This window comes from Marinobacter orientalis, assembly GCF_004792665.1.
GTDB classification, from domain to species: Bacteria; Pseudomonadota; Gammaproteobacteria; order Pseudomonadales; family Oleiphilaceae; genus Marinobacter; species Marinobacter orientalis.
Window position 1 is genome coordinate 56,869 of record NZ_SRZX01000002.1, and the last position, 115,343, is coordinate 172,211.

The window sequence follows — 115,343 nt, forward strand, 5'->3', positions numbered from 1 at the left end:
GTTAGGCCAGGCATTTGTGCCAGTGGCTTGCGTGGAGGAAGCACGATTGTTGCTGGAGAACCGGTGAACTCCGCCGTTAGCGGAGACGATACTGTTGGCCACTGCCCCTTGAGTATGTTGTCCGGCGCCTCGCCGTCAAAGCCAAGATAGCTGTACTTGCCGTAGTGGGGAAGCTTGCGCGCCAACCCTGGAAGTGCCGCTGTGTTTCCACTTGCCAGCCACGCCAGCGCATGTTCCGAGTCTCCCGACTGCCTTGCCACCGCAACGACAGCATGTTCGGACTGATCAAGCGCTTGTCCATCGATCGTTACACCCCCGTCTGCAAGCGCATAATCGTAGCCTTCCAGGGCCTTATCCATCGCCTTCCGGAACCGGTTATTCCAGCCGAACAGCCATATTGTCCTGTCGTCGGGCAGCGTTACCAGTTCATCGTCGCGTATCAACTCCACATCGCTATCCCGACCTCCCTGCCAGGACTTTCCCAGTTGCCTGTACGCGGTAAGCACGCGCTCAGGCGCTGAAGAAGGCAAAACCACCAATACCTTTTTATCCCCCATCGCCTGGCTTATAGCGGGCGGCACTTCCTGGCGATGGAGCCTGCGAAACAGATCGAACGCCGGATCAACAGCCAGGCGTAGAGGTCGGGCATGTAGGGCAAGGGAAAATTCAGATGTTTCCTGTGTCAGCTTCACTTCGCGCCAGACGGCCTGTTCATGGCCTTCTGACTGCAAGGCTATGGGAACACTGAGGGCGTAGGGCCTGCCGCTCTGGGTTTGATGAAGAAGGCCCGTAACCCGGTAGCCGGAGGCTGTCTTGTCGACAGACACCTCGGTGATCTGAAGCCGGGGGCCACCGGTACGGGTCGTCCATTGACTGAAAAAGGTATCCAGGGGCTGACCCGCCACCCGGGCAAAGGTTCTGGCAATTTCAGCCCAGCCGGCGTTCCTGAACCGGTAGTCGGCGTAGAGAAGGCGAAGCCCCTCTGTGAACTGCTCATCACCGAGCATTCGACGCAGCATATGGAATACCATCATTGTTTTACCGTACCCGACGGCCTCGGTCGCTGAATTATGACGGCCCCGGAATTCGGTCAGCGGAAAATCGTTATTCCCATCGACAAAATCTGCGTATTTTTGCAGCGCTGCGCGCCGATAATCAGCACCTTCACCCCGATTCTCTTTCAGCAGGTGGTCGGCAAGGTAGCTGGTCAACCCTTCAGACCAGTTGCCATTCGCGTAATCGACGTAAACACCATTACCCCACCAGTTATGCACTATTTCGTGTGGATAGGATGTATAGGGAATAAACGGCAGGCGTATGACACGGGGGCCCAGCAGTGTGAATGACGGCATGCCGTACCCGGTTTCCCAGAAATTTTCCACAAGCGCAAATTTGCTATAGGGGTATTCGCCAATCAGGCCTTCGTACATCTGCAGATAATGCTCTGTGACGCCGAGATATCGGTCGGCAAGCGCCTGATCAGGTTGGCGCAGGAAAACCAGCGTATCGACCGTGCCGGCAGTGCCCTTGTATTCCGTAAAGGGCGCCGCGATGAGATAGATCTGATTCTGAGGATGCTGCTCGGTCCATCGCTGCGCCGCCGTGTTATGGGTGTCTGCGCGCCGTCCCTGGCTAACGGAGTGCCATTTCTCCGGCAGGCTGATACTCATATCAAAACTGACTGGGCGTTCCTGCTGTATAACCGGGTACCAATAGCTGGAGCCGGCGAGGAAAACGCCATCCGTGTCGATCAGGCCGGGCGACACATCGAATCTTCGCGCGTAGTTATCAGCCAGGTTTTTTATCGGGTGGTATATCGTCCCCGAATACGAGATTTCTGCCTCACGCTGACCATTCCCGAGTTTCAGACGGTAGGATCGTGTCGGTACATGAGAGTCGCCCGTCTCCCCGGCATCAATGTGCTCGAGTATCGCCTGCCCGCCAGTTATAACAGGCTCAAGTTCAGCGTGGAGCCTGAACACCAGGGAGGCGGGCATGGTCGGTGGCAGTTTAAGCCGGACTCGTGCCTCCAACCGGTGATCCGCAGGCTGAATATCGATATCCATGGTGTAGTGAACTGTATCCCCGATGGCCTGGGGTACAAAAAACAGCACATATAAAAACCGGATCAGATGTCGCACAAGGGCTGTTCCATCCTGCTGTTCAAAGTGAGGCAAAGGGATTATGAGGCATTACTAACGCGGGATCGAGAGGCCAAGAGAGATTCTGTGGCTTATTGGTCTTTCTGATTACGCGCCACCACCTGGCAGATGTCACCCCATACCTGCCCGAACCGTTCCTCATTAAAGCCTGAGCCGCTCATCATCCACGTTGGGTATACGCCGGTGTCTTTGGCATGGTCAAACTGGCCCACAACATCCATATGGTCAGCGGAGTAGACACCGCCAACTTTGCCCCAGAACTGGCTCAAGCTCGGCACAATGCCGTCATTGGAGGTGGGCTCCAGAGAGCTTCCGAGGGTGTTCTGGACAGTGTCCCTGGTAGTCGCGTCGAGACGCGGGTACAGGTAATGAGGATGTTCTTTCTGCGTGATCTGATAGCAGATGGTATATATCAGGTGTGTGAAAGTCCCGTAGACGCTGCTGCGCTTCGGCATGAGCAGTCTGGCAGTGGGCGGCGGGGAGGCGGTGATGAAGCCAACGTAGTCGACGTCCCGACAGTCGAGAACCGCGGCGTTGAAGAGATCCATACCCTCAGGGGTCAGCTGTACCATGGCGCCCTGGTCTTCGGCGATGCGACGCAGATAAGCCCACACAGCGTCGCCTTGATCAGGGCGAAGTTGGTTCAGCAGGTTTTCCGCCAGGGAGTCAAGGATGTCGTCCCGTTGCCCTAGCAGGTGGTCCAGCCGCGCGTATTTATTGAGCAGGCGGGCCATGCTGTAGATGCTATAACGCCCGGGCCTGCTGGTAGCCAGCAAACTCAGAATCAACAACAGATTGCGGCCATTCATGCTGGTGAAGAAGCTGGCCATCGGGGTGCCGTGATGGGGCGTGGACAGGCTGATCGCGGAGCGAGTGCGCTGGGCAATTTGGGTTTCCAGCTGACCAGAATGTAGTTTAACACTGGGAGTCAGCATCAGGCGGATATCCAGTCCGCCGGTAGAATGACCAATAAAATGCAGGTTGTCCGCATGTTGACCACCATTTTTCCGCACGGCCTCAATCAGCACCTCCGCCCGGCGCCGGATAGAGCCTGTCGGTATGGTTTCCACCTCAATAACCTGAGGATCGATGCCCTGATCGAGCAACTTGCTTTTGATGACTGTCGCTACTTCGTGGAAATAATTGAATGCCCCCAGCTTGGTAAAACCAAAAAATCCGGGCACTAGGTAAATCTGGGTTGTCGTCATTCGTTGCATACCCCTTAACGCCGAGCATAGCAGCCGCTTCAAAGTTCGACGACTGATGAGCGAGCCGGGACTGATCTGCAGTAACTTTGCAGTAGGACAGCCTAATCAGGTCTGGTGTGGTGACATCAGAGACACTGTTCGAAGCCTGAAGTCTGAGGGAATACCGGCCTTAGGCTACCGGACCCTTCCTGAGGCCAGGAAAGATGTCGCTGGGTATCTCGTGGACTACTACAACAGGTAGTTGCCTCACGCATTCAGTGACGGCATTTCGTCCGTTGCTGCTGAGGAAAACCTTAAAATACCGTGCAGGATCAGTGGAACACTACACAAGAATTTTGTCTACATTAGCTCAAAATAGAAGACAAATAATACTTCGGAATACAGAGAAATGAACTTAAGCCGCTTTGATTAATGGTGCCCGGAGCCGGAATCGAACCGGCACGACCATAAGGTCGAGAGATTTTAAGTTATTTGCGCCCTTCTTTGCAGAAATTTGACAATGTTTTAATAAGCATTATAAAACAGCTTCTTACATAGCCTTTCTAGAAATCGTTGCTTGCTGTTGTTTGAAGAAATCCGCTAGAATTTGACCGATTCTGTCTACATAGTGTCTACATGAGGACACAAGGGACTTTCTGACGAATTCGAGTGGAGCCCTACCCTTGAGGATCACCAAAAGCTTTGTTGATAAAGTAACCATCCCCAAAACCGGCCCGGATGGGAAATCCAGCCAGGCCTTTTATCGGGATTCGGTCATTGCTGGTTTCGGTCTGCGGGTGACCAGCGGCGGCGCAAAATCGTTCATTGTGGAAAAGCGCGTTGATGGACGGGTTAAGCGAAAGACCCTGGGCCGGTATGGCAACTTGACCGTTGAGCAGGCGCGAAAGGAAGCCCAAAAATTCCTAGGAAAAGTAGCCTCCGGGCTAGACCCAATCCGGGAGGTTCAAGAAAAGCGGGTAAAGCGTATTACCCTGAATGATGCCTTTCAGGATTATCTGGCCACCCGGAAGAACCTGAAACCCAACACCCTCAATGACTACAACCGGTCCATGAAAGAAATGTTCAAGGACTGGCAATCCAGAGCCCTCAGTGACATTTCCCGCGACATGGTCATTACGCGCCATGCCGAATACGGAGCGCGTAGCCCTGCCCGTGCTGATAACGGAATGCGGATACTTAGGGCCATATTCAACCACGCTCTGCAACGCTATCAGGACGCTTCTGGCAAGCCATTCCTGGTAGCCAACCCGGTGGAGGTTCTGAGTCACCAACGCGCCTGGTATAAAGTTGAGCGGCGGCAAACGCTGATCAAGGATCACCAGTTGAAGGCCTGGTACGAAGCGACCATGCAGCTCAATAACCAGACTACGCGGGATTACCTGCACCTGGTTCTGCTAACCGGCCTTCGTCGAACCGAGGCGGCCACCCTCACCTGGGAGCAGGTCGACTTCAAAGAAAAGACATTGACGATTACCGAGACCAAGAACAGCCGCATTCACCGGTTGCCATTCAGTCATGCCATCGAAGAACTGTTACAGCGACGGTTCGATGATAAGTCTAGCCCCTTCGTGTTTCCCAGCGATTCTGAACGAGGCCACCTGTCTGAGCCTCGAACTGCCATCGCCCGTGTAACCAAGCTATCCGGCGTGTCTTTCACACTGCATGATTTGCGGCGCACCTTCGTTACAGCCGCAGAAAGGCTCGATATTCCAGCCTATGCGCTGAAACGGCTAATGAATCACAAAGACCCGAACGACGTGACCGACGGTTACATCATATTTGATGTCGAGCGTCTGCGCGTTCCTATGCAAAAGATCACTGACTTTTTCCAGGAGCAGACAGGCGCTGACCAAGCCTTTGCCTCCCTTTATCCCACTGTACGGAGCTTGCCGTGTTAATAGAACAGATGGACCATCTGAGCGTTTGGGAAGTCGCCCACCGCTGGCATGGTTATGACCCGAATCTGACTGACCCATTAACATTACCGCTACCTATCCAGGACACTCTGCGAAACATCACGCGGCAGCAATTCCGTCACGAGCTTTCCGTTTGTTCAACCAATGGCGTCGTTCGCAAAAGCCGTCAAACGTTACCGAGCTTTGAAGACTTCGTCATTCCGGAGTTTACAGAGTCCGAAATAGAGGAGGGTTCGACCGACGAGGGCCATCCCATGAAAACGGTGTGGTTAAGTGAGGCGGTCAACACTCTCAGCGAGGAGGATCGCCAGGACCGTTACGAGGAATTCTCGGACAACTGGACACGCCGGCACGACGAGGCGGTCAAAGATTTTCCTCGATGTTTCGATCAAAGGGTATTCCGAAAAGCGGATCTGGAAAAGGTCCACGTCTTGCGCTCTGATGTACTTAGGCTCTGTGAGCTGGGCAATATGGCTCTACCCGCCTTTTGGTTTTCGGACTCAGAACGAGAGGACCATCAACGGTATTTGGAAACGGGCAACGCCTCGGACTCAGTTCATCAGCGTGCCGCGCGTATGAAACGGGAAGAGATCGATGCTTTCTGGTCCCGCCTTAGTACTCAACAGAAGCATCGTCTACTTTGCCGTGAGATTGCTGCCGCTATTTGGCTAAAAGCACCCGACCGCAACATTGCGAATATCATACGTGACCCAGCTATCCATGAACTGGGAGGTGGGAAGTACTACGGCGATGACAAAACCGTCAGAGAATGGATCAAGGATCTGGACCCTCGACCACCGGAGATGAAAAAAGGCGGCCGCCCTGCTGGCCAATAAACCCCCCGTCTGAGAACAATAACCTCCCGTCTGAGCCAGACGGGAATATTTTGCTCGCCTCGAAACCCGCAAAGTCTCTCCAACGCCAAATAACGCGATTGGAGATACACAATGCAAACAGCCCTTCTCAATACCAAAGAAGCCGCCGAGTTCCTGGGTGTAAGTTGCGCCTTTCTGGAGCGGGACCGCTGCTATACCGGTCGAATTCGCTTCATCAAGGTTGGAAGCCGAGCGGTCCGGTATCGGCTAGAGGATCTTAACCAATTCATCGAAAATCAGGTCCGCCGTTCAACAGCCCACGTGGCGGTGTCGCTATGAAATGTTTAGCCATGCTCTATACGCTAATGCTAAGCCTTTTACTTGGCGTCCATTTTTTTGTGATTGAGAAGCGCGATCATGTCATGGAAGCGCATTTCAGTGCTGGTTGGCCTATTAGGTCAGGCGAACCTACAGCAGAAGGTCAAACCCCAGTGATACCGCGGGGTTTCGCGCCCGGTACTGTACCTGATGAACCCCGACCCCGAGACCTAACAGGTTCAGGCGCCCTTGAACGTGATCCGCCAGTAAATCGGAGCGCCAACATAATAAGTTTCTACAGGGTCAAAATTTCCGCGCCCAATTTCATTGGACCAAAGGCATCCGGAAAGGTGTGACATGAAACCCAGCTACACCAGCAAAGAAACCCTGGACCGGGCGCAGTTATCTGCGGCCCGGTTTTTTGATGAGCCGTATGGTTCTTTCATTAGTCGGGTACACCCAAACCTTGCAACTAAGCTTAGCAAGGATCGGGCTGCCCGACTGACCGAAGTGAGCCAAAGGCGAGAAGAGGCCTATAGGCTAGTCAAGGCGGCGAAAAGTCCGACAGACCGTTTTCCGGGCCTGACTGGGCTGTATTTCAACAGGCCAGGGGATCGGAAGTTCCCAAAACAGAATCCAGCCACCACAACTCCCAGCGGCAAGCCGGAAGCGGATCACACAGCGGCTGACCTGACCGGGCCGGGCACCTGGGCGGTAGTGGAAAAGCGCGATTGGTGCCAGGAACACCGGATCAGATTAGAAACCCGGCCGGGCGCGGGCGTGCAAACCCCGGATAGCAGCGGGGACCGCTGGACGGATATGTTAACCGAGCGCGGAGCTAGGAAAATCTCGGAATCCTGTTACTACATGGCATGCCAGCGCGGAGGATTTACTACCTTTGCAACCTTGACCCTCAATGACCAGGCGCGGGAGCGTATGACCCGCCAGGGAATGGTTCCCAAATTCCGGTTGGATGCAGCCGGGCACCCGCTGCCCCCAGAAGCCGCCAGGGCAAAACCGGGCAGTTTTTCGTTGAAGTACCACCCCTCGAAAGAAGAAACCCCAGCCTACAACGTGGCGGAGGTAAACAAAGATTGGAAACCGGTAACCATTCAAGACCCTGACTTCGGACCCCTTCGGTACAATCCGCTGAAAGAGGGTTATGTGTGGAGCCTGCAAAAAGAAGTCAGCCGGTTTTTTGAGGCGGCAAACAAGGTCTATCAGCGGGGGTGGCAGTACAAAAGACTGGCGAACCGACCAACCGAGCGTGGAGGGATTGCTTGCGACCTTGAAACCCGCCAGGAGTACCAACCGCTGACCATGAAAACGATAAAGGTAGCCGGATCGCGGGCGCTGTATTGTGCGGAAGCCGAAGCCGAGAGAGAGGAAAAGGGCGAACCCTACACCCCCATACGCTACTACAAGAAGCGGCCACCCTGCCCCCGTAGGGCGTACCGGGTATTGAGCGAACAACACGCGGGAAAGCTCCCGTACACCCCCCTGAAGTGGTGGCGTGAACCCCTGGCGTACCTTTGGGTGGCGGAGAATCCGAACCGCAAAGACGACAACGGCGAACCCCTCCCAATTTGCGATGAGGACGGAGTTTATAACGAACGTGCCACCAACCCGCATATCCATATCATGATGGCCTGGAGAGTGGAGCGTAAGCACTTCCGGCACTGGGCAGCGCGGTTAGAGAAGCTATGGGGGCATGGCACAAACCACTTGGAAAAGATTAAAGATCCGCAGAAAGCAGGGAGTTACGTGGCAAAGGCGGCGGGCTATCTGTGCAAGGCACAAGGCAAAAGTGATCAGGGTGAAATCCGGGGCAACCGCTACGGCATCGCAGCACGAGCCAGGGCACCAGGTTGGATCGAATGCGAACGGCATCAAGTAGGCATGATGGGATGGTTATTAGCCGAAGCACATGAACTGTGGAGCGAAAAACACGGAGACAAAATCCAACGGCGTGAACAACTCAAGTCCCAACTAGCGGCGGCAAATGATCCCACGTACCGACAAAAAATTGGGCGAATCCTGGATGCGACCCGCAAAGAAATTGAACCTTTACCACGAATGAGCAAGTACGCGGCGCTATTCAAAAGCGAGAAACAAAAAGATCAGTTCATAGATTGGGCCAGGCGCAAGGGCTGGACAAAAAAACCACAATGTAGTTTGTGGCTGACTGAATGGCGCAAAGCACAATGGGAGCGACGACAACACCGAATCATCACCAGGATAGACGCTGGAACGATGGAACGATTAGAACCGAACAGAAACGATGTTGTCGACTGGATAGAAATGGCCGATTCAGGAGCGGTTGCGTGCAGCGATGATCAACACTCGCCAGTCGCCATCGAAACTACTGACTATTTTGAAGGCCGACCCATTTTTGAACAGGAATCTTACTTAGCTCTTTATTGAGAGCGGAGATACCGGCCGCCGAATAGGACGGCGGCCTAGGAGTTACTTTCTTGAGTTATCTCAGTCCAATAAACAGCCCTGCAACTACGCCATTCCGACCTGCGAAGCTTATTTCGCCCAAGCTTGGATCATAAGCGCCAACGCCCGCAAAACTTCCATCGCGTTCAGACCCAGTGGCGATAGTTGTATCACCGCAATTCGAGGCAGTGTAGGTAACTTCAAAAATGTTTATTGCTGTATCAGGAATAGTGAGTGTTCCATTGAATACACAGCCGGTCTCATCGCTACCAGTTACTGAGCCATCCGAACTGATAGTCACGGATGAGGTATAAAAACCTGCCTCGTCCATAGTATATGTTCCAGATACCGCTTCAAGGGTCACTCCTCGATCACTAAACGTATTCTCGCGCTGTAGTGTGATATCAGAATTGAAGCCCTCTGCGCTGGCCGTAAGCGATGCAGACTCACTGGAGGTAACGGTGCCCGTCAAAGAACCAGTGGTGAGCTCCCACGAGTCGAAAAGAATATAATCCGTCCCGGAACCACTTATTGACGAACCGTCAAAGCTGATCGATCCAAAAGTTATATCATCCACGTCAAAAGCGGACGCGTATTTACCGGTTGGACTGAGATATGTGATTCCTTCTGCTGAACCACCGTCATCAAAGACGGACTTGGTCACAAAAGCACCTGCCTGAAGTTCTACAGTATTTTCGCTCGTGTCGGAACTACTGGAGCCCCCTCCACCACATGCACTTAGGGTAACCAATGCGCACAGAGCTGTGGCCGCACGTCCTGAGCTTTTGATTCTATAAAACATTCGAGCATTCCTTACTGCGGGGTTAGAAACCGCCCTCATCTAAACGTCTGAGGAAAAGGGCGTGATTGTCGCGGCAAAAAACCTGTTGTTGCAGAGATTTACCAGCCACAGAAACTTAGTTTGCGCTCTATCTCACCGCAAGTATGGCGCCAGTATTTTTCGTGAAGTTGTGTAACCAATCAGAAAAAATAAATCTGTTCCGGATTTTGTCCGAGCCGGACTGAAAAACAGCCCATTATTTAAACTACCTCAAAGGTGTAACACGCCTCTTCGCGTCGCAGAAGAAATCTTTTTCTTTGAGCATTGTTTGGCGAACAGAGCCAGTTTGATGTTTGATGTCGTAGCCTAAATTCCAGCACTTTACTGCAAAGTGCCACTGTGCGTATCGGCGGCAGCCTTTCCAATCTAGTCCGCCATACTCTTTGCAGACACTATTTGCTACAACTCTTCCGTTATTCGCAATTTGGTAGCTGAAGCGGTAGTGCTCGGGAGGATCGTCCGACAATTTTGTTCCAGCCCATGTAGACTCAAGCCCTAAAAGTAGCGCTACAACAAACGGCATTATTTTGGTTTTATTCAACTCTGTTTCCTTAAGCGCTGAGTCCCTGATCTCCGCAGATCGTTGGGCTCGATCGCAATCATTTAAATTGTTGGCTGCTAAAACACTCGCAGGCTGTCCAGGCCATCACCACCACTTTCACCTGAAAGAAACTGAACAAGAAAACCATCGCCACCTTGGAGTTCTGTCAATAACTGTACTCAGTGGTAAAAGCGTCAAGTATATGTAGCGACAGCTTTTCGTTATTTACTAATCACTGATTCAAATTCAGCAATTTTCTGAATCAAGTGCTCGTTGTATGTAGAACCATCGATACCAAAATGAGCTCGTCGGTGACAGTTTGGGCAAAGGGCGGCAACATTCAAGGGCTCATCTGGGCCTCCGTCACCCAAACGGTGCAAGTGATGGACCTCTAGGTACGGACCTTGTTTACCTTCAAATGGAGCCGGTTTTCCGCATCCTTCACAAACGCATTGGGAGCGCTTAAGCGCGTATAGTTTTACGGCTTCAGACCGGACGTAAACAGTTTGTTCGACTTGCTTCTTTGTAGCTTTTGCCGGCGCTTTCGCTCGCGCGAGCAAACCAAGTTCTGCCAAGGACATCTTTTTAGAAGGCTTTGGAATACCCTTAACTTCATGCTCAAATGGAATGCCCCCGCCCACAGGGAGTATCTCGAGATGAAAAATAAACGCTTCCCGGAGTGCCGACTCTTGGTCAGGTCGAGTGGCAGAGTGATGGTCGAGATACCTAGCTTCACCTACATAGCGAACCATGCCTTTTTGCACATACTCGAAAAGATGAAGCCTTTTCCCATTCTTGGCGTGATCTCGAATAGCTAAGTTGCCACGGACCATTTCCATGTCGCCGATCTGGCCCTCTCCTGTGTACCAAAAAGTACCATCATCCTGGAACCGGTCTTCGTAGCCATACTCAGCCCCGGCATCGCCGGTGAAGAGAAGTATTATTGGATGGCGGGAGGGAGTGCTGATACCACCCTGTCTCTGTCCTCCAAGTGGAATTTGGATATCTTCTTTACGCTTATAAAGCTTTCCTATTTCAAACATTCCTCTTCCACTTAGCCAGTTACAATACGATTTTTCAGCGACCTTTTAGTGTCTGCCTACGGATAAAAGAGCTTTGATTAAAGATCCCAGCTCTGAAAGTCTGGAGCTACTTTCCGTAGGTAAGATGGATCTACATCACTGAGATAGCACAAGTAGCCTTTAAGACGCTCCTTATCTTTCGCGGACAAATTCCCTTTATGGAAATTATGAACCATTGCTCTTACCTTCCTCTTAAGTTTCCTCCCAACAGTAATCTCTTCATTTTGAGTAATAAAAAGCCCCGTAACCTTTTTAACAGTATTTTCATTGATAAACTGGGTTTTATTAGGGTTCAGCAAAAGGTTCGGACTTTCTATTTCGAATACTTGTTTTTTAATGAAACGATCGACATGTTCAAATATAGAGTTATCATAACCGGATATACATATATCATCTGCATACCTGGTATATATCAGCGACTCAGAAGAACAAAATTCAGAAACCGCATTGTCAAAATCAAACATGACAGCATTCGATATAACAGGAGAGCTAGGCGCACCTATACATAGCTCCAAACCCGGTCTATTTCCCGGACTCCAAAAAATTAATCTACTGAATATCTCTGCCTCGTATGCTGATATTCCCACATCGTTTTTACTGATTAACTTCAGAAAATCAGAAGGTTTTATCGATGGAAAAAAATCCTTAAAGTCGTATTTTACAAGAACCTTGTTACCAGCGTGTTTTTTCGCGTTGTCTAGGATACTCTTTTCAGAAACGTAAGCAGCGGCTGCTTCGTGGATTGGTAGTTTTGACAGGTATTCAGATACTAGCCAGCGTTGAACTTTCTTTAATGGCCTTGCAGGTTGAGCAACAAGCCGCAAGCCGGCACCATTTTTCTTGGGAATAAAGAACTTTTTATAGCGATGGGGAGCTAAAGAACAAAATTCTATGAATTTTTCCTCAGTGAAACCGAGATCTTTACAAACTTTTTCTATAGCTGTGCTCATTTTCTCAGTCCGAGGGCATTATATCGAAAGTTGTCATTTTCCCTATAATATTCTAATACAGCATGTCGCAGAACGACGTGATTCTTCGTAGGTATAATTGATTCTGAATCCTCCTCATACCGAAACTTAAAGCGTTCAACATACTCTGGTCCGGGTATATAGAAAGTATCAGACATATACTCTAAGGTATCTATAATGTTAAGCTTTCGTAAAAGGTAAATAATTTCCTTTACCTTTTTCCTCTCTAACTTTATCCCCAGATATTCTAGATAAAGTATTATTTCAGTCAATTTCAGAGCATGAAAAAAATATGTTAGCTCTGATAGCAGCAACGCAATATGCCCATTATTATATTTATCAAACCTTGTAAGTTTAGGGCCATTTTTCTTAAACTCAATGTCTATCGCTTCAATGCAGTCCTTGGCAAGATTTCGATATACCTGCTTAGCGTCTTCAGAATCATCTAACTTGCTGGAAACAGAGCGTCCCCCATTTTCGACATGAAAATGCGTATTCCAATTCAGTTTTAGTAAGTGGCCTGGATATCTTTTCTGAATCAATCGGAGGGGGCCCAGCTCCACAAAGCTGTTATGGGGAAGAGCTTGTTGGTTGACAATTACAATTAACTTCGGAGAGATTCGCTGTAGTGCAGTGAAACTTCCTAGTTCAGCGTAGGCTCCTGGGCCCTCCAGTACTAATACGATCAGCGACGACAGATCCGCAAAATCGAGCTCAAAGTCGATTAGATTTTCGACATTCGAATGGTGCAGCCAATCGTAGAACTCTTCGGCATTCCATAAATCTCGAGCAAAGTCCGGGGATAACTCTAAGCAACGCCTATTGATTGCATCTCGAAAAGAGAGGAATGGCACTTCGCGTTCATTGCCATCTTCATCTTTTTCGACTGTCACCAACGAAAACTGTCCACCACAAAGAAAAACGTACCCCAAAGGGTACGTTAACCTTGTCTCGTTGACCTTAATACAAAGAAGTATATCGTCCCTAATGTCAGCCACAGCATTGCTCTTATCGGAACCTCAAATTGTGCTTACCTAGAAAGGCACGTGAGCGCGAAAGCCCGTTTTAGGGGTTTCGTGATCACGTGACTTCATGACCGTCAATCGTGAAATCTAGCGGAGCGCCAGACCTAAGCTGTCATTGCTTAACGCGTAAGACACAGCATGAAACTAACAGCCTTTTGAAAGATTTTAAAGATTACAGATTACACGCCCTTATTAATCTGTCTACATTGCGTCTACATGATTGATCGGTTTGTTAAGTAGCGAATGAGGATGGCGCGTAACATACTGAAATATATGGTGCCCGGAGCCGGAATCGAACCGGCACGACCTAACGGTCGAGAGATTTTAAGTCTCTTGTGTCTACCTATTCCACCATCCGGGCATTCGGAGGGGCTTGTGAGGAGCTTTTGACGGCAGGATTGTATAAGGCCGCGTGCACTAACGCAATTCAGATTCTGCCACTGAGGGATTGGCACTGTCAGGCATCCACAGGTTTCACTGCCCTGCCCTTATAGATGTATCCGGCAATTTTTGGCGCCTTGGGGATATAAAGGTTTTCCAGTTCCCTGATCTCGAAACCTGCATGCCGGATAAGATCCGCGATGTGACGGTTCAGATGACAGCCGCCGGCAATCTTCTTCCAGCCGGGGGTAATCCGGTGTTGCCATTTGCGGGTGGTGTCGTGGGGAGATTCGCCGTGCTCCAGGAACAGCAGCTCACCGCCCGGTTTCAGTACCCGCCACATTTGCTGGAGCGCTGTATTCCAGTCCGGGATGGTGCACAGGGTAAACGTCAGCAGAACAGTGTCCACCGAATGATCTTCGAGGGGAATCTGCTCTCCCGGCAAGTTCAGCCATTCCACCCGGATCGGGGATCGGGCGAGATTGGGCCGGGCTTTGCGGCGCATGCCTTCTGAGGGTTCAAGGCCATAGACCATGTCGACATTTTGCGGGTTGTAAAACTCCATGTTGATGGCCGAGCCCATACCCACTTCCAGTACCCGGCCTTTGGCGTGGGGTACTACCTGGCTGCGCAGTTTCATGACCTGGCCCATTGAGCAGGCGCGGTCTATGATGTGTGGCAGTATCCTGTCTTCGTAAAAGCTCATTGGCTCCACCATACTTGTGCTATGTAAAGAAGTGCGACAATCTGCCCCTGTGGGCGTTGCCGTCAGGTTTAGTAACATGGCTATCATCTGCCGGTAATAACGACATAACAATATGAGCTAAGGCAGCAGCTGAACGGGTTCGCTGGCCCGTTTGTTATGATGCAGACGTTACCGGAGGATTTCCATGGAACTAGATCCACTCATCCTATCGCGAATCCAGTTTGCATTCGTGGTGTCATTTCACGCCATCTTTCCTGTGTTCACCATCGGGCTGGCATCCTATATTGCCGTGCTCGAAGGTCTGGCGTTTAAAACCGGAAATCCTTCCTGGATAAAGCTCTCCGCTTTCTGGACCAAGGTATTCGCGGTGGTTTTCGGGATGGGCGTGGTATCAGGCATTGTAATGTCTTTCCAGTTCGGTACCAATTGGAGTAATTTTGCGCAGGCCACGGCCAACTTCATGGGGCCGATGCTGAGCTACGAGGTAGTCACAGCCTTCTTTCTGGAGGCGGCATTCCTGGGCGTGCTTTTGTTCGGACGGGACAAGGTACCCGCCTGGGTACACCTGTTCGCAGCCATTATGGTGGCAACGGGCACCCTTATTTCCTCATTCTGGATTCTGGCTGCCAACAGCTGGATGCACACCCCCGCCGGCACTGAATTCCGGGATGGCGTTTTTTTTGTAACCTCCTGGAGCGAGGCAATTTTCAATCCCTCCTTCCCCTACCGCTTCACCCACATGGTTCTGGCGTCATTCCTCACCGGGTCCTTCGTGGTGGCCGGCGTCAGTGCCTGGTATCTGCTTCGTAAACGCGAGGTCGAGACCAACCGCCGTGCCCTGTCCATGTGTCTGTGGCTGATTCTGATTATTGCCCCGGCTCAGGCGGTTGTGGGTGACTTCCATGGCCTGAACACCATAGAGCACCAGCCCATAAAGGTGGCGGCGATGGAGGGTAACTGGGAAACCTCCCGCAATGTGCCGCTGCTGCTGTTTGCGATTCCGGACCAGGAAAACCAGACCAACCATTTCGAGGTAGGCATTCCCAGCCTGGCCAGCCTTATTCTGACCCACGAATGGGATGGCGAGGTGCCCGGCCTGAATGAAGCGGCGGTGGAGCAGCAGCCGCCGGTGGCTATTGTGTTCTGGTCATTCCGGGTGATGGTTGGCCTGGGCATGCTGATGATTCTGTTCGCTTTTGCGGGGCTGACACTCCGCTCTGGCGGGCGCTACTGGCAGACGCCATGGTTCCTGCAGGGTTTGAGATTAATGAGTCTGACGCCCTTTGTGGCGGTATTGGCGGGATGGTTTGTGACGGAAATCGGTCGCGCACCCTGGCTGGTATACGGACTGATGACCCATAGTGAAGGGGTCACCCCCTCGTTAACAGGGGGTATGGCCCTGTTTTCACTGATTGGCTACATCGTGGTCTATGCACTGGTGTTCAGTGCCGGTGTCTATTATCTGCTGCGGGTTCTGTATGTTGGCATGGAAGACAGTGAGCTGGATAAGGAGCACGATTCCGATATTCCTACGCGTCCTCTCTCCGGTATCCATGTGCCGTTTGATATTGAAGACAAGCATAGCGGCAAGCCACTGAATCAGGGAGGTCACTGACCATGGAACTGTTTGATCTGGTCCTGATCTGGGCGTTTATTATCGGTTTTGGCATCATCATGTACGTGGTGATGGATGGTTTTGACCTTGGCATGGGTATTCTCTTTCCTTTCGCGCCGACGGAAGAGGACAGGGACACCATGATGAATAGCGTAGCGCCGGTCTGGGATGGCAACGAGACCTGGCTGGTGCTGGGCGGGGCGGGGCTTCTGGCGGCGTTCCCCCTGGTATATACCACCGTTTTGCCTGCGCTATACATCGGCGTGTTCCTGATGCTGGCAGGCCTGATCTTCCGGGGTATAGCGTTCGAGTTCCGTTTCAAGGCCAGTAGCTCCCGCTATCTCTGGAACTGGGCCTTTGCCGGAGGCTCCACTCTGGCGGCATTCGCCCAGGGTGCAGTGGTGGGCTCCTATATCGAGGGATACCAGATAACGGACGGCGTCTATACCGGCGGCGCGCTGGATTGGCTGACGCCATTCACGGTACTGACCGGTTTCGGGCTGCTTGCCGGCTATGCCCTGCTGGGCTCCACCTGGCTGATCATGAAGACCGAGGGACGGTTGCAGGAGTGGGCGTACAGAATCACCATCCCGCTGTTGCTGGCTGTGCTGGGCGTGTTCGCCATTATCAGTATCTGGACACCATTCGTGGACGAGATGGTAAAAGACCGCTGGTTCTCCAACATCACCATTATCTGGATACTGCCGGCACTGACTCTGCTCTGCGCCTTCCAGATCTTCCGGTCAGTGCGCAACCGCTTTGAGGCTATGCCCTTTGTGGCCACGCTGGGGCTGTTCATATTTACCTACCTGGGGTTGATTGTCAGCCGCTGGCCTTACGTGGTGCCGCCGGACATTACCATTTGGGATGCGGCTTCCGCCTACGAATCCCAGTTGTTCCTGTTGATTGGCCTGATATTTGTCATTCCCGTAGTACTTGGTTACACCGCCTGGACCTACTGGGTATTCAGGGGCAAGGTTCGTGCCGGCGAAGGTTATCACTAGATGCCAGAACAGGCCGCTACGCGCCGGTGGTTGAGCTCGCTTGCAGTTCACAGCCGGCTGCTGATACTGGCCACGATATCGGCGGGTGTGGTGGTGGGGCTCGCCACTATAGTGCAAATGGTTTTCCTGGCCCGGATTGTCCATCAGGGAATCGTTACGGAAGTGCCGGTTGAAGAGCTTTCCCTGCTGTTCACCGGCGTTGTTGCAGCAATAGTGATCCGGGGCGTCGCCCAGGGGCTTCAGGCCCGGTTTGCAGCCCGTTGCAGCCGCAAGGTTCGCAGCGAGGTGCGCCATCAGATAAATCGTTGCTGGCAGGCTACCGGGCCGGTTGCCATGGGGCAGATTTCGGCGGGGACCCTGGCCCGGGAGTGGCTCGATCATACCGATGCCCTGCACGGTTATTTCGCCCGCTTCCTGCCGCAGATGATTCTGGCTGTGATAGTGCCGTTGCTGGTTCTGGTGGTGGTGTTCTCGCTGGACTGGCTCGCCGGCATATTCCTGTTGCTGTCTGCTCCGCTGATTCCACTTTTCATGGCGCTGGTGGGCATGGGTGCCGAAAAACTGAACCAGCAGCACTTCCGCACCATCGGCCGGCTATCTGGCCAGTTCCTGGACAAGGTCCGGGGGCTGACAACCCTGCAGCTTTTCGGCCAGACAGAGCCAGCAGCGGAAACCCTGCGCCAACGCTCGGACGAGTATCGCCGCGTTACCATGAAAACCCTCAGGGTTGCCTTCCTGTCGTCGGCCGTACTCGAGTTCTTCTCTTCGGTGGCGATTGCCGTGGTGGCGATCTACATCGGCTTTGGCCTGCTGGGCTATATCAGTTACGGGCCGGCGGAAGACCTTACGCTGTTCTCGGGTCTGCTGGTGCTGTTGCTGGCACCGGAGTTTTTCCAGCCATTGCGCCTGTTATCCCAGCATTACCACGATCGCGCCGCCGCCATCGGCGCCGGCTCGGAGATCGCGGCAAGACTGCAGGACGCTGATCGGGCTGGCCCGGCGGCACACAGGATCTCCCAGCAGCGACAATCCCCGGACAGGATTGCCGTGCAGCACCTGACCCTGGCCTACGACGCCGATCGCCCGGTACTGGACCAGGTGTCGCTGGAGATCGACAGGGGCGACGTGATTGCCCTGACCGGCCCTTCCGGGGGTGGCAAGTCCTCCCTGCTGTACCTGCTGGCAGGCTTCATGCAGCCGGACCAGGGCAGCATCTCGATATTCGGCACCGCACCCGGAGAGGTTGCTTTCGGTTGGTTGGGACAGTCACCGTTTCTGGTGCACGGCACCTGGGCCGACAACCTGCGCCTTACCACCCCGGATGCCACCGACATCGCCATTGAAACGGCACTGCACCAGGTGGGCCTCGGGAGTCTGCTCAGGAGCCGGAAACGGGGGATTTACAGTAAGATCTCCGAGGATGGCCAGGGCCTCTCGGGCGGTCAGGCCCGCAGGCTGAGCCTGGCGCGGGTGTTTGTCGCCGATTACGACCTGATTCTGCTTGACGAGCCCACGGCAGGGCTGGATAGCGACAGTGAAATCTATATTATTGAAGCGCTTCGCAAACTGGCCCTGGCTGGCAAGACGCTGATTTTTGCCACCCACCACCAGGCACTGCTGACCCTGGCGAATCGCACCCTGCTGGTGACCGCCGGAGGCGTGCACGATGCGTGAGCTGTGGCCCTGGCTTACCCTGATATTCCGTCGCCCTGGCCGGCTGGTCGTTGGCGGCTTGCTGATACTGGCGACCCTGATCGCCGGTATGGGATTGCTGGCGCTTTCGGGCTGGTTTATTACCGCCACCGCGCTTACCGGGCTTTTGCTGGCCGCCGGCGTGCAGGCGTCACTCAATCTGTATGTTCCCGGTGGAGGAATACGTTTCTTTGCAGTCGCCCGCACGGTTGCCCGTTATGCAGAGCGGGTTTATAACCACGATACCGTACTGCGTCTGCTGACGGATATCCGGGTTGCCCTGTTCGAACGGCTATGCCTTTCCGCCCGCTACCGCAGGAGCGCCTTGCGGGGCCCCCAGTGGCTGTCGCGGCTGACCAATGATGTCGATGCCCTCGACACACTGTACCTTCGCCTGATCGCGCCTGCGGCTCTTGCAGTGCTGGTGACGGTCGCACTGGTGGTGGCTGCCGCTGTGTTTTATGGCGGGGACCTCGCCACCGGTCTTCTGATCACGCTGTTACCCGCGTTTCTGATTGCCACGGTTGTGGTTTACCTGCGTACCCGGCATCTGGTTTACCGCCAGACAGATGCCCGTGAACACTTACGAACAGACGTGATCGAGCACATCGAAGGCTTCGCGGAACTGACCGCGGCAGGTCGCACCGGCAAACATGCCGCGCTCTGCCTGCGCCGGGCCGACCAGATTGCCGGCAACGACTCACGGGCGGACACCCGCACCGGCTGGAGCCTGGGGCTGGCCCAGGTGATGGTTAACCTGGCTGTGGTTATTGCTCTGTGGATGGGGCTTCGGCTGTTCCAGCAAGGTGTCATTACCGGGCCTGTGGTGGTGTTGCTGCCAGTGGCCCTTCTGGGGCTGCTGGAGATCTATTCGATGCTTCCGGATGCGTTTGCCAGGCTTGGGGGAACCATCGCGTCAGCCGCAAGGCTCAATCGCGATTGCTCGGCAGAGTCCCCAACCGGATCCGCGGCCGCTCAGTTACCGCAAAACCCCCAAAATGCCCTGGAGCTGGAACGGGTTACCATCCGTTATGGAGACCATTCCCCGGTACTGAGCCGTTTTGACCTTGAGGTACCGGCCGGGGAATGGGTAGGCATTGTTGGCAGTTCCGGCGCCGGCAAATCATCACTGGCCGAGGTCATCTCCGGCCTGGAACAGCCCGCCTCCGGAAGTGTGCGCCGTCAGATGCCGGCGTATCTTACACAACGGACGGTGCTGTTCGAGGACACCCTGAAAGCCAATCTGCAAATTGGCAAACCGGCCGCCTCCGATGCAGAACTCTGGCGAGTTCTGGAGTTGGTGGCGATGGCAGATCGTTTCACTCACGAGCCGGCACAACTGAACACCTGGCTGGGCTCTATGGGGAGTCAGCTTTCCGGTGGCGAAGCCCGGCGTATTGCGCTGGCACGGGTGCTCCTCAACGAGGCGCCACTGTTAATTCTGGACGAGCCGTTTACCGGTGTGGATGCAGAAACCAGGGACACAGTTGCCGCAGCAATGAAACAGTGGCTGGCAGGAAAAACAGTGGTAGCGCTGGGGCACGCGCCGGAGGCTTTACCCGCCTCCGACCGTACCATCCGGCTTGACTGAAACCGGTTCAGCTGGTTTCCAGCACTTCAAAAGTAAGGCCAGCCTTGCTGGTCAGGCGCTCGTGAAGCCTGCCATCAAGGAGTGATGCTGGCGTCCAGAACCCGCCCTGCTTGTCACTGTCAACATCAAACGCAAGGCTCATTCCGGCTTCGCCCAGCATTTTGCTGGTGGAGCCATAACCCGGGTCCCGATCGCCGGTCACCCTGGTCTTGATGGTTTTACCGTCGGCGGTTTTGCCTATGAAGCGCAGGTCGTAAAAGCCGTTTTGCTGGGCTTCGGGGCTTGGACCTTCACCCGGCTTGGGCACGAATTTTTCAACCAGCCAGCGAGATGGCTTGAACGCGGAAGCGGTGAAAAAACCGCCCAGTGCACCGGTAATGCCATAGGCTGCCAACCGGCCTTTCATGCCCCGGCCTGTCATCATCGCTTCGTCGTAGGTGAACTCCTTGCCATAGCGGGCATTCTGCAAGGCGTTGGAGCGGTGAACAATCCGGGTATTGATGGCGCCCATTACGAAGGGGGCCAGCCAGACACCGAAATCCCTGTCGAATTCCGCGCCTTTCAGGCTTGGCTGACGGGTTTTGGAGCGATGTTCCGGCGGGCATATGGAGAACGGGTTCGCCAGTTCCTTGCGAAGCTTCGGATCCGCGGCAGCCTCTTTGGCCACGTTCATCATGCTGGCTACGGTACCACCGGAAAACTCGCCCTTGGCGACTTTTACCCGCATGCGAACATCCTGGCAGGGCGCACCAAAGATTTCCTCGGCGTGTTGCTGCAGGAACCAGACGCCCATATCCGAAGGGATGGAGTCGAAACCACAACAATGAACAATGCGGGCGCCAGAGGCCTTGGCTGTGTCCTCGTAGGTTTCCACCATCTTGCGGATCCATTGGACTTCGCCGGTCAGGTCGCAGTAATCGGTTCCGCTTTCGGCGCAGACTTTGACCAGTGGCTCGCCATACAAGGCGTAAGGGCCTACCGTTGAGATCACCACGCGGGTCTGATCACACATTGTCCTGAGCGCACTCTCGTCGCTGGCATCCGCGACAATCATGGGCAATTGTACTGCCTCTTTGCCCAGGCTCTGTTTCAGGGTACCCAGCTTGCTTTCAGAGCGCCCGGCAATGGCCCAGCGGACGTCCCTGCCAACGCCATAGGTTTCAAACAGATAGGTGGTAAGGATTTGCCCCACGAAACTGGTGGCACCGAATACCACGATGTCGTAGGTGGTGTCAGTCTTTGTGCTCATTGATTGTCCTTAAAGTATTCAGATCCGTTATGGATTGCCGGCACCGGACCGGGCTGCCTTCGCACCCATCAGTACCAGGAAAAGCGCCACTCCGAGGCCCCAGAAACCGTTGAGCATCAGTCCTCCGATCCAGGTCTGCGCGGATACCGCGAGCCCCTTGAGGGGAAAGACCACCAGCATGGCCACGGCGGTCGGGCCGATGGCCCCTACTATTACATTACCCAGCCAGAACCTGACACCGTTGAAGCGCCGGAGAATGGCCCAAAGCACCAGTCCCCAGAGCCCGCCAAAGAATGCCAGCGAGAATACGGCAGGAACGCCCAGAGGTGGTACCGGATTCAGATTGAACGGTGCTGATGGCACTATGCCCACCAGATAGAACAGGGCAAACAGCCCCTGATGGAAAATCAGTGTCGCAAGGAAGCCGCTAACAAACGCTTTTAACCAGATCATGTCGTTATCCTTACTCGGATTTGGGCAACATTGCACACTTTATCAGGATAGGTCACGTCAACCAAAAAAGGCACCCGTAGGTGCCTTTTTCATTAAAAATCAGAAAGTTAAAGCACCTTCTTCAATTCTTCTTCAAGTTGCGGAACCGCTTCAAACAGATCCGCGACCAGGCCATAATCGGCAACCTGGAAGATCGGAGCTTCTTCATCCTTGTTGATCGCCGCGATCACTTTGGAATCAGACATGCCCGCCAGGTGCTGGATGGCACCGGAAATACCAACGGCGATGTACAGTTGTGGCGCAACGATCTTGCCGGTCTGGCCGACCTGCATGTCGTTGGGAACAAAGCCTGCGTCTACTGCAGCACGGGACGCACCAACGGCAGCGCCCAACAGGTCTGCTACCTGCTCCAGCATCTTGAAGTTTTCGCCGTTCTGCATGCCACGGCCACCGGAAACCACGATACCGGCACTTGCCAGATCGGGACGGTCGGACTTGGCCAGCTCTTCACTGACGAACTGGGACAGGCCCGCATCTTTGACAATGTCCAGGGCTTCCACCGTGGCAGAACCACCTTCCTCGGCAACCGGATCAAAGGCGGTCGGGCGAACGGTGATCACCTTGATGCTGTCGGTGGATTTGACAGTGGCAATGGCGTTGCCGGCGTAGATCGGGCGAACGAAGGTGTCTTCGGACTCCACACGCATGATGTCGGACACCTGGGCAACGTCCAGCAGTGCGGCAACCCGCGGCATGAAGTCCTTGCCAACAGTGCCAGCGGCGGCCAGGATATGGCTGTAGCTGTTACCGACCTCGGCAACCAGCTCTCCCAGGTTCTCACCCAGAAAGTGACCATACACGGCGTTGTCGGCAACCAGTACCTTGCTAACGCCGTCGGCTTTCGCTGCCGCTTCTCCTACAGCACCGCAGTTCTCGCCGGCAACCAGTACGTCGATATCGCCACCGATGGCCTTGGCAGCAGCCACAACGTTCAGGGTCGCCTGCTTCAGCTCGCTGTTGTCATGTTCAGCAATTACAAGGATGCTCATTCAGATCACCTTCGCTTCGTTCTTCAGTTTGTCGACCAGCTCAGCTACGTCAGCAACCTTCACACCTGCCTGGCGAGAGGCCGGAGCCTCTACCTTCAGGGTAGAAAGACGCGGAGCAAGCTCAACACCCAGGTCAGCCGGGCTCATGTTGTCCAGCGGCTTCTTCTTGGCCTTCATGATGTTTGGCAGAGAAGCGTAACGCGGCTCATTCAGGCGCAGATCGGTGGTAATCACCGCAGGCAACTTGAGAGCGACGGTCATCAAACCGCCGTCAACCTCACGGGTAACGTTTACGTTCTCGCCGTCAACAACCACTTCGGAGGCAAACGTACCCTGCCCCATACCAGTCAGTGCAGCCAGCATCTGGCCAGTCTGGTTGTTGTCGGAATCGATGGACTGTTTGCCGAGAATGACCAGCTTGGGCTCTTCTTTCTCAACCACGCTCTTGAGCAGCTTGGCCGCTTCGAGAGACTGAACCTCTTCGTCTGTTTCGATGTGGATACCACGGTCAGCACCCAGAGCCAGAGCGGTGCGGATCTGCTCCTGGCAGGCCTTCGGGCCGATGGATACCACCACGATTTCGCTGGCAACACCCTTCTCTTTCAGGCGAACTGCTTCTTCAACAGCGATTTCGCAGAACGGGTTCATTGCCATTTTGACGTTGGCGAGATCAACGCCGGTGTTGTCCGGCTTGACGCGCACCTTCACGTTGTAGTCGATAACTCGTTTTACAGCGACCAGAACCTTCATAGATTCCTCGTTCTTCTACGATGAGTTTACATTTGAGGACAGCACATGCTTGCGGGGCCTGCTGTCTGTAAGGGCGTCATAATACTGCAGGCAAAGGGCACCGGGGTCAATAGTCCCTCGGGACGTTGAAAAGCCGCGTTCGCGGCTGATACACACCGGTTGACTCCACCTGAGCGTGAGACGATACTAGAAAACGACTCAAAAAAAATGCGTTTTAGCCCAGCACCTTTCAACAATGCCAAAGGTAGGCCCAAATTTCAAACAAACGTTTGTTTGATTATTCAATTGGGGTATCCTTTCAGTTAACAGAAGAGGGGCTTTCGCTTTGTGGGAGTCGTCTGCAGACCGTTTTAACGGTATGATGGCGCCCCTGAGAAATTGCCTGGTGGCATCACTAAAAAAGATGAGGAGACCAACGTGGAACGCGAATCGATGGAATTTGATGTTCTTATCGTCGGCGGTGGCCCAGCTGGCCTTTCAGCAGCCTGTCGTGTCATGCAGATGGCCCAGGAAGCTGAACAGGAACTGACCGTCTGTGTCGTTGAGAAAGGTTCCGAGATCGGGGCTCACATTCTGGCAGGCACCGTGTTTGAGCCCACTGCCCTCAATGAACTGTTCCCGGACTGGAAAGAGAAAGGTGCGCCGCTTAATACCCCGGTCACTCGTGACGACATTTTTCTGCTGAAGAACCAGGAAAATGCCACCAGGATACCCAACGCGTTTGTGCCCAAAAATATGCACAACCATGGCAACTACATCATTAGCCTGGGTAACCTGTGCCGCTGGCTGGCTGAACAGGCTGAAGGCCTGGGTGTCGAGGTCTATCCCGGCTTCGCCGCGGCTGAAACCATCGTTGAAGACGGCCAGGTAAAAGGCATCATTACCGGCGACATGGGCGTGGCCCGTGACGGCTCTGAAAAAGACGGCTACATGCCGGGCATGGAACTGCGCGCCAAGTACACCCTCTTTACCGAAGGTTGCCGTGGTCATCTGGGCAAGCGCCTGATCAATGACTTCAAGCTGGACGAAGGCAAGGATCCGCAGCATTACGGCATCGGCATCAAGGAACTGTGGGACATTGACCCGGCCAAACACGAGCCCGGTCTGGTTATCCACACCACCGGCTGGCCGCTGAACGAATCCGGTTCTACCGGCGGCACTTTCCTCTATCACCTGGAGGGTGGTCAGGTGTACGTGGGCCTGATTGCCGATCTGTCCTACAGCAATCCGCATCTGAGTCCGTTTGACGAGTTCCAGCGCCTGAAGCTGCATCCGGAGATCAGGAAACATCTGGAAGGTGGCAAGCGCGTGGCCTATGGGGCCCGGGCCATTACCAAGGGCGGTTTCAATTGCCTGCCGAAGATGAGCTTCCCCGGCGGCCTGCTGCTCGGCTGCGACGCAGGCACTCTGAACGGCTCCAAGATCAAGGGCTCACATACAGCGATGAAGTCCGGTCTGCTGGGCGCGGAAGCCGTATTTGAAGCGTTGAAGGACGGCAGGAGCGGTGAGGAAATTACCAGCTTCGAGGATCGCTTCAAGGACAGCTGGCTGTACAAGGAGCTTTACGACGAGCGCAACTTCGGCCCGGCCATGCACAAGTTCGGCAACTTCGTGGGTGGCGCCATCGCCTACTTCGAGCAGAACATCCTGCATCGCAGTCTGCCGTTCACCTTCCACGACACTACGCCGGACTACGCTACCCTGAAGCCGGCGGATCAGGCGAAGAAGATTGATTATCCCAGGCCGGATAACAAGCTGACCTTCGACAAGCTGTCTTCGGTGTTCATTTCCAACACCAATCACGAGGAAGACCAGCCGATTCACCTGAAGCTGGCGGACCCGGATATCCCCATCAAGGAGAATCTGCCCAAGTACAACGAGCCTGCACAGCGTTACTGCCCGGCCGGTGTGTACGAAGTGGTTGATGCGGAAGACGGCAGCGGCAAGAAGTTCCAGATAAACGCGCAGAACTGCGTGCACTGCAAAACCTGCGACATCAAGGATCCGGCCCAGAACATTACCTGGGTGACGCCGGAAGGTGGCGGTGGTCCGAATTATCCGAATATGTAATTCGGAGTGTTGCATAAAAAAACGGCCCTTTTCGGGCCGTTTTTTTATGGGTTTTTGTGGGGAGTTTGATGGGATATTCCAGGAAGTCGGATTTCGCTGCGCTCTATCCGACCTACCCCATGCCGTCAATCCCTGCCCCCCGTAGGTCGGATTAGGCCTGAAAGGCCGTAATCCGACAAAGCCGACCACCACCAGCCAACCCCTGCAGGCACCCACACCCCGTAGGTCGGATCAGGCCTGAAAGGCCGTAATCCGACAATTCTTCCACCCATAAAAAAACGGCCCACAAGGGGGCCGTTTTCGAGCAACCCGAAAGAATCTTAGTGAGCGTGACCGTGCTCTTGCTCTTCGTCGGTTGCCTCGCGCGCTTCAACCACTTCCACGTCAAAGTGCAGGGTCTGGCCTGCCAGCGGGTGGTTTGCGTCGATGGTGACAGTTTCGTCGCCTACTTCCACAACACGAACTACCTGGGGGCCGCCCGGAGTCTGTGCCTGGAACTGCATGCCTGGCTCAATGGTTTCCACACCTTCAAACGCAGAACGCGGAACTGGCTGAACCAGCTCTTCGTTGACTTCGCCGTACCCTTCAGCCGGCTCAACAGATACCTTGACCTGATCGCCTGGGTTCTTTTCATTCAGCGCATTTTCAAGTCCGCCGATAATGTTCTGAGCACCTTCCACATAAGACAGCGGCTCGCGACCTTCTACACGGGAGGAATCCAGTTCTTCTCCCTGATCGTTGGTGAGCGTGTAGTGGATGGTGACAACACGAGGTTGGGCCATGTGATCTCCTTGCGTGTCGCAATGACTGTTTGATTTAAATTTGGGCAATCGAAAGTGATCTTGAACAGCCAGACTGCACAGAGGGACTTACGACCACCGGGCCTCGTTAGAGAGCCAGGCTCGGTAACAAGTTCGAAATTACAGTTTAACAAGTGTCGAACTGCGTTTTCTACCGTGAGTTATTTGGGACGGCGCCCGGTAATTCAACCGTTGGTGGCAATTTTATAGAAATTTCCGTTGCTCCAGACACCTGGAATGGTTTTGCCATCAATGGTTTCTTCGGTTACCAGCTCCGCCAGGTCGTAATACGCAGCAGTGACAAGCCGCGCTTCGACGCCATGGCGCACTTTTACCACTGGCCGGGGCTCGTCGGAACCTGCGTAGGTTCCGACCTCAAGTGGATGGGCACCTCCGACCTCAATAGTTTCACCGGTATTGGTGGTGACCGTCAGTACCTGCTCCCTGCCGTCACCGCTGGCGTGAAGTGAATGCGCCAGAAGGGGGGCATCTTCAACGGTGATCCGCCACTTCTCCACCGGCGTGACCAGATAATAGTGCCCGTCCTCTTCACGCCGCAGGATGGTGGAAAACAGACGGACTATCGCCTCCCGTCCGATGGGTTTGCCCTCATAGAGCCACTGGCCGTCGCGAGCTATGACAATATCAATGTCTCCCGACAGCTCCGGATTCCATTTGTCCAGGGGTGGCAGCCCCTTGTCATGGGACTGTGCGCTTTCAACCTGTTCGGCAATTGTTTCTGGCTTCTGGGTCATAGAGACGGTTCCTGATTGAATCCTGAAACAACTATGGGTTTTGAAGCGTCGGATTTAAAGGGTGAAAAGCCGGATGGCTGTTCAGTTACGGCAGAAACTGGGCCCTGAGGTCCGCGCACCCCGGCCCCGCAACCGGCATCTCCAGTACCACCGCCTGGGCAGTCATGAAGGGAATGCCGTTACGGTGGCCATCCACCAGCAGGGTCGAGAGGCTGCCAACAAAAGGCATGTGCGAGATAATCAGCAGTTGTGACGGGGCCAGGTCAATCAGTTCGTCCAGACACCGCGCGGGGTTATCATCCGGTGTAATAAAGTCTTTTTCGGTGACCGCGCAGTTGAGGATCTCAGAAGCGATTGCAGCAGTCTGGCGAGCACGCACCAACGGGCTACACCAGATAAAGTCGGGACGCCAGGGTGACTCTGCAATCTGCACAGCAACGTCTGCCACGCCGTGCCGACCGAATTCCGTCAGCTCACGCTCCCTGTCGAGGGTATGCCAACCGGCTTCACCGTGACGCATGATAATCAAGTGCACTGGTTACCTCCGGAAATGCCGAAGTGCTATTGACTGACTATTGGCTGAGAGTACGGGGCAGAATGAATTCCACGTCGGAGTTCTGCACCGACATCATCAGGCTGTTAATCACCGCGCCGATGGATGCTCCCTCATAGAGAATTTCGTACAGGCCCCTTACCAGCGGCATGTAGATACCGATAGACTCCGACTTTTCCTTGACCAGTTTGAGAGTGTAAATACCCTCGGCCACCTGTCCCAGCTCCGCAACAGCCTCGTCAAGCCCCTGCCCCTTGCCGACCGCATAGCCCACTCGGTAGTTGCGGCTCTTCGGGGAGGTACAGGTCACGATCAGGTCACCGACACCCGCCAGGCCCATAAAAGTCATCGGGTTGGCGCCGAGACTTACCGCAAAGCGGCTCATTTCTGCCAGGCCGCGCGTGATCAGCATGGCCTTGGCATTTTCACCCAGATTCCGCGCCGAACCGAGCCCGGCCACAATGGCATAGATGTTCTTGAGTGCTCCGGCCAGCTCCACCCCATAAACATCCACATTGGCGTATACCCTCAGGTATTCGCAGCCCAGCAGCTCCTGGACGGTACGGCGAACGTCCGGATCCTTGGCAGCAATAACAGTCGCTGTGAGGTCCTGATTGACGATCTCCCCGGCCAGGTTCGGTCCGCTGAGAACGCCGATCCGGCAGCGGGGAATCTCCTCCAGCAGGATCTCGCTCATCAGCTTGAAACCATGCTCCTCAATACCCTTTGTGAGGCTGACGACAATCTGCCCGTCACGGAAGTCGGCGCTGTTATCCCGGATGACCGACCTGAACGCCTTGCTGGGAATGGCGACAAATACACTCTCTGCCCTGCCGACAGCTTCCGGAAGACTGGTTGTTGGCCGGATATCACCGGTCAAGGTGACATCCGGCATATAGCGAGTGTTGATACCGGTATCGCGGATCTCGTCCGCCTGGGCGGCATCACGCATCCAGAAATGCACGGTGTGGCCGTTTTCACCAAGTACCTTGGCCATGGCGGTGCCGAAACTTCCGCCGCCGAGGACTGCCACATCATGGCCTGTAGGAGAGGACTCCGGAGGCCGGGGCGCTTTATTATCAGGCATAGTTGTTCCGTTATCGCTTCTTGTTGGCCCGGTTACGGCCGGCAGGAATGTACAATCTGGTGACAATCGCCGGCGTCAGCCTGGCTCCTCGCATTCCAGGGCGCGCACCAGGTTCTTGAATTCCTCTCTGTTGCGGCTGTTCAGGCCCATCAGCACCCGGTGTGCATCCAGAACCTTGTCGCGGACGTCCTGCTCACTGGCACGCAATACAGGGATTTCTTCCAGTTCTTCGATACGCGAGGCCGGTTCTCGAACAATAATGAATATCTTGTCGAACCCCATGGAAGTAATGATTCGGGTAATGTCCGGGTTGGTGGAAATCATCGTGGGCAGGAAATTACTGCGTTTCTGGGCCGCCATGGCTATCTTTGCGAGCAGCCCCAGGGTGGTGCTGTCGATAATCTCGGTTTCTGTGAGATCAATGACCACCGTTTTGAATTCGGGGTCCTGGGTGATGGACTCAACCAGATTGTCCAGCGTCGAACACAGGTTCAGCCGGATTTCTCCAATAAACTTGAGGACATAAATGCCCTGTTTTACAGCTTGCAGGATCTTGTAACCAGCCATTGAATCCACTGCCACTATTTCGACGTTGGGCTATCAGTACCTGAAACTGCATCCGTGACGGATACGATAGCAATATCGTCCGGTAACTCTGTGATCTCGTCGAGATGCAGAGCCTCGCTTAGCGAACCAATAGTGTGACTACCTCCCGAGACGAGTTCAAGTAATGTCTTTTCCTTTTCATCAAGGCTTTTGGCCTTTATTACTTCGAGTATACCGTCTGAAAACAGAATAAGGTGGAAAGGCTGCTCCAGCGGTACTTCATAGACTTCCCACTCAGGCTCCTCAAACAACCCCACCGGTAACCCGCTGCCTTCCAGGAATTCCGTTCTGCCACCCTCAACCGACAGGATGGGCATGGGGAAATGTCCGCCCACAGAGTAACGCAGACGCCGGTCGCTGGTGGAAATAATCCCAACAAACAGGGTCACATGCTTGCCCAGGCCGGTATCCAGCAATTCTGAGTTGACCCGCTCCAGGAACCGCTCCGGGTAGAGGATATCGTCGCTGGAACCGCGCCTGAGGTTGCGCTGGAGACGGTTGGTCAGGTTTTTCAGCAGTACCGTTACAAACGCCGAACTGGCGCCGTGGCCGGATACGTCGGCAATGTAAACCAGCACCTTGTCTTCGGATATACGGAAATAATCGAGAAAGTCGCCGCTGAGAAACAGCGATGGCTTGATCAGGTGCTCAATGGAAAGGCCGGACAAAAGCTGGTCGTTGTCGGGCAGCATGCGCAGCTGAACCTTGCGCCCTGCCCGCTGGTCGGCCCGCAATTCGGCAATGCCATCCCGCAGGTCGCGATTGGCCTCTTCCAGTTCCTGACGGTAAAGCTGGTTGAGGCGATTAACCCGCACCCGGTCAAACAGTTTGCCAATCACATCGTCCAGGGCACCACGGTCGTCAGAACAGGGTTTGAGCACGATGTCCGCCGCTCCCGCCCGAAGCGCATTGACCACCTCCGGAGCGTCTTCGGTGGAGTAGCTGGCAACAATCGGAGTAAAGGTTTCAGCGTCTTCCAGCCTGGCCGCCAACTCACCAATGGCTTCAGGCGACATGTCGGTGAAAATGATGTCCGGCATATTATCGGTGAACTGGGACTGGGCCGAATCCAGATCGGGGTAGCCGGTCACATAGAAGCCCCTGGCCTCAAGGTATCGACCCAGTTCTGAACGGGCATGCTCATCCGAATCAATTATAAGAATGCGCTCGGTGCGCGATGTCATGATTATTGCCCTAAACTACCATCGGTAAACGGGAAATTGGCTGTCAGATATCTATTCTGGCACGCCCCTGTGATATAACAAGACATGTTTGATGTTTTTGGGAGGCTGTAATCAATGAGAAGTGCCGTAAATGATCTGCTCGGGGCCTATGACAAGCTGATCATGGACCCGGTTCATGGCGGCATTCCGCTCTACCGGCATGAAATCAAAGTTATCGACCATCCCCTGTTCCAGCGTCTGCGCAATATCTGCCAGAACGACATTCTGAGCCTGGTATTCCCCGGGGCCACGCACTCCCGCTTTCTGCACAGCATCGGTGTAATGCATGTGGGTACCCGCATGTTCCGCTCCATGATCGACGCCTATCTGCGGGAACGTCAACTGAGTGACCAGACCGACCTGAGTCTGAGCCAGCTGGACGCTATTGATTACCTGGCCAAAACCATACGCCTGGGCTGTCTGTTACACGATAGCGGCCACTCCAGCTTTTCCCATCAGTTCACCCAGGCCCGCCGGATTCATGATCTGATGTCGCGCCCGGACCGTTTCGATGATCTCTGGGAAGGCGTTGATTACTCGATCTATCATTCCGCGCGGCCCGAAGAGCTTGAGCACGAGCATTATTCCGTGCGCGTCGCCCACGATGTACTGTCTTCCATCGATCTGGATTCCGCAGGGCTGGATGTCAGAGACGTCATCGGCATCATGGAAACCACGGAGGTACGCCCGAGCGAGGCGTTTTGCCGCCATGCCCGGACCTTCTGGAACTTCATTGCCGGTGAGGATGCCGAGTCCGGTGTGCTCAGCGAGGCCGATACACCCCGGCTGGTGATGGACCTGCTGTCATCCATCGTGTCCGGCGAAATTGATGCGGACAGGGCGGACTACATGCTGCGGGACGGGTTCCATTCTTCGGTGACGATTGGCGGCTTCAACCTCGACCACCTGCTCAGCAACCTGCGCTTTGGCTGGGATGTGCGTGAGCCGTGGCTGGGGCTGGCCATTACCCAGAAGGGGCTCGGTGCCCTGGAAGACTTTGTCTACAGCCGTCACCAGATGTACCGCAAGGTCTACGCCCACAAAACCGCCCTTGGCTTCGACTGGCTGTTGCGGGAAGCCATCAACGAGGTGCTGGAAGACCCGGAGATTTTTGACTGGGTGGACACCTGCCTCAGCGACATGCGGTATTTCGCGGAACTGACAGACAGTTACTTCTGGGAGGCGTTTCGCAAGGTGGCGCGCAGGCAGCCCTCCAGCTACTCCCGGTGTATCGTGGATCGTATCAAGCTGGATCATCTTGATACCCGGGAAGACCTCTCTGCCCGGGGCATCAGGGATCACAGAAGCTGGCTGGCGCGGGAGCTGAACCTGGACCCGGAGCAGGTGGTAACCTGCTCGATGCGGGCCCGGTTTTCCAATATCCAGGACAATTTCAACGGTATCAAGGTGTTGGTGCGCGACCCCATCAATCGCGCCCGCTCGCTGAAAAAGATTACCGACATCAGTGCGTTCTTCAGCAAGTTCAGCGATGGCACTATCAGCCACTTCTACGTGCGCCCCGATGTGCTTGATGCCCGCAGGGCTGAACGGGTTGAACAGGTTGAATGATAACCGGGCTGAATCAGTCAGGCAGTATCCTGTTCACCAGCCCGCGGGCGCTTTCAAAAGCACCTTCTACCCGGCCACCGCTGAGCCAGTCGCCGGCAAGACCGATGCGGTGGTCACCAAACCAGCGAAAACCGGGACTGTCGCTGGAGGATGATTTCGCATAGAGCCAGCGATGGGAAACCACCTCGCCGGGTTGTTGATGGCAGCCCGTCACCCGCTGGAACGCAGTGACCATTTCTTCGGTCACCTGCTCCGGCGTGGTGTCCTGATGGCGGCGTGACCATTCCGGATTGGCATGCAGAACCCACCACTGGCCCTTGTCTTCCCGGCCCGGCTTGCTGGAATTGTTGGCAATCCAGTAAAGCACGTCATCCTGGCACCGCATCCCCTCGTAGGGCTGCTCCAGCGGGTCCGGAAAGTACGCCGCAGCTGCCCAGCACGGCTGTATGTGACGTACCGGTTCATCGAGTTCCTCCGCCAGTACCGGCAGATCACTGTTACTGAGGAGCTCCTGCGCCTGAGCCGGCGGCGCGGTTATGATAACCGCATCAAAGGGCCCGTAAGATTCACCGTCAGCGTCCCGGAGTGTCCACTGTTCGCCATTGCGGATCAGCCGCTCGACCCGCGTCTGCGCCTTTACATTTACGGCTGAGGACAGCCCCCGTGTGACAGCGGTCATTCGCGGGATACCGACGTATCGCCGCTCGTCCGGAAAGGACTCCCATTTACCGTCACGGTTCTGGTAGCCAAACCGCCCCGGCCAGATTCCGAAAGCTGTGTCACCGGCATGGTGGGCCAAAAAACGCACGAATGCCGGGTTTCTCGCTGTGAAGTACTGGGCACCTATATCGGCGGAGCCCCCGGAAACACGCTTCGCAGCCATGCGGCCGCCCGGACCGCGGCTTTTCTCGAAGACCGTGACGGCAAGATTTCTCTCCCCCAGCAAAAGTGCAGCAGTAAGGCCGGCCAGTCCTGAACCAACAACGGCAATGCGGCGTATAACAGGCATCTCATCGGTTTGGTTAAACATCGTTTATCGTGCATCCAAAGTCGGTTGAAGAAACGTATCAGAGTAAACCACGAACTAAAGGGCAATCAGGGTATGACCCGAGTGCAGAACTGGCTGACTAACATTCTGAGATGGTTCGACTCCACTGCGGGTTCAGATCACCTCGACACGGGCTCGCGGGCTTTCAATTTTCTCAGGGTGGTGCCCTTTATAGCACTTCATCTTGCCTGCCTGCTGGTTATCTTCACCGGTACGAGCACCTTCGCAGTGGCCTTTGCGGCAGCTTTTTTCGCTGTACGCATGTTTGCCATTACCGGCTTCTATCATCGCTACTTTGCCCACAAGACCTTCAAGACCAGCCGTGTGGCGCAGTTCGTGTTTGGTCTGCTGGGTGCCAGCGCAGCACAGCGGGGACCGTTATGGTGGGCGGCTCACCATCGACACCATCACCAGCATTCCGACGACGAGAAGGACCTGCATTCGCCCCATCACGGTGGTTTCTGGTGGTCCCATGTAGGCTGGTTTACCTGCGATGCCGGGTTTGCAATGGATGAACGCCGGGTAAAAGACTGGATGAAGTTCCCGGAGCTGCGTTTTCTCAATCGGTTCGATTCGCTGGTGCCGGCTGCGGCAGCTGGGGGAATATATGCCCTGGGCGAGGGTCTTGCCGCCTGGGCGCCCGGCCTTGGCACCAACGGCCTGCAATTACTGGTCTGGGGCTTCTTCATATCGACCGTGGTGCTGTTCCACGCGACCGTATCCATTAACTCCCTGTCCCATGTCTGGGGCAAACGTCGCTTTGAAACCGACGACGACAGCAGGAATAACGTCTGGCTCGCGCTGATCACCCTGGGCGAAGGCTGGCACAACAATCATCATCGCTGGCCACAGTCCGTGCGTCAGGGGTTCCGTTGGTATGAGGTGGATATGACGTGGTATGGGCTGTGGCTGCTGTCGCGCCTTGGCATCATCTGGGATATGAAACCGATCCCGGAGCACATTCGGGAAGAAACCCGCCAACTCGACGCCATGAGGAGTAAGAGGTCATGAGTACCGCCTCAATTATTGATATGGGAAACAGGAGTTCTTCGGTGCAGGAGACCCTTGGCCGCTTTACGCAACTCTTCAACAGCCTCTGCGCCGGTGATATGGCCGGGCTGAGCAGCGTCTACAGCGACAATGTACGCTTTACCGACCCTTTTTCTTCAGTTGAGGGTATCGATGAACTCACAGAGTATTTCGCCGGCGCCTACGCCAACGTCATTTCCTGCGGCTTCGATTTCGGCGAGCCGGTGATCAGTGGTGAAAACGTCTGTATTCCGTGGGTCATGCATCTGCAACACAGGCGTATCCGCAAGGGCAAGCCCGTCAAAGTGGACGGTATCAGCCAACTGGCTATCCGCAACGGGCATGTTGCCTTCCATCGGGACTACTTTGACGCCGGCCAGTTACTTTACGAGAACCTCCCGGTCATGGGTGGAGTCATTCGCTGGATAAGGAATCAGGCAGGATGAGCAAGCGGCTTGAATCAACATCCAATATCTGGATCACCGGCGCCAGTTCCGGTATCGGAGAGGCGGTCACCCGGGAGCTGATGCAGCAGGGTCACCGGCTTGTTATTACCGGTCGCAGGCAGGCAGCGCTCGATGAGCTGTGCTCCCTGGCACCGGAAAGAATGAAACCCGCCACAGCCGACACCACCGATCGTGAAGCACTGCAGGCGATCAGTGGTGACCTTGAAGCGTTTGGCAGTCTGGACATGGCGATCCTGAACGCAGGCACCTGCGAGTACCTGGAAATTGCGGAGTACGACAGCAGCATCATCGACCACAACATAACCACCAACGTGGTTGGCACGGCCCGCTGTCTGGACATTGCCCTGCCTGCGCTCCGGCGAACCGCACAACAGGGGCGGCCGGCCACTCTGGTTTTTGTCAGCTCTTCGGCGTGGTGGTTTCCGTTCGGTCGCGCGGAGGGCTATGGCGCGTCCAAGGCGGCGCTGACGTATTTTGCCCATGCCCTGAGAGCAGACCTGGCATCGGAGGGCATCGATGTTGTGGTGGTGTCACCGGGGTTTGTCAAAACGCCCCTGACAGACCGCAATGATTTTCCCATGCCCTTCCTGGTTTCGGCAGAAGATGCTGCGTCACGGATTGTGAATGGCCTTCGCAAGGGCAAAACCGAAATCGCATTTCCCAAACGCTTTACATGGACACTCAAACTGCTCGGCGCCCTGCCCCAGGGTGTTATTGACCGAATGTCAGCCAGCATGAGCCGGCAGCGCAAAAAAGAACAGGAATCCAATGGATGAGTAACAACCGTCAACGTATCGCAGTCATTGGCGCTGGAGTATCCGGCCTGACCACGGCCTGGCTTTTATCGGAAAAGTACGACGTCGAGCTGTTCGAGGCCGGGAGTTACGCCGGCGGGCATACCAATACAGAGACGGTGACGGCGGGCGGCCGCGAATGGCCGGTAAATACCGGTTTCATCGTATTCAATGACTGGACCTACCCCAATTTCATCAAGCTGATGGATCGCCTCGGGGTTGAATCCGAAGTGAGCGATATGAGCTTCAGTGTTGACTGCCACTCATCCGGCCTGCAGTACAACGGCACCAGTGTGAACACGCTGTTTGCGCAACGGAGCAATCTGCTGAACCTGCCTTTCCTGCGAATGGTCAGGGAGATTCTGAGATTCAACAGGGAGAGTCGTGCAGACCTGGCAGAAGGCACTATCGGGGACGAGGAAAGCCTTGGGGAGTACCTCAACCGGAACGGCTATTCACGGTATTTTCGCAAGTACTACATTGTGCCCATGGGGGCCGCTATCTGGTCTGCACCGGAAATCGTGCTGGAACAGTTCCCGATCCGCTTCTTCCTCCAGTTTTTCAACAATCACGGCATGTTGTCAGTGGACGACAGGCCCACCTGGCGGGTTATATCCGGCGGCTCTGCCCGTTACGTGGATGCCATGATGGGTCGGCTGGAAAACCACACCCACCTGAACAGCCCCGTCACTTCCGTGGTGCGCCAGCAGGATAAGGTGCTGGTAACGGTAAACGGCGAACAGCAGGCGTTCGACCAGGTGGTGTTTGCCTGTCATAGCGACCAGGCCCTGGGAATGATCGGGGACCCCACCGACAGCGAGCTGGAGATTCTCGGAGCCATTACCTATCAGAACAACGATGTCGTGCTTCATACCGACAGCTCTGCACTGCCTTCGAACCGGCGGGCCTGGGCGGCGTGGAACTATTTTATTCCGCAACACAGTACTGAACCCGTATCCGTCACCTACAACATGAATATTCTGCAGAACTTTCACGATGCCCCGGAAACCTTCTGTGTCACCCTCAACCGCAGCGCGGATATTGATCCCGAGCGTATCATCAAGCGCTTCGAATACGCCCATCCGGTATTCACACTGCAGGCGGTTGCCGCGCAGAAGCGCTATGCCGAAATAGGCGGTCAGAACCGCAGCCATTTCTGTGGCGCATACTGGTTCAACGGGTTCCATGAAGACGGCGTACGCAGTGCGCTGCGAGTCACCCGGGCCCTGGGTGTGGAGTTGTAACCATGAACGCTGCCCTGCAGGACAGGCCTGTTGGCGATCGCCTTGACAGCCAGTGGCTGGAGGGCACTATCCGCCATCGTCGGATGACACCGGTACGCCATGAGTTCAGTTACAGCACCGGCATGCTGGCACTGGATCTGCGCGAGTGGCATTCGGTAACGCGCATAAGCCGCCTGTTTTCACTCGAGAAATTCAACTGGTTATCGCTCCGGCGCCGGGACTACTTCCATCCGGAAACAGACGACCTGTTGCAGGCTGTGACCGACCAGGTGCAGAAAGCGACAGGGTGGACGCCGGACGGGCCGGTGGAGTTGATTACCCATCCCCGCTATTTCGGGTATGTGTTCAATCCGGTCAGCTTCTACTTCTGCTACAACGCCGGTGACAGGCCAGGCAGTGGCGCCGTACCTCGGGTCATTCTGGCGCAGATTACCAATACACCGTGGCAGGACCGCCATGTGTACTGCCTGGAAAGCACGGGAGCGAAGCCAACCAGTGCCGGCTGGCGCACCGAGCGTTTCGGGTTTGACAAGCGTTTTCATGTGTCACCGTTCAACCCGATGGACCAGCACTATCAATGGACCTTCAGCTTCCGGGGGCCTGAGGTGCGCATACATATGAACGTGTTTCAGGATGGCAACAGACATTTTGATGCCACTCTGGTGGTCCGACGTACCCCTCTGGATCGTAAAGAACTTCACAGAAGCCTCAGGCAGTTTCCCCTCGAAGCCCTGAAGGTGGTGGGTGGAATTTACTGGCACGCACTGAAGCTGAAACTCAAGGGCGTGCCCTTTTTCACCCACCCGGACAAGCTTCCGGAGAGCGACCCCGCCCACAGGCTGGGAAGCGACGATTCAGGCCTTGACGTGACCGGGGCCGACGACCGAACAAAGACAAGCGGAAAGGTAAGCTCATGGAGAACCTGAACACCTCATTCGACTCTGCAGACGCCGGCAGGCAGGCCCCGCTCAGCGCCCGTGTGGCAAAACACCTGGTGTGCCAGCAATTGGCATTACTGAAGGATGGCGCCCTGACAATCCGTGAGGCAGGCCAGCAGCCCCTCAGTTTCGGTGATGGCGACATCCGTTTTGCCCCGGCAGAGTTGATTATCCATGACTGCAGCACCTGGAAGGATCTGCTGACCGGCGGCAGTATTGGTGCCGCCGAGTCCTACGTAGCCGGAGACTGGTCAACGCCGGACCTGGTGGCCCTGTTGCGTTTCTTTACCCGCAACGTGGAGCGGATGAACGAATTCGAAGACAGATTCAGCTGGGTCACCAAACCCGCGCTCAAGGGCCTGCACTGGCTTAACCGGAATACCAGAGAAGGTTCCCGCAAGAACATCAGCGCCCATTACGATCTGGGCAATGACCTGTTCGAGACCTTCCTCGACCCCACCATGATGTACTCCTCAGCCATCTATCCGCGCCCTGAGGCAACACTGGAGGAGGCAGCGGTACACAAGCTGGACACCATCTGCCGCAAGCTTGATCTGCAGCCCGGCGACCGGGTAATTGAAATCGGTACCGGTTGGGGTGGCTTTGCGGTACATGCCGCGCGGTATTTCGGATGTCATGTGACTACCACCACGATTTCCTCTGAGCAGCTCGAGCTGGCGAGGGCAAGGGTGAAAGCCGAAGGCCTCGAGGACAGCATCACCCTGCTGTTTGACGACTACAGGGACCTGGAAGGCCAGTTCGACAAGCTGGTGTCCATCGAGATGATCGAAGCCGTCGGTCCCCAGTTTCTGGACAGCTATTTCTCCCAGATCAGCCGGTTACTGAAGCCCGACGGGCTGGCGCTGGTGCAGGCCATCAATATGCCGGAGCAGCGTTACAGCCGGGCACTGAAAAACGTCGACTTCATCCAGCGTTTCATTTTTCCCGGCAGTTTTATTCCTTCATTCGGCGCCATCCTTGGCTCCGTTCGCAAGGGATCCGACCTGGTGATGACTCATGCGGAGGACATTGGTTTCCACTACGCCCGTACCCTGCACGACTGGTGCGAGCGTTTCATGGCCAACCGCGAGAAGCTTGAGAGCCAGGGATACGACGACGCTTTCCGCAGGCTCTGGCATTTCTATTTCGCCTACTGCGAAGCCGGTTTCAGCGAGCGCGCCATTGGCGTGTCCCAGATAGTGTTTGCCAGGCCCGGCAACAAGCGCGCGAACATCCTCAGCCTATGATCCAGTCAGATACGCTTCGCAAAACCATCAATTTCATCCTGTTTCAGGCCGGATGGTTCGCCTGTGTTCTTTTCCCTGGCCTTGCTGCCGTTGGCTTCGTGTTACTCCTGCTGGGGTTTCACCTCGCCTTCATCAGCCAGCACCGTCTTGCCGAACTGCAGTTTATCGGTGCCGGGGTGGTCCTTGGCGGGGTGCTCGATGGCATCTGGTTCCAGACCGGTATCCTTGATGACGGTACCGGCGGTGTCGAACTGACACCCGTATGGCTGGTGGGTATCTGGGCGATATTCATGACCACCCTGTCCCACTCACTGTCCTGGATCAGCAGCAGGGCGTGGCTGCCATTCGTATGCGCACCTGTGGCCGGTCCCTTCGCCTATTGGTCTGCCAGCCAACTGGGAGCCGTTGAGTTACCGGACCCGACAATGTCACTCCTCGCCCTGGCAGTGGGCTGGCTGATCGTTTTTCCGGCCCTTCTCTACCTGCGACAATACCTGTATCCGGAGCTGACCCGATGAAACGAACCGCTGTTTTTATTGCTTTCTCTTTGCCCGCCTTTACGGTAATGGCCGCGGAAGTTCGTTTTACCGGTGAAGCCACTGCTGTAAATGATGACAGGGCAATCTACCAGGAGCACCACGTGGTGGAAGGCGAGTGTTCCGAGGGTGTTTTCCGGCCCGCATCCCAGACTGTTACCTATGCTGGTGACGGAAATGACCGGTTCGCCGAAAAGAAGCTCACATACGACGAGTCTCTGTTGCGCCCGACCGTGAACTTTCGACAACCGGATTTCAACGAAGTCATGAAGATTACCAATCGTGACGACAACAATCTGGGGATCGAATGGCAGACTCCGGAAGGCGATACGGAAACCTTCTCGATAGACGTCACCGATTCTCTGGTTGCCGATGCGGGGTTTGACCATCTGGTACGGCAGAACTGGTCGGCTGTCACCTCTGGAGAGCGTGTGAAATTTGATTTTCTGGCCCCTACCCGCGGCAAGGCGTACGAATTTGTTCTCGAGCCGGCGGGTGACGATCGAATTGACGCCGCCTACACCCTGCGAATCAAACCCTCCGGGACCATTCTGGGTTTTCTGGTGGACCCGATTCTGCTGGGGTACAACGACGAAGGATTCCTGACGGACTACCTGGGGCTTGGCAATATCCGCAAGGACGGCGACTCCAACTACACCGTCCATATTCGCTATACCATGAAAACGGACGCCGATTGTGAACTGACCCGCTGAATCCGTCCTTACGGCCAACGCGGACACCCCGTTCTGTTGTGATAGACTTTCTGCTTCGCGATCCAGCCACAACAGAGAGTTTCCGCCGATGATGTTTGTCTCCTTCAACGTCAACAGTATCCGTACCAGGCTGCACCAGCTTGAGGCCGTTATCAAAGATCTCAATCCGGAGTTCATTGGCCTGCAGGAAACCAAGGTGAACGACGAATATTTTCCGGAAGAGGCCATCCGGGAAATGGGCTACCACGTTCACTTCCACGGCCAGAAAACCCATTACGGTGTTGCCCTGCTCTCCCGCCAGAAGCCGGACAGCGTTCAGAAAGGCTATCCGTGGGACGGGGAAGAGTCCCAGCGCCGGCTGATCACTGGCCACTTCACGGTGGGCGACCACAAGCTGACCGTGATTAACGGCTATTTTCCCCAGGGCGAAAACCGGGATCACCCCGTGAAGTTCCCTGCCAAGGAAAAGTTCTACGCGGACCTGATGCGCTACCTGGATGAACTCAAGGCGACTGGCAACGAGATCGTATTGATGGGCGACATGAACATTTCCCCCACCGACCTGGATATCGGCATCGGTGCGGACAACGCCAGGCGCTGGTTACGCACCGGCAAGTGCAGCTTCCTTCCGGAAGAAAGGGAATGGCTGGAGCACGTCCAGAGCCGCGGGTTTACCGACGTGTTCCGCCATTTGTACCCGGAGGAGTCGGACACTTTCAGCTGGTTCGATTATCGCAGCAGAGGGTTCGAGCGGGACCCTCGTCGGGGCCTGAGGATTGACCTGATCATGGCCAGTGACAACCTTCTGCCCAAGGCAAGGGAGGCTGGAGTCAGCTACGATATCCGTGCCATGGAGCGGCCGTCGGACCACTGTCCGGTATGGGCCAGCTTCGATATCTGAAACCCATTCGGGCCGCGTCATGAAAAAAATCAAAACTCGCGACCGCATTCTGGAAGCCAGCCTGATGCTGTTCAACAGCATTGGTGAACCCAATGTCACTACTTTGCTGATCTCTGACGAGCTGGACATCTCCCCCGGTAATCTCTATTACCATTTCAGGAGCAAGGGCAGCATCGTCGGGGAATTATTCGCCAGTTATGAGCTCGAGATGCACGACCTGCTGGCGGTGCCGGCAGATGCGGACATCAGCCTGGACCAGCAGAGCTTCTTTCTTCATCTGCTGTTTGAAACAGTCGCCCGTTACCGCTTCCTGTACCAGGATCTGGTCAATGTGCTGTCACGGTACGAACAGCTGCAGACGCGCTTCCGTCGCATTCTCAAGAAGAAAACCAGCGGATTCAGGACGATCTGTGAGAGTTTTCGCCGCCAGGGCATTATGGACATCAAGGAGGGAGAGCTGGATGCCCTTTGCGACCAACTGACCCTGACAGCCTGTTACTGGACCAGCTTCGACAGCCTGTCGCATCTGGAAGACCGGGAAGCCATGGATCCCGGACGCGGGGTTTACCAGATGATGTATCTGATGCTGCCCTATCTGGCACCGAAGGAGAAAGAGCAGATCTATCTGATGAGCCGGGATTATCTCTGACCTTCAGTGAAACCCCCGGCGGATCATTCCTCCTCGGAGCGGCCTTCGGTTTCTTCCCGTAACCGCTCCAGTTCGGTTTCAAGCGCCTGGATCCGACGTTCCATGGCTTCAATTTCCTCACGCCGGTGAATGCCCAGTCTGCGCAATGCCCCGGACACCCGCTCGTCAAACAGGTGCTCAAGCCTGTCCCAGGTGCCTGTTGCCCTGTCCCGCACTCCACCCACGCGATCCTCGACCGAGCGGACGTGCTTCTCCACAACGCCACGGGTCTTGCCCTCCAGTTGCTCGCCTTCCTGCACCAGGCGCTCGAAGAAGCGACCGGCATCCTCTTCCGCCTTGGTAAATGCTCCCAGCCCGGCAAGCCAGATCTGCCTTGCAGATCCTTTGATCCTGCCCGCCATCTGTTCGTCATTTTCCGGCCTGTTCTCGTTTTCGTCAGACATGCAAACCTCGGTGCCATGGACTTTCATTTGCCCCGATTGTATTACAGCAGCCCCCGAATTTCAGTCTGCAACCACAAATCTTCGCCCGAGGGTATTTATACAGCGGCCCTGAGAGCCCCGTCATGAGCGGCTTTAGTATAAGCACGCATTCAATATGACAAAATGTGATCAAACGAATCGTTCGCTGACTTGCAGCGTTCAAAATATGGTCAATACTTCACTGTACCGGTGTCCCTGCTGATGCCGGTTTGTCTGGAAGTCTTTCATGGATACTACTCGCACGCCTCTGCCCGGCCATCAGCGCCGGGCTTTTTTATGGTGCGCCGGTTTCTGTCTCCGGGCCGGGGACACCAGCGGCTTACTATGGCATTATGCGTTGGTTTTTCATGACTGGCTAAAGGATCTTCTATGGATATCAGGCGTATCGACGAGACGATTTCCGTGGCCCCCCAGTTGTCGGTAAACGACATCGCCGAGGCAGCAGAACTGGGCTTTAAAACGCTGGTCGCCAACAGGCCAGACCGCGAAGAAGCAGGCCAGCCCCCCATGGCGGACATTGAAGCAGCGGCTCGTGAACACGGCATGGAATGGGTTTATCTACCCGTGGAGTCCGGCAATATTCTGGATAACGACGTGGATCGGTTTGATGCAATGATCCGCACGGCCGAAAAGCCCGTATTGGCTTTCTGTCGCTCGGGAACACGCTGCACCGTTCTCTGGGCACTGAGCTCGGCCCGTTACGAGCCTGTACAGGACATCGTGACCAAGGCCCGCAGCGCCGGCTACGACCTTAACGGCCTTGCGCCGAGAATGGTCCAACAGGCTGGCAAGCAGTCCTGAGCCGCCTTTCCACCTGATACAAACCGCAAGCAGGATCCAGCACCATGCAGTACAAGGGTACCGCCAACTTTCGCCATGACCATCCGGAAAAAATCGGAGTACTGGTTACCAACCTGGGAACCCCCGATGCGCCAACCTCAGCCGCTCTGCGCCGTTATCTGGGAGAGTTTCTCTGGGACCCGCGAGTGGTGGAAGTGCCCCGCCCGATCTGGTGGCTGATCCTGCACGGAATCATTCTGCGGATACGGCCAAGCCGTTCTGCCAAAGCCTATGCCAGTGTCTGGCAACCCGGGGGCTCTCCCCTGCTGACCCACACCGCCAGCCAGGCGGAAGGCATTCGCAGGGAACTGCAGGCAAAATACGGCAACAATATCGTGGTTGGTTTTGCCATGCGTTATGGCAACCCGAGTGTTTCAAAGGTCCTGGATGAAATGCAGGCCCAGGGCGTCCGCCGGTTACTGGTACTGCCGCTTTACCCCCAGTACTCGGCTTCCACCTCCGCATCCACTTTTGATGCGATAGCCCACGATTTTACCCGGCGGCGCTGGATACCCGATCTCCGCTTTGTCTCCCATTACCCCGACTATCCGCCTTATATCGAGGCCATGGCCAATCACATCCGGGCGCACTGGAACGAGCACGGGCGCAGTGAGAAGCTGATACTCTCCTACCACGGCGTGCCGCTGAAATACCTGGAAAAGGGCGACCCCTATCACTGCGAGTGCCACAAGACCTCGCGGCTGCTGGCGGAACGGCTTGGCCTGTCGAAAGAGGACTATATGACCACCTTCCAGTCCCGTTTCGGCCGGGAGGAATGGTTGCAGCCCTACACCGATGAGACCCTGAAATCCCTGCCCGGAAAAGGTGTGAAGTCCATTGATGTATTCTGCCCCGGTTTCTCCTCCGATTGCCTGGAAACCGTGGAGGAAATCGACGAAGAAAACCGGGAATACTTTATGGAAGCGGGCGGCGAAAGATTCAGCTATATTCCGGCGCTCAACGCAACCCCGGGCCATATCAGTGCCCTGGCGCAGCTCATTGAAGACAATATTCAGGGCTGGACAGTGCCAACCAACCAGCCGGAGGAGCTGGCCACCAGGCTCGGGCTCGCAGAAGACCAGAAGCAGGCCCAGTATCCGGGCCGGGGTCTATAAGCCGAAACCGGGTTTTACGTCAGGGAGTCCTGTTCTTTGCAGGGCTCTCGTCGCCTTCGTGATTCTCATGATTCCCGGAAAGATCCGGTACTGCCTGGCAGAACGTACACTCCTCTGTATCCACAGCAGCTCCCCCCGCCTCTACATATCGAACCTTGTGGCTTGCACCACCGCGATTGGCAGACACTGAGAACTTGCGGTCGTGGCGAACGTCCTGGGTCTCTTGACTGGTCTTCGGTTTTTGCATGATCGGGCTCCCGGAAATCTGTACCTGGTCTCTATATGGGGGCGAATCATACAGGATCCAACTCCTGTTCAGAGCGGGACTGGAGACATCGATCAAAAGTATCGGGAAATCAAGGGAAAAGAAGAGAAAGTGGCGGTGGGCCAGGGATTCGAACCCCGGGAAGGCTACTAACCTTCGGCGGTTTTCAAGACCGCTGCATTAAGCCACTCTGCCAGCCCACCGTTTTCTCCACAGCTGTCATTGCGACAGCGGTGAGCATGATACCGGAATCTCCTGTGCTGTCAACGTCCTGCAAAAATCCGGGACAGGATCGAGCGTCCCGGGGAATCCTAAATTGAAGTTAATGGTATTCAGGGGAATCTTTACCCACCATTAGAGTCGGAAACGATTGAAAGTTGGGAATTCGCCATTATGATGGTGTAAGAATCCGGATGCAGGGCAAGACGTGCTTCTGCGCCACAGGTGCTGTTTAAAATAGCTGTTATATAGCGGGGAAAATTCAGAATGGAAAACAGACAGTATAACGTTCAGAAAAGTCAGGGCATCACGATAAAACGTGGCTCTGGCACGGCTGCAATCAGTCCTGAAGCGTCAAAAGTTCTGCGCAACACCTATAGCCTGCTCGCTATGACCCTGTTGTTCAGTGCCGTAATGGCTGGAATATCCATGTCTATCGGGCTGGGACGGGGCGTGAGCCTGATCTGCATGTTGGGCGCCCTGGCGCTGGTATGGCTGGTTCTGCCAAGAACCGCCAACAGTTCTGCCGGAATTGGTGTTGTGTTTGCGTTCACAGGTCTTCTCGGTCTCTCGCTTGGCCCTACCCTGACCTATTACCTGTCCATGTCTAATGGCGGGCAGATTGTGATGCAGGCCCTGGGCGGAACCGCAGTCGTATTCTTTGCCCTGTCAGGCTATGTGCTGACCACCAAAAAAGACTTCAGCTTCATGCGTGGGATGCTGGTAGCCGGTCTGGTTGTCGTGCTTGTAGCGCTCGTTGGTTCGGTAATAGCCGGTATGTTCGGCGTTGACATCAGCACCTTCAGCCTTGCTCTGAGCGCGGCCATCGTGTTCCTGATGTCCGGCTTCATCCTGTATGACACAAGCCGGATTGTGAACGGCGGTGAAACCAACTACATCATGGCAACAACAGGCCTTTACCTGAATATCTACAACCTGTTCTTGAGCCTGCTTCACCTCATTGGCGCGTTTTCCAACGAATGAGCAGCAGCCTGCCAGAGCAGACACAAACCCCGGCACCTGCCGGGGTTTTTACGTTGGTGATTACCGGTGCACCCTACTCATCCCAGGCGCCACAGACAGCCCTGGGCTTTGCCCGCGCTGCGCTGGCTGCCAATAAGCGTATTGACCGGATATTCCTCTACGGTGACGGCGTTCATCTGGCGTCCGCCCTCAGCGTGCCCCCGTCTGATGAACTGAATCTCTCTGAGGCCTGGGCAGCTTTTCTTGCCGAGAACAGCATTGCCGGGGTTGCCTGTATTGCTTCCGCTCTCCGGCGCGGCCTTGTCAACGATTCGGAAATGCAACGCTACGGGCTGCCGGGTTCCAATCTGCGAGCGCCCTTTGAGATAGCGGGCCTGGGCGAATGGGTCGACAGTGCAGCCTCTGGATCCCGTGTCATCTACTTTCACAAGGGAGGCTGACAATGCGCGCACTGATCATTATCGACCAGCCACCCTATGGCTCCTGGGAAGGCCGGGAGGCACTGGACATGGCCCTCTCCCTGGCTGCGTTTGATCAACCTGTGGCGCTGCTTTTCTGTGGTGCCGGGGTAAACTGGTTGCGTAAAGGACAGGACGCCGGAAAGGTCCAGCAGAAGTCCATTGAGCGAAACCTGGCTGCGGCGCCCATCTTCGGTGTGGAAGCTCTGCTCGCGGACGCTGGCGCCTGTGATCAGTATGGTCTGGCCGAAGCTGACCTGCTCGACGATGTCTGCATCACTGACTTCGGCACCGAGCTGACCGGCGGTTTTGATCACGTAGCGTTTGCGGGCTAGGAGTTTAACCAATGACCCCACTTAAAACTTTACACATCCTCAATAAGCCGCCCGATCACAGTCGCTACAGGCTCTGCCTCTGTGCAATCGGGCCGGAAGACGGCTTGCTGTTGACGGAAAACGGCGTCCTGGCCGTAACCTGGCTGGCAGACATAAACAGTGAGCGATGTTTTGCCCTGGCGCCGGATCTTGAAGCGCGGGGACTATCGCCGCAAATCAGCAGTGAGCAGATCGTGTCATTCGAGGACATGGTCGATATGGCCGCAACTGCAGAACACGTCATCAGTTGGTGAACCATGACCGATATCCCGATGCCCGAACGGAACAATGAAGGTTTTCTGCAGATCGCAGAGCAATGGCACCCGAAGGTTGCCGAAGTTATTGCGGCTGAGGACGGCATTGAGCTTACCGATAATCACTGGGAAATCATTGGCTTCCTTCGTGAATTTTACAAACAGTATGAACTTTCACCCCCCTCCAACCGCCTGTTCGTCAAGGCGGTAAAAGAAGCTTTTGGCGAAGAAAAGGGCAACAGCATCTATCTGATGCAGCTGTTTCCCGGCACTCCTGCCAAAACCGCCTGTCGCATCGCCGGCCTGCCGCGGCCGACAAACTGCCTGTAGGTAGTTGCTGAGGTCTGGTGCTTTTCCGTGTCACGCAAAGACATTGCCTAACACCAGGAACTGAAGCCCGCCGGCCACGGCGCCGAGAACCCCGCCCACCAGCATCAGCTGGAACTCTTCTTCACGGAACGCCGGCCGGAGTATGTCCTGGAACTCTGCCGGGCCCAGGGATTTCATCTGGTCAGCCAGTACTGCGGCCACGACCGGCGCCCTTTCCCGGTTGAACGCCGGGTCCCCGAACACATCACGGGTTGCCTGCACAGCTTTATGATTCATGGCTTTCTTCAATTCAGTGTAACCGGTCATGCCCACCGCCACCTGGGCAGAAAGCTTCATTACCATGGAATTGTCCAGAAGGGGCCGCAAGTGCTTCTGGATGATCGCCCGGGTGCGGTCGCCGTGTCTGCCGTTAATCATGGCGTCGGCCACCTTTTCGACCGTGATCAGCTCCTCGGCCACCAGTCTGGCCCAGACATCGCTGATTTCCGGCTGGCGCTTCAGAAACAGCCCCTGGACCTTCCAGAACAGAAAGCGCCGGGGGCGCAGAGGACGGAATATCAGGTTGATGGCAATCCAGTTGGTGAGAAATCCCACCGCAAACCCTCCCAGCGGCAACAACCAGGGCTCGGGATACCGTACCCAGAGGGGAGCCAGAACTGCCCCGAGAATCCCTCCGATCACCGCGCCCCGGCGGATAACGGACCGGAGCTCTACGGCGCCTGCCTGCTGGAATACCCGGTTCATCAGGTCCGGATGGGATTCGAGTTCACGGCTCAGCAGCGCTTTCAGGTCCACCAGCTCATTCAGGTCGTCACCGAAATCCTCGACCAGCGGCTCGATCCGGCCCGGCAGCTGCTCGCGCCCCCATTGATAGATGCGGTTACGGGCGAACAGTGGCAGGTTGTCCCATAGCACCGGCTGGATGTCGTACATCACCTCGTCGATGTACTCATCCATCCGCGGACCAACCCGGGATATGACCTGCTCCACAATTCTCCGGGGTTCCAGCTTCCGGTAGACCTCGTTCAGGTCGCCAAACTGCCGGAGAGTCCGGTCGATGCAGATATGCGCCATTTTCTCCGCCTTGCGGGGAATGACGCCCTGCCAGCCAAACACTCCGGCACCCACAAACTGCACCGGATAGAACGACATCCGGATGGCCAGCCAATTGGTCAGCCAGCCAACCACGGCGGCCACCAGTGGCACAGAAAGAAGTGCTACATCAACCAAGACAAACCCCAGTAAATATCAGCGCCGACAAAAAAGAAGCCGGCAATTGCCGGCTTCTGAATATACTTCAAGTCAGACTTTAACCCTACTGATAGTAGGCATTTTCCTTCACCGTATGATCGGTCACATCGCGCACGGCGGAGATTTCCGGGACCCGCTCTTTCAGTGTCGACTCAACCCCCTGTTTAAGGGTCAGGCTCACCGCACTGCAGCCCTGGCAACCACCGCCGAACCGGAGCACCGCTACAGATTCGTCAACAATCTCAACCAGCGACACCTCGCCACCGTGGGAAGCCAGGTTCGGATTGATCTCTGAGGCCAGTACATACTGGACCCTCTCCGGTAGCGGAGCATCGTCATCCACCATCGGCACCTTGGCGTTGGGTGCCTTGATGGTCAGTTGTCCCCCCATCTGATCCTTGGAGTAGTCCACATAGGCTTCTTCAAGGAACGGAACCGAATTGTGATCCAGAAACAGGGTGAATTTACCAAGATCAACCTGCTCGTCCGTCGGCACAATCTCGTTGGGCGGACAGTAAGCCAGACAGGTTTCGGCATTCTTTGTCCCGGGCTGGGTCACGAAGATACGGACGCCCATGCCCTCAACATCCTGTTTTTCGATAAGCTGTGCAAGGTAATCCCGTGCGGGATCTGTCACCGTAACCAATGCCATAATTGCAACCCGTTAGTAAGTTTGACTGTATTTTAAGTGAGTTCGCTTAAATATGAAAGACCCAGTAAAATAGTCAGGCTTTACACGGCTCATTGACACACATCATCAACCGTGGGACGACTTCCGCCAATTTTGCTATGATCCCGCGCCACTGTGATAAATACGACCAATACGACACCCGGAAGTAATTTTTATGACCGATCGCAATACTCGCCTGGAACAGCTCCGTAACGCCCTGAAAGAACGCATCGTCATTCTTGATGGCGGTATGGGCACCATGATCCAGAACCTGAAACTGGACGAGGAAGCGTTCCGTGGAAAGCGATTTGCTGATTATGACCGGGAAGTCCAGGGCAATAACGACCTGCTGAACCTGACCCAGCCCGCCCTGCTCCGCAATATTCATGCGGATTATCTGGACGCCGGCGCAGATATTATAGAAACCAACACGTTCAACTCAACACAGCTGTCCCAGGCAGACTACGGTCTGGAGTCCATTGCCAAAGAACTGAACGTGGCGGCGGCAGAACTGGCACGCCGGGTCGCCGATGAATTTACCGCCCGCAACCCCGACAAACCGCGTTTTGTGGCAGGCGCTGTAGGGCCCACCTCGCGAACGGCCTCCATCTCCCCGGATGTGAACAACCCGGGTTATCGCAATGTCGATTTCCAGACTCTGGTGGACAATTACTACGAAGCGGTTGAAGGCCTGGTTGAAGGCGGCTGTGACCTGATTCTGATCGAAACCATCTTCGATACGCTCAACGCCAAGGCTGCCATTTATGCCACCCAGCAATATTTCATCGACAGTGGCATTGAACTGCCGATCATGATTTCCGGCACCATCACGGATGCTTCTGGCCGAACCCTGTCCGGCCAGACCACCGAAGCCTTCTGGAATTCGGTGGCCCATGCCAATCCCATTTCCGTGGGCCTGAACTGCGCCCTGGGTGCCGACGCTCTTCGCCCCTACGTGGAGGAACTCTCCAACAAGGCAGACACTTACGTCAGCGCCCATCCCAACGCCGGCCTGCCCAACGAATTCGGTGAATACGACCAGACACCGGAAGAGATGGCCGACATCATCGAGGGCTTTGCCCGGGATGGCTTCCTGAACATCATCGGTGGGTGCTGCGGCTCCCGTCCGGACCACATTGAGGCCGTCGCCAACGCGGTTGCCAAATACCCGCCGCGCAGAATCCCCGAGGTAAAGAAAGCGCTGCGCCTTTCCGGCCTTGAGCCTTTTACCGGCGATGAAAACACTCTGTTCATTAACGTGGGTGAACGCACCAATGTCACCGGTTCCAAGCGTTTCCTGAGACTGATCAAGGAAGAACAATACGAAGAAGCGCTCAGCGTTGCCCGTGATCAGGTGGAGAACGGCGCCCAGATTATCGACATCAACATGGATGAGGGCATGCTGGATTCCAGGGAAGTCATGGTGACTTTCCTGAAGCTGATCGCCTCCGAGCCGGACATTTCCCGGGTTCCGCTGATGATCGACTCTTCCAAGTGGGATGTTATCGAAGCGGGCCTGCGCTGTATCCAGGGCAAGCCGGTGGTGAACTCCATCAGCCTCAAGGAAGGCGAAGAGGAGTTCCTCAAGCGCGCCAGGGACTGCATGCGATATGGCGCTGCCGTGGTGGTGATGGCATTCGACGAGGACGGCCAGGCCGACACCTATGAACGCAAGACAGAGATCTGCAAGCGCTCCTACGATCTGCTTATCAGCATCGGATTCAATGCCGCAGACATCATTTTTGATCCCAACGTTTTCGCCATCGCCACCGGCATTGAAGAGCACAACAACTACGCGGTGGATTACATCAACGCCAGTCGCTGGATTCGCGATCATCTGCCGCACGCTTCCATTTCCGGCGGCGTAAGCAATGTATCCTTCTCGTTCCGCGGTAACGACGCAGTGCGGGAGGCGATCCACTCGGTGTTCCTGTATCACGCCATCAAGGCCGGCATGAACATGGGCATCGTCAATCCCGGTCAGCTGGTGATCTACGACGAGATCGATCCGGAACTGAAAGAGCTGGTCGAGGATGTGGTTCTCAACCGCCGCGATGACGCAACCGACCGGCTGCTGGAGATTGCAGAGCGCTATCGCAGCAAGGGTGGAAAAACCCAGGAGGAAGACCTGGCCTGGCGTGAATGGCCGGTTGAGAAGCGGGTTGAGCACGCTCTGGTCAAGGGCATTACCAGCTACATCATCGACGACACCGAAGCCTGCCGTCAGCGCGCCGAGCACCCTATTGAGGTTATCGAAGGCCCGTTAATGGACGGTATGAACGTGGTCGGCGATCTGTTCGGCGATGGCAAGATGTTCCTGCCCCAGGTGGTCAAGAGTGCGCGCGTGATGAAGCAGGCCGTTGCCCACCTGATCCCGTATATCGAGGCCGAGAAAACCGAGGAGCAGAAAGCCAAAGGCAAGATCCTGATGGCGACCGTCAAGGGGGATGTACACGATATCGGCAAGAACATCGTGGGCGTGGTGTTGCAGTGCAATAACTACGAGGTCATCGACATGGGCGTGATGGTGCCCTGCGACAAGATCCTGGCGACCGCGAAGAAAGAGAACGTGGATATCATCGGCCTCAGTGGCCTGATCACCCCGTCGCTGGACGAAATGGTGCATGTGGCGAAAGAAATGCAGCGGCTGGATTTCCATGTCCCGCTGATGATTGGCGGCGCCACCACCTCCAAGGCCCACACGGCAGTCAAGATTGAGCAGCATTACAGGAATGATATCGCCCTGTACGTGTCGGACGCCTCCCGCTGTGTCAACGTAGCGTCACAGCTGCTCAGCAGCACGGCAAAACCTGCCCTGGTGGACGCCGCGCGAACCGAATACCACAACATCCGTGAACGCCGCAAGAACCGCGGTGAGCGCACCAAGCTGGTGTCACTGCAGGAAGCCCGCAAGCGGGCGCCCCAGCTCGATTTCGACAGCTATGAACCGCCCCGGCCGAGCTTTATCGGCGTCCGTTCGTTTGAAACCTACGATCTGGAGAAACTGCTCGACTACGTTGACTGGACACCCTTCTTCATTTCCTGGGACATGTCCGGCAAGTATCCGGCAATTTTTGATGATCCCAAACGGGGCGAAACTGCGAAGACCCTCTTCGAAGACGCCCAGAAAATTCTGCGGCGAATGATCGACGAGAAGCGCGTGTCTGCAAAAGCTGTTATCGGATTCTGGCCGGCCAACCGGCGGGGAGACGATATTGTCCTCTACACCGACGAAAGCCGTCAGACGGAGCTCACCACCCTGCACCACCTGCGCCAGCAGGATGACAAGGCGCCGGGCAAGCCGATGATGGCGTTGTCTGACTTTGTTGCCCCCGAGGGTGACGGTCCCTGCGATTACATCGGTGGCTTTGCAGTCACGACCGGTATCGGGGCGGAAGAATTCTCCCTGGAGTTCAAGCATAACAACGACGACTACAATGCCATCATGGTGAAGGCGCTTGCCGACCGGCTGGCCGAAGCCTTCGCGGAACATCTGCACGAGCGTGTCAGGAAGGAGTTCTGGGGATACGCCAGCGATGAGACCCTGAAGAATGAGGACCTGATTCGCGAGCGTTATCAAGGCATTCGCCCGGCACCCGGCTATCCGGCCTGCCCGGATCATACCGAGAAGGCCGCCCTGTTTGAGCTGCTGAATGCTCCGGAGAACGCCGGCCTGGAACTGACCGAAAGTTTCGCCATGTTTCCCACCGCTGCGGTATCCGGGTGGTACTTTTCACATCCGGAATCAAAGTACTTCGCGGTGGGCAAGATTGGCGCGGACCAGGTTGAAGACTATGCTGAGCGCAAAGGAATGTCGAAGGCAGAGGCAGAACGCTGGCTGGCTCCCAGCCTCGCTTACGACCCGGCGGAATAACAACCGCCGGGACATTCACATCTGATTAGCCGGAAGACAGCATGGCAGAGAAGCAGGACAACGAAAAAACACCCGACGAATCGGACAAGCCCTCCAGGCCCACCAAAAAAGGACCGGGCATTCTGAAAGTAATGCAGAGCATTCTGGCGGGCGCACTGGGAGTGCAATCCGACAAGCGCCGGGAGGAAGATTTCTCGGGCCACAGCCCCTGGCCCTATATTATCGCCGGCATCCTGTTTACCGTGGGCTTTGTCGTCACCCTTATTGTCGTGGTCAAAGTGGTGCTTTCCGGCCAGTAGCTGCTATTGGCCGGACACCCAGATCACGGCGAACGCAACCACAAGGACTACCAGTAATACAGCTGCCACGGCATCGGCCTGGCTATCTGATCGCACTATCTTCTTCATAGTCTTTCCTCGCTATTTTGTTATCCATTTTTTGAGCACGCCTTTTTAAATCTAGGCTGTAAATTGACATCCGTCCAGCAATATCTCGACTTCTATATCACTCAAATCGATAAACATATTTGGAAATAATCATTTTAAGAATAATGGCACGGTGATATTCTCCTCCGCAAGAACAGGCTTCACAGCCGTATTTCCAGCGTTTCAGCAGGACGTTCCACTATGTATGTTTATGACGAACACGATCGGCAGATGGCCGCCGAGCGCGTTGCACAATTCCGTGACCAGACCGAGAGGGCTCTGGCCGGCGAGCTGCGTGAAGATGAGTTTCTTCCCCTGCGGCTTCAGAACGGGTTGTATGTACAGCGCCTTGCGCCGATGCTGCGTATCGCCGTTCCCTACGGAATGCTCCACTCCGCCCAGCTTCGCCGGTTGGCTCGCATAACGCGGGACTATGACAAAGGTTATGCCCACTTTACAACACGCCAGAACGTTCAGCTCAACTGGCCTGCCATCGAAGATGTGCCAGACATACTGGCAGAACTGGCGGAAGTGGAAATGCACGCCAACCAGACCAGTGGCAACTGCATTCGCAACACCACAACCGATCAGTTTTCCGGCGTGCAGGCAGACGAAATAACCGATCCCCGGCCCTACTGCGAGATCATCCGGCAGTGGTCAACCTTCCATCCGGAGTTCGCGTTTCTGCCCCGCAAATTCAAAGTGGCAGTCAATGCCTCCGAACACAGTGACCGCGCCGCCATCCAGGTTCACGATATCGGCCTGCAGATGGTTCGTAATGATAAGGGCGAGCTGGGTTTCCGGGTTCACGTAGGTGGAGGTCTCGGCCGTACTCCGATGGTGGGGCCGGTGATCCGTGAATTCCTGCCAGAGCTTGATCTGCTCACTTACCTGGAAGCCGTATTGCGTGTCTACAACCGCTATGGCCGCCGTGACAACAAATTCAAGGCCCGCATCAAGATTCTGGTGAAGGCACTGACCCCGGACGGATTCGCGGCGAAAGTGGAAGAGGAATGGTCCCATATCAAGGACTCTCCTACCCGGCTGACGGAAGAAGCCGTCAGCCAGTTCAAGGGGTACTTTACAGAGCCGGACTACCAGCAGGTTCCGGACGTGGCAGATACCCTGGCAAGCCAGCGCTTTGAGAAGCGCGAGTTTGACCAGTGGATCACCCACAACGTCGATACCCACAAGAAACCGGGCTATGCCATTGTCTCGCTGACAATGAAGAAAACCGGCACGCCGCCGGGTGATGTCAGTGATCGTCAGCTGGAACAGATCGCGGATCTCGCGGACCGGTACAGTTTTGGAGAAGTGCGCGTTACCCACCAGCAGAATGTGGTTCTGGCGGATGTCAGAAAGGACGAATTGTTCGAGCTTTGGCAGGCTATCACCCCGATGGGTTTCGGTACCGCAAACCTGAACACACTGACGGATGTTATTTGCTGCCCCGGCGGGGACTACTGCGCCCTCGCCAACGCCAAGTCCATACCCGTTGCCGAGTCCATCCAGCGTCAGTTCGACGACATGGATTACCTTTACGACATCGGCAACATTGACCTGAATATCTCGGGCTGCATGAACGCCTGCGGCCATCACCATGTGGGCAACATAGGCGTGCTGGGTGTCGACAAGAAGGGCCAGGAGTTCTACCAGATCAGTCTGGGCGGCTCATCCCATCACGATGCTGCCATCGGCAAGATTCTGGGGCCATCTTTTGCCCGTGATGACATGCCGGCGGTGATTCAGAAAATTATCAATGTGTACGTCGATAACCGGACAGAGGAAGAGCCTTTCCTGGACACTTATCGCCGTATCGGCATCGAGCCATTCAAGGAGCGGGTTTATGCCTGATCTGATTACCAGCGGCGGAGCTATCCGTCACGACAACTGGGTTGTTGTTCCCAGGCCGGCTGACGGAGAGTCCCTGGATGTCCCGGACCAGCCTGCCCTGATTCCTGCAGATCTCTGGTTGGCGGGCAAAGAGCACTTCGATGACCGCGATGACATCGGAGTGTGGCTGGATAGCCATGAGGAGCCGGAGATGCTCGCCGGGGTGGTGAATGAACTGCCGGTTATTGCCGTGAACTTTCCCAAGTTCAGTGATGGTCGCGGTTACAGTATTGCGCGGATTCTGCGTGAGCGGCTGCACTATCGCCACGAGCTTCGTGCGGTCGGGGATGTTCTGCTGGACCAGCTTCAGTTCATGAAGCGCTGCGGCTTTGACACGTTTGTGTTGAGGGCGGACAAGGACATCAACAAGGCAGCGCGCTGCCTGAACTTCTTCACTCAGGGTTATCAGGCAGCTACAGACACAGACGTGCCCCTGTTCCGCCGCCGGGCTTCCTGATCCCTACCCCCCAGAGTCAACCGTAGGTCGGATTAGGCGAAGCCGTAATCCGACAGGTTTTCGCGGCAAAACCATAATGTCGGATTTCGCTTCGCTCTATCCGACCTACGGTTGAATCATTCTTGTGTAGTCGGACAACCCCCGGCCCGACCACAAATTGCCCTTCGTTATCTGGAATGATCCAGAACAATCTTCCCGGATGACTCGCCTTTCAGGAAAGCGTTCAGGGCATCATCCAGTTCACCACGTCCAATATCACGGGCGGACGCTTCCGTTTTCTTGCAGGCCCACTCACCGGCAAACTTGTCCCACACTGCCTGCTTCTCGGCCAGCGGGATTTCCACGGAATCCACGCCCAGCAGGTTGTTTCCCCGCAGGATAAACGGCAGCACAGTGGTTTCCAGTTGTGAGCCGGCTACCAGTCCGCAGCAGGAAACAGAGCCGCCGGGGTGAATCTGCTTCAGCAGTTCCGCCAACGGGCCCCCGCCTACGGTATCCACGGCGTTGGCAAAGGCCGGTTTCAGCATTGGCTTCTTTTCCGCTGCCAACGCATCGCGCCCGAGGATTTCAGCAGCGCCCAGATTCCTGAGTGCGTCAGCCTGATCCTGTTTGCCGCTTATGGCCACCACTTCAAAGCCGAGGTTGGCCAGCAGCTCGACGGCTACGCTGCCCACTGCGCCGCTGGCGCCACTTACCGCGACTTTGCCCTGCTCCGGCTCAGCACCCATGGTCAGCAGCTTTTTCACGCACAGGCCAGCTGTAAGGCCGGCGGTGCCGTAGATCATGGCGGTGCGTGCGTCCCAGCCGCGGGGCATGGCCACACACCAGTCTGCCGGCACACGAATGTATTCGCCAAAGCCACCGTCGGTGTTCATGCCGAGGTCATAGCCGGTGACCAGCACTTTGTCGCCTGCAGAAAACGGACCGGCGGACGCTTCCACGACTTCCCCGGCGGCATCGATACCAGGGGTGTGGGGAAATTTACGGGTGACGCCTTTGTTGCCGGAGGCGGAGAGGGCGTCCTTGTAGTTGAGGGAAGAATGGCTGACCCGGATCAGCACATCATTTTCGGGAAGGTCCGATACGTGTAGTGTCTGCTCCGAACCGGTGTATTCGCCGTCCTGTTCCTGCACACGCCATGCCTTGAACTCGGTGTCATTTGTCATGATTCTTTCCCCGTCATTGGCTCTACTGGATTTTCTGGTTGCGGAACGCGCTCAGTACCCGCCATACGGTGTGTTCAAGTGCCGCACTGGTGGCCAGGCCGAGCTTTTCCGGTAGTGTGCGCTTGCGTTGATAACTTACAGAGATTACGTCGGCACGGTCACAGGCTTCAATGAGAAATTCGTCGGAGGTTTTGATGTCATCGATCAGGTTGACCTCAAGAGCTCGCCGGCCGAACCAGATATCCCCGTTGGCGACCGCTGTCATGTCCAGGCCGGGTCGACGCTCACCGACGTATTCCTTGAACAGTACATGGGTATCTTCCAGATCCTCCAGGAACTTGGCCCTGCCCTTTTCGGTATTTTCACCAAAAATGGTCATGGTCCGCTTGTGCTCGCCGGCAGTGAGAACCTCAAAGTCCACATCGTTCTTCTTCAGAAAACGATGGAAGTTGGGCAACTGGGCGACCACGCCAATGGAACCCAGAATTGCAAACGGCGACGCCACAATGCGATCCGCCACACAGGCCATCATGTAACCGCCGCTGGCCGCCACCTTGTCAACACAGGCGGTCAGTTTGATACCCCTCGCCCGAATACGGTCCAGCTGCGCCGCGGCCAGGCCGTAGGAATGTACCAGGCCGCCGCCACTTTCCAGGCGGATAACCACTTCATCGGTTTCCGGTTCCGCTACACTGAGCACGGCTGTAATGGACCGGCGCAAAGAGTCGGTGTCGCTGGCCTTGATATCGCCGTCAAAATCCAGCACATAGACTCTGGGTTTTACCTCTTCCCCGGTGTCACCGGATTTGCGCTTTGCCTTGGCAGCTTTCTCTTTTGCCTTCTCCGCTTTCTTGCGGGCCTTTTCAAAGATTTTGCGCTCCGACTCGCTACGCAGTCTGGCCTGAAGCGAATCCTTCAGCTTGCGGTATTTTTCATTGAGCTTGCGAACACGCAGCTCTCCTTCGTCACCATGATCATCCTTTTCCTTGTGCGCGGCGGACAGGATCACCGAAATGATCACGATGACCGCCACCACGAGGGTGGCCGTTTTCGCAATAAACAAACCGAACTCTGTCAGAAATTCCAAGTTGCTTCTCCAGGATTATTCTTGAGCGCTCGATTGTAACCGAGGCGCCCTGAGGTACAACCCATCCCCATAATAAAGAAAATTAAAACAAGCGTTCGATCGAGCTTGACACCGTTATTGTCTCACCCTAAAGTCGAAAGCTACGTCGGCTTGCCCGCCGTCAATACGCCAAGACAAACACCAATAAGGGTAAAATAATGTCTGTAGCTCAGGTATTTGAAAAGCTCGAACAGAATTTCAACGCAGACGCCGCTGAAGGGCTGGACCTGGTATTCCAGTTCGATATCGAAGACGACAAGACCTATCACGTGATTATCAAGGATGGCACCTGCAAAGCGGTCGAAGGCGCCCATGATGACCCCTCTGTCACCCTGATCATGGACTCCGAAACCCTTAAGGGCATCGTGTCAGGCGAAACCGACGGCATGCAGGCATTCATGGCCGGTCAGCTACGGGCCGAAGGCGATATGATGCTGGCAACCAAACTGGGTGAACTGTTCAACATGGGTTGATCCGCTCTTCTGGATTCAGGCATAAAAAACCCTGCCAGTGCAGGGTTTTTGTGTGTCAGGTGCCAGGCAGTCTGTCTCAGAGGCCTACATCATCCAGGGACGATTCTGCCAGCCGCAACAGATCGGAGTTACGCTCCTCCCGTTTACCGATGCTCTCGATATAATACTCCAGGGACGTCAGGGCGTCCGCCAGAGCTTCCAGCACTTGGCGCGGCGGTGCCTCCCTGGCGTCCAGCAGACGTTCCTGGATAGAGCCGGCTACCCGCTCGAGTACAGACGCGGCGCCTGAATCATCAAGCATATGTAAGCCGCCCCAGATACTGTGCAGAGTGCCCGGCAGATTGGCCAGGTGGAGCTTGTCATAGTCGGATTCAATAAACGCTGTAATCGCCCGTTTTGCCAGGGTCAGCGCGCTTCTGGCCTCATCGGCCACCACGAACATGGCTTCCCTCAGATAGGGGGACTCTTCCCGGTTTCCCTGCCCGCCCGCCAGCGCGTCGGTTTCGGCGGTGATGCCGCGGGTAACAATCTGCATCACGGCATCTTCGATTCCGAGCACAGAGTCGGCCAGCTTGTAGAGCTCGTCGCCTGCCGGCAACCGCTCCTCTTCCTCCCAGGTCCGCAGTTTCGCTGCTTCTGCGCGGGCCATGGTTGCAAGCTGGTTCAGGTCCAGCATTACCAGGGTATTCGCCATGCGTTCGAGGGCCTCAGCAATGGCGGACAGTTCAGCCAGATCCGGCTCTATGCCGCGCTCTACAATATCCAGCCTGTCCTTGAGCTGATTCAGCTCGTCCTGCAATGCATTGGACAGGGATTCCAGTACATCGGAACCGGGGCCATATAACCGGCGGGCATGGGCTTCAAGCATGGAGTCCGGAAATTCCGCCGGCGCAAGACCGAATGCCGACAGAACAGAGGTAACCTCCGGATTTGCCGAGCCACTGCGGTACAACAGGTAAACCAGATCTCTGATCAGGGAATCGGGCGCCTCTTTAGCTGTAGCCACCTTTCCTATATACACAACGTCCCGGGAATACTTTTCTATTCGCATGAACATGCGCTTGCGGGCTTTTCCAAACCCCATGGCGCGGTCAAGCATGGTGTCAGCCACGATGCCCACCAGGCACCACATCTGCGCCATTGGCTGCCCCTGGCAAAGACGCGCGAAACCGCGCGCAGCGCGGCCGAACAGCTTTTTACTGACCACTTCGTTCTTTTCGCGAAGTATACCCAGCAGCGCGACCTGGAAGGTCAGGCGCATGCGCCTGGCCAGGATTTCGTAGTCGGCTTCGTTGCCCTCAAACGATGGCACGGAAAGCCCGGCGCAGAAATCCGGCTGCTCTTTCACTTCCACATCAAAGAAACAGGATTCCGGATAGGGCGTTTCCTTCCTGGCCTCACGCAGGTCATTAATGACCGGCAGCAGGAGCTCGGGGTGATCCGCCCGCTGCTGATGGTAATACTCTACATAGCGGCGGAGTATGAACAGAGCACTGTTGAGCGTAGTAAGGAGTATGTTCTTGTCGTCATTGGCGCCAACGGGGACGTCGTTCGCCAGGCTGACTGCTTCCTGACAGAGCAGTGTACCTGCACGCAACTCAACAAGAATGAAAATGCCACGGAGCTGGTTCAGAAAATCCACACAGTTCTGCAGATCCTCACCGCTCTCGCGATTTTCCTGGAAGCGTTCCAGACTGGATTCTGCCTGCCTTATGGTCTGTTCAATCTCACTCTTGACCAGATCAAATGACTGTGACTTCGTCGCCAGAGACGATTGAACCATAAACGCTTCCTGTAAATTATGCGGAAACTACCGCGCCCAGTTCTTGGAGTGTGACCCTGTCGGTTTTTTCGGGGCCCTTTTTATGAGCCGGATTTACCCTTCCCGGCTAAAATAAAAGTCCACGAAAACTCGCGGACTTACCATTACTTATAACACAAAACTCAAGTAGCTCAAGAAAGCGGGAATGTAACAAAAAGTACAACCCGGCACAGTTCTCATTGCCGGGCAGTCATTTTGTGGGGGAGTTGATCACTCTTCTGTTGCCAGCCTGTCCCAGACAGTTTTACCCGCCTTTTTGGCAAGCAGTGCCATGAACTCTTCATGGGCGGTGGCTTCCTCATTACTGGCACGGACGACGGCAAGAGGCTTGCGGTCCGCTGCCAGGCGCCGGATACCAGCCTGACCTCCGGCTTCGTCGCTGCCGGCATCCAGCGATAACGCTGTCTGCCCGCCCGTCAGCAGCAGATAGACTTCGGCCAGAATCTCGGCATCCAGCAAGGCACCGTGGAGATCCCGGCTGCTATTGTCGACGCCATAACGTTTGCACAGTGCATCCAGGCTGTTTTTCTGCCCCGGATGTTTTTTGCGCGCAATGGCAAGGGAATCCACTACGCCGCAATGATCAGCCGTCTTGCGAACCGGCTTCAGGCGACCAAACTCCGAATCCATAAAGCCGATATCGAACGCGGCGTTGTGAATGACAAGTTCAGCACCTTGGATAAAGTCGAAGAACTCGTCGGCGATGTCTGCAAACCGGGGTTTATCGGCGAGAAACTCGTTGGTTATTCCGTGGACGGTTATTGCTTCGGCTTCCACTTCCCTGCCCGGATTGACATATACGTGATAGTGGCGCCCGGTGGTCTGGCGCTCCATCAGTTCAACGCACCCTATTTCAATAATCCGGTGCCCCTCTGCCGGGTCAATACCGGTTGTTTCTGTATCCAGTACAATCTGTCTCATCTCAGCCCCGTTTGTTACGCGTTCGACAGTTCTTCCACACCAAGGTTGGCAAGCTGGTCCGCCAGTTCATTGCCCGGATTTCCGGAGTGTCCCTTCACCCAGTGCCAGTTTACCTTGTGTCGTGCCACTTCATTATCCAGTTCCCGCCAGAGATCTTCATTCTTGACCGGTTTTTTTGCTGATGTTTTCCAGCCGTTCCGTTTCCAGCCATGCATCCATTCAGTGATGCCTTTCCGGACATACTGTGAGTCGGTGTACAGTTCCACTTCACATGGCCGCTTTAATGCTTCCAGGCCTCGTATCGCTGCCATCAACTCCATTCTGTTGTTGGTGGTATTACCTTCACCCCCGTGCATCTTTTTGCTGGCATTGCCATAGTTCAGCACTACACCCCAGCCTCCCGGCCCCGGGTTTCCCTTGCAGGCGCCATCGGTGTAGAGAACAACCTTACCGGTCATCAGCATTCCTCGACATGTTTATGATTGAGCACGGCACGGTTGCCGCTCCGGCCTTTGCCGGGATGAATACGCGATGCTCCAACGGTGCCCCTGCCCGGCAGCGAAATCACCTTGCTGTTTTGCCAGACCGGCTTGCGGCGAATCCCGGAGTAAACCCGCTTTTTGGCAAGGATACAGTAATAGGCACCAACCGGTAGGAGCCGGTTGCCACAAAGGCGCTCCATCATGCCTGCCCGGTCATTCAGCACCGCCCCCTGAAGCGGCACCTGGAAAAAGGAAGAGCCCGTTGACTCCACCGTAAAATCGAGCAATCGAAGCCAGTCTTCCATTCGGCGTTTGAACATGAAGCGTCCTCCCCAGGGGCCGCCATTATGCCTGGAAATCAACTTCCTCAAGCCCCAGAGGCTGAACGGATTGAACCCGAGCAGCAGCACTACCCCTTCCCCCCGAAGCACCCGGGATGCTTCCCGCAGGGCCTGGTGCGGGTGGGGAGAAAAATCAGCGGTATGATGCAGAATCACCAGGTCGATCGAGTCGCCGGGGAAAGGCAATTCGTCGGCGTCGCACACCGCCACACCATCCGGGATCTCAGGATTCCAGGTGGGTGTGGTCAGGATGCGCTGGGCAAAATCGGTTGCGGTTGCCAGAGGAAAGCGGTGACTGAGGCCCACCTGCAACTGCCTGGCGCCGGAGAGCTTGCTGGCATGATGCTCAACACAGGCTCTCTGATCCGCAAACAGGGCCTGACCGAGGGGGGTGCGGAACCAGCTCTCGAAGCTGTCATGTCGGGCAGAGTAGTCCACTTCACCGGTCGGGCTCATTGCTGCGTTCCCTTTTCATTGCGCGTCATTGCGCGTTCATTGCGGCCTCGATGTTGGGACGCCGGGATTAATGCTCTATGATAACAGTCACATTCGTCATGCACATGTGGGGAGCCTATGCTGACCATCAATGCTATTCCAGCGTTCAATGATAACTACATCTGGTGCCTGTCCAACAGTGAAGATCACAAGGCGCTGATAGTGGATCCCGGCCAGGCGGAGCCTGTCATTGAATTTCTGGCGGACCACGGGCTGGAGCTGGACACAATTCTGGTAACACACCACCACCCGGACCATGTCGGTGGTGTCGATAAACTGGCAGCAACGGTTTCCGACTGCCGGATTATCGGCCCGGCCAATTCCCCCTTCAAGGGTGCCAAAAGCGAGGTACACCCCGGGGACGAAGTCGTCTGGCAGAATCTCGAGTTTGCGGTGCTTGGTGTTCCTGGCCATACCCTGGATCATATCGCCTATTACACAGATGACCATGTCAACAATCGCCCCGTCCTGTTCTGTGGCGACACTCTGTTCGTCTGTGGTTGCGGACGGCTGTTTGAAGGTTCACCGGCACAGATGAAACAGTCCCTGGAAAACCTGCGCAGCCTGCCGGACGACACCGCTGTCTACTGCGCGCACGAGTACACTCTGGCCAACCTGAAGTTTGCCCGCCACTGGCTGCCGGATGACGGACCACTAAAGGAGTTTGAAGCCCACTGCCAGAAGCGTCGCGAAGATGGCAAACCGACAGTTCCGTCAATCCTTGGTGACGAAAAGCGCTTGAATCCTTTTCTGCGCTGGGACGACAACGCGGTGATCGAAGCCGCAAAACGGCACTCGCAGAAAGCGGTCAAATCAGATGACGACGTTTTTGCAGCAACCAGGCATGCAAAGGACACATTCTAGGGGCGGGTAACAATTTCTATCAATGCCGTAACGTGAGTCTTGTTGACCCTTTGAAAAGCGTTCCAATAGAATCCGTGTAACATTTGTGCCATAACCCATTAAATATGCCGGGTTTTAAGACAGTTCAGCCCGGCTCGGTCCAGCCACCTGGAAGCAGTTCTATGACGGTCTCGCGATTTTCCACTCTTGTTCTTATCGGCGCACTTGCCAGTGGCTGCAGTGTTCTTGACCGGTTCGGAAACGATACCTCCGGCGATGTACTGGCCTCCGAGAAACTGACCGTGGCCGCCGGCGACGATGATCTGAAAGAGGCCATCGAATCCTCACCGGATGGTGAACCTGCCGGTCGGGCCTCCCGCACCAGACTGGATGATGCCATTGAGCCTTCCCTGAAAAAGACCGCGGAAGATGCCAGAAACAAGCTGGACGCGCCGGAGCAACAGGCCGCAGAAGCGGAAGCTTCCACGCCCGATCTGTGGCATCGCCTGAGAAGTGGCTTTACGCTGGATCACGATGCCAGCGATCCCAGGGTCCAGGCGCAACTGAACTGGTACAGGAAGCACCCACAGTACATTGACCGCGTGGTCGACCGCGGCGGCCGTTACCTGCACTACATTGTTACAGAAACCGAGAAACGCGGCCTGCCTACAGAGCTGGCCCTGCTTCCTGTTGTGGAAAGTGCATTCGACCCCTTTGCCTACTCCCATGGTCGTGCAGCCGGGCTCTGGCAATTCATTCCTTCAACCGGCAAGTATTTCGGGCTGACCCAAAGCTGGTGGCACGACGACCGCCGTGATGTCATTGCAGCCACGGATGCGGCGCTCACTTATCTCGACAGACTGGCGACCCGTTTTAACGGTGACTACATGCTGGCGCTGGCCGCCTACAACAGTGGTGGTGGCACGGTGTCCAGCGCAATGCGGCGCAATCGGAACAAGAATGCACCGACGGACTTCTGGTCCCTGGATCTGCCCAGGGAAACCCGCCATTACGTGCCCAAACTGATCGCGCTGGCAAAGATCTTTGACCAGCCGGAAAAGTATGGCATCGAGTTGCCGGCACTGGAGGATGAGCCGTATTTTGAGATCGTGAACACCGGTTCCCAGCTGGATCTTGCCCAGGCCGCTGAACTGGCAGACGTGGACATAGATGAAATTTACCTGCTGAACCCCTCTTTCAATCGCTGGGCGACGTCACCCGATGGCCCCCATCGACTGCTGGTGCCGCGGGAAAAAGCTGAAACCTTTATCACAGCCCTGCAAAGCATTGACCCCGGCGAACGGGTGTCCTGGCGTAATTACAAGGTGGCCTCCGGCGACACGATCAGCACCATTGCACAACGGCATGGCACGACATCAGCGGTCATCCGCCAGGTCAACAATCTGGACAGCCACATTATCCGCATTGGCCAACGCCTGATGATCCCCTCAGCGGCCAAACAGTCAGGCACCTATGCCCTCAGCGCCAGCGAGCGGCTGGCCAGAAAGCAGCAGAACAGCGGCAAGAACAGCAACGGCACCCGTGTAGACTACACCGTCCGCTCAGGCGATACCTTCTGGGATATTGCCCGCGAACACCGGGTGTCTGTCCGGCAAGTGGCAGCCTGGAACGGGATGGCACCGGGTGACCCGCTGATCCCCGGGAAAAAACTTGTTATCTGGTCAGAATCCAGGCAACCCACGATGCTGGCCAGTAACGACCGGGCCAAGGGCATGGTGCGCAAGGTGGGTTATCAGGTCCGCAAGGGAGATTCCCTGTCCGTCATTGCCAACCGCTTTGCAGTGAATGTAGGGGATATCGCAAGCTGGAATGACCTCAATACCTCCCGTTATCTTCAGCCCGGTCAAAGTCTGGTACTCTATGTCGACATAAGAAACAGCCCCTGAGCCTGAACCGGAAACGTGCGAGATCTATGACAAGAACACGGAAAGCCTCACCCCTGATCAGTGCTTTTACTTTTGTCGCCATGGCTCTCCTGCCATGGCATGCCATCTCCGCGGAGACGCCAGCGAAGCACGGCATTGCGATGCACGGGGAGCCCCAATACCCCGAAGGCTTTGCCCACTTTGACTATGTCAATCCGGGGGCACCCAAGGGTGGCGCCCTGGGAATGGCGGTAGTGGCCAACGGCTTCGATTCCTTCAACCCTTTTGTGATTCGTGGCGTGGCTGCGGCTGGCATCAACACCTATCTCTACGACACCTTGATGGAAGCGTCCGCAGACGAGCCCTTCTCTACCTATGGTCTGATCGCCGAATCCATCGAGACCCCCGATGACCGGAGTTACGTAGTATTCAATCTGCGCGAGGAGGCGCGGTTCCAGGACGGTGAGCCGATTACCGCCGAAGACGTCAAATTCTCTTTCGACGTTCTGACCACCCAGGGCCATCCTTTCTACCGCAACTATTATGCGGATGTGGCAGGGGTGACCATCGAGGGTGAACGACGGATCCGTTTCGATTTCGGCGAGACCAACAATCGGGAACTGCCCCTTATCCTTGGTCAGCTTCCCGTCCTTCCTGGCCACTACTGGGAGGATCGTGAGTTCGGAGACAATGGCCTGACCCCACCAGTAGGCAGTGGCCCCTATCGAATCGAAGATTTTGAGGCAGGCCGCTCTATCACGTTCGAGCGCGTAAAGGATTATTGGGCACAGGATCTTGGCGTTCGCAAAGGCAGGTTCAATTTCGATGAAATCCGATACGACTATTACTCGGATGACACCGTCGCGCTGGAGTCGTTCCGTGCCGGCAACTTTGACTTCCGGATCGAATCCTCCGCCAAAAACTGGGCAACCGCTTACACCGGCGACCAGTTCGAGTCGGGCAAGGCAAAAACCGAGGCGGTTGAGCATAGCCGCCCCGCCGGCATGCAGGCGTTCGCCATGAACACCCGCCGCGAGGTATTCAGCAATCCGAAGGTGCGCGAAGCACTTGCTTACGCCTTTGATTTCGAGTGGGCCAACAAAAACCTGTTCTATGGCCAGTACACGCGCACCGGCAGTTATTTCGAAAACAGTGAACTGGCTTCCTCCGGCCTTCCCGAAGGGCGGGAACTGGAGATTCTGGAGCCCTACCGCGACCAGCTATCCGGGGATGTTTTCTCGGAAGAATATCAGCCGCCGTCGACAGCGGGTGAAGGTGGCTTGCGTGAGAATCTACGCACCGCCCTGACCATGTTAAGGGAAGCAGGGTACAAGGTAGTGGACGGCGCCATGGTGCACAGCGAAAGCGGTGACCCGCTGGCGTTCGAGATCCTGATCTACCAGAAGACATTCGAGCGGGTGGTACTGCCGTTCAAGAACAACCTGGCGCGGCTGGGCATTGATGTTTCGGTCCGTCTGGTGGATACCAACCAGTATATTCAGCGGATTCGCGAATTCGATTACGATATGACGGTCCAGAGCATCGGGCAGTCGGACTCTCCGGGCAATGAACAACGGGAATACTGGCATTCGTCCACTGTTGATGTAAAAGGTTCACGAAACTACATGGGCGTGGATAGCCCGGTGGTGGATGAACTCGTCAACATGGTGATACAGGCCCCGAGCCGTGAGGAGCTGGTACATCGGGTGCGCGCCCTGGACCGGGTTCTGCTCCACGGGCATTACGTGGTCCCGAACTGGTACCTGCCCAAGGATCGCATCGCCTACTGGTCCTTTCTGCAGCGCCCGGACGCTGTACCCAAAAACGGCGTTGATATTGACAACTGGTGGGTAAAAAGCACTGACCAATGACGCAGATCTCTGAAATATCTCTGACGGAGCTCCGCTGAATGGGCAGTTATATCCTCAGGCGCCTGGCGCTAATCATCCCCACCCTGCTGGGGATCATGCTGCTTAATTTCGTTATTGTTCAGGCCGCCCCGGGTGGCCCGGTCGAACAGCTGATTGCCGAGACCGAAGGGCATGGTGGCGGCGCCCTCGCCAGGGCCAGTGGCGGTGGTTCCGGCGGCGAAGTCAGTTCTTCCAGCGGCGACAGCCGCGGCTCCCGTGGCCTGCCGGAAGAACTACTCCGTGAAATTGAAGTCATGTACGGCTTCGATAAGCCACCCCACGAGCGTTTCCTGAAAATGCTGGGCGATTACGCCACCTTTGATTTCGGAGACTCGTTCTTCCGCGACCGCTCGGTGATCGAGTTGATACTGGACAAGATGCCGGTGTCGATATCACTGGGCCTGTGGTCCACCCTGATTATCTATCTGATTTCCATTCCACTCGGTGTCCGCAAGGCGGTTACCGATGGCTCCCGCTTCGACGTCTGGAGCAGTTCCGTCATTGTCGTGGGCTACGCGATTCCCGGCTTCCTGTTTGCAATACTGCTGATCGTCCTGTTTGCCGGTGGCAGTTACCTGGACTGGTTTCCGCTGCGGGGGCTAACGTCGTCCAACTTCGACGAACTGAACTGGTATCAGAAAATCGGTGATTATTTCTGGCACCTGGCGCTGCCGGTGACCGCCAACGTGATCGGCGGTTTCGCTACCCTCACCCTGCTGACCAAGAACTCTTTTCTTGATGAAATCAGCAAGCAATACGTGGTGACGGCAAGAGCCAAGGGCCTGGAAGAGAAACAGGTACTTTACGGACATGTATTCCGCAACGCCATGCTGATTGTTATCGCCAGCCTTCCGGGCGTGCTGGTTTCGCTGTTCTTTACCGGTTCGCTGCTGATTGAAGTGATCTTTTCTCTGGACGGGCTCGGGCTGCTCGGCTTTGAGGCCGCCCTTAACCGGGATTACCCGGTGATCTTCGGCACGCTCTTTATCTTCACGCTCATGGGGCTGGTGCTGAAGCTGATCAGCGATATCACTTACGTTCTGGTTGATCCCCGCATTGATTTTGAAAGCCGGGAGGGGTCATGAGCGTGGTAAAGCTGACCCCGATCCAACAGCGCCGGCTCGCCAACTTCCGCAAAAACCGTCGTGGCTTCTGGTCGCTGTGGATATTCCTGATCCTTTTCGGGCTTTCCCTGATTGCCGAGGTCATCGCCAACGACGCGCCGCTGGTCGCTTACTACAAGGGGGATCTCTATTTTCCGGTGGTGGAAAGCGTGCCCGAGGAAACCTTCGGCGGTTTTCTGCCCACAGAAGCAGACTACCGGGATTCTTTTATTGCCGATGAGATCGAAGCCAACGGATGGATGATCTGGCCGCCGATACGCTTCAGCTACAACACAACCAACTACAACCTCGAGGTTCCCTCTCCGGCACCTCCAAGTGCCGAGAACTGGTTAGGCACCGACGACCAGGGCCGTGACGTTGCCGCCAGGGTCATCTACGGATTCCGGATTTCGGTCCTGTTCGGGCTTATTCTCACCATACTCAGTTGCATTGTCGGCGTCATCGTGGGTGCTATCCAGGGCTTCTACGGCGGCAAGATTGACCTGATCGGGCAGCGATTCATCGAAGTATGGTCCGGGCTTCCGGTGCTGTATCTGCTCATCATCCTCTCCAGTATCGTGCAGCCGAACTTCTGGTGGCTGCTGGGTATCATGCTGCTGTTCAGCTGGATGGGGCTGGTGGATGTGGTGCGGGCGGAATTTCTCCGCGCCCGCAATTTTGAATACGTCAAAGCCGCCAGGGCCCTGGGGCTGGGCAATCGCAAGATCATGTTCCGGCATATTCTGCCCAACGCCATGGTGGCGACCCTGACCTTTCTGCCGTTCATACTGACCGGTGCCATCACCGGCCTGACCTCCCTGGACTTCCTGGGTTTCGGCCTGCCCTCGGGCTCTCCCTCCCTCGGTGAGCTGATTGCCCAGGGCAAGTCCAACCTCCATGCGCCCTGGCTTGGCATCTCGGCATTCGTTTCCCTGTCGGTCATGCTGACGCTGCTGGTTTTTGTCGGCGAAGCGGTGCGTGATGCCTTCGACCCGAGAAAGAACTGATATGTCGCAGCTGCTGGAAATCAAAGATCTGTCCATCTCGTTTGACGCCACTATTCAGGCTGTCCAGCAGCTGTCCCTCAGGATTGGCCGCGGAGAAACGGTGGCGCTGGTTGGCGAAAGCGGATCCGGAAAATCGGTATCGGCCCTGTCCATTCTGCGCCTGCTTGACGAGCGTCACGCCAGCTACCCGACCGGCGAAATCCTGTTCCAGGGCGAAGATATGCTGAAAGCTAACCAGAAGCGGCTGCGGCAGATTCGCGGCAGCCAGATCAGCATGATCTTCCAGGAGCCGATGACATCCCTCAATCCGCTGCATACGGTTGAGAAACAGATCAGCGAAACCCTGGCCCTGCACAAGGGTATGCGCGGCTCTCAGGCACGGGCCCGCTGCATCGAACTGCTGGAGCTGGTCGGCATTCCGGCACCGGAAGAGCGCCTGAAAAGCTACCCTCACCAGCTATCCGGAGGCCAGAAGCAACGGGTGATGATCGCCATGGCCCTGGCCAATGAACCTGACCTGCTGATTGCCGATGAGCCGACAACCGCTCTGGATGTCACCGTGCAGAAACAGGTACTGGAGTTGCTCAAGGAGCTTCAGCACAAGCTGGGCATGGCCATCCTGTTGATTACCCATGACCTGTCCATCGTTCGTCGCTACGCGGACCATGTGGTGGTCATGGAGCGGGGCCTGTTGGTGGAGGAGGCGGCAACTACCACCCTGTTTGAGGAGCCTCAGCATCCCTACACCCGTCGCCTGCTTGATGCGGAACCGCCGGCCTCGCCTTCCGGTGCCATGGTCAACAACAAGCCGCTGCTGGATGTCGATGATCTGGATGTCCGCTTTATTATCCGCAAGAGCCTGCTGGGCAAACCCAAAGTCTGGTTTCAGGCCGTTGACAAGGTCAGTTTTTCCCTCAACCAGGGCGAGACACTTGGCATCGTTGGGGAAAGCGGCAGCGGCAAAACCACCATCGGCCACGCGCTGCTGAAACTGACCGGCAGCACCGGTAGCATACGGCTGACCGGAAACGAATTATCGCAACTGGACCAGAAAGCGTTCCGCCCCTGGCGCAAACGCATCCAGATCGTCTTCCAGGACCCCTTTGGCAGTCTCAGCCCGCGGATGTCGGTTGCCGAAATTGTGCGGGAGGGTCTGGAGATACACACACCGGCAAGTGCCGAGGAACAGGACAGCAAAGTCATCCGGGCACTGAACGACGTCGGTCTGGATCCCGAGGCCCGGCACCGTTATCCCCATGAGTTTTCCGGCGGTCAACGGCAGCGGATTGCCATTGCCCGGGCCCTGGTCCTGCAGCCGGAACTGATCATTCTGGATGAGCCCACCTCGGCCCTTGATCGCACGGTTCAGAAGCAGGTGATTACCCTGCTGCGGGAACTGCAGGACAAATATGGTCTAAGCTATGTGTTTATCAGCCACGATCTGGCCGTTGTCAGGGCGCTCAGCCACAAACTGCTGGTGCTCAAAAACGGCCGCGTGGTGGAATATGGAGAAGCATCCGGAATTTTCAGCACACCACAACACGAGTACACCCGTGAACTGCTTGGAGCGGCGCTCTTTTACGCCCGCTAACATGACCCGATAACCCGGGCCGGGCACTACGACCAATTGAGCGTTACCCGCACCGCTGCGGTTCATGGATAATGCCTTAAACTGAAACACAGGGGAGAATCGTTATGGGATTACTCAGTGGCAAGAAAGCACTGATTGTCGGCGTTGCAAGCAAGCATTCCATTGCCTATGGCATTGCAGAAGCCTTTGCCAGAGAGGGCGCCGAACTGGCTTTCACCTACCAGAATGAGAAGCTCAAGTCCCGGGTGGAAACATTTGCCGGGGGCTGGGGCAGCTCTCTGATCTTTCCCTGCGATGTCGCCAGCGATGACGAAATCGAGGCCGTATTCACCGAGCTGGGAAAGCACTGGGATGATATCGATGTCATCGTCCATTCTGTTGGTTACGCACCCGCGAACGAGCTGGACGGCAATTATGTTGACGTTACCACCCGCGAAGGCTTCCGCATCGCCCACGACATCAGCTCGTACAGCTTCGTTGCCCTGGCGAAGGCCGGCCGCAAGATGCTGCACGAAAACAGCTCTCTGTTGACCCTTAGCTATCTCGGCGCGGAAAAAGTATTGCAGAACTACAACGTGATGGGGCTTGCCAAGGCTTCCCTGGAAGCCAACGTGCGCTACATGGCCGGCAGTCTGGGGCGTGATGGCATTCGGGTTAACGCCATTTCCGCGGGGCCCATCAGGACTCTGGCAGCCTCCGGCATCAAAAGCTTCCGCAAAATGCTTGCGGAGAACGCCCGCAGGGCACCTCTGCGCCGCAACGTGACTACTGATGAAGTCGGTAATGCCGCCGCCTTCATGTGTTCCGATATGGCCAGTGGTATTACCGGTGAGATCATGTACGTAGACGCCGGCTTCAACATTACCGGCATGGGCGAACTGGAAGACTGACAGCGCTCGCAGATTCCCGGTGGGGCCTCCCCCACCGGAAATCGTCGTTAACCCTCCGACATTGCCCTGGCAATCGCTTCCACCCATTCCAGGTACGCGGTATCGTCCGACGCCAGGATCTGAAGGCCCACCAGCCAGCCCCCGGCATCGTCCGGGCGACACCACACCACTTCCACGATTAAGCGGAACGGTTCGGAGACCTCTTCCAGGCTCACCAGGGCGGACAATATTGCCTGCCTTGTTAATGGTTCAGAGCTGACAAGCCGGATTCCCGTTGCAGACAGATCGCTGGTTTGCGAGACGAGCAGGCGTTCGATGCTCTCACCGGCGTCGTCCGGAACTGACGACTCCAGCTCCAGCGTTACCTTTGCCCTTGCTGTCAGCCGGTATTCGGAGCGGTTATCCCCGGACGCTGGAGAATCGTCACGGTCACCAAAGCTGTAATCAATATCGCTCATGAGCTTCCACCTCAAGCGCCGGTCCGGGGTCAGTTCCGGCCTACCCGGATGCGTCCTACAACCCTGGACAGGGTATCGTCGAATTGTGCGGATATGCCCAGCACGCGAATACGGCCGGCAACGATCTCATCCACCAGTTTGTCCACCAGGAATTCACGGCGGTTAAGCCCCAGGCGGTCGACAAATACCAGTTTCTTTGAGGCGTTGATTCTCACCGCCAGTTTCAGGCGAAGCGGGGCCTGATCCTCGCTGCGGCTTTCTTCCACAATCCAGCCACCAGGTTTGATACCGTCGACAAGCTCCCGCGCCGCGGCTTCTTTTTCGCGCAACAACCGGTCCTGTTCCGCTTCTTCATCCGCCAGACGCCGGACAGCCGCTGCTTCCTCGCGGCGCGCAAGTTCTTCCCGTCTTGCGGTCTCCTCTTCCTGCCGGCGCCGTTCCACTTCTGCCTTTTCCCGTCGCAATGTCTCAGCCCTGGCTTTTGCTTCTTTGGCCGCCTGGCTGCGCTGAAGCTTCTGACGGTCCAGCACTACCGAGAGGGAGGTAATAGTCTCCGTCAACACCTCTCCGAAGGGTTTAAGCGGTGGCAAAGGGCGCAATGCGCCACCTTCTAGCGCGCTGACAAATCGCGGCCAGGGCAGCAGCCCGAGTTTGACACCCGCGCCGTTGGTCCAGAGCACTTCACGTGTCTCCGGTAACAGCGCAAAAAAGAACCGCCGCTGCTCACTGGTGCCCTCACCTTCCACGAACCATTTGCCCTTCAGGGGCGAAACCTCTTCTTCAGGGGGCGCAGTAAAGGTGAGCCATGAAGCATCCCAGGAGAAGCGATCATCCCCGGGCAATGCCGGCACCAGGTCGGGCGTCTCTCCCCGAAGGCGGGCTATCATTACCGACTGAACGCCCTCCAGGGCTTTTTCTTCCAACGGTTTCCTGTACACACGGTTCCAGACATCGGTTATGCGGTCACCAATCTGCTCACCGACGGTGTAGAGCCGGTTGCGATCCTGATCCGAAAGGCCCGGATCGCCAACCCACACCAGCCATTCCAGAAGTTTGCCGGCATGGCGCCAGTTTTCACCCCCGGTTCCTTCTTCCCGGATAATCTGTTTCAGCAGCCTGAACCAGTGATCAAAAATGAAACCGACCACTGCCTGTGGCAGTTCACGATTCTGCAGGGCCCGTCCTACCAGGGCACGGGCTGTGTGTTCCGCACGCCGTTGTCTGGCAGCACCCTGCTCGGTTTCAAGCAGGCGGTCACGCAAACGGTCGTTCTGCTGTTCGCGCCTGGCAGCGTCGTCCTGCCAATGGCGGCAGAATTCCAGTACCTGTTCAATGTCACCTGAATTGAAACTGCCGGAAACCGCGATAACCAGCGCGTCCAGCTGGTCCAGAGTAACCCTGGCCGAGCGGCCACCAGAGGCGCTCCAGCCACGACAGTCCTGCAGACCATCCAGCCATTCAATCAGCGTTTCAGGAAGTGCCCCGGCACCATCAAGGTTCATGCGCCAGGCAAAAAAGAACCGCAGGCGTGCGATGCGACGGGCCAGTTCAGGGTGCAGGCCACTGGTTTTGAGGAAAACACCCATAATGCGGTCGGCAACATAGGCGGCGTTGATCTGCCTTACGGACCAGGTCAGGGAAACAGAGCGGATCACACGGGTGACGGGCTCATCTCTCTGCTCGGTCCAGCAAGATAGCAGCAGCGGTCGCCAGTCGCTGACAGCGTCCGGTGACAGCTGCCTGGCGGGGTAAGGAAGATCGGGTACGCGAATGCCTGAGAGCACGTCGGCCATCTTTTCTGCAACTCGCTTTCGGGCCCGGACCTCCCCCTTGTTCTGCGTGCTCTGCTGCATCCGTTCCCCGCGTCAGAAGCGTTGAAAAGGTTCATCAAATGACGCAGTATAACCAACTCGCCGGGGTTTACTGCAACTAAACACCGGCCAGTCATGTTTATGCGACGGGGATAACAACAGCATGTCGGGCACCAAACTAGAGAATCTGAATGTGGCGAGTCAGGAACCATTGATAACCCCTGAAGCGCTTAAGCAGGAGATGCCGCTTTCCGGCAAGGCAGCGGAAACCGTGGAAAAAGGCCGCCAGGCCATTTATGACATCATGGATGGCAAGGATCACCGTCTGTTTGTGGTGGTAGGCCCCTGCTCCATTCACGATGTAGAGGCAGCCCGTGAATACGCCGCCAAGCTCCGGAAACTGGCCGACGAAGTCAGCGATACCCTGCTGATTGTGATGCGGGTGTATTTCGAGAAGCCCCGTACCACCGTGGGCTGGAAAGGCCTGATCAATGATCCACACCTGAACGATACCTTCGATATCGAGCAGGGCCTTCATATTGGCCGCCGCCTGCTGCTGGATATTTCCGAACTCGGCCTGCCGACAGCCACTGAAGCCCTTGACCCCATTTCCCCGCAGTATCTCCAGGACACAATTTCCTGGTCCGCCATCGGTGCCCGTACCACCGAGTCCCAGACGCACCGGGAGATGAGCAGCGGCCTGTCCATGGCCATCGGCTTCAAGAACGGGACCGACGGTAGCCTGGATGTGGCGATCAACGCCATGAAATCGGTTTCCCATCCCCACAGTTTTCTGGGCATCGACCAGCAGGGCAAGGTGGCGATTATCCGCACCCGTGGCAACAATTACGGCCACGTGGTTCTCCGTGGCGGCGGTGGCAAGCCCAACTACGATTCGGTGAGTGTTGCCCTCTGCGAACAGGCATTGGAAAAAGCCAGCCTGCGCCCGTCCATCATGGTGGACTGCAGTCACGCCAACTCCAGCAAGGACCCGGGCATTCAGCCACTGGTCATCCAGGACATTGCCCACCAGATTCTGGAGGGCAACCAGTCTATCCAGGGTCTGATGGTGGAAAGCAATCTGAACTGGGGCAATCAGTCAATCCCGGAAAACCTGGCTGATCTCAAGTATGGCGTATCGGTGACTGACGCCTGCATTGACTGGGAAACCACCGAAAAAGCGCTGCGCGATATGCGCGACAAGCTCAAGGACGTGTTGCCGAAACGGCGCGGCTGACAGTCAGCCGCCCAGCCAGTCCAGCCTGCTCCTGAGGGTCACTACTCTGCCAATTATGACCAGAGTGGGAGCAGGTACCGCATTTTCCTCTACCCGCTCGACAATACTGGACAGATCACCGGTCACAACCTGCTGTTCAGGTGTGGTGCCCCGTGACACCAGCGCCACCGGCATATCCGGCGACATTCCGTTGGCAGTCAGTTGCCGGCAGATGACGGGCAGCCCCACCAACCCCATGTAGAACACCAGAGTCTGGTTATTCTGCACGAAGTCTTTCCACGGCAGGTCGCAGGTATCATTTTTGAGATGGCCGGTTATGAATCGCACCGACTGGGCATGATTCCGGTGAGTTAGCGGGATACCCGCATAGGCCGCACAGCCGGAGGCGGCCGTAATGCCGGGCACCACCTGAAAGCGCACACCGGCAGCAGCCAGGGTTTCAAGCTCTTCCCCGCCGCGACCAAAAATAAAAGGGTCACCACCCTTCAGGCGCACTACCCTGAGCCCCTGGCGGGCGAGTTCCACTAGCCGGTTATTGATCTGGTCCTGGGGCAGTGTATGGTTCGAGCGCTGCTTACCAACATGGATCTGTTCCGCGGATTCCGGGATGAGCGACAGGATTTCCGGTGATACCAGGCGGTCATACAACACCACTTCCGCAGACTGGATCAGGCGCCAGGCCTTCAGGGTCAGAAGCTCCGGGTCTCCGGGGCCGGCGCCAACAAGCGCGACTTCGCCTTCGGAACTGTTGGGGTTCCCGGTGACCGGATTCTTGCGGTATCGAACCGGTGCGGCCGTCGCACCGACAGCCTCCCATGGTGCATCGTCGGACCTGTCACTCATTGGATTCTTTCTACGCCTCCCATGTACGGCTTCAGAACCTCGGGGACCAGAATGCTGCCGTCTTCCTGCTGGTAATTCTCCATCACTGCAATCAGTGCACGGCCGACCGCAAGGCCGGACCCGTTAAGGGTATGAACCGGCTCCGGTTTGCCGGTTTCCGGGTTACGCCATCGGGCATGCATGCGCCGAGCCTGGAAATCACGGGTATTGGAGCAGGAGGAGATCTCCCGGTACCTGTCCTGGCCCGGCAGCCACACCTCGATATCGTAAGTACGGGCCGCGGCGAAACCCATATCACCACCACACAGATCAACCAGACGATAAGGCAGCTCCAGCAGCTGCAGCACCTTTTCCGCATGGCCTGTCAGGGCCTCCAGCGCTGCCTCGGATTGCTCCGGGCGAACCACCTGAATCAGCTCTACCTTGTCGAACTGGTGCTGACGGATCATGCCTCGGGTGTCACGGCCGTAGGAGCCGGCTTCACTGCGGAAACAGGGAGTGTGGCAGACCATCTTCAGGGGCAGTTCCCTGGCGTCCAGAATGGTATCGCTGACCAGGTTGGTGGCCGGCACTTCCGCCGTGGGAATAAGGTATAACGGCTTCTCGCCGTCCATACGGAACAGATCTTCCTCGAACTTCGGCAGTTGGCCGGTACCGTAGAGAGTTTCGGCATTCACCAGGTAGGGTACATAGGCTTCCATGTAACCATGCTCTTCGGTGTGAAGATTCAGCATGAACTGGGCCAACGCCCGGTGCAGCCGCGCAACCGGGCCGCGCATCACCGCAAAGCGGGAGTGGGCAAGCCGGGTAGCGGTTTCAAAATCCAGCCCTCCGAGAGCCTCGCCGAGGGCAACGTGGTCCTTCGGCTCGAAGTCAAAATGCCTGGGGGTTCCCCACCGACGAACCTCCACGTTGTCATCTTCGCTGTCACCGGCGGGCACGCCTTCATCGGGCAGATTCGGAATGGTTGCCAGGAATCCGTTCAGTTCTTCCTGCAGTGCGCGCAGTTCATCTTCCGCTTCGGACTTCTGCTTCTTGAGATCTTCCACCTCATCCAGCAATGGCTGGATGTCTTCACCGGCTGCCTTGGCTTTGCCAATGGATTTGGACCGACGGTTCTGCTCGCCCTGCAAGGTTTCCGTTTTCACCTGGATTGCACGGCGGCGTTCCTCGAGCTGATCGAAGGCGGCTTTATCAAAGGTAAAACCCTTGATGGCCAGGCGACGGGCGATCTCTTCAGTCTGGGTGCGGACACGTTTGGGATCGAGCATGATTATCCTGAGTTTTCCGTTTCAAAGGTAAGTGGATAAAGATCTGTAACTATCGATTGACTGGGCATTATACCTGCGAGGATGTCTGTGGCTACAGCAGGCACGGTCAGGCGGACAATTTCAGTTTTGCGGGTAGCGCTTGCGGGGACTGTTGCGGTTCCATTGATCAAGCCGCTCCAGCTTTTCAGCAAGCCTGATTTCCAGGCCACGGTTTACCGGTACATAGTACCGCCGTGGATGGATGGCTTCCGGCAGGTAGGATTCGCCGGCAGCAAACGCTTCAGGCTCATCGTGGGCGTAACGGTATTCATCGCCATGACCCATGGATTTAAGCAGCTTGGTGGGCGCATTGCGCAGGTGGACAGGCACTTCGTAGTCCGGATCATTGCGGATATCAGCCATGCACTGGTTGAACGCCTTGTAAACGGCATTGCTCTTTGGTGCCAGCGCCAGGTATGTGACCGCCTGGGCAAGGGCCAGTTCACCTTCCGGTGAGCCCAGTCGCTCCTGTGCCTCCCAGGCATCCATGGCAATCTGCAGCGCCCTGGGATCGGCATTGCCAATGTCCTCGCTGGCAATCCTTGCCAGACGGCGCGCCACGTAAAGGGGATCACAGCCACCGTCCAGCATACGGCACAACCAGTACAGGGAACCGTCGGGGTCCGAGCCCCGCACCGACTTGTGCAACGCCGATATCTGGTCGTAGAAAACATCGCCGCCCTTGTCGAAGCGTCTGAGACTGGTCTGGAGGACCTGTTCCAGGTGATCACGGGTTATTTTCGCGCTGTTTTCGCCATCAGGCTCGGCAAGATCCGTTGCCACTTCAAGGATATTCAGCGCCCGCCTGGCGTCTCCCCCCGACGCCGATGCAATGAGGTCGAGCACGGGTTGTTCAACCGTGAAACGTCCGCCCAGACCTTCCGGGGAAGACAGCGCCCGCTTCAGCAGTTCCAGAATATCGTCATCCGACAGGTTCTTCAGTACATAGACCCGGGTGCGGGACAACAGTGCGCTGTTGAGCTCAAACGAAGGGTTTTCTGTGGTGGCCCCCACGAAAATGAAGGTGCCGTCCTCGATGTGGGGAAGAAAGGCGTCCTGCTGGCTTTTATTGAAACGGTGAACCTCGTCAACGAACAGCAGGGTATCCCGCCCTTCGCCGCGCTTGCGATTTTTCGCCCGCTCCACAATTGCGCGGATGTCCTTTACGCCGCTCAGAACAGCGGATACGGTCTCGAAGCTCAGATCGCTGAGGTTGGCAAGCAGGCGGGCAAAGGTCGTCTTGCCAACGCCCGGAGGCCCCCAGAGGATCATGGAATGGAGCTGCCCCTGCTCCACCGCCCGGCGCAGCGGTTTACCCTCGCCGACGAGATGTGCCTGACCGACGTATTCGTCAAGGCTTGCCGGACGCATTCGTGCAGCCAGGGGCCGGAACCCCTGCTGTTCCCCGAACAGGCTCTCCTGCATCAGGCCCCGTCCCGGATCACATCCACGCCCTCGGGATAGTCGAGAACAAAGGCGCTGTCTTTCACTTCAGCGTTGACCCGGATCTCGTCAAAACTCAGTACACTCAGCTGGGACAGGGAATCCTGCATTCGCATTTCCTGCAACTCACCCTTGAAAAAGGTCAGCCGCAGCGAGATGAAAAGCGAATCCTCGCTCCTGGGCTCGAGAGTGAACTCCCGGGTGTCGTCACCGACAGACCTCATGGATACCTTGTAGGTTTCATCAAGGTTGTCCACTTCCCCGCTCAGCAGCAACGCAGGGGTTGTCGAGACTTTTTCATCCAGGCTGTGAACGGTAACCTGCTCAAGATCCGGGTCGTAAACCTCTACCTTGTCGCCATCGCTGACCACGAACTGGGAATGGGGCTGGCTGGTTTCCCAATAGAAGAGTCCCGGGCGCTTGGCCTTGAGGGAGCCGCGGCTTTCCTGGACCCGGTTGCCATTTTCATTCACCACAATCTGGATGAATCTGGCCTGGAAGGACTGGTAACTTTCCAGCATCGAAGCCAGTTTGGCTGCGGCGTCAGAACCACTCTGCCCGTCACCCGTGTTTTCCGCCTGGGCCGGCATAACAGACACGAGCAGTGCCGCGAACATCGATAACAGCCACAAACTCCTTGGTGATCTCTTCATTGATCTGTACTCCTAATCTCTTGGTGGCGGTGGTGCCAGTACTTCACGGGCACCGTTGTGCCCGGCGGAGCTGACCACACCGGATGCTTCCATGGCCTCTACCAGGTTTGCTGCCCGGTTGTAGCCGATCTTGAATTTCCGCTGGACGGATGAAATCGAAACACGCCGGCCTTCGGTCACGAACGCCACGGCTTCATCGAACAGGGCGTCCCCCTCACTGTCGCCGCCTCCTTCGCTCAGGCTCGGCACACCGGGCAGGTTTTCACCTTCGGCGCCGTTGAGAACATCGTCGACATAAACCGGCTCACCACGGGCTTTCCAGGCACTGACCACCCGGTGCACTTCATCATCGTCCACAAAGGCGCCGTGAACACGCACCGGCAAGCCCGACCCCGGGGGCAGGTAAAGCATGTCACCGTGGCCCAGCAACTGCTCCGCACCGCCCTGATCCAGAACTGTGCGGGAGTCAATCTTGGACGACACCTGGAACGACATACGGGTGGGAATATTGGCCTTGATCAGGCCGGTAATCACATCAACCGAGGGTCGCTGAGTGGCGAGAATAAGATGGATACCGGCGGCGCGGGCTTTCTGGGCGATCCGCGCAATCAGTTCTTCCACTTTTTTGCCAACAATCATCATCATGTCGGCAAATTCGTCAATCACCACCACGATAAACGGCAGGGTCTCAAGTTCGGGCCGTTCCTGCTCATCATCTGCCAGGTACTGATCCGGCTTCCAGGTAGGATCCAGCAGCGGCTCTCCTGCCGCCACCGCATCCTTCACCTTGCGGTTGTAGCCGGCCAGATTACGGACGCCCAGGCTTGCCAGCAGCCGGTAACGCCGCTCCATTTCCGCCACACACCAGCGCAGGGCATTGGCGGCGTCCTTCATGTCCGTGACCACTGGCGCCAGCAGGTGCGGAATACCGTCATAGATGCTCAGCTCCAGCATCTTCGGGTCCACCATGATAAAGCGGACTTCTTCCGGAGTGGCTTTGAACAGCATACTCAGCAGCATCGCGTTCACGCCCACCGACTTACCGGAACCGGTGGTACCGGCGACCAGCAAGTGGGGCATCTTGGCAAGATTGGCTACCATCGGGTTGCCGCCGATATCGTTCCCCAGCGCCAGGGTCAGCGCAGAGGAGGATTCCGTGAACACCCGGGCACTCAGTACCTCGCTGAGGCGGACCATTTCCCGTTCTTCGTTGGGTATTTCGATACCGACAACGGATTTTCCGGGGATCACCTCGACCACGCGAACACTGAGAACCGCCAGTGCGCGAGCCAGGTCTTTCGCCAGGTTGGAGATCTTGCTCACTTTCACGCCGGGCGCCGGTTTGATTTCAAAGCGGGTAATAACCGGCCCGGGGTTAACCTCGACCACTTCCACAGAAACGCCGAAGTCCGCCAGTTTTTCTTCCAGAAGCCGCGACATATGTTCAAGTGACTCTTCGGAATACCCTTTTTCCTTGCGCTCCTCCGGCGGATCCAGCAGCGAGATGGGAGGAATGGGGCTTTCAATATCCTCCAGTAGCGATGCCTGTTTGCTGCTGCCACTCCCGCTTGTTGCAGACTGGTCTTCGCGCTTGAACGGAGAGATCTTCAGGGACTTGCCAGGCGGTGGTTTCTTGCCACTCTTGCGACCGGCTTCCGGGATATCCCGACCGTTTTCGGGAACTTCTGAATCCGGCGCGCTGTCATCCCGCGAGCTGAAGCTCTCAAGCCGCGCCGGCTCGACATCATCCACAGGGTGCACACCCTCGAGACCCGGCTCACGCCGCTCTTTCGGGGGCACTGCTGCTTTTGCCTTCGCTTTGCGCGGCCCGAGACGCAGCAGGCGCCGCCACCAGGACGCACCGTCAGTGTGCTTGTCTTTGCCCGCTGCCGGAACCCTGTCGCGTACGACCGGCGGCTCTGCACGCTTGCTGGCGGGCCCTGTCGCTGCCGTGTCTGGAGTACCCGAAGGCTGCCGCGCACTGCCGGCGGATGAAAACAGGTTCCTGGTGCGGTCAGCGACCCGCAGAGTGAAGTTGCCCAGCTGATCCATCAACCAGAACCAGGAAAGCCCGGTACTGACCGTCAAGGCAAACAGGAAGATGGCAATCAGCAAAAGCGTTGTTGCCGGCAGATTGAAGAAACGCACCATGGCATCGGAAACCGCCGCTCCCAGCACGCCACCGGAACTGATCCCCAGCCCGAACACCGAGTACAGCGACAACAGGCTGGTTGCCGACAACAGGATCAGCAGAAATCCGCCAAATCTCACCAGAAACAATGGCATGTGCATGTCGATGGGATCATTTCGCCGCTGGATAAGCATCAGCGCGTAAGCCGCGATCATTACCGGGAACAGGAAGGCCACATGGCCAAAGAAGTCACGGAGCAGGCTGGCAAGCCAGGCACCGGTGCGACCGGCATAATTCTGCACGCTGGTTTCATGCCCGATACTGGCCCAGCCGGGGTCAGAAGGGCTGAAAGTCACCAGTGCCATACCCAGATAGATACACAGTGCAATCAGCGCGATCACTGCCCCTTCCCGGGCCCCCTGGGCCAGAAAACGGCGGAATCGCAACTGCTTGTCTGTCAGCTCTCCTGATTTTTTTGCTTTTGCGCTCTCAGCCATGAATGCTCAGACAGTTCCCTGACGGTAATTTTCAAGAGCCTCAAATCCGCGCTGCAAGTCGGTTTTGAGATCCTCAACAGCTTCAATACCTACCGAGATCCGTACCAGGTTTTCGGTAATGCCCGCCTGCTCCTTGTCTTCCGGAGACAGTCGGCCATGGGTGGTTGTGGCCGGATGCGTAATGGTTGTTTTGACATCGCCGAGATTGGCGGTAATGGAGATCATCCGGGTGGAGTCGATAAACCTCCAGGCCTGTTCCCTTCCGCCCTTTACGGTAAACGAGAGCACGCCGCCGAAGCCGCTCTGCTGTCGCTTTGCCAGCTCGTGCTGGGGATGGTCGGGCAAGCCGGCATAGAATACGCGGTCAACGGTGCCCTGCCCCTCCAGCCATCTGGCCAACTCTAACGCATTGTCACAGTGGGCGCGCATACGGATTGGTAAGGTTTCCAGACCCTTAAGAAAAACCCAGGCGTTGAACGGGCTCATGGTGGGGCCGGCCGAGCGCAGAAAACCGTAGACTTCTTCCATCAGGTTGTGGGGGCCAACCACCACACCGCCAACGCAGCGGCCCTGTCCATCCAGGAACTTGGTGGCGGAATGAATAATGATGTCTGCGCCATGCTCTAACGGGCGCTGAAGCACTGGCGTACAGAAGCAGTTGTCCACCACAAACAACGCGTCATTGTCATGGGAGAGTTGCGCCAGAGCCGCCATATCCGCCACTTCACACAGCGGATTGGACGGCGTTTCAATGAAGATCATCCGGGTTTCGGGCCGTATCGCAGCCTGCCAGCCAGCCATATCCGTCAGCCCCACAAAGGTGGTCTCCAGGCCGAATTTGGCCAGGTATTTCTGGAACAGGACATTGGTGGTGCCAAACACACCCCGGGAGCAGATCACGTGATCACCGGACTTCAGCAAGGCCATACAGGTAGCCAGGATGGCTGCCATGCCTGAGGACGTGGCCACCGCCCGCTCGCCGCCTTCCATTGCTGCAATTCTGGCCTCAAACGCCTGCACAGTGGGATTGGTAAAGCGGGAATAGATATTACCCGGCTCCTCGCCTCCAAAGCGAGCTGCCGCCTGGGCCGCGCTGCCGTAGACGAAGCTCGACGTGGGGAAAATCGCGTCGCTGTGTTCAAGCTGGCCGGTACGGATCTGCCCGGCACGGACCGCGAGAGTGTCCACAGACATGCCCTCAAGATCCGATTCGGGGATCAGAACATGCTCCTCGCGGCGATAAGTCATGACAAACTCCTGTTTACAACCATGGCCCGTTCAATCTTCGTCGTTATACAGATCAATAATACCGTTATCGGAGGAATCCGAAGAATCTCCGCCACCGGCCTGAAAGCGATTTTCATCGTTCCTGGCGGCTTCCAGCTTGTTCAGATACGCAGCGTTCACATCACCGGTAATGTAGTTGCCGGTGAACACCGAGCATTCCCAGCCTTCAATATCCGGGTTAACGTCGCTGACACAGGTAATCAGGTCTTCCAGATCCTGATACAGCAACCAGTCGGCCCCGATCAACTGGCCGATCTCATCAACGCTGCGATCGTGGGCAATCAGTTCATTCACCGACGGCATGTCGATGCCGTACACGTTGGGATACCGCACCGGAGGTGCCGCGGAAGCAAAATACACCTTGCGGGCACCGGCATCGCGGGCCATCTGGACGATCTCCTTACAGGTCGTGCCCCGCACAATTGAGTCGTCCACCAGCATCACGTTCTTACCGCGGAACTCGAGATCAATGGGGTTGAGCTTCTGGCGCACGGATTTCTTGCGCATCTTCTGGCCCGGCATGATGAAGGTACGGCCGATGTAGCGGTTCTTGATGAAGCCCTCACGGAATTTCACGCCAAGCCGATGGGCCATCTGCATCGCGGACGTACGGCTGGTGTCCGGGATGGGCATCACGACGTCAATATCATGATCCGGCCGTTCGCGCAGAACCTTTTCCGCCAGGGTTTCACCCATTCGCAGACGCGCCTTGTAAACCGACACCTGGTCAATAATAGAGTCGGGCCGCGCGAAATACACATGCTCGAACACGCACGGATAGAGGTGGGGATCTTCTGCGCATTGCTGGGCATACAGCGTACCATCGGTTTCGATGTATACCGCCTCCCCCGGTGCGATATCCCGCACCAGCTTGAATCCGGCTGCGCTCAGGGCGACGCTTTCGGAAGCAATCATGTACTCCTCCCCGTCTTCAGTCTTGCGCACGCCATAACAGGCAGGACGAATACCATTGGGGTCGCGGAAGCCGACGATGCCATAGCCGGTGATCATCGCAATGACTGCATAAGCGCCCCGGCAACGCTTGTGCACAGCGCGAACGGCGGAAAAAATCTCTTCCTTGGTCGGGTCGAGCTTGCCCAGTTTCTGAAGCTCATGGGCGAACACGTTCAGCAATACCTCGGAATCCGAGTTGGTGTTGATATGGCGCAGATCGGTACGAAACAGGTCGTTGCTGAGGTCTTCGGCGTTGGTCAGGTTGCCGTTGTGGGCCAGAGTAATGCCGTAGGGGCTGTTGACATAAAACGGCTGAGCCTCGGAAGAGCTGGAACTGCCGGCGGTAGGATAACGGACATGGCCGATCCCCACATTGCCTACCAGCCGACGCATATGGCGGGTACGGAACACATCCCGTACCAGCCCGTTGTCCTTGCGAAGGAAGAAACGCTCATCCTGGAAGGTAACAATACCCGCTGCATCCTGGCCCCGGTGTTGTAATACGGTCAGCGCGTCGTAAAGCGACTGATTCACATTGGAAGTACTGACTATGCCGACAATGCCACACATGGATACGGTAATCTCCGAAGCGTTAAAACTGAATGTTAGCGGTACGCGGAAGCGGGTTCCACGATATCTTCCTGTTGAGAATCGGGCGGCTCGTCCATGCTTCCACCTGCAGGCCCGAGAAAGCGGGCGAATTCGTCTCCAAGCGTCCTTCGTGACCAGTCTTCTACCACAGCCAGGCGGTCAATCATCACAGACGTGCGCCACCAGGTATCCTCTGCAAGGGGTGTGTAGCGGGTCAAGGCAATTGCAACAATCACCACCACCACCCCCCGCAGCAGACCGAAGCCCATACCCAGCACCCGATCGGTCGCGGACAGGCCGGTAGCCCTTACCAGATGACCAATCAGGTTATTGATGATGGCACCAACGATCAGGGTGGAAAAAAACAGGATGGCAAACGCGGCTACCAGGCGTACCAATGGGGTCTCAACGGTGCCCTCAAGGAGAGACTGCATCTGGGGGTGGAACGTTCTGGCAATGATGAACGCACCCACCCAGGTTATCAGCGACAACGCTTCCTTGATGAAGCCACGCTTGAGACTGATAAGGGTAGAAACAGTAATCAGGGCAATGATGACCCAGTCGATCCAGATCAGCGCATCCATGGAAAACCCGGTGGAGAAACGGAAGCGCGAATTCTATCAGGAAACGTCACCCGACCAAACCGCCCATTACGCAATACTGACCGCCACCCGCTATCCTATTTGCCCCCGGAGGTTACCAGGCTGTTGAGGCCGAAGGTTTTGTCCAGGACCTGCTTGGCCTTTTCGGCTTCTGCTTTCTCGGCAAAGGGGCCACTGAAGACCCGGGTCAGCTCGGCGTCGCCGCGGGTTACTCGCTGGAGGTGGGAATTGTAGCCCTTGTCGCGGACCTTGTCCCGCAGTGCGCTGGCGTTATCACTGCTGCCGAAACTGCCCAACTGGACCACCCATGCGCCTTCCAGGGACCGGGTAAACTCGGCAGAGCTCTCTTCGCTGGCCGGCTCTTCCGGCTCAGGCTCGCTGGCTTGCTGCCGGGATACCTCAGGCGCTTCAGCCGTGGGAGCCGGCTCGGGCGCCTCCACCCCGGATACTTCCTGCGGCGGCTCTTCAAAAGAAGGTTCGGGTACTGCAGGCTGCGACTCTCCGTTACCGGATTCTTCGAGACGGTAGGCAGGTGTACTGGTCACCTCGGGTTCCGGCGCTTCAACTTCGGGAAAGGGGGGCTCCTCGGGAATCTTGATGGAGGTGGACTCACGTTCGGAGTGTGGCTCATCAAACATCATCGGCACAAAGATAACGGCAAGAGACACCAGTACGAGCGCCCCGATAATTCTTTGCTTCAGTCCGTCCACGTTACGCTATCCCCTGTTCATCCAAGACTTGCCATGATTGACCAATACTGTGCCCGATAGTAACCGCCGCCTGACGAGAACTCAAAGCCTCACGACGGGAATGACCGATATTTAAGACGGGTCATATTCCCAGAGCATCACGGGCTTGAGCAACGGTATGGAATGACCCGAACACAATCACCAGGTCATCCTTCGCCGCTTCCGCCAGTGCCTGCTCCAGGCCCTCCCCGACCGATGACGAAAGCTCTGGCGAGGCCTCCCCGACAATATCGGCGAGGCGTGCAGCGAGTTCCCGGCAGCCCAGGCCCCGGGGAACCGCCAGACCGGCAAGGTGCCACTGATCCACAACCCGGCTCATTGCCCGGGCTACGCCTTCCACATCCTTATCGGCGAGTGCGGCGTAGACCGCGATGACACGGCCGGCGGGCTTGCGCTGCCGGGCGATCCGGTCAGCCAGCCAGGCTGCCGCATGGGGGTTGTGACCAACGTCCGCAATCACCCGGGGCGAAAGCTTCAGAACCTCGTAACGCCCGGGCAGCGTAAGCTCCGCCAGTATCCGTTCGATAGACGACAATGCCAGGCCGGGTTCAAGCTGACGGATGGCAACAACCGCAGCGGCAAGACTGTGGACAGGAAGGCCGGTGTCGGGAATTCTGACCTCATCACCGTAACGGTCCTGCCTGAGGGTAAATCCCCCTGCAGCCCTGCCGTCATCCCCGGACAGTACAAGCTGATAGGTTTCACCGGGGCGCTCCAGCAGTACTTTCTGGGCGGAAACCTGCTGGAGCACGGACGCCGGAGGATTGATGTCCGCATAAATGGCATTGATACCGGGGCGCAGTATTCCCGCCTTCTCGAAGCCGATAACCTCACGGTTGTCGCCGAGAAAGGACACATGATCTATGTCCACCGAGGTAATGATCGCCAGATCCGGATCCAGCACATTCACCGCATCCAGCCGACCGCCAAGCCCCACCTCAAGAACCCAGTCTTCAACCCCGGCTTGCTCAAACAACACAAACGCGGCCAGAGTGCCAAACTCGAAATAGGTCAGCGTGGTGTTGCCCCGTGCCGCTTCAACCCGTTCAAAGGCGCCAACCAGCATTTCGTCAGTAACGTTCGTGCCATTGATGCGGACACGTTCGTTGTAGTGCTGAAGGTGCGGCGAAGTGTAAGCGCCGGTCGACCGCCCTGCCCTGATCAGCAGTTGCTCGAGAGCTGCAACGGCACTGCCTTTGCCGTTGGTACCGCCAACAGTAATGATCCGCGCTGACGGATTGCGGCGGAACAGTCGCCGTAGCACCAGAAGAACGCGATCGAGGCCGAGGTCGATTTCGGAAGGATGGATGGATTCAAGATAAGCAAGCCACTGCTCAAGCGTGGCTCCGGCGCCCGGCATCTGAAGGTGCCGGGCGCTGGAATCATTCGACGGGGACATCGCTTTCCGGTCGCTCCGATACTTCGAACTCGATCGGTGCTTCCGTAGCCGGCTTTTCCAGACCGGCAAATTTGGCCAGCAATGCTGCAATGCGTTGGCGCATCTGGTGGCGGTGCAGAATCATGTCGATGGCGCCATGCTCCAGCAGGAACTCGCTGCGCTGGAAGCCCTCGGGCAGCTTTTCGCGAACTGTCTGCTCGATAACGCGGGGCCCGGCAAAGCCGATCAGCGCATAGGGCTCTGCGATGTTCAGGTCACCCAGCATGGCCAGGCTGGCGGAAACGCCACCAAACACCGGATCCGTCATCACCGAAATGTAGGGAATGCCTTCCTGCTTCATGCGCTCAAGCACCGCTGCAGTCTTGGACATCTGCATCAGCGACAGAATGGCTTCCTGCATTCGCGCGCCGCCACTGGCAGAGAAACAGACCAGGGGAATCCGCTCTTCCAGGCACACGTTGGCAGCCTGGACAAATTTCTCACCCACCACCTGGCCCATGGAGCCGCCAAGGAAGTTGAATTCGAACGCCACCGCAACCAGGGGCGTCTCCAGGCAGTTGCCACGCATGGCCACAAGCGCGTCTTTCTCGCCGGTCGCCTTCTGGTTCTGGGCCAGTCTGTCCTTGTAGCGCTTGCTGTCCTTGAACTTCAGGCGATCCCAGGGCTCCAGATCTGCCGCAATTTCCTGGCGGCCTTCCTTGTCCAGAAAGATATCCAGGCGGCGGCGGGCCGTCACTCGCAAGTGATGCTGACATTTGGGACAGACATCCAGGTTCTTGTCGAGCTCCGGCTTGTAGAGAAAGGCCCCACACTTCGGGCACTTCTTCCAGAGCCCCTCAGGGACCCCGGTCCGTTGCTTGGATTCCGAGCGGATCTTGCTCGGCATGATCTTGTCCAGCCAGTTACTCATGATCTCATCCTGTCCTTATATGCCTGCCGGATACCTGTGTGTCAGGAGGGCAGGCTGTCCAGTGCTTCGCGCATCGGGTGAAGCAGATCTGACAGCGCCCGCTTGAGCTGATCAGGATCTGCCTGATTCCGGGCTATTGTATCTACCAGCACACTGCCGACAATTACACCATCGGATACCTGACCGACAGCTGCAGCGGTGGCTGCGTCACGGATACCGAAGCCGACAGCTACCGGTAGTGCCGTGAGTTCGTGAATGTGGGCGACATTCGCGGCAACCTCATCCACATCAATTTTGCCAGCGCCGGTCACACCCTTGAATGAAACATAGTACACATAGCCGGAACTGTGCTCACTGATTGCACGAATCCGGTCATCGGTGGTGGTCGGTGCCAGCAGAAATATCGCATCCAGGTTACGCGCGGTGAACAACGGCGCCACTTCATCCGCCTCTTCCGGCGGCAGGTCCACGGTCAGGATGCCATCCACGCCCGCATCGACAGCACCATCGGCAAACTTTTCCTGGCCCATGGCTTCCATGGGATTAAGATAGCCCATCAGCACGATGGGCGTTGCATCATCTTTTTCACGGAAGGTTTTCACCATCGCCAACACCTGGCGCAATGAGGTTCCGTGCCTGAGCGCCCGCTCACAGGCCTGCTGGATCACCGGGCCATCTGCCATGGGGTCCGAAAACGGAACACCCAGTTCGATGATGTCTGCGCCAGCGTCAACCAGGGTGTGCATCAAGCCAACGGTCTGATCCGGGTGCGGATCCCCTGCGGTAATATACGGGATCAACGCCTTGCGACCCTGTTCCCTGAGGGTCCTGAGCACCCCTTCGATTCGACTCATGCCTGCTCCTTTGCTGTTGCTTAAACTTCTATGCCATCAATTTCAGCGACGGTCTGCATATCCTTGTCACCGCGTCCGGAGATGTTAATAACCACCACCTTGTCTTTATCCATGGATGCAGCAAGCTTGATTGCATACGCAACCGCATGGGCAGTTTCCAGCGCCGGCATGATGCCTTCGACGCGGGTCAGCTTACGGAAGCCGTCCAGCGCCTCGTCGTCAGTCACCGAGACGTAGTGTGCCCGGCCAATGTCCTTGAGCCAGCTATGCTCCGGACCAACGCCCGGATAATCCAGGCCGGCGCTCACCGAATGCGTACCGGCGATCTGGCCGTTTTCGTCTTCCATCAGATAGGTCCGGTTGCCGTGAAGTACACCCGGCCGGCCGGCGCTCAGGGGTGCGGCGTGCTGGCCGGTATCGATACCAAGGCCACCTGCTTCCACACCATACAGTTCGACGCTTTCATCAGTCAGGAACGGATAGAACATGCCGATGGCGTTGGATCCGCCACCTACGCAGGCCACCAGTGCGTCCGGCAGCTTGCCGGTCCGGTCCAGACACTGTGCGCGAGTTTCCCGGCCAATCACCGACTGGAAGTCACGAACCAGCAACGGATAGGGGTGGGGGCCCGCCACCGTGCCGATGATATAAAAAGTATCATCAACATTGGCGACCCAGTCCCGCATGGCATCGTTCATGGCATCCTTCAGCGTGCGGGTGCCACTTGTGACCGAGTGGACCTCGGCGCCCAACAGCTTCATCCGGTATACATTCGGCGACTGTCGTCTGATGTCCTCTTCGCCCATGAACACGTGGCACTCGAGACCAAGGCGGGCACAGACGGTTGCCGTGGCCACGCCGTGCTGCCCGGCGCCGGTTTCGGCTATCACCCGTTTCTTGCCAAGAAAACGGGCCAGAAGCGCCTGGCCGATGGTGTTGTTCACCTTGTGCGCACCCGTGTGGTTCAGGTCTTCGCGCTTGAGCCAGATCTGCGCACCACCGGTTTCACGGGTCAGCCTTTCGGCAAAATACAACGGACTGGGCCGGCCCACGTAATGCGCCAGGTCCCTGTCGAATTCGGCCTGAAACTCAGGGTCATCCCTGAGCCTCTTGTACTCGCGCTCAAGGGTCATCAGTGAATCAAACAGCGTTTCTGAAACAAATCTTCCGCCGTAGGCGCCAAAGTGACCCCGCGCATCCGGAAGCGCCTTGAGCATTTCTTCAGTCAGTTTCATCGACACGGTGAACCTCGTTTATAAAATCAGTGATTTTTTCGATGTCTTTGATGCCTTTGCTGCTTTCAACACCACCACTGACATCAACAGCCCAGGGCCGAACCTGCGCGATAGCGCGGGATACGTTATCAGAAGCCAGCCCGCCGGCCAATATGAGTGGCAGAGGGCGGGTTCCCGGAATCAGCGACCAGTTGAAAGCCTGCCCGGTTCCGCCGTACCTGTGCGGATCCCAGGCATCCACCAACAAGCCACTGGCGTTGCCGTAAGCGCGGAACGCGTTGTCAATGTCCAGAGCTTCCCGTACCCGCACCGCCTTGATCCAGCGCACACCGAAACTGTTGCAGAATTCAGGGGATTCGTCGCCGTGAAACTGCAGCAGGTCCAGAGGCACCTGTGACAGTACCTCTCTCACGAACCCTGCTTCCGGGTTCACAAACAGCCCTGTTGCTGTCACGAACGGGGGCACTGCCCTGACAAGCTCCCTGGTTTCCCTGGCCGTCACGCACCTGGGGCTCGGTTCATAGAATACAAACCCGAGGGCGTCCGCTCCAGCGGCAATCGAATCCACCACGTCCTGGTGCCGGGTAATCCCGCAAATCTTGACTCGGGTTCTCATAAGGCAATCATCGCTGCTTTCGATGTATGTGAGTCGGACTGCGTGGCCGGTTGTCAGCGGGACTGAACCACGGCGTCACAAAACCCGGCCCGCATTGTGCCGCCGGAATCGAAAACTCAGCCGGGTATCCCACATCCACAAGGTACAACCCGTGAGGTGGCGCAGTCACTCCCGCGGCCGTTCTGTCTCTGCTGCCCAGTATCTCACGAATCCATTCCGGGTGCTGCTTCCCGCTGCCAACAGCCATCAGTGCGCCGGCAATGTTGCGCACCATATGGTGAAGAAAGGCGTTGGCCTGGATATCAATTACGACGAATTCGCCCTTTCGGGTTACGTTAATCGCCTCAACAAAGCGTATGGGCGATCTTGACTGGCAACCTGCGGCCCGGAATGACGAAAAGTCATGCTCTCCATGCAGGAACTGGGCCGCCTGGTTCATCAACTGCGCGTCCAGTGGTCGAAAGGTCCAGCTGACCTGGCCACTGAGGATGCCGGGCCGTACCGGGTGATTGTAAATCACGTATCGATAACGACGATAGGTTGCCGAAAAACGTGCGTGGAAATCACCGCTACCATTACCTGCCCAATGCACGGCAATGTCTGCCGGCAGGGACGTATTGATACCCATTACCCATGAACGTCGGTTGCGTACTGAAGGCGTTTCGAAATGGGCAATCTGGTAACTGGCGTGGACACCTGCGTCCGTTCGACCAGCGCAGACCAGATCGACCGGATGGTCCGCCACCAGTGAAACGGCGCGGGTCAGCTCTCCCTGCACAGAACGGACACCGGACTTCTGGTACTGCCAGCCGTGGAATCCCCGGCCATCATACTCGAAGGCCAGTGCGACACGCCCAGCCCCGATGGAATGGTCGGTGGTCAGTGGTTGCGGTGTAAGAAACAATGAAGTATCCGAATAGCGGTGCTGATAACAAAACAAAACGCCGGCTTTTGTCCAGGAGTTACCCGGTAGCCGGCGTTTCGCGCTTCTGAACCTGATTATATCGAATCAGGACAGATTTTTAAGGAGACCCTGCGCTTCCGCTTTCTGCTCCTCATCTCCTTCCAGTGCAACTTCCTCCAGGATGTCCCGGGCTCCATCCACATCGCCCATCTCCACATAGGCCCTCGCCAGATCCAGCTTGGTTGATGCCTCATCGGTTCCCGACAGGAAGTCGAAATCGTCATCGTCCCCGAGCTCGGACTCATCAATGTCAGCCGCCCCGGAAGAAGTCCCGGCAAGTGTGGAGTCCGACGCCAACGGTGGCTCTTCAGCGTCCCCGGCGGACTGCCCGGCCTCAAAAGCCCTCTCGAGATCTTCGTCGCTCAGTTCCGGAAACTCATCCTCTACGGCTTCGACAGCGGCAACCGTTGCTTCGGGATCGTCGGGCTCTTCGCTGCCCAGGCTGTTTTCCAGACCAGGCTCCCTGTCAAATAACGCTGCACCTTCCTCTGCCTCTGCCTCTGCCTCGGCGCTTACCCCTCCTGTATCCAGTCCTTCCGTACCAGCGGAATCGCCGGTGTCGGCAAATTCATCCATCAGGGCGAGATCATCGTCGGATACATCCAGCTCCAGGTCGTCCAGCTCGTTCCCGTCACTGTCAACGGACGTGTTGTCGTCGCCGGCAACCTTGTCCAGCTCCGCATCCAGATCATCAAGGAAAGACTCATCCAGTGAATCGAGCTCCTCTGCTGGCGACCCGGCAGTCCCGGCATCGGGTACGGATGTCGCCAGGTCTTCCTCATCAATCTCCAGTGAGCCGAACTCGTCGGAATCGTCTGTCTCCAGGTTATCGACTTCGCCGGTTTCCGTCCCGGACTCAAAGTCATCCTCCAGCGTGAAATCGAACGACTCGTCAGTCAGATCTTCGGCCTCGTCCCCCGAAACATCAATCTCGGACAGGTCGTATTCGATCAGATCGTCCGGATCGGACTTTGCTTCAGTGCCGGCCGTTTCAGTGCCGGCAGCTTCAGGTTCGTCCGGGTCCAGCTCTGCAAAGTCTGTTTCCAGACTGCCAAACTCGTTCTCCTCGATTTCGCCTGAATGGGATTCATAACGGTCTGAAACAAGCTCATCGGAGAGATTATCCGCGGACGACACACCGCCCGTCTCAAAAGAATCGGACCTCAGCTGCGACTCAAGGTCGTCGATGCTGGGCATCGACTCGGCTTCTTCAAGACGCGACTGGAGCGCGTGGGCTTGGGCAACGGCCTGCTCGTCTTGCAGGGCCTCTACTTCGCGCATCTGCTTCTCGAACGACGCCCGGTCCTGTGTGTCTGCATAGACCGCCAGAAGTTTCAGCCGCAGATCCGTGCGGCTCGGCTCCCGGGAGATGGCCGTTTCCAGTGACTGCGCCGCCTGATCCATCCGGCCATAGGCAATGTAGGCATCCGCTTCGGCCAACGGATCGCTATCAGCGCCCTGGGCACTTTCTTCTTCGTCCAGCGTCAGGTTGAAGGTATCGCTGTCATTCTCATTTTCGCCACCGAGCTGATCGTAGAACGCTTTTTCACGATTGGCGTTACGACGCGCCAGCAGCAGCAACAGCAATAGCAGAACGATCAGCCCCCCGCCGAGGGCAATCTGGTACATGGGGTTGTTGGTGATGGCGCCGATCACATTACCGGGGAAACCGCTGTCAGGTTGTGCCGGCGGAGCAGCCGGCTCCTGCTCTGCCTGCTGCGCCGGTGCTGCAACTTCTGCTTCTTCCCCGGATTCGTCAGCAGCCGTTGACATTTCAGCAACCGATTCGTCCACAGCAGGATCTTCCTCTGCCGGGGCCGCGTCCTGATCCGTGGCGGTGCCATCCGCAACACCGGTTTCGGTTCCGGTTTCAGCGGCATCGGATTCGTCCGTGTCCGCGCCGGCAACATCCGTTCCGGAAGCGGCCTCAATATCGTCTTCCGCTACCTGCTCTGCCAGGGTTTCTTCGTCAGGAGCGTCGACCGGTTGCTCACCGCCTGCCTCGGCTTCTGCCTGTTGAATCTCCGCAATCTGGGTATTCTTCAGTTCCAATAAACGCTGAAGTGTCTCTACCTGCTCCTGCAGGTCGTCAACACGGCCGGTGAGCTCTTCGTTTTCCCGGCGGGCGCTCTCCAGCTCTTCCATGGCAACGGCAGAACCCGCATCAACGCCACCGGCGGTGGAACCGTCGCCGCCTGCGGAACCACCTTCCGCAGAATCGCGGCTGCCAGTGTCGTCGCTGGCCAACAATCTCAGCTCGTCGCCGCCGGTTTCGCCCTGGCCACTCTGACCGGAGGCAACCCGGGAATCCGCAGCCTCGTCGGTAGCGTCAACCGTGCGTTCAGGACTGGAGAGTGCCTCATTCTGCACGGCCACCTGCCGGTTGGCCTCGGCACGGGAACGGCTGCGAATGTCCTCGATATCGGGCACCCGCAGAACTTCACCGCGCTTGAGGCGGTTGATGTTGCCGCCCATAAAGGCGTCCGGATTGAGGTCCTGGAGTGCCAGCATCACCTGTTGCATGGAAACACTGTTGTCCGGGCGAACGCTGGCAGCGATATTCCAGAGGGTATCAGACGGCCCGGTGGGGCCGTAACTGCGGGCTCGCTCGCTCGCGGTGCGCTGAGGCGCCTGAGACCGTGCCTGAGCGCGGGGCTGCGTCTGCTGGCGCGACGGCTGCGCCGCCTCGCGAGTTGCAGGCGCCGCGATCTGTTCCTGTACACCGGATTCCTCGGCATAGACCGGTGGGTCAACCAGAACGGCGTATTCCCGCATCAGACGGCCATTGGGCCATGTCACTTCCAGCAGGAAATTAAGATAGGGTTCCCGTAATGGTTCACGGGACGAAACGTTGACCACCAGGCTGCCATCTGGTGTGGTGGTCACCCGGAAATCCAGTTTGGTAAGGAAATGGTTCCGATCGATACCGACCCTTTCATAGGCCGAATCGGGAGCGATATTTACAAATACATCGCCGGGGTCAACTCCCTCGCTTTTACGCAGATTGATTTCTGCATCCAAAGGCTCATTCAGATAGGACTGTAATTCTATTTCTCCCAGACCCAGGGCCTGTGCGACGCCGGAACCGAGCCCTCCCGCCAGAGCCAGAGCAACCGCAAGCTTGCGTACCTTCATGCTTTTTCCTTACCAGTCTCCGTTATTCGTTACTGTTCATGGGAACAGATATCGGACGAGGTTGGATGACTTCCGTCTTGATTACTATCGTTATTATGTAATGTTTTTAATATTCAGCCCGGCAAGTATTGTTGATAATACGCCTTTAATCAATCAATCAGCCGCAGTACCTGGACCATTTTTTTACGAATATTCAGTAACATATTGTTACCGAAAGATGATCCGGCCATTCCCTCGCCCGAAATGTCGCTATCCCGGGCCAACAGAGGCGCAATATTTACAAAGTGCATCCGAAAATAACAGGGGCGGAGGCGCATTGCAGCCTCCGCCCCTGACCGGTTCTCTGAAACCGGACACAGTTGGCATAATCTTGCCCACTGCGGGTCTTTATTATTTCTCCTGCAGGATGCGAAGCATTCGCCGCAGTGGTTCTGCCGCGCCCCATAACAACTGGTCACCAACGGTAAACGCCGAGATATACTCGGGGCCCATGGCAAGCTTGCGGATGCGGCCGATGGGAACGCTCAGGGTTCCGGTTACCTTCGCGGGCGTCAGCTCCTGAATGGTGGCATCCCGCTCGTTGGGGACCACCTTCACCCAGTCATTGGCCTTCGCCAGAATCGACTCTATCTCCGATATCGGCAGGTCCTTCTTCAGCTTGATAGTCAGCGCCTGGCTGTGAGACCGCATGGCGCCGATGCGAACACAGATACCATCGATGGGGATCGGGTTGTCGCTGCGGCCAAGAATCTTGTTGGTCTCAACACCCGCTTTCCATTCTTCCTTGCTCATCCCGTTATCCAGCTGCTTGTCGATAAACGGAATCAGGCTACCGGCCAGCGGCACTTCAAAGTGCTCGGTGGGGAACCCGTCAGAGCGCATGGTATCGGTAACCTTGCGATCAATCTCGAGAATGGCGGACGAAGGGTCTGCCAGCTCGTCACTCACCGAATCCTTCAGCTCGCCCATCTGGTTCAGCAGTTCGCGCATGTTCTGCGCCCCTGAGCCGGAGGCGGCCTGGTAAGTCATGGGCGACACCCACTCGATCAGGTCCTGCTCCAGCAGGCCACCAAGGGCCAGCATCATCAGGCTGACAGTACAGTTGCCACCGACATAATCCTTCACACCTTTTGCCAGTGCGTCATCGATCACCCTGCGATTGACCGGGTCGAGCACAATCACGGAGTGATCGACCATCCTCAACGTGGACGCGGCGTCAATCCAGTAACCCTGCCATCCGGCATCACGCAGCTTCTGATACACTGCTCCGGTGTAATCCCCGCCCTGGCAGGTAACCACTACATCCAGGGTTTTCAGGGTGTTGATATCGAAAGCGTCCTGTAAAGCGGGCACGCCTTCCTTCCCTACATCCGGGGCCGGTTTTCCAGCCTGGGAAGTGGTAAAGAAGATGGGTTCGATATCTGCAAAATCGTTTTCTTCACGCATGCGCTGCATGAGGACAGAGCCCACCATACCGCGCCAGCCAATAAGTCCAACTCGCTTCATGCGACCTTTGAACCTCGTTTTATGCCCGCCCGCTGCCTTTATCGCTGGCAGGGACAGGATGGATGATCCCGCAACAACAGCGTCGCGTTGTCGTCGGGTCTTGAAAACTGTCGGCCTCAGAGCGCGGCAAGAACCGCGTCACCCATTTCCCGGGTAGACACTTTCCGCCCTTCGGGGGACATGATATCCGCCGTTCTCAGGCCCTGATCCAGCACCTTGCTGACCGCCGCCTCAATCGCCTCGGCCGCTTTTTCTTCACCAAGACTGTAGCGCAGCATCATCGCTCCACTGAGGATGGTGGCCAACGGGTTGGCGATGCCCTGGCCCGCGATATCCGGCGCGGACCCGTGACAGGGTTCGTACATGCCCTGCTTCTCGGAGTTCAGGGAAGCAGACGGCAACATTCCGATGGAACCCGTCAGCATGGCCGCTTCGTCCGAAAGAATATCACCAAACATGTTGCCAGTCACAATCACATCGAACTGTTTGGGCGCCCGTACCAGTTGCATCGCCGCGTTATCGACGTACATGTGGGACAGTGCCACATCCGGATACTCCCGGCGCAGGTCTTCCATGATTTCACGCCACAGAACAGTCACTTCCAGTACGTTTGCCTTGTCGACGGAGCACAGTTTCTTACCGCGCTGCTGGGCGGTTTCAAAGGCTACCCGGCCGATACGACGGATTTCCGATTCGGTGTAGGCGTAAGTGTTATAACCCTGGCGTTCACCATTCTCAAGTTCACGCACGCCCCGCGGCTGGCCAAAGTAGATGCCGCCGGTCAGTTCGCGGACAATCATGATGTCCAGGCCCGATACCACTTCCGGCTTCAGCGAAGACGCCGAGGCCAGCTGCGGGTACAGAATTGCCGGGCGCAGATTGGCAAACAGCTCCAGGTTGGAGCGCAGCCCCAGCAAGCCCTTCTCCGGCCGGCTTGCCATGGGCCGGCTATCCCACTGGGGTCCGCCCACAGCGCCCAGCAGAATGGCGTCCGCCTTGCGGGCCTTGTCCAGGGTATCGTCAGGCAGCGGCGTATCGGTTTCGTCGATCGCAGCACCACCGACCAGGCCGGACTGAAAGTGCAGCCCAAGATCGAATTTTTCGTTGATTCTGTGCAGCACCTTTTCGGCTTCAGCAACAATTTCCGGGCCGATGCCGTCGCCGGGGAGCATCAGGATAGATCGGGACATTTTGTTTCCTTTGGATTCGTTGAATTGTCGGATTACACTCCGCTAATCCGACCTACGGAATTACGGTTAATCAGTGCGCCCATCAATGTAGGTCGGATTAGCGGAGCGTAATCCGACAAACTCTCTCACAGCTGCCAAAACGCCGGTCAACCACCGGCCCCAAACAACCAGGGCGCAGTCTCCCGCCGGGACGCTTCATAGGCCTTGATCACCTCCGCATCCTCCAGCGTCACGCCAATGTCGTCGAGGCCGTTGAGCAGACAGTGGCGGCGGAAATCATCCACCTCGAAAGCGAACGTTTCACCGGAAGGCGTGGTTACGGTTTTTGCTTCAAGGTCAATGGCCAGTTGATAGCCTTCTTCCTTTTCCGCCTCCTGAAAAAGCTGATCAACAGTTTCCTCTTCCAGAACAATGGGTAACAGCCCGTTCTTGAAGCAGTTATTATAGAAAATATCTGCGAAACTGGGCGCTATGATAACGCGGAAACCGAAATCTTCCAGCGCCCACGGAGCGTGTTCGCGGCTGGAGCCGCAGCCAAAGTTGCGTCGGGCCAGCAGCACGCTGGCGTTCTTGTAGCGGTCCTGGTTAAGCACGAAGTCCGGGTTGATCGGCCGCTGCGAAGAATCCTGGTCGGGCTTGCCCTCGTCAAGATACCGCAGTTCGTCAAACAGGTTCGGCCCGAAACCGGTGCGCTTGATAGACTTCAGAAACTGCTTGGGAATGATCATGTCCGTATCCACGTTGGACCGGTCCATGGGGGCAACAATGCCCCTGTGTTGCTTTAATGCTCGCATGGTGTCTCTCCTGTGGATCAGTTCATCATCTCGCGGACATCAACGAAGTGCCCGTTAATCGCCGCCGCTGCTGCCATTGCCGGGCTCACCAGATGGGTGCGCCCGCCAAAGCCCTGGCGACCCTCAAAGTTGCGGTTCGAGGTGGAGGCACAGTGCTCACCCTGCCCCAGCTTGTCGGCGTTCATGGCCAGGCACATGGAACATCCCGGATCCCGCCACTCCAGGCCCGCCTCGAGAAAGATCCGGTCCAGCCCTTCCTGCTCCGCCTGAACTTTCACCAGTCCGGAACCGGGAACCACCATGGCCTGCTTGAGCAATGGCGACACCTTGCGGCCTTTCACAACTGCCGCGGCTTCGCGGAGATCTTCAATGCGGCTGTTGGTGCAGGACCCGATAAACACACGGTCCAGTCTGATCTCGGTTATCGGCATATTCGGCTTCAGGCCCATGTATCTGAGGGCCCGGACAATGCCTTCCCGCTTGATGGGATCGGTTTCCGCCTCCGGGTCCGGCACATGGCCCCCAACACCGGCCACCATCTCCGGAGATGTACCCCAGCTCACCTGTGGCATGATCTCTGAGCCTTCCAGCTCAACGACCTTGTCGAAACTGGCGTCATCGTCGCTGTGCAGGGTCTTCCAGTATTCGATAGCCCGCTCCCGCATCTCGCCTTTCGGTGCAAACGGGCGGTCCTTGACGTAATCAATGGTGGTCTGGTCGACCGCCACCATACCCACCCGGGCACCCGCCTCTATGGACATGTTGCAGATGGTCATGCGGGCTTCCATGGAGAGGTCACGAATTGCCTCACCACCAAATTCAATCGCGTAACCGGTACCCCCCGCAGTGCCGATCCTGCCGATGATGGCCAGTACCACATCTTTCCCGGTGACACCCGGCCCGAGTTTGCCGTTCACCTTAACCAGCATGTTTTTCATCTTCTGCTGGACCAGGCACTGGGTCGCCAGCACGTGTTCCACTTCCGAGGTACCAATGCCGTGGGCGAGGCAACCGAAGGCGCCATGGGTCGAGGTGTGGGAATCGCCACACACAATACTCATACCGGGCAAGGTCGCGCCCTGCTCGGGCCCGATCACATGCACAATGCCCTGGCGCTGGTCCATGATCTTGAATTCAAGAATCCCGAACTCGTCACAGTTGCTGTCCAGGGTTTCCACCTGAATCCGCGACACCGGGTCGACAATGCCTTCCACGCCGCGGGCGCGGTCGGTAGTGGGTACGTTATGATCCGGAGTGGCAAGATTGGCATCCAGTCGCCAGGGCTTGCGCCCTGCCAGACGAAGTCCTTCAAAGGCCTGTGGTGAAGTCACTTCGTGAAGTAAATGCCGGTCGATGTAGATCAGCGCAGAACCGTCATCCCGCTGCTTGACGAGATGGTCGTCCCACAATTTGTCATATAAGGTCTTGCCCGCCATGTTCTCTCTCACTTTCCGGGGGTTGCTGTTTTTACCGTTATGGAGCCATCTTACCGCTTACCCCCGAATAACCTCAATTCATGTTTTTTATGTTGTGCATTCCTTTCTGGCATATCAGAATTGATGCCGCTTGCCGGAATTAATCGTAGGTCGGATAGAGCGAAGCGAAATCCGACAGTTGGAGGTAACGCCACAACAGCGTCGGATTACGCCTACGGCTAATCCGACCTACCTCCTTGTTCGGGCAAACACCAACCGTAGGTCGGATAGAGCACAGCGAAATCCGACAAAACTTCATATCGAGGTCATCACAAATGGACGCAAATTCGCTCAAGGCGTTCCTGACCATTGTAGACCAGGAGTCGTTTTCCGAAGCCGCGGAGCTGCTCCACCTGACGCAGCCTGCAATCAGCAAACGCCTGGCCGCACTCGAGAACCAGCTGGGAGTAAAGCTGATTGACCGGGGTAACCGACAGGTCAGGTTGACCGATGCCGGTGCCCGTTTGCTGCCCCACGCTCGTCAGATACTTGATGCGATTCATAATGCGCGCATGGCATTGTTCCCGGAATCGGCAACGGTAGAAGGTGAATTGCGGATCATCGCCAGCCACCACATCGGCCTTCATCACCTGCCAAACTGGCTGCGGCGTTTTAACCGGGCCTATCCGGGGGTGTCACTGAGCCTGCAATTCATGGAATCTGATGCCGCCTATGAACAGATGCGTAAGCGCAATGCGGAACTGGCCTTTGTCACACTTAGTGACAGTATGGACAGCCACTTCATGGTATACGATCAGTGGGCGGACCCGATAGCGTTCGTGGTCGGTCCGGAACATCCGCTGGCCGCGATTGATTCGCCAGCACTGAGCGATCTGGCCAGCCATCCGGCCCTGCTGCCGGACACCACCACAGCAACCTACCGCGTGGTAAGCCGGTTATTTATGGAGGCCACTCTGCCCCTGCACCCGCAGATGCCAACGAACTATCTTGAGACCATCAAGATGATGACCAGCGTCGGATTGGGTTGGAGCGTTTTACCTCTGAACATGGTGGATGACAGTGTTCGGCCTCTCGACCTTGGCTTCCCTGTCACCCGCGTACTGGGGGCAGTCGGGCTATCCGGACGACAGCTTTCCGGCGCTGCCAGGGCATTGATTGAAATCGTTAAATCAGAAGAAGGGAGTTTACATGAGTTTTGATGAATACCTCAGAGTTCTGGCCAGGAACGATGGCTCGGATCTTTACCTGAGTACCGGCGCGCCACCATGTGCGAAGTTTCATGGTGCGTTGAAGCCAATCGATCGCACCCCGATGGCACCCGGCATGATCAAGGACATTGCCTACCAGATCATGGACAAGGAACAGGTTGCGGAGTTTGAGCAGGAACTCGAAATGAACCTGGCGTACAGCGTTCGCAATGTAGGCCGGTTTCGGGTCAATATCTTTCGCCAGCGAAATGAGATCTCCATTGTCGCCCGCAACATCGTGGCTGAAATCCCGAATGCGGACGATCTCGGTCTGCCGCCGATTCTCAAAGAAGTCATGATGACCAAGCGAGGGCTGGTTCTGTTCGTGGGTGCCACGGGCTCCGGCAAATCGACGTCTCTGGCGGCTCTGATCGATTACCGCAACGCCCATTCCTCGGGCCACATCATTACCATTGAAGACCCGGTGGAATACATTCACCGCCACAAGAAATGCATTGTGAACCAGCGTGAAGTCGGCGTGGATACACGCAGCTTTCATAAGGCGCTGAAGAACACGCTGCGTCAGGCTCCTGACGTTATCCTGATCGGCGAAATCCGGGATCGCGAGACCATGGAGCATGCACTGGCCTTTGCGGAAACCGGGCACCTGTGCATTTCAACCCTTCATGCCAACAACGCAAACCAGGCCCTGGACCGGATCATCAATTTCTTTCCGGAAGAGCGCCGGCCACAGTTGCTGATGGATCTTTCAATGAACCTGCGAGCGTTTGTTTCGCAGCGCCTGATCCCGACCGTCGATAAAAAGCGTTGCGCCGCGATCGAGATCCTTCTGGGCACACCGACAATTTCTGAACTGATTCTGCGCGGACAGATGGAAGGCATCAAGGAAATCATGGAGAAATCCGCTAATATCGGCATGCAGACGTTCGACCTTGCCCTGTTCAACCTGTGGAAGGACGGCAAGATCAGCGAAGAAGAAGCACTGAAAAATGCCGACTCTCCCAACAACCTGCGCCTCAAGATCAAGCTTCACGGCCAGGGCGGCAGCTCGCCATCCACCACCGGGCCGACGGGCAGCGGTCTGTCATTGCAGGTTGAAGAAGACGAGGAAGACGAGCCGGGTTGAACCTGCGTCAGCAATTGTCTGCCAGCGGCGGGGGACGAAGCCCCCGCCAGGTGATGACAATTGCCACCAGCATGGCCACCGCACCCCCCCAGAAAGCGGCCGAGGTATTGAAACCCTCCACCAGAAAGCCCGACATCCAGGCACCGATAGCACCACCGGCACCAAAGGTCAGCCCGCTATATAACGCCTGGCCCTGGCCATGATGATGCTGGCCGAAGAAACCCTGGATGTATTGCACGGAAATGGCATGGAGCGCTCCGTAGGAGGCCGCATGGAGCAGTTGGGCAAAGATGAGCACAGCCAGTACATCCGTCACTTCCGCGATCAGCACCCAGCGAATCATGGTCAGGGTCAGAGCCGCGATGGCGATCTGCCGCACCGTGAAGCTCCGGGTCAGCCGGTGCATCACCAGGAATAACCCGATTTCAGCCACCACCCCCAGCGACCACAGCAGCCCGATCGCCAGCTTGCCATAATCATGCTGCGCGAGGTGTATGCTGAAGAACGTATAATACGCCCCGTGAGACACCTGCAGCAGGAAATTCATCAGGAAAAACGTCACCACCGCCGGGTGCGTCACAATCGCCTTCAGACTGCCCTTGGGCGCCGGCGGCTTGCGCTCCCCACGCTCCGATGGCACCAGAAATGCCGACACCGCGATACCTGCAAATACCGGCAATAACAGCCACGGCAAAAGACGGATCGGCACCAGCTCCAGAATCCCGCCCACCAGTGCAACAGCGCCGATAAACCCGACAGACCCCCAGAGCCGGACCTTGCCATACTTGTCCCGCTGGTCTCCCAGGGTCCGCAGGGTAATCACCTCATACAGCGGAAGAATCGCATTCCAGAAAAACGTAAACGCCAGCATCACCAGCAGAAGCCCGTAAAATCCCGGCTCCAGGAACACCCCGGCAAAAAACAGCGAACCGGTAATCGCGCCGAACCGGACCAGACGAACCCGCTGCCCGGACCGATCCCCCAGCCAGCCCCACACGCTGGGCGCAACAATCTTGGTCAGTTGGATCGTCGCCATGAGTGTGGCGATCTCGAGATAGGAAAAGCCCCGGCCTTCCAGATACAGGGACCAGTACGGGAGCAGACCGCCCAGTAGGGCGAAAAACCAGAAGTAGAGGTTGGAAAGGCGCCAGTAGATAACGGATTCTCCAGAGAGTTATCACAGAGGTTCAATCGCCACGGAGGACGGGGCCATTCAAAACCGTGGAGCGCCAGGGATGGCGCGACCGAGCCCTACATGGAAGTATTTACGTGGCGTGTTTTGAATGGCCCTGTTCTTCGTGGCAGGCACCGGTTTTGGCCGTCTGATTGTCGGATTACGCCTTTGGCTAATCCGACCTACGGGTGTTGATAAATCAGGCCTGGCCTATGTCCGGGGTTGAGACAGAAACATCTCCGTTCTGGCCGCGATGGCGCAGATAATGGTCCATCAGCACAATAGCCATCATCGCCTCGGCAATCGGGGTAGCCCGGATACCCACGCAGGGGTCATGCCGCCCGGTGGTGATCACCTCCACCGGATTGCCATCCACATCGATACTGCGCCCCGGCAACCGCAGGCTCGATGTCGGCTTCAGCGCAATACTGGCCAGAATCGGCTGCCCGGAAGAAATACCGCCCAGCACACCGCCGGCATGGTTGGACAGGAAACCCTCAGGCGTCAGTTCATCCCGGTGCACCGTGCCCTTCTGGTCAATACAGCCAAAACCGGCACCAATCTCCACGCCCTTCACGGCATTGATACTCATCAGGGCATGCGCCAGGTCGGCATCCAGCCGATCAAAAACGGGCTCCCCCAAACCGGGGGGCACACCCTCTGCCACGACATTGATACGGGCACCGATGGAATTGCCTTCTTTGCGCAGCGCATCCATGTAGGCCTCCATCTCAGGAACCCTGTCCGCGTCCGGGCAGAAAAACGGATTTTCATGGACCTGTTCCCAGTCCAGCTTCTCGATCTTTATCGGACCAAGCTGCGAAAGGTAGCCGCGGATCCTGATACCCAGCCGCTGTTCAAGAAACTTCCGCGCTACCGCACCGGCGGCCACTCGCATGGCCGTTTCCCGTGCCGAGGAGCGACCACCACCGCGATAATCCCGCACACCGTACTTGTGCATGTAGGTGTAATCAGCATGAGCAGGACGGAACTGCCCGGAAATCTTTGAATAGTCCTTCGACCGCTGATCAGTGTTTTCAATAATCAGGCCAATGGGCGTACCAGTGGTTTTACCTTCGAAAACACCGGACAGAATCCTGACCTCGTCCGCTTCCCGGCGCTGGGTCGTATGCCGCGATGTGCCCGGCTTGCGACGATCCAGGTCCCGCTGCATATCTTCTGCCGACAGCTCCAGTCCCGGAGGGCAGCCGTCGATAATGCATCCAAGTGCTGCACCATGGCTCTCACCAAAGCTGGTGACCGTAAACAGTTTTCCGAAGCTATTTCCCGACATGATTTCAGTATCTTATCCAGGGGTTTTAATGTAGGTCTTCAGCAGTTAACAGGAACACGCCGTCACCACCATTCTCGAATTCCAGCCAGGTAAAGGGCAGCTCCGGATACGCCTCCTGAAGCGCTGGCCAGCTGTTTCCCACCTCCACAATCAGCAAGCCACCTGGATTGAGATGATTCGCCGCACCGGCAAGGATCCTGTGGGCAATATCCAGCCCATCACCACCTGCTGCCAGACCCAGTTCCGGCTCGTGGCTGTATTCCGCCGGCATATCCGCAATATCTTCAGCATCTACGTACGGAGGGTTGCTGAGGATGACATCGTAACGGCCTTCGATGCCGTCAAAAACATCCGAACGAACGGTTCTTACCCGGTCACCTACCTCATGATACTCGATGTTGGCGTCTGCCACCTCGAGGGCGTCGACTGAGATATCCGACAGATCCACCTCTGCTTCATCAAACACGGTGGCCGCAGCAATACCGATACAGCCACTGCCGGTGCACAGATCCAGCACCCTGCCTACCGGATGTTCTCCCAGCCAGGGTTGCAGACCGCTCTCAATCAGCTCCCCCAAAGGAGACCGCGGCACCAGCACGCGCTCGTCCACATGGAAGGGCAGCCCCATAAACCAGGCTTCTCCCAACAGATAGGCCAGTGGCACCCGCTCGCTGATCCGGCGCTCCATGCGATCGACGATCAGTTGCCGCTCATCCCGGGTCAGGCGCGCGTCCAGAAACAGGGTGTTGTTTTCCAGCGGCAAATGGAGGCTGCGCATGACCAGCTGGACCGACTCGTCCCAGACATTGTCGGTGCCGTGGCCAAAGAACAGGGGGGAATCGGCAAAACGGGAGCAAGCGTAGCGCAGGTAATCCCTGACGGTATGCAGGTCATCAATCGGGCTGGTCACAAACTCTCTTCCTGTCCGGAAATGGTCAAGGGGCGGAATTATACGCATCCGCCGCCATGTTTACAGCGCCATCGGGCCGGAGCTGTTGAGGTTGTCCTCGTACCGGTCCAGGGCCGCCGCCATGCGTTCGCGGCCCAACTGGATCAGCTCCGGCGCTCTGTGATAGTCATAACTGCGGCCGGCGTTCTTGGGAATATTCACCAGCAGATCCGGCGGATAGCCGGCAATCTTGTATTGCACCAGGGCGCTCTGCATGGTTTCAACGGTCAGGTTCATCACATCGAACTTGCCGATACCCAGTTTGTCCCAGTCAATGGTTTCGTGGTCATCCTTGCTCTTTGCGGGCTCCGCCCTGATCGCCTCCGATGTTTTGCCGGTTTCATTCCCGGCAACCGCCTTGCTGATCTTTTCTTCCGGAGAATCAGTCGTGCCGGGTTCCTTCCTTGCGGCAAAGGTCTTGATCGCATCCCAGTCAAACCAGCGGGAGGCCTTGTCACGGAGCTTGTCCATCCACTCATCCAGCTCAGCACCGTCATCTCCGGTGTCTGCAAACGCGGCATCCGGCACCCGACGGCTCTGGTCATCCTCACCACTGAGGTTCACCGCCACAACCATGTCCGCATGGGAGGAAATGGTCGGAATAATGGGCAAAGGATTCAACAGCGCACCGTCCACCAGCACCCGACCATTCAGCACCAGGGGCGTCACCACGCTGGGGATGGCGACAGAGGCTCTGATCGCCTGGTCCAGCGGGCCTTCCTGGAACCAGATTTCCTTATGGGCCAGAAGATCGGTGGCGACTGCGGTGTAGGCCAATGGCAGGTCTTCGATCCGGGTCTCGCCAATCATCTCCCGGACCACGGAAAAGATTTTCTCACCGCGAATGGCACCGACGGAATTGAAGGTCACATCCAGCAGTTTGAGTACGTCAAACTGGCCCAGGCCGGTTACCCAGTCCTTGTAGTCCTTCATCTTGCCGGCTGCGAACACACCGCCAATCAGTGCCCCCATGGAGCAACCGGAAATGGCAACAATCTCATAGCCCCTTTCCACCAGTATCTCGATGGCGCCAATATGGGCGTAGCCCCTGGCGCCGCCACTACCCAGCGCCAGCGCAACGGTTTTGCCCTTGCCGGTTTTGCCTGAAGCAGGCTTTTCTTCCGCCCTGGTGGACTGTGCTGCAGAGATTCCGGTGCTGGTGACCAGCTGCGAAACAGCGTCTTTGGGCTTCTGCTCTTCATCCCGGGATGTGGAATCTGTCGGCTTGTTCATCCCTTTCACCTCGTAATCACCATCAGTTCAACGCGGTCGCCCTGGCGGTCGGGATTGGGTATGACCACCGCAGGCCCGACCGTAATAATCGTCTGCAGGCTTTCGGAAACGCCACTTTTGACAAGCACCCGGGCGAGGGAATTTGCCGCTTGTTCTGCGCGCTCCAGAGATTCCTCAAAGCTTTCGTCTTCCTGTAGTTCCGAATAGGCAGCCAGTATCACGCGAGCGCCTTCTTCCCCTGCCCAGTCATTGATGATTCGACGGTCAGCGCCGGTCCAGTCGAACTGGTAGGTAATACCGCCCTGCCAGGGCACAATAACCGGCCCCTTGATGCGGGCGCTCTCGTTGCCCAGGCCCGGGATCTCGGTGCCGCGGGGGGCCACCAGATGCTCAACCCACACGTACTCCCGATTGTTGCCCCGGGTAACGGTATAAACCAGGGTCAGCCAGGGCTGTCCGTTCTCATCGATCGAGCCTCCCACCAGATAATCCTGGTTGCTGTCCCGACCATAAAGCTCGGATTGATCAAATATCTGGTTTGCCCAGACATTACTGCGCCCGCAACCGCGGCCCGAGCACTCAAACAGCACCTGTGCACCCCGCGCCTGCAGCTCCCGCAGGTAATGATCCCGCGCTTCTTCACGGTTAGCGCCCCGTTGTACCTCATACAACTGTCCGACGCCCTTGACCGGAAGCCTGGCCATACTGGCCGACCGTATTTCATTGTTTACTTCCCTGACCGGGCTGAAAAGCACCAGGTGGCCGGGAGAATCGATGGTAATTTCCTCTTCCAGCTCCGCCTCGGAAAAAGCTTCCGGCGGGGGCATCTGGGCGGACACAAAGCCGGCCCAGCCCATAAACAACATTGCCAGACAGGTCGCAGATTGCGATAAGCGTTTATTTTGCATCGTCTAGATAGCCTTTGACTGCATCAACAACCGGCCCGATATCCCCGTCGAGGTGGCAATGGTGGCCCCCGGCAACAGAAACCAGGTCAAGGCTGGTAATGGCATTGGTTCGTGAAGCCAGCTCCGGCCGGCTCGCCAGCAGGCCTTTTTCGGCCTTTATGAAGCGGGTTGGCGTAACAACGTTACCCAGACATGCCTCCACTTGTGATTCGTCCATCATGATCATCGAGGGATGTCGCAAACGCGGATCCGTGCGCCATACGAAACCATCTCCCCTCGGCTCCATGCTGCGTGCAACCAGCATTTCGGCAGCCTCCTGCGAGAGCGGGATCATTCCCCCCTGCCTGGCTTTGGCCGCTGCCCGCAAGTCAGGGTATACGACGTGTTTAGCGGAACCTGTCATCCGTTTTTCGATCGCTTTGCGCATCTGGCCAACCACTTCCTCCGGCTGCCGGCTGATCGGGCCCAGACTGTCGATCATCACCAGCCTGCGCACCCGCTCAGGAAAAGCCGCGGCGTACAGAACCCCGACAATCCCGCCCAGCGAGTGACCAACAAGATCGACCTGTGGATGCCGCTCGCTACGAAAACAGGCTTCGACAAGTTCGGCCAGATCAGCAACGTAGTCCATCAACAGGTAGCCCTGACCCGGTGGCCGGTGGCCGGAATGCCCGTGACCGGCGAGGTCCACTGCATAGACATCCCTTTGCCCGGCCAGTTCCGGTGCCAGCCGGGCAAATGACAGAGCGTTGTCCAGCCAGCCATGAATCATCAGTACCGGGCAGTGGTTCGTGGAGCTGGCAGCGGGCCAGTGCAGGCCCGCAAGGGTGATGTGGTTCAGTGACCATTCCATTTCCCGATGCAGAACAGTGGCATCGGAGAGAGCATCCAGAGCGGTATCATTCATTGAAAAGCTTACATGGTGTGAGTGGGTCGATCCGAGCTCAGTGAACCGGCAAGATAGGATTCGATCTTGGTGCGGGCGGTTTCGTCATCGCCGTTGAACTGAACGCCAATACCGGCGGCGCGATTGCCCTGGGCACCTTTTGGAGTAATCCAGATAACCTTGCCGGCTACAGGAATCTTTTCCGGTTCGTCCATCAGGTTCAGCAGCAGAAAAACTTCATCCCCCAGCTGATACTGTTTCTGTGTGGGTATAAACAGGCCACCCTGCCGGATGTAAGGCATATAGGCCGCATACAGTACGGCCTTGTCCTTGATGGTCAGGGTAAGAATGCCACTGCGCGCGCCAAAACCGGGCCCCATAGTAAACACCTATCTCTTTTTTTGATGATCGGAGTCCTGAAACTCGTGATATTCCGCAATCATAACAGTAGTTGTTCAAAACTGCCCTATCCCGCCAGCAACCTGCGGGGCAATCACCCCGCTGCCGGACGGCGAACCGGCATCAGTTTCTGCCAGGCCATCAGCAGCCGCCCCGCCTCAAACTCGGGATTCACATTGTAGACGCCAGCGGACCGGGCTTCATGGATCGCATCCAGAATTTCATGCGCCCGCCACGGCGGATTATGAGTGGCGAGGAACGTCAGCATTTCCGCTGCGTCTTCATCCCGGGGATGGCTGCCAGCACCAATACGTGCCAGATCTCCGGCCCAACCTTCAAAAAGCCACAGCGCACTTTCAAGCCCCATAGCCTTGAAGGGCTTTGCCGCTTCGGCAACAGAAAGCTGGCCTTTCATGAAGCGCCGGAAGTTCTCCAGTGCTTCATCGCGAACCGTGATGAAGTCACCGGTGGCATACTCAAGCGCCAGACGCGGGGCATTGGCAGATAGCCCCAGGGCCTTCTGGCATTGTTCCGGCGTTGGCCGGCTGTCGCTGTCCAGCTTTTCCACGGTCGCGGCCAGCCAGTGCGCGGCCTGATCTTTGCCAGGAGTCGCAATCAGCAGACTCTGGCAACGGGACCGGATAGTGGGCAGCACCGGGCGCCCGCTCTCCTGGAGCAACACCAGCGTGACATCATCTGCCGGCTCCTCCAGTGTCTTCAACAGAGCATTGGCGGAGTTGATGTTGAGCTGGTCAGCCCGGTCGATAATCGCAACCTTGCGCGTTGCTACCTGGGGAGAGCCCACGGCAAACGACGACAGGGCGCGAATCTGGTCGATCTTTATCATCCTGGATTTTTCCGGTGCATACACACGGATATCGGGATGGGTGCCGGCAGACACCAGTTCACACTGCTTGCAGCGGCCACAGGGGGCGCCCCCGGCCCGGTCAGGCCGGTCACAGACAAGCAGCCCTGCCAGGGCGTTGGCAAACAGGCGCTTGCCGACACCGTGCTCACCAGTCACCAGCAGGGCGTGGGGCAGCCGCCCGCCCGTCATGCGCTGCATCAGCCTGTCCCAGCTATCCTGCAGCCAGGCCATTGTTGCTATGGAGGTATTCACTCGTTCACCTTCAGTGGTTGCCCCCGGGGCGCCCCGGGGACTGGCGGTCAGCCTGTCTTTTCATCGCTGTCAGCAGCCGCTTCATTCTGGCCAGTTCGCCACGGCTGTCGGTTCCGGATTCACCGCCATAGTAATGTCTGTTGACCGCGCGGGCAAAAGCAGTTGCCGTTCCCGCCGCCTCAGGCATTACCCGGGACAGCCTTGAGGCCAGTTGCGACGGCGTTTCACCATGTCGGACAGGCACACCTGCACGGTCACACAGGCGATGCCAGCGGGCAACGACACGGCTGAACGGATCCCGGCTTTCAGCACGCCGATACTGCCATGCCGTCATCAGACCGGCCAGCAGCAAACCCGCGCCTACGAGACCGGCGGTGATATAACCCAGCTCACGCAGGCCGATACCGCCGGGCAATCGGGACATCAGGTTCATCTGTGACTGACCCTGGTAGCCCACCACCCAGCGCTGCCAGTGATAGTTCATCAGGTCGAGCTGCAACGACGCCCACTGAAGCGCTGCCATATCACCGTAGCGTTGGGGAGAGGTCCATTCGTTTTCCAGAAAAGAGCCCTCATCCGCCATGGCATCCCTGAGGCCGGATTCGATCCTCTGGGGAGCAATCGCAGCGGTGGGGTCCACACGCACCCAGCCCTGACCGGGCAGCCAGGCTTCCACCCAGGCGTGGGCGTCATACTGGCGGATGATCAGATAGTCGTCATCGGCGCCGGCATCGCCACCCTGATAGCCCACCACCACGCGCGCAGGAATGCCGGCGGCACGAAGCACAAAGGTAGCGGCACCGGCATAATGGGCACAGAACCCCCGTTTTTCATCGAACAGCAGGGCGTCGATGCCGTCATCGGGCATGGCAGGCGGGCGCAGGGTGTAGAAATACTCCTGCTGGCGGAACCGGTCCAGCAAGTGTTGAACAACAGCTCCGGGCCTGCGGAACTCCGCGGCAAGCTCTTCGGCAAACGCCCTGGCTCTGGGATTACCGGAACGGGGCAACTGGAGATACCGCTGTACATTATCGGGTACCCCACCAACTTGATCAGACTGCGCTTCGTTGGCAAGCGCCATGCGGTATCTGACCGGGCTGTCCGCCGGCCGGTTAAAACGGAAAAGCCCCTGGTCGTCGGGTTGCACATTATCCGAAACGGCTTCGGAACCTTCAAGAGCAAAAGCCCAGGTCTGATCCGTGGGCTCCATTAACACGTCATACTGACCGGATTCCAGCTCACCCCTGCCGCCGTCAACGGAGACACGCCCGGGCCTGCGGAACTGGCGCCCGGAACCCTGCTGCCAGGTGTCGCCCTCCAGCCGGTCGAGAATCAGGCCGCGCCAATAACGGTCCCGGTAGGGAGGCGCTTCGCCACCGAAGGTAACCCGGAATGCCCGCTCACTGCTCTGGGCCAGGCTGGAAATATCACCGGGGGTCATGGAATCGCTGATGCCGGTCCGCGCCTCACCCGATACCAGGGGCACACTCCATAAGGGGGCCATTCTGGGGAAAAACACGAACAGCAGCACCACAATCGGCAGGGTTTTCAACAGCATCATGCCCAGACGACGCCAGCCGGACTTCATGGCGCCGGGGATATCCGGCGCATTGACGATCTGCAGTCCAACAAACAGCATGGCAACCCCGGCCAGGTTAAGAACGCTCCAATGAATTTCCTGGTGAAACAGGAAATTGACCGTGGCCAGATAGACCAGAATAAAAAACAGCACGTAAAAATCCCGCACCGAGCGGGTCTCCAGCCATTTCAGGCCCACCGCCAGCACAAAAAAGGACGACGCGGTTTCCACCGTGAAACGCCCCTGAACCGTGGCAATATAAATGGCCACCAGCACCAGCATAAGGCCGCTTCGCGACCACTTGCCGGGCAGTCTCAGGCGCCCGGTCTGGGCCAGCCAGCGCCAGCCGGCAAGAACGATGCAACTGGCGATCAGCCATACCGGTAACCGGTCCCACTGGGGCACCAGTAACAGGGCAAAGCTGGCGATCAACCAGATCATCGCCCGACCCGACACCAGCTCGGTGGTTTCCGGAGCATTGGCGGAGCGGTTCCGGTTTGTTAACCGCTTTATCATAAAGCGCCCTCGCCGCTGGCGTGGCGCGAATGCCCTGCGCCGCCAACGGCACGGGTGCCAGTGGGCAATGGCCCACCTCCCTCTGGTTGTTCAAGACCGAAAACAGCCAGCGCCTTAATGCAGCGACTGGCATGGCCCGCGCCGGTGTCCGGCTCTATCACCTGACCCGGCAGATTCAGTCCGAAACGGCTGTTGCTCCTGGAGCGTTCCAGCACCTGATGCGCCAGATAGCCCAGCCGCAGTTCCCGCTCCACTCCTGCAAAGGCGTCATAATCCAGCCACTGGGGGCTGCCCTGCTCTCCCTCCCAGTCCGTGATAACCATTTCCCCGGTGCGCGCGTAGCGTTTCCATTGCACCCGCTGGCTCATGTCCCCCTCGCGCCAGGGACGGATATCCGCATGATCATTGCCATCGATCGAGCGGGATTTGGCCTGTTCCTCACCATCCTGGACGGTACTGGCCACCTCCGGCGCCGCCAGTGGACCGGGATAGACAATGCCGGCGCTGAGCGGCCGCAACCAGGACCACGCGCGGAAAAGCCCGAACGGAAAGCGGGTTTCCACCAGGATGCGATCCGGCTGCAGGTAACCACGCTGGTAGGCGGGAACCAACAGATTCAGGTCCGCCTGCTGGCCGGACGGGATATGCTGTTGGTGGAGAACCACCTCATCGCAGGCCAGCGACAGGGCCAGAGTATCGTGGCGGGGAGAAGCCGCACGCAGGCGAAACGGAACCACCTCCCCGGCAAAGCCCTCACCGGCCTGAATCAGGGTAAGCTCCAGCCCGGAAAGATTGCGGTGAGTCTGGTGCATGGCCGCCACCACGACTGCACCCAGGAGGAAGGTCAGCAGGTAGATCAGACTGTTCTGGTAGTTGATACCGGTGATCAGCATGATCAGCAACAGGAAGCCAAATACAACACCGGCGCCGGTAGGCATAATAAAGATATTGCGCTGCCCGAAAGAGCGGTGGTCAGAACGTGGAACGCGCCGGTTCACCCAGTGCCGCCAGCGGTCGCCAATTACCTTCAACATAAATACCCTGCTGCTGAACCGGTTTTCATCAGTGCCCAACTATAAACATGTTGACAGCCTTTGACAGGACAATACTGCAAATACCCGGATTCTGATCACAAATACCTCACCAATAGATTGAAATGCGGTAACTTATCCCCACAGTCTACGGTTAACCCATGCAAGATTCTGGTAAGTATGTAGCATCGTGAAAGCATTAAGAGCGGAAGACGCGGCGTGCCTCGTTTCACAGATCAGCGGCCACCATGGGTTTATCGATTATACCGATACCAGAACACAGCATCGGATTGTTACCGCATTTCCCCTGAAAAGCTGGCAGGTACCCCGGGATCAGCCTGCGTTCTCGGAACTGGCCACCGAGATTGAAAAAGCCTGGAAAAAATATGCTCTCCCGGAAGACCAGCCGACAGCCGGTGGCATCGCGGGCACCCTCTTTTATGAATCAGGCAATCTCACGGTGCCGGGTTTTAGCGGGCGGTACAGAACCGACAGCGGGAACTACGGTTACATCGGCCTTTACCTCTGGCAACTGACCCTCGATACGTCAGGCACGGAACCTCCCCGACTGGATTTCCACCCCGATTGCGACAGCAATACCAGGGCGCGGGTACTCGCCCTCGTCGGTCAGGGTCGGCGTCATTCTGCGCCTTTCAAAATCAGCGAGAGTTTCACCGCGGAACAATCCGCTGAGCATTACCGGAACGGTGTCTCCGCGGTACTGCGCTACATCCACGCCGGTGACTGCTACCAGGTCAACCTGTCCAATAAATACGTCGGCAGCTACCAGGGCCCGCCCTACTCCGCGTTCCAGGCTTTGTGCCAGGCAATACCCGTTCCCCATGCGGCCTATGTCGATGCGGGTCCGTACCAGGTGCTCAGTATTTCGCCGGAATTATTTCTCAGTATCCAACAGGGTCGAAAGGTCGTCAGCAAGCCGATAAAAGGCACCAGGCCCCGGGATTTAATGTCCCCGGAAAACGATCAAAGAATTGCCGAGTCCCTGGCCGCTGCAGAAAAAGACCGCGCCGAAAATCTGATGATCGTGGACCTGATCCGCAACGACCTGTCGAAGTTCTGCGAGCCTTTTTCTGTCTCAGTGCCACAACTGTTCAGCATCGAAAGCTACGAGAATGTTCATCAACTGGTCAGTACGGTAGAAGGCAGGCTTCGGCCGGATTCCACTCCGTTTCGGGCGTTGCTCTCCGCCTTTCCCGGCGGTTCGATTACCGGTGCACCCAAACGCCGAGCGATGGAAATCATCGACAGTCTGGAACAGCACAGCCGGGGACCCTATTGTGGATCAGTATTCCGCTGGGATTTCGCAAACA

General features: G+C 56.8%; 104 protein-coding genes and 2 tRNA genes (2 of these 106 only partly in view). 43 read left to right on the forward strand and 63 right to left on the reverse strand.

The genetic code is table 11. The features are described from left to right. Together DIT72_RS08555 and DIT72_RS08560 are read right to left on the reverse strand one after the other, a co-directional pair. Positions 1-2,141, reverse strand: partial view of a M1 family metallopeptidase gene (locus DIT72_RS08555; protein ID WP_135954827.1) — the 5' portion only. 16 nt of this gene lie to the left of the window's left edge; 2,141 of the gene's 2,157 nt are visible here — the first part of the coding sequence; it begins with the start codon at positions 2,139-2,141; its stop codon lies beyond the left edge, outside the window. 92 nt (positions 2,142-2,233) lie between these two features. Then, the gene (locus DIT72_RS08560) at positions 2,234-3,370 is read right to left on the reverse strand and encodes an esterase/lipase family protein (RefSeq protein WP_135954828.1); all 1,137 of its coding nucleotides are present in this window, start codon (positions 3,368-3,370) and stop codon (positions 2,234-2,236) included. 662 nt (positions 3,371-4,032) lie between these two features. Here DIT72_RS08560 and DIT72_RS08565 point away from each other — a divergent pair. From DIT72_RS08565 to DIT72_RS08580, 4 genes are all read left to right on the forward strand, one after another. Continuing rightward, positions 4,033-5,268 (forward strand): tyrosine-type recombinase/integrase, encoded by a 1,236-nt coding sequence (locus tag DIT72_RS08565; RefSeq protein ID WP_135954829.1) that lies wholly within the window; start codon positions 4,033-4,035, stop codon positions 5,266-5,268. After that, entirely contained in the window at positions 5,262-6,122 is an 861-nt protein-coding gene (locus DIT72_RS08570) for a hypothetical protein (protein WP_135954830.1), read from the forward strand. The genes DIT72_RS08565 and DIT72_RS08570 overlap by 7 nt, the downstream gene beginning before the upstream one ends. A gap of 111 nt (positions 6,123-6,233) precedes the next feature. Next, positions 6,234-6,440, forward strand: coding sequence for a helix-turn-helix transcriptional regulator (locus tag DIT72_RS08575; RefSeq protein ID WP_135954831.1), 207 nt, complete (start codon positions 6,234-6,236; stop codon positions 6,438-6,440). Between the two features lie 336 nt (positions 6,441-6,776). Further along, entirely contained in the window at positions 6,777-8,843 is a 2,067-nt protein-coding gene (locus tag DIT72_RS08580; protein WP_135954832.1) for a hypothetical protein, read from the forward strand. 55 nt (positions 8,844-8,898) lie between these two features. Here DIT72_RS08580 and DIT72_RS08585 read toward each other — a convergent pair whose 3' ends face one another. From DIT72_RS08585 to DIT72_RS08615, 7 genes are all read right to left on the reverse strand, one after another. Continuing rightward, a complete protein-coding gene (locus DIT72_RS08585) occupies positions 8,899-9,525 on the reverse strand; it encodes a hypothetical protein (protein WP_135954833.1) in 627 nt (208 codons plus the stop codon). 382 nt (positions 9,526-9,907) lie between these two features. Continuing rightward, the gene (locus tag DIT72_RS08590) at positions 9,908-10,243 is read right to left on the reverse strand and encodes a hypothetical protein (protein ID WP_135954834.1); all 336 of its coding nucleotides are present in this window, start codon (positions 10,241-10,243) and stop codon (positions 9,908-9,910) included. 221 nt (positions 10,244-10,464) lie between these two features. Next, positions 10,465-11,286, reverse strand: a complete 822-nt coding sequence (locus DIT72_RS08595; RefSeq protein ID WP_135954835.1) for an HNH endonuclease — start codon at positions 11,284-11,286, stop codon at positions 10,465-10,467. Between the two features lie 77 nt (positions 11,287-11,363). Continuing rightward, on the reverse strand, positions 11,364-12,275 hold the full coding sequence (locus DIT72_RS08600) for a retron St85 family RNA-directed DNA polymerase (protein ID WP_135954836.1): 912 nt from the start codon (positions 12,273-12,275) through the stop codon (positions 11,364-11,366). Beyond that, positions 12,272-13,291, reverse strand: a complete 1,020-nt coding sequence (locus DIT72_RS08605) for a retron St85 family effector protein (protein ID WP_206081085.1) — start codon at positions 13,289-13,291, stop codon at positions 12,272-12,274. The genes DIT72_RS08600 and DIT72_RS08605 overlap by 4 nt, the downstream gene beginning before the upstream one ends. A 301-nt stretch (positions 13,292-13,592) precedes the next feature. Beyond that, positions 13,593-13,679: transfer RNA gene (locus DIT72_RS08610), tRNA-Leu, on the reverse strand. A gap of 96 nt (positions 13,680-13,775) precedes the next feature. After that, positions 13,776-14,405 carry a class I SAM-dependent methyltransferase gene (locus tag DIT72_RS08615; protein ID WP_135954838.1) on the reverse strand — a complete coding sequence of 210 codons (630 nt, stop codon included), beginning with the start codon at positions 14,403-14,405 and terminating at the stop codon, positions 13,776-13,778. Between the two features lie 184 nt (positions 14,406-14,589). On the opposite strand from DIT72_RS08615, the gene DIT72_RS08620 reads away from it, so the two are divergent. From DIT72_RS08620 to cydC, 4 genes are read left to right on the forward strand one after another with little or no spacing between them, the layout of a single operon-like run. Further along, positions 14,590-16,020, forward strand: a complete 1,431-nt coding sequence (locus DIT72_RS08620; RefSeq protein WP_135954839.1) for a cytochrome ubiquinol oxidase subunit I — start codon at positions 14,590-14,592, stop codon at positions 16,018-16,020. Positions 16,021-16,022: 2 nt separating this feature from the next. Further along, the gene (gene cydB / locus DIT72_RS08625; RefSeq protein WP_135954840.1) at positions 16,023-17,024 is read left to right on the forward strand and encodes a cytochrome d ubiquinol oxidase subunit II; all 1,002 of its coding nucleotides are present in this window, start codon (positions 16,023-16,025) and stop codon (positions 17,022-17,024) included. Further along, positions 17,025-18,698 carry a thiol reductant ABC exporter subunit CydD gene (gene cydD, locus DIT72_RS08630; protein WP_135954841.1) on the forward strand — a complete coding sequence of 558 codons (1,674 nt, stop codon included), beginning with the start codon at positions 17,025-17,027 and terminating at the stop codon, positions 18,696-18,698. It begins immediately after the preceding gene. Continuing rightward, on the forward strand, positions 18,691-20,307 hold the full coding sequence (gene cydC, locus DIT72_RS08635) for a thiol reductant ABC exporter subunit CydC (protein ID WP_135954842.1): 1,617 nt from the start codon (positions 18,691-18,693) through the stop codon (positions 20,305-20,307). Before cydD ends, cydC begins: the two co-directional genes overlap by 8 nt. A gap of 7 nt (positions 20,308-20,314) precedes the next feature. On the opposite strand, the gene DIT72_RS08640 is transcribed toward cydC, so the two are convergent. From DIT72_RS08640 to DIT72_RS08655, 4 genes are all read right to left on the reverse strand, one after another. Continuing rightward, positions 20,315-21,556, reverse strand: a complete 1,242-nt coding sequence (locus DIT72_RS08640) for a saccharopine dehydrogenase family protein (protein ID WP_135954843.1) — start codon at positions 21,554-21,556, stop codon at positions 20,315-20,317. Positions 21,557-21,583: 27 nt separating this feature from the next. Beyond that, positions 21,584-22,009 (reverse strand): hypothetical protein, encoded by a 426-nt coding sequence (locus DIT72_RS08645; RefSeq protein ID WP_135954844.1) that lies wholly within the window; start codon positions 22,007-22,009, stop codon positions 21,584-21,586. Between the two features lie 107 nt (positions 22,010-22,116). After that, entirely contained in the window at positions 22,117-23,058 is a 942-nt protein-coding gene (locus DIT72_RS08650; RefSeq protein ID WP_135954845.1) for an electron transfer flavoprotein subunit alpha/FixB family protein, read from the reverse strand. Continuing rightward, positions 23,059-23,808, reverse strand: a complete 750-nt coding sequence (locus tag DIT72_RS08655) for an electron transfer flavoprotein subunit beta/FixA family protein (protein WP_135954846.1) — start codon at positions 23,806-23,808, stop codon at positions 23,059-23,061. Positions 23,809-24,225: 417 nt separating this feature from the next. Between DIT72_RS08655 and DIT72_RS08660 the strand changes: the two genes are divergently transcribed. Then, positions 24,226-25,878, forward strand: a complete 1,653-nt coding sequence (locus tag DIT72_RS08660) for an electron transfer flavoprotein-ubiquinone oxidoreductase (RefSeq protein ID WP_135954847.1) — start codon at positions 24,226-24,228, stop codon at positions 25,876-25,878. A 320-nt stretch (positions 25,879-26,198) separates the two neighbouring features. Here DIT72_RS08660 and DIT72_RS08665 read toward each other — a convergent pair whose 3' ends face one another. The 6 genes from DIT72_RS08665 to DIT72_RS08690 form a co-directional block, all read right to left on the reverse strand. Then, positions 26,199-26,660 (reverse strand): FKBP-type peptidyl-prolyl cis-trans isomerase, encoded by a 462-nt coding sequence (locus DIT72_RS08665; protein WP_135954848.1) that lies wholly within the window; start codon positions 26,658-26,660, stop codon positions 26,199-26,201. Between the two features lie 203 nt (positions 26,661-26,863). Next, positions 26,864-27,433: a DUF1285 domain-containing protein gene (locus DIT72_RS08670; protein WP_135954849.1), complete on the reverse strand. Its 570-nt coding sequence runs from the start codon at positions 27,431-27,433 to the stop codon at positions 26,864-26,866. An 85-nt stretch (positions 27,434-27,518) separates the two neighbouring features. After that, positions 27,519-27,968, reverse strand: a complete 450-nt coding sequence (locus DIT72_RS08675) for a SixA phosphatase family protein (RefSeq protein WP_135954850.1) — start codon at positions 27,966-27,968, stop codon at positions 27,519-27,521. Positions 27,969-28,005: 37 nt separating this feature from the next. Next, complete coding sequence (locus tag DIT72_RS08680) at positions 28,006-29,073, reverse strand: NAD(P)H-dependent glycerol-3-phosphate dehydrogenase (protein ID WP_135954851.1); 1,068 nt, start codon at positions 29,071-29,073, stop codon at positions 28,006-28,008. A gap of 75 nt (positions 29,074-29,148) precedes the next feature. Continuing rightward, positions 29,149-29,640 carry an STAS domain-containing protein gene (locus DIT72_RS08685; RefSeq protein ID WP_135954852.1) on the reverse strand — a complete coding sequence of 164 codons (492 nt, stop codon included), beginning with the start codon at positions 29,638-29,640 and terminating at the stop codon, positions 29,149-29,151. A gap of 14 nt (positions 29,641-29,654) precedes the next feature. Next, positions 29,655-30,863 (reverse strand): PP2C family protein-serine/threonine phosphatase, encoded by a 1,209-nt coding sequence (locus tag DIT72_RS08690; RefSeq protein ID WP_135954853.1) that lies wholly within the window; start codon positions 30,861-30,863, stop codon positions 29,655-29,657. Between the two features lie 114 nt (positions 30,864-30,977). Here DIT72_RS08690 and DIT72_RS08695 point away from each other — a divergent pair, with 114 nt between their 5' ends. Next, positions 30,978-32,471 carry an HD domain-containing protein gene (locus DIT72_RS08695; RefSeq protein WP_135954854.1) on the forward strand — a complete coding sequence of 498 codons (1,494 nt, stop codon included), beginning with the start codon at positions 30,978-30,980 and terminating at the stop codon, positions 32,469-32,471. A 13-nt stretch (positions 32,472-32,484) separates the two neighbouring features. Here DIT72_RS08695 and DIT72_RS08700 read toward each other — a convergent pair whose 3' ends face one another. After that, positions 32,485-33,501, reverse strand: a complete 1,017-nt coding sequence (locus tag DIT72_RS08700) for an NAD(P)/FAD-dependent oxidoreductase (RefSeq protein ID WP_135954855.1) — start codon at positions 33,499-33,501, stop codon at positions 32,485-32,487. Positions 33,502-33,573: 72 nt separating this feature from the next. Here DIT72_RS08700 and DIT72_RS08705 point away from each other — a divergent pair, with 72 nt between their 5' ends. The 10 genes from DIT72_RS08705 to DIT72_RS08750 all read left to right on the forward strand — a co-directional run bounded on the left by DIT72_RS08705 (position 33,574) and on the right by DIT72_RS08750 (position 42,037). Next, positions 33,574-34,530: an acyl-CoA desaturase gene (locus DIT72_RS08705; RefSeq protein WP_135954856.1), complete on the forward strand. Its 957-nt coding sequence runs from the start codon at positions 33,574-33,576 to the stop codon at positions 34,528-34,530. Next, positions 34,527-34,994: a nuclear transport factor 2 family protein gene (locus DIT72_RS08710; RefSeq protein WP_135954857.1), complete on the forward strand. Its 468-nt coding sequence runs from the start codon at positions 34,527-34,529 to the stop codon at positions 34,992-34,994. Before DIT72_RS08705 ends, DIT72_RS08710 begins: the two co-directional genes overlap by 4 nt. Beyond that, positions 34,991-35,791, forward strand: coding sequence for an SDR family NAD(P)-dependent oxidoreductase (locus DIT72_RS08715; RefSeq protein WP_135954858.1), 801 nt, complete (start codon positions 34,991-34,993; stop codon positions 35,789-35,791). Before DIT72_RS08710 ends, DIT72_RS08715 begins: the two co-directional genes overlap by 4 nt. Next, entirely contained in the window at positions 35,788-37,053 is a 1,266-nt protein-coding gene (locus tag DIT72_RS08720) for an NAD(P)/FAD-dependent oxidoreductase (RefSeq protein WP_135954859.1), read from the forward strand. Before DIT72_RS08715 ends, DIT72_RS08720 begins: the two co-directional genes overlap by 4 nt. Before the next feature lie 2 nt (positions 37,054-37,055). Beyond that, a complete protein-coding gene (locus DIT72_RS08725) occupies positions 37,056-37,979 on the forward strand; it encodes a DUF1365 domain-containing protein (protein ID WP_135954860.1) in 924 nt (307 codons plus the stop codon). Then, positions 37,967-39,238, forward strand: coding sequence for an SAM-dependent methyltransferase (locus DIT72_RS08730; RefSeq protein WP_135954861.1), 1,272 nt, complete (start codon positions 37,967-37,969; stop codon positions 39,236-39,238). Before DIT72_RS08725 ends, DIT72_RS08730 begins: the two co-directional genes overlap by 13 nt. Continuing rightward, a complete protein-coding gene (locus DIT72_RS08735; protein WP_135954862.1) occupies positions 39,235-39,756 on the forward strand; it encodes a DUF2878 domain-containing protein in 522 nt (173 codons plus the stop codon). The genes DIT72_RS08730 and DIT72_RS08735 overlap by 4 nt, the downstream gene beginning before the upstream one ends. Further along, entirely contained in the window at positions 39,753-40,487 is a 735-nt protein-coding gene (locus tag DIT72_RS08740; protein WP_135954863.1) for a hypothetical protein, read from the forward strand. The genes DIT72_RS08735 and DIT72_RS08740 overlap by 4 nt, the downstream gene beginning before the upstream one ends. An 88-nt stretch (positions 40,488-40,575) precedes the next feature. Beyond that, on the forward strand, positions 40,576-41,388 hold the full coding sequence (gene xthA, locus DIT72_RS08745) for an exodeoxyribonuclease III (RefSeq protein ID WP_135954864.1): 813 nt from the start codon (positions 40,576-40,578) through the stop codon (positions 41,386-41,388). A gap of 19 nt (positions 41,389-41,407) precedes the next feature. Next, on the forward strand, positions 41,408-42,037 hold the full coding sequence (locus DIT72_RS08750; RefSeq protein WP_135954865.1) for a TetR/AcrR family transcriptional regulator: 630 nt from the start codon (positions 41,408-41,410) through the stop codon (positions 42,035-42,037). 23 nt (positions 42,038-42,060) lie between these two features. Here DIT72_RS08750 and DIT72_RS08755 read toward each other — a convergent pair whose 3' ends face one another. After that, the gene (locus DIT72_RS08755; protein WP_135954866.1) at positions 42,061-42,480 is read right to left on the reverse strand and encodes a phasin family protein; all 420 of its coding nucleotides are present in this window, start codon (positions 42,478-42,480) and stop codon (positions 42,061-42,063) included. Between the two features lie 408 nt (positions 42,481-42,888). Between DIT72_RS08755 and DIT72_RS08760 the strand changes: the two genes are divergently transcribed. Then, positions 42,889-43,320 (forward strand): TIGR01244 family sulfur transferase, encoded by a 432-nt coding sequence (locus DIT72_RS08760; protein ID WP_135954867.1) that lies wholly within the window; start codon positions 42,889-42,891, stop codon positions 43,318-43,320. A 44-nt stretch (positions 43,321-43,364) separates the two neighbouring features. Beyond that, positions 43,365-44,474, forward strand: a complete 1,110-nt coding sequence (hemH, locus tag DIT72_RS08765; RefSeq protein WP_135954868.1) for a ferrochelatase — start codon at positions 43,365-43,367, stop codon at positions 44,472-44,474. A 19-nt stretch (positions 44,475-44,493) separates the two neighbouring features. Here the strand turns inward: hemH and DIT72_RS08770 are convergent, their stop codons facing one another. Both DIT72_RS08770 and DIT72_RS08775 read right to left on the reverse strand, forming a co-directional pair. Continuing rightward, positions 44,494-44,721 carry a hypothetical protein gene (locus DIT72_RS08770; protein ID WP_135954869.1) on the reverse strand — a complete coding sequence of 76 codons (228 nt, stop codon included), beginning with the start codon at positions 44,719-44,721 and terminating at the stop codon, positions 44,494-44,496. 130 nt (positions 44,722-44,851) lie between these two features. Beyond that, positions 44,852-44,942: transfer RNA gene (locus DIT72_RS08775), tRNA-Ser, on the reverse strand. Positions 44,943-45,225: 283 nt separating this feature from the next. Here DIT72_RS08775 and DIT72_RS08780 point away from each other — a divergent pair. From DIT72_RS08780 to DIT72_RS08800, 5 genes are read left to right on the forward strand one after another with little or no spacing between them, the layout of a single operon-like run. Further along, positions 45,226-45,942, forward strand: a complete 717-nt coding sequence (locus tag DIT72_RS08780) for a Bax inhibitor-1/YccA family protein (RefSeq protein WP_135954870.1) — start codon at positions 45,226-45,228, stop codon at positions 45,940-45,942. Then, positions 45,939-46,382 carry a sulfurtransferase complex subunit TusD gene (tusD, locus tag DIT72_RS08785; protein WP_135954871.1) on the forward strand — a complete coding sequence of 148 codons (444 nt, stop codon included), beginning with the start codon at positions 45,939-45,941 and terminating at the stop codon, positions 46,380-46,382. The genes DIT72_RS08780 and tusD overlap by 4 nt, the downstream gene beginning before the upstream one ends. A 2-nt stretch (positions 46,383-46,384) precedes the next feature. Then, a complete protein-coding gene (locus DIT72_RS08790) occupies positions 46,385-46,735 on the forward strand; it encodes a DsrE family protein (RefSeq protein WP_135954872.1) in 351 nt (116 codons plus the stop codon). A gap of 11 nt (positions 46,736-46,746) precedes the next feature. Next, the gene (gene tusB, locus DIT72_RS08795) at positions 46,747-47,028 is read left to right on the forward strand and encodes a sulfurtransferase complex subunit TusB (RefSeq protein ID WP_135954873.1); all 282 of its coding nucleotides are present in this window, start codon (positions 46,747-46,749) and stop codon (positions 47,026-47,028) included. Positions 47,029-47,031: 3 nt separating this feature from the next. Continuing rightward, positions 47,032-47,358 (forward strand): TusE/DsrC/DsvC family sulfur relay protein, encoded by a 327-nt coding sequence (locus tag DIT72_RS08800; protein WP_135954874.1) that lies wholly within the window; start codon positions 47,032-47,034, stop codon positions 47,356-47,358. A 30-nt stretch (positions 47,359-47,388) separates the two neighbouring features. Here the strand turns inward: DIT72_RS08800 and DIT72_RS08805 are convergent, their stop codons facing one another. Further along, positions 47,389-48,588, reverse strand: coding sequence for a DUF445 domain-containing protein (locus DIT72_RS08805; RefSeq protein ID WP_206081086.1), 1,200 nt, complete (start codon positions 48,586-48,588; stop codon positions 47,389-47,391). A gap of 85 nt (positions 48,589-48,673) precedes the next feature. Continuing rightward, positions 48,674-49,261, reverse strand: a complete 588-nt coding sequence (nfuA, locus tag DIT72_RS08810; protein ID WP_135954875.1) for a Fe-S biogenesis protein NfuA — start codon at positions 49,259-49,261, stop codon at positions 48,674-48,676. A gap of 193 nt (positions 49,262-49,454) precedes the next feature. On the opposite strand from nfuA, the gene metH reads away from it, so the two are divergent. The 4 genes from metH to DIT72_RS08830 all read left to right on the forward strand — a co-directional run bounded on the left by metH (position 49,455) and on the right by DIT72_RS08830 (position 55,928). Next, positions 49,455-53,153 (forward strand): methionine synthase, encoded by a 3,699-nt coding sequence (metH, locus tag DIT72_RS08815; protein WP_135954876.1) that lies wholly within the window; start codon positions 49,455-49,457, stop codon positions 53,151-53,153. Between the two features lie 41 nt (positions 53,154-53,194). Then, positions 53,195-53,452, forward strand: coding sequence for a DUF2970 domain-containing protein (locus tag DIT72_RS08820; protein ID WP_135954877.1), 258 nt, complete (start codon positions 53,195-53,197; stop codon positions 53,450-53,452). 327 nt (positions 53,453-53,779) lie between these two features. Next, positions 53,780-55,432, forward strand: coding sequence for a nitrite/sulfite reductase (locus DIT72_RS08825; protein ID WP_135954878.1), 1,653 nt, complete (start codon positions 53,780-53,782; stop codon positions 55,430-55,432). After that, entirely contained in the window at positions 55,425-55,928 is a 504-nt protein-coding gene (locus DIT72_RS08830) for a DUF934 domain-containing protein (protein ID WP_135954879.1), read from the forward strand. The genes DIT72_RS08825 and DIT72_RS08830 overlap by 8 nt, the downstream gene beginning before the upstream one ends. Before the next feature lie 167 nt (positions 55,929-56,095). Here the strand turns inward: DIT72_RS08830 and DIT72_RS08835 are convergent, their stop codons facing one another. Together DIT72_RS08835 and sohB are read right to left on the reverse strand one after the other, a co-directional pair. Beyond that, positions 56,096-57,094, reverse strand: coding sequence for a YhdH/YhfP family quinone oxidoreductase (locus tag DIT72_RS08835; RefSeq protein ID WP_135954880.1), 999 nt, complete (start codon positions 57,092-57,094; stop codon positions 56,096-56,098). Positions 57,095-57,116: 22 nt separating this feature from the next. Then, positions 57,117-58,181, reverse strand: a complete 1,065-nt coding sequence (gene sohB, locus DIT72_RS08840) for a protease SohB (RefSeq protein ID WP_135954881.1) — start codon at positions 58,179-58,181, stop codon at positions 57,117-57,119. Between the two features lie 197 nt (positions 58,182-58,378). Here sohB and DIT72_RS08845 point away from each other — a divergent pair, with 197 nt between their 5' ends. Then, positions 58,379-58,693: an SCP2 sterol-binding domain-containing protein gene (locus DIT72_RS08845; RefSeq protein WP_135954882.1), complete on the forward strand. Its 315-nt coding sequence runs from the start codon at positions 58,379-58,381 to the stop codon at positions 58,691-58,693. A gap of 76 nt (positions 58,694-58,769) precedes the next feature. On the opposite strand, the gene DIT72_RS08850 is transcribed toward DIT72_RS08845, so the two are convergent. The 4 genes from DIT72_RS08850 to DIT72_RS08865 all read right to left on the reverse strand — a co-directional run bounded on the left by DIT72_RS08850 (position 58,770) and on the right by DIT72_RS08865 (position 62,715). After that, on the reverse strand, positions 58,770-60,476 hold the full coding sequence (locus DIT72_RS08850; protein WP_135954883.1) for a chemotaxis protein: 1,707 nt from the start codon (positions 60,474-60,476) through the stop codon (positions 58,770-58,772). Between the two features lie 249 nt (positions 60,477-60,725). Further along, positions 60,726-61,436, reverse strand: coding sequence for a DNA polymerase III subunit epsilon (gene dnaQ / locus DIT72_RS08855; protein ID WP_135954884.1), 711 nt, complete (start codon positions 61,434-61,436; stop codon positions 60,726-60,728). Positions 61,437-61,450: 14 nt separating this feature from the next. After that, positions 61,451-61,894: a ribonuclease HI gene (rnhA, locus tag DIT72_RS08860; RefSeq protein WP_135954885.1), complete on the reverse strand. Its 444-nt coding sequence runs from the start codon at positions 61,892-61,894 to the stop codon at positions 61,451-61,453. Continuing rightward, on the reverse strand, positions 61,894-62,715 hold the full coding sequence (locus tag DIT72_RS08865) for a class I SAM-dependent methyltransferase (protein ID WP_135954886.1): 822 nt from the start codon (positions 62,713-62,715) through the stop codon (positions 61,894-61,896). Before DIT72_RS08865 ends, rnhA begins: the two co-directional genes overlap by 1 nt. A 117-nt stretch (positions 62,716-62,832) precedes the next feature. Between DIT72_RS08865 and gloB the strand changes: the two genes are divergently transcribed. The 7 genes from gloB (at position 62,833) to DIT72_RS08900 (ending at position 71,984) form a co-directional block, all read left to right on the forward strand. After that, the gene (gloB, locus tag DIT72_RS08870; protein WP_135954887.1) at positions 62,833-63,618 is read left to right on the forward strand and encodes a hydroxyacylglutathione hydrolase; all 786 of its coding nucleotides are present in this window, start codon (positions 62,833-62,835) and stop codon (positions 63,616-63,618) included. A 161-nt stretch (positions 63,619-63,779) separates the two neighbouring features. Then, positions 63,780-65,504 carry a LysM peptidoglycan-binding domain-containing protein gene (locus tag DIT72_RS08875; protein WP_135954888.1) on the forward strand — a complete coding sequence of 575 codons (1,725 nt, stop codon included), beginning with the start codon at positions 63,780-63,782 and terminating at the stop codon, positions 65,502-65,504. An 80-nt stretch (positions 65,505-65,584) separates the two neighbouring features. Beyond that, on the forward strand, positions 65,585-67,354 hold the full coding sequence (locus tag DIT72_RS08880) for an extracellular solute-binding protein (RefSeq protein ID WP_407657970.1): 1,770 nt from the start codon (positions 65,585-65,587) through the stop codon (positions 67,352-67,354). Positions 67,355-67,392: 38 nt separating this feature from the next. Then, complete coding sequence (locus tag DIT72_RS08885; protein ID WP_135954890.1) at positions 67,393-68,478, forward strand: microcin C ABC transporter permease YejB; 1,086 nt, start codon at positions 67,393-67,395, stop codon at positions 68,476-68,478. Further along, complete coding sequence (locus tag DIT72_RS08890) at positions 68,475-69,503, forward strand: ABC transporter permease (RefSeq protein WP_135954891.1); 1,029 nt, start codon at positions 68,475-68,477, stop codon at positions 69,501-69,503. The genes DIT72_RS08885 and DIT72_RS08890 overlap by 4 nt, the downstream gene beginning before the upstream one ends. A gap of 1 nt (position 69,504) precedes the next feature. Further along, entirely contained in the window at positions 69,505-71,094 is a 1,590-nt protein-coding gene (locus DIT72_RS08895; RefSeq protein WP_135954892.1) for an ABC transporter ATP-binding protein, read from the forward strand. Between the two features lie 104 nt (positions 71,095-71,198). After that, positions 71,199-71,984, forward strand: a complete 786-nt coding sequence (locus DIT72_RS08900; RefSeq protein ID WP_135954893.1) for an enoyl-ACP reductase FabI — start codon at positions 71,199-71,201, stop codon at positions 71,982-71,984. Positions 71,985-72,031: 47 nt separating this feature from the next. Here DIT72_RS08900 and DIT72_RS08905 read toward each other — a convergent pair whose 3' ends face one another. After that, entirely contained in the window at positions 72,032-72,442 is a 411-nt protein-coding gene (locus tag DIT72_RS08905) for a PilZ domain-containing protein (protein WP_135954894.1), read from the reverse strand. 29 nt (positions 72,443-72,471) lie between these two features. Further along, positions 72,472-74,295 (reverse strand): DUF1631 family protein, encoded by a 1,824-nt coding sequence (locus tag DIT72_RS08910; protein WP_135954895.1) that lies wholly within the window; start codon positions 74,293-74,295, stop codon positions 72,472-72,474. A 121-nt stretch (positions 74,296-74,416) separates the two neighbouring features. Between DIT72_RS08910 and DIT72_RS08915 the strand changes: the two genes are divergently transcribed. Beyond that, positions 74,417-75,490, forward strand: a complete 1,074-nt coding sequence (locus DIT72_RS08915) for a 3-deoxy-7-phosphoheptulonate synthase (protein ID WP_135954896.1) — start codon at positions 74,417-74,419, stop codon at positions 75,488-75,490. 3 nt (positions 75,491-75,493) lie between these two features. Here the strand turns inward: DIT72_RS08915 and cobA are convergent, their stop codons facing one another. From cobA to leuC, 20 genes are all read right to left on the reverse strand, one after another. Next, a complete protein-coding gene (cobA, locus tag DIT72_RS08920; RefSeq protein ID WP_135954897.1) occupies positions 75,494-76,333 on the reverse strand; it encodes a uroporphyrinogen-III C-methyltransferase in 840 nt (279 codons plus the stop codon). Then, on the reverse strand, positions 76,330-77,604 hold the full coding sequence (gene serS / locus DIT72_RS08925; protein WP_135954898.1) for a serine--tRNA ligase: 1,275 nt from the start codon (positions 77,602-77,604) through the stop codon (positions 76,330-76,332). Before serS ends, cobA begins: the two co-directional genes overlap by 4 nt. Before the next feature lie 120 nt (positions 77,605-77,724). Beyond that, positions 77,725-79,068 carry a replication-associated recombination protein A gene (locus tag DIT72_RS08930; protein ID WP_135954899.1) on the reverse strand — a complete coding sequence of 448 codons (1,344 nt, stop codon included), beginning with the start codon at positions 79,066-79,068 and terminating at the stop codon, positions 77,725-77,727. Beyond that, positions 79,068-79,739, reverse strand: a complete 672-nt coding sequence (gene lolA / locus DIT72_RS08935) for an outer membrane lipoprotein chaperone LolA (protein ID WP_135954900.1) — start codon at positions 79,737-79,739, stop codon at positions 79,068-79,070. Before lolA ends, DIT72_RS08930 begins: the two co-directional genes overlap by 1 nt. Positions 79,740-79,751: 12 nt before the next feature. After that, positions 79,752-82,367, reverse strand: a complete 2,616-nt coding sequence (locus tag DIT72_RS08940) for a DNA translocase FtsK (protein WP_135954901.1) — start codon at positions 82,365-82,367, stop codon at positions 79,752-79,754. A 6-nt stretch (positions 82,368-82,373) separates the two neighbouring features. Further along, on the reverse strand, positions 82,374-83,615 hold the full coding sequence (locus tag DIT72_RS08945; RefSeq protein WP_135954902.1) for an O-succinylhomoserine sulfhydrylase: 1,242 nt from the start codon (positions 83,613-83,615) through the stop codon (positions 82,374-82,376). A gap of 30 nt (positions 83,616-83,645) precedes the next feature. Then, positions 83,646-85,178, reverse strand: a complete 1,533-nt coding sequence (purF, locus tag DIT72_RS08950; protein WP_135954903.1) for an amidophosphoribosyltransferase — start codon at positions 85,176-85,178, stop codon at positions 83,646-83,648. A gap of 35 nt (positions 85,179-85,213) precedes the next feature. Next, positions 85,214-85,783: a CvpA family protein gene (locus DIT72_RS08955; RefSeq protein ID WP_135954904.1), complete on the reverse strand. Its 570-nt coding sequence runs from the start codon at positions 85,781-85,783 to the stop codon at positions 85,214-85,216. A gap of 95 nt (positions 85,784-85,878) precedes the next feature. After that, positions 85,879-86,511 carry an SPOR domain-containing protein gene (locus DIT72_RS08960; protein ID WP_135954905.1) on the reverse strand — a complete coding sequence of 211 codons (633 nt, stop codon included), beginning with the start codon at positions 86,509-86,511 and terminating at the stop codon, positions 85,879-85,881. A gap of 121 nt (positions 86,512-86,632) precedes the next feature. Then, complete coding sequence (gene folC / locus DIT72_RS08965) at positions 86,633-87,949, reverse strand: bifunctional tetrahydrofolate synthase/dihydrofolate synthase (protein ID WP_135954906.1); 1,317 nt, start codon at positions 87,947-87,949, stop codon at positions 86,633-86,635. After that, complete coding sequence (accD, locus tag DIT72_RS08970; protein ID WP_135954907.1) at positions 87,933-88,859, reverse strand: acetyl-CoA carboxylase, carboxyltransferase subunit beta; 927 nt, start codon at positions 88,857-88,859, stop codon at positions 87,933-87,935. The genes folC and accD overlap by 17 nt, the downstream gene beginning before the upstream one ends. A 41-nt stretch (positions 88,860-88,900) precedes the next feature. Then, on the reverse strand, positions 88,901-89,713 hold the full coding sequence (gene trpA, locus DIT72_RS08975; RefSeq protein WP_135954908.1) for a tryptophan synthase subunit alpha: 813 nt from the start codon (positions 89,711-89,713) through the stop codon (positions 88,901-88,903). Between the two features lie 20 nt (positions 89,714-89,733). Continuing rightward, the gene (gene trpB / locus DIT72_RS08980) at positions 89,734-90,942 is read right to left on the reverse strand and encodes a tryptophan synthase subunit beta (RefSeq protein ID WP_206081093.1); all 1,209 of its coding nucleotides are present in this window, start codon (positions 90,940-90,942) and stop codon (positions 89,734-89,736) included. Continuing rightward, positions 90,935-91,564 carry a phosphoribosylanthranilate isomerase gene (locus DIT72_RS08985; protein ID WP_135954910.1) on the reverse strand — a complete coding sequence of 210 codons (630 nt, stop codon included), beginning with the start codon at positions 91,562-91,564 and terminating at the stop codon, positions 90,935-90,937. The genes trpB and DIT72_RS08985 overlap by 8 nt, the downstream gene beginning before the upstream one ends. A 7-nt stretch (positions 91,565-91,571) precedes the next feature. Beyond that, entirely contained in the window at positions 91,572-92,468 is an 897-nt protein-coding gene (gene truA, locus DIT72_RS08990) for a tRNA pseudouridine(38-40) synthase TruA (protein WP_135954911.1), read from the reverse strand. Between the two features lie 105 nt (positions 92,469-92,573). After that, positions 92,574-95,663: a FimV/HubP family polar landmark protein gene (locus DIT72_RS08995; RefSeq protein WP_135954912.1), complete on the reverse strand. Its 3,090-nt coding sequence runs from the start codon at positions 95,661-95,663 to the stop codon at positions 92,574-92,576. 390 nt (positions 95,664-96,053) lie between these two features. Then, positions 96,054-97,169, reverse strand: coding sequence for an aspartate-semialdehyde dehydrogenase (gene asd / locus DIT72_RS09000; protein WP_135954913.1), 1,116 nt, complete (start codon positions 97,167-97,169; stop codon positions 96,054-96,056). 116 nt (positions 97,170-97,285) lie between these two features. Then, complete coding sequence (gene leuB, locus DIT72_RS09005) at positions 97,286-98,359, reverse strand: 3-isopropylmalate dehydrogenase (protein WP_135954914.1); 1,074 nt, start codon at positions 98,357-98,359, stop codon at positions 97,286-97,288. Positions 98,360-98,505: 146 nt separating this feature from the next. Then, positions 98,506-99,153: a 3-isopropylmalate dehydratase small subunit gene (leuD, locus tag DIT72_RS09010; protein ID WP_135954915.1), complete on the reverse strand. Its 648-nt coding sequence runs from the start codon at positions 99,151-99,153 to the stop codon at positions 98,506-98,508. A 17-nt stretch (positions 99,154-99,170) separates the two neighbouring features. Beyond that, the gene (leuC, locus tag DIT72_RS09015; protein WP_135954916.1) at positions 99,171-100,589 is read right to left on the reverse strand and encodes a 3-isopropylmalate dehydratase large subunit; all 1,419 of its coding nucleotides are present in this window, start codon (positions 100,587-100,589) and stop codon (positions 99,171-99,173) included. A 314-nt stretch (positions 100,590-100,903) separates the two neighbouring features. Between leuC and DIT72_RS09020 the strand changes: the two genes are divergently transcribed. Beyond that, a complete protein-coding gene (locus DIT72_RS09020; RefSeq protein WP_135954917.1) occupies positions 100,904-101,788 on the forward strand; it encodes a LysR family transcriptional regulator in 885 nt (294 codons plus the stop codon). Then, the gene (locus DIT72_RS09025) at positions 101,778-102,923 is read left to right on the forward strand and encodes a PilT/PilU family type 4a pilus ATPase (RefSeq protein WP_135954918.1); all 1,146 of its coding nucleotides are present in this window, start codon (positions 101,778-101,780) and stop codon (positions 102,921-102,923) included. The genes DIT72_RS09020 and DIT72_RS09025 overlap by 11 nt, the downstream gene beginning before the upstream one ends. 7 nt (positions 102,924-102,930) lie before the next feature. Here the strand turns inward: DIT72_RS09025 and DIT72_RS09030 are convergent, their stop codons facing one another. From DIT72_RS09030 to DIT72_RS09075, 10 genes are all read right to left on the reverse strand, one after another. Next, a complete protein-coding gene (locus tag DIT72_RS09030) occupies positions 102,931-104,079 on the reverse strand; it encodes an MFS transporter (protein ID WP_135954919.1) in 1,149 nt (382 codons plus the stop codon). A 217-nt stretch (positions 104,080-104,296) separates the two neighbouring features. Continuing rightward, positions 104,297-105,391: a chorismate synthase gene (aroC, locus tag DIT72_RS09035; RefSeq protein ID WP_135954920.1), complete on the reverse strand. Its 1,095-nt coding sequence runs from the start codon at positions 105,389-105,391 to the stop codon at positions 104,297-104,299. Between the two features lie 25 nt (positions 105,392-105,416). Continuing rightward, a complete protein-coding gene (prmB, locus tag DIT72_RS09040; RefSeq protein ID WP_135954921.1) occupies positions 105,417-106,301 on the reverse strand; it encodes a 50S ribosomal protein L3 N(5)-glutamine methyltransferase in 885 nt (294 codons plus the stop codon). Between the two features lie 60 nt (positions 106,302-106,361). Then, positions 106,362-107,573, reverse strand: a complete 1,212-nt coding sequence (locus DIT72_RS09045) for a patatin-like phospholipase family protein (protein WP_135954922.1) — start codon at positions 107,571-107,573, stop codon at positions 106,362-106,364. Between the two features lie 5 nt (positions 107,574-107,578). Then, positions 107,579-108,481, reverse strand: a complete 903-nt coding sequence (locus tag DIT72_RS09050) for a DUF4892 domain-containing protein (protein WP_228260770.1) — start codon at positions 108,479-108,481, stop codon at positions 107,579-107,581. Next, entirely contained in the window at positions 108,471-109,388 is a 918-nt protein-coding gene (locus DIT72_RS09055; protein ID WP_135954923.1) for an alpha/beta fold hydrolase, read from the reverse strand. Before DIT72_RS09055 ends, DIT72_RS09050 begins: the two co-directional genes overlap by 11 nt. Positions 109,389-109,396: 8 nt before the next feature. Continuing rightward, positions 109,397-109,747 carry a PilZ domain-containing protein gene (locus DIT72_RS09060; protein ID WP_008171779.1) on the reverse strand — a complete coding sequence of 117 codons (351 nt, stop codon included), beginning with the start codon at positions 109,745-109,747 and terminating at the stop codon, positions 109,397-109,399. Between the two features lie 113 nt (positions 109,748-109,860). After that, positions 109,861-110,865: a DNA polymerase III subunit delta' gene (gene holB / locus DIT72_RS09065; protein WP_135955151.1), complete on the reverse strand. Its 1,005-nt coding sequence runs from the start codon at positions 110,863-110,865 to the stop codon at positions 109,861-109,863. 31 nt (positions 110,866-110,896) lie between these two features. Continuing rightward, a complete protein-coding gene (locus DIT72_RS09070; RefSeq protein WP_135954924.1) occupies positions 110,897-112,981 on the reverse strand; it encodes a transglutaminase TgpA family protein in 2,085 nt (694 codons plus the stop codon). After that, positions 112,978-114,015: a DUF58 domain-containing protein gene (locus DIT72_RS09075; protein WP_135954925.1), complete on the reverse strand. Its 1,038-nt coding sequence runs from the start codon at positions 114,013-114,015 to the stop codon at positions 112,978-112,980. Before DIT72_RS09075 ends, DIT72_RS09070 begins: the two co-directional genes overlap by 4 nt. A gap of 187 nt (positions 114,016-114,202) precedes the next feature. Between DIT72_RS09075 and DIT72_RS09080 the strand changes: the two genes are divergently transcribed. Further along, positions 114,203-115,343 carry the 5' portion of an anthranilate synthase component I family protein gene (locus DIT72_RS09080; protein ID WP_168355043.1) on the forward strand. The gene runs 164 nt beyond the window's last position, so only the first 1,141 of its 1,305 coding nucleotides appear in the window; the start codon lies at positions 114,203-114,205; its stop codon lies off the right edge, out of view.

Excerpts from the sequence above, each read along its gene's own strand:
- DIT72_RS08560 (WP_135954828.1), bottom strand. The coding sequence starts at position 3,370 with ATGACGACAACCCAGATTTACCTAGTGCCCGGATTTTTTGGTTTTACC.
- DIT72_RS08575 (WP_135954831.1), top strand. The coding sequence starts at position 6,234 with ATGCAAACAGCCCTTCTCAATACCAAAGAAGCCGCCGAGTTCCTGGGT.
- DIT72_RS08580 (WP_135954832.1), top strand. The coding sequence starts at position 6,777 with ATGAAACCCAGCTACACCAGCAAAGAAACCCTGGACCGGGCGCAGTTA.
- DIT72_RS08595 (WP_135954835.1), bottom strand. The coding sequence starts at position 11,286 with ATGTTTGAAATAGGAAAGCTTTATAAGCGTAAAGAAGATATCCAAATT.
- DIT72_RS08600 (WP_135954836.1), bottom strand. The coding sequence starts at position 12,275 with ATGAGCACAGCTATAGAAAAAGTTTGTAAAGATCTCGGTTTCACTGAG.
- DIT72_RS08615 (WP_135954838.1), bottom strand. The coding sequence starts at position 14,405 with ATGAGCTTTTACGAAGACAGGATACTGCCACACATCATAGACCGCGCC.
- DIT72_RS08620 (WP_135954839.1), top strand. The coding sequence starts at position 14,590 with ATGGAACTAGATCCACTCATCCTATCGCGAATCCAGTTTGCATTCGTG.
- cydB (WP_135954840.1), top strand. The coding sequence starts at position 16,023 with ATGGAACTGTTTGATCTGGTCCTGATCTGGGCGTTTATTATCGGTTTT.
- cydD (WP_135954841.1), top strand. The coding sequence starts at position 17,025 with ATGCCAGAACAGGCCGCTACGCGCCGGTGGTTGAGCTCGCTTGCAGTT.
- cydC (WP_135954842.1), top strand. The coding sequence starts at position 18,691 with ATGCGTGAGCTGTGGCCCTGGCTTACCCTGATATTCCGTCGCCCTGGC.
- DIT72_RS08640 (WP_135954843.1), bottom strand. The coding sequence starts at position 21,556 with ATGAGCACAAAGACTGACACCACCTACGACATCGTGGTATTCGGTGCC.
- DIT72_RS08645 (WP_135954844.1), bottom strand. The coding sequence starts at position 22,009 with ATGATCTGGTTAAAAGCGTTTGTTAGCGGCTTCCTTGCGACACTGATT.
- DIT72_RS08650 (WP_135954845.1), bottom strand. The coding sequence starts at position 23,058 with ATGAGCATCCTTGTAATTGCTGAACATGACAACAGCGAGCTGAAGCAG.
- DIT72_RS08655 (WP_135954846.1), bottom strand. The coding sequence starts at position 23,808 with ATGAAGGTTCTGGTCGCTGTAAAACGAGTTATCGACTACAACGTGAAG.
- DIT72_RS08665 (WP_135954848.1), bottom strand. The coding sequence starts at position 26,660 with ATGGCCCAACCTCGTGTTGTCACCATCCACTACACGCTCACCAACGAT.
- DIT72_RS08670 (WP_135954849.1), bottom strand. The coding sequence starts at position 27,433 with ATGACCCAGAAGCCAGAAACAATTGCCGAACAGGTTGAAAGCGCACAG.
- DIT72_RS08680 (WP_135954851.1), bottom strand. The coding sequence starts at position 29,073 with ATGCCTGATAATAAAGCGCCCCGGCCTCCGGAGTCCTCTCCTACAGGC.
- DIT72_RS08685 (WP_135954852.1), bottom strand. The coding sequence starts at position 29,640 with ATGGCTGGTTACAAGATCCTGCAAGCTGTAAAACAGGGCATTTATGTC.
- DIT72_RS08690 (WP_135954853.1), bottom strand. The coding sequence starts at position 30,863 with ATGACATCGCGCACCGAGCGCATTCTTATAATTGATTCGGATGAGCAT.
- DIT72_RS08695 (WP_135954854.1), top strand. The coding sequence starts at position 30,978 with ATGAGAAGTGCCGTAAATGATCTGCTCGGGGCCTATGACAAGCTGATC.
- DIT72_RS08700 (WP_135954855.1), bottom strand. The coding sequence starts at position 33,501 with ATGTTTAACCAAACCGATGAGATGCCTGTTATACGCCGCATTGCCGTT.
- DIT72_RS08705 (WP_135954856.1), top strand. The coding sequence starts at position 33,574 with ATGACCCGAGTGCAGAACTGGCTGACTAACATTCTGAGATGGTTCGAC.
- DIT72_RS08710 (WP_135954857.1), top strand. The coding sequence starts at position 34,527 with ATGAGTACCGCCTCAATTATTGATATGGGAAACAGGAGTTCTTCGGTG.
- DIT72_RS08715 (WP_135954858.1), top strand. The coding sequence starts at position 34,991 with ATGAGCAAGCGGCTTGAATCAACATCCAATATCTGGATCACCGGCGCC.
- DIT72_RS08720 (WP_135954859.1), top strand. The coding sequence starts at position 35,788 with ATGAGTAACAACCGTCAACGTATCGCAGTCATTGGCGCTGGAGTATCC.
- DIT72_RS08725 (WP_135954860.1), top strand. The coding sequence starts at position 37,056 with ATGAACGCTGCCCTGCAGGACAGGCCTGTTGGCGATCGCCTTGACAGC.
- DIT72_RS08730 (WP_135954861.1), top strand. The coding sequence starts at position 37,967 with ATGGAGAACCTGAACACCTCATTCGACTCTGCAGACGCCGGCAGGCAG.
- DIT72_RS08735 (WP_135954862.1), top strand. The coding sequence starts at position 39,235 with ATGATCCAGTCAGATACGCTTCGCAAAACCATCAATTTCATCCTGTTT.
- DIT72_RS08740 (WP_135954863.1), top strand. The coding sequence starts at position 39,753 with ATGAAACGAACCGCTGTTTTTATTGCTTTCTCTTTGCCCGCCTTTACG.
- xthA (WP_135954864.1), top strand. The coding sequence starts at position 40,576 with ATGATGTTTGTCTCCTTCAACGTCAACAGTATCCGTACCAGGCTGCAC.
- DIT72_RS08750 (WP_135954865.1), top strand. The coding sequence starts at position 41,408 with ATGAAAAAAATCAAAACTCGCGACCGCATTCTGGAAGCCAGCCTGATG.
- DIT72_RS08755 (WP_135954866.1), bottom strand. The coding sequence starts at position 42,480 with ATGTCTGACGAAAACGAGAACAGGCCGGAAAATGACGAACAGATGGCG.
- DIT72_RS08760 (WP_135954867.1), top strand. The coding sequence starts at position 42,889 with ATGGATATCAGGCGTATCGACGAGACGATTTCCGTGGCCCCCCAGTTG.
- hemH (WP_135954868.1), top strand. The coding sequence starts at position 43,365 with ATGCAGTACAAGGGTACCGCCAACTTTCGCCATGACCATCCGGAAAAA.
- DIT72_RS08770 (WP_135954869.1), bottom strand. The coding sequence starts at position 44,721 with ATGCAAAAACCGAAGACCAGTCAAGAGACCCAGGACGTTCGCCACGAC.
- DIT72_RS08780 (WP_135954870.1), top strand. The coding sequence starts at position 45,226 with ATGGAAAACAGACAGTATAACGTTCAGAAAAGTCAGGGCATCACGATA.
- tusD (WP_135954871.1), top strand. The coding sequence starts at position 45,939 with ATGAGCAGCAGCCTGCCAGAGCAGACACAAACCCCGGCACCTGCCGGG.
- DIT72_RS08790 (WP_135954872.1), top strand. The coding sequence starts at position 46,385 with ATGCGCGCACTGATCATTATCGACCAGCCACCCTATGGCTCCTGGGAA.
- tusB (WP_135954873.1), top strand. The coding sequence starts at position 46,747 with ATGACCCCACTTAAAACTTTACACATCCTCAATAAGCCGCCCGATCAC.
- DIT72_RS08800 (WP_135954874.1), top strand. The coding sequence starts at position 47,032 with ATGACCGATATCCCGATGCCCGAACGGAACAATGAAGGTTTTCTGCAG.
- nfuA (WP_135954875.1), bottom strand. The coding sequence starts at position 49,261 with ATGGCATTGGTTACGGTGACAGATCCCGCACGGGATTACCTTGCACAG.
- metH (WP_135954876.1), top strand. The coding sequence starts at position 49,455 with ATGACCGATCGCAATACTCGCCTGGAACAGCTCCGTAACGCCCTGAAA.
- DIT72_RS08820 (WP_135954877.1), top strand. The coding sequence starts at position 53,195 with ATGGCAGAGAAGCAGGACAACGAAAAAACACCCGACGAATCGGACAAG.
- DIT72_RS08825 (WP_135954878.1), top strand. The coding sequence starts at position 53,780 with ATGTATGTTTATGACGAACACGATCGGCAGATGGCCGCCGAGCGCGTT.
- DIT72_RS08830 (WP_135954879.1), top strand. The coding sequence starts at position 55,425 with ATGCCTGATCTGATTACCAGCGGCGGAGCTATCCGTCACGACAACTGG.
- DIT72_RS08835 (WP_135954880.1), bottom strand. The coding sequence starts at position 57,094 with ATGACAAATGACACCGAGTTCAAGGCATGGCGTGTGCAGGAACAGGAC.
- DIT72_RS08845 (WP_135954882.1), top strand. The coding sequence starts at position 58,379 with ATGTCTGTAGCTCAGGTATTTGAAAAGCTCGAACAGAATTTCAACGCA.
- DIT72_RS08850 (WP_135954883.1), bottom strand. The coding sequence starts at position 60,476 with ATGGTTCAATCGTCTCTGGCGACGAAGTCACAGTCATTTGATCTGGTC.
- dnaQ (WP_135954884.1), bottom strand. The coding sequence starts at position 61,436 with ATGAGACAGATTGTACTGGATACAGAAACAACCGGTATTGACCCGGCA.
- rnhA (WP_135954885.1), bottom strand. The coding sequence starts at position 61,894 with ATGACCGGTAAGGTTGTTCTCTACACCGATGGCGCCTGCAAGGGAAAC.
- DIT72_RS08865 (WP_135954886.1), bottom strand. The coding sequence starts at position 62,715 with ATGAGCCCGACCGGTGAAGTGGACTACTCTGCCCGACATGACAGCTTC.
- gloB (WP_135954887.1), top strand. The coding sequence starts at position 62,833 with ATGCTGACCATCAATGCTATTCCAGCGTTCAATGATAACTACATCTGG.
- DIT72_RS08875 (WP_135954888.1), top strand. The coding sequence starts at position 63,780 with ATGACGGTCTCGCGATTTTCCACTCTTGTTCTTATCGGCGCACTTGCC.
- DIT72_RS08880 (WP_407657970.1), top strand. The coding sequence starts at position 65,585 with ATGGCTCTCCTGCCATGGCATGCCATCTCCGCGGAGACGCCAGCGAAG.
- DIT72_RS08885 (WP_135954890.1), top strand. The coding sequence starts at position 67,393 with ATGGGCAGTTATATCCTCAGGCGCCTGGCGCTAATCATCCCCACCCTG.
- DIT72_RS08890 (WP_135954891.1), top strand. The coding sequence starts at position 68,475 with ATGAGCGTGGTAAAGCTGACCCCGATCCAACAGCGCCGGCTCGCCAAC.
- DIT72_RS08895 (WP_135954892.1), top strand. The coding sequence starts at position 69,505 with ATGTCGCAGCTGCTGGAAATCAAAGATCTGTCCATCTCGTTTGACGCC.
- DIT72_RS08900 (WP_135954893.1), top strand. The coding sequence starts at position 71,199 with ATGGGATTACTCAGTGGCAAGAAAGCACTGATTGTCGGCGTTGCAAGC.
- DIT72_RS08905 (WP_135954894.1), bottom strand. The coding sequence starts at position 72,442 with ATGAGCGATATTGATTACAGCTTTGGTGACCGTGACGATTCTCCAGCG.
- DIT72_RS08910 (WP_135954895.1), bottom strand. The coding sequence starts at position 74,295 with ATGCAGCAGAGCACGCAGAACAAGGGGGAGGTCCGGGCCCGAAAGCGA.
- DIT72_RS08915 (WP_135954896.1), top strand. The coding sequence starts at position 74,417 with ATGTCGGGCACCAAACTAGAGAATCTGAATGTGGCGAGTCAGGAACCA.
- cobA (WP_135954897.1), bottom strand. The coding sequence starts at position 76,333 with ATGAGTGACAGGTCCGACGATGCACCATGGGAGGCTGTCGGTGCGACG.
- serS (WP_135954898.1), bottom strand. The coding sequence starts at position 77,604 with ATGCTCGATCCCAAACGTGTCCGCACCCAGACTGAAGAGATCGCCCGT.
- DIT72_RS08930 (WP_135954899.1), bottom strand. The coding sequence starts at position 79,068 with ATGCAGGAGAGCCTGTTCGGGGAACAGCAGGGGTTCCGGCCCCTGGCT.
- lolA (WP_135954900.1), bottom strand. The coding sequence starts at position 79,739 with ATGAAGAGATCACCAAGGAGTTTGTGGCTGTTATCGATGTTCGCGGCA.
- DIT72_RS08940 (WP_135954901.1), bottom strand. The coding sequence starts at position 82,367 with ATGGCTGAGAGCGCAAAAGCAAAAAAATCAGGAGAGCTGACAGACAAG.
- DIT72_RS08945 (WP_135954902.1), bottom strand. The coding sequence starts at position 83,615 with ATGACTTATCGCCGCGAGGAGCATGTTCTGATCCCCGAATCGGATCTT.
- purF (WP_135954903.1), bottom strand. The coding sequence starts at position 85,178 with ATGTGTGGCATTGTCGGCATAGTCAGTACTTCCAATGTGAATCAGTCG.
- DIT72_RS08955 (WP_135954904.1), bottom strand. The coding sequence starts at position 85,783 with ATGGATGCGCTGATCTGGATCGACTGGGTCATCATTGCCCTGATTACT.
- folC (WP_135954906.1), bottom strand. The coding sequence starts at position 87,949 with ATGTCCCCGTCGAATGATTCCAGCGCCCGGCACCTTCAGATGCCGGGC.
- accD (WP_135954907.1), bottom strand. The coding sequence starts at position 88,859 with ATGAGTAACTGGCTGGACAAGATCATGCCGAGCAAGATCCGCTCGGAA.
- trpA (WP_135954908.1), bottom strand. The coding sequence starts at position 89,713 with ATGAGTCGAATCGAAGGGGTGCTCAGGACCCTCAGGGAACAGGGTCGC.
- DIT72_RS08985 (WP_135954910.1), bottom strand. The coding sequence starts at position 91,564 with ATGAGAACCCGAGTCAAGATTTGCGGGATTACCCGGCACCAGGACGTG.
- DIT72_RS08995 (WP_135954912.1), bottom strand. The coding sequence starts at position 95,663 with ATGAAGGTACGCAAGCTTGCGGTTGCTCTGGCTCTGGCGGGAGGGCTC.
- asd (WP_135954913.1), bottom strand. The coding sequence starts at position 97,169 with ATGAAGCGAGTTGGACTTATTGGCTGGCGCGGTATGGTGGGCTCTGTC.
- leuB (WP_135954914.1), bottom strand. The coding sequence starts at position 98,359 with ATGTCCCGATCTATCCTGATGCTCCCCGGCGACGGCATCGGCCCGGAA.
- leuD (WP_135954915.1), bottom strand. The coding sequence starts at position 99,153 with ATGCGAGCATTAAAGCAACACAGGGGCATTGTTGCCCCCATGGACCGG.
- leuC (WP_135954916.1), bottom strand. The coding sequence starts at position 100,589 with ATGGCGGGCAAGACCTTATATGACAAATTGTGGGACGACCATCTCGTC.
- DIT72_RS09020 (WP_135954917.1), top strand. The coding sequence starts at position 100,904 with ATGGACGCAAATTCGCTCAAGGCGTTCCTGACCATTGTAGACCAGGAG.
- DIT72_RS09025 (WP_135954918.1), top strand. The coding sequence starts at position 101,778 with ATGAGTTTTGATGAATACCTCAGAGTTCTGGCCAGGAACGATGGCTCG.
- aroC (WP_135954920.1), bottom strand. The coding sequence starts at position 105,391 with ATGTCGGGAAATAGCTTCGGAAAACTGTTTACGGTCACCAGCTTTGGT.
- DIT72_RS09045 (WP_135954922.1), bottom strand. The coding sequence starts at position 107,573 with ATGAACAAGCCGACAGATTCCACATCCCGGGATGAAGAGCAGAAGCCC.
- DIT72_RS09050 (WP_228260770.1), bottom strand. The coding sequence starts at position 108,481 with ATGCAAAATAAACGCTTATCGCAATCTGCGACCTGTCTGGCAATGTTG.
- DIT72_RS09055 (WP_135954923.1), bottom strand. The coding sequence starts at position 109,388 with ATGAATGATACCGCTCTGGATGCTCTCTCCGATGCCACTGTTCTGCAT.
- DIT72_RS09060 (WP_008171779.1), bottom strand. The coding sequence starts at position 109,747 with ATGGGGCCCGGTTTTGGCGCGCGCAGTGGCATTCTTACCCTGACCATC.
- holB (WP_135955151.1), bottom strand. The coding sequence starts at position 110,865 with ATGGCCTGGCTGCAGGATAGCTGGGACAGGCTGATGCAGCGCATGACG.
- DIT72_RS09070 (WP_135954924.1), bottom strand. The coding sequence starts at position 112,981 with ATGATAAAGCGGTTAACAAACCGGAACCGCTCCGCCAATGCTCCGGAA.
- DIT72_RS09075 (WP_135954925.1), bottom strand. The coding sequence starts at position 114,015 with ATGTTGAAGGTAATTGGCGACCGCTGGCGGCACTGGGTGAACCGGCGC.